The organism is Cyanobacterium sp. HL-69, assembly GCA_002813895.1.
GTDB lineage: Bacteria > Cyanobacteriota > Cyanobacteriia > Cyanobacteriales > Cyanobacteriaceae > Cyanobacterium.
Genome location: CP024913.1, coordinates 1 through 86432, shown reverse-complemented (window position 1 = coordinate 86432; position 86432 = coordinate 1). Strand labels below are relative to the sequence as shown.

Here is an 86432-nt window from a genome sequence, read left to right as displayed (position 1 = left end):
TAGCGTTTGTTTGTTATTAGCTTTTTACTAATTTACCTTGATTGTAACTTAAAAATATAAAAATTTAACAATTTGAAACTTTAAGAATTTGTATTTTCGCATTATTGTATTTTCATCTTTTTGAATTGGCGATAATCTAAATAGCCAATTAGTTGGGAAAAGTTTATCGGGTGTCCTCTTTTGACATCATCAGATAGCTAATCCCCAAATCGAGAATTTAGAAGACGTACAAAGAGTAGGGGAACAACTTTTTCATTCCTTTTACAAAACGCTAATAGTGATAACGACATTGAATAATAATAATTTCATCATCTAATACCTGATAAATTAAACGATGTTCTTGATTAATACGTCGTGACCATAATCCACTTAAATCAAATTTTAATGGTTCAGGTTTACCAATACCATCAAAGGGATTTCTTTGTATATCTTTAATAATTTGATTAATTCTTTTTAGAGTTTTTTTATCCTGAGTCTGCCAATATAAATAATCATGCCAAGCATCTTCTAAAAAGGAAATTTTCACTAAACTTATTCCTCTTCAATTAACTCATGACTTTGATATTTTCCTTGTTTCAATTCTCCTAATGCCTTGTAGAGTCGTTGTGCATTTTTTGGACTGCGTAATAAATATAATGTCTCTTCCATGGCACTATAATCCTCGAGGGAGATCATAACTACAGGTTTTTCTGATTGACGAGTAATAATAATTGGCACATGATCCTCACAAACCTGATTCATCACACGACTAAAGTTTTTTCGAGCTTGAGTATAAGTTATTGCATCCATGACATTTAGGAAGTATTTTTATTCTGATATTACCATTTCTGTACTTATTTGGTTACTGATCTAAAATTAGTCTTTAGTTTTTACCGGGGAATTGACATTCTCCCACCGTCAAGCTGACGCTGTGACGGGGGATTCTAACTTCAACCACCCAACTTATCAGCTAAACTCTCGCTTAACTGACAGAGGTTGATGTGTCCATTAGCGTTTACCAGTTCAAGACTGGAAGTTTGGGATTGCCCACCCCTACTTAATTCTCTTAATGCTTTTGCTAAAATATTGATTGCCCCTGCTTCATCTCTATCCATTACACAACCACATTCACAAATATGGGTTCTTTGAGATAGAGTTTTCTTGACTATTACTTTACAGTTAGGACATTCTTGACTGGTATATTGTGGAGCAACACCATAAACAATTTTGCCCATGACTTTACCGTAGTATTCTAGCCAATCAAAAAAAGTTCTCCAAGAAGCATCATTAATACTCTTAGCTAAACAATGGTTTTTGACCATATTTTTAACAGTTAATTTTTCATAGGCTACCAAATCGTTATTTTGGACTACGCACCGAGCTAATTTGACTAGCCAGTCTTTACGTTGCCTTGAAATTTTTAAATGTTTTCTACCTAACCTCTTAATCGCCTTTTTGCGAGAGTTACTGCCTTTTTTCTTCTTGCTGACTTGTCTTTGGAGTCTTTTTAGTTGTTTTTCTGACCTTCTTAGATGTCTAGGGTTATCTATTTTATTGCCATTTGAATCAGTATAAAAATGAGATAAGCCAACATCTAAACCAATAGCATTTCCTGACGGTTCAATATTTTCTTGTCTTTCTTGGTCGATACAGAATTGAACATAATACCCATCTGCTCTACGAATAACTCTTACTCGTTTAATTTGAGTGAGTTGATAATAGTTCAGATCAAAACCACCACGCATCTTAAACCATCCTGCCTTAAAACCATCCCGAAAATTAATAGATTTTCTATCCTCTGATAATTGCCAGCCAGAAGTCTTGTACTCAACCGACCTTCCTTTTTTAAACTTAGGAAAGCCTTTTTTCTTAATAGATGGATTTTTACAGTTGTCATAGAAACGTTTTATAGAAGCCCAAGCTCTCTCAGCACTAGCCTGACGAGCCATAGAATTAAGTTTCTTCGCCCATTCAAAATCATTAGCTAATTCTTTGCAGAGTCTTGATAAATCATACTGCCCAACCTTTTCGTTATCCATCCAATAACGAAGACAAGAATTACGCACAAAACTAGCTGTGCGAATCATTTCGTCTAATTTTTGGTATTGAGGTTGGTTGCCATATAACTTAGCTTCTATTACTAACATTATTTTATGGTGGTTTAATTGCCATAAGATTTATCTTAACACAAGGATTATATTTTGTGTGGAATCCTGTGGATGTTTTTTTTGCTGGTTAGCATTCATCCCGTCACCAAAACAATTAAGTTTTTGAGTTTATGATGAGGGCTTTCTGCTAACATTTAGGTAATTTCTTGTTAGAATCCCTATCTTCAGCCGATAGGCAAGGCAAGATTCTTCAAGTCGTGATTGTTTTAGTGAGGACGATCTATCGATCTATACTCAGCCTTGAGGTTCTCATACCAGATCCTGTTGAAATGGTATGTCTATTTACTGAGAATCACTGAGATCGATGATAGTTATTAGTTTATTCTCAGTTCAGAATTTGGCATTAATTGTGAGCTTTTACTATTGCTTGAGGGTTACTAAAACTTCCAAGCATAGGGTTGTTTACTTCATCTCCTCAGACCTATAAAGCTGTTATTATGAAAATAATAAGGCACAAAGATAGTATATTCCTATGGCACAAATTAAAACAATCGGTAGTAATGGACAAATTTCCTTGGGAAAAGAGTTTGCAGGTCAAAGCGTCTTAATTGATAACTCTGAATATGGTGTTTGGACTATTAAAATCGGTAAATTTATCCCCCATAATGAACAATGGTTATTAGAAAAAGATAATGCTACCAAACTTGATGAGGCTTTAGATTGGGCTAGTAAGAATAAGCCCTCTCATACTGATTTGACGGAGTTAGAAAACTCTTTATCATCTAAATTTCATGTTAATGATAATCATGACTAATTAAAAATCTTAATATTAATGATGGTAATAATTAAGGGAGTTTTTTAAGATTTATTGAATGGCTAATATATTGCTTGATTTAAACTGTCCTGTTTTTCAAAGAGATTTATTTTATCTGAGTAACTGATGTTACGCAACCTTGAGTAGTTGTAGTTCATTCATGGCTTCTTGAAGAGCTTTAATGTAGATACGACTCCTCAGGGCAAAATGATTCATTTTATGTTTAATTTTTAAGCATTCCAATTGAAATGCTGCATATATTGACATGAAAATATGGTTACACTGAGTGCGAACACATTTTGTCGGTGAATTTGCCAAACCTGTATTAGATTTTAAGGTTTTGTGAAAAACTTCCACTTTCCACCGTTTTTGGTAGATTGTTTCTATTTCAGTTTCATTACAGTCTAAATTACTACAGGCTAGATAAAGAATCCCTGTGCTATCATCCTTGTTTGTAAAGATTTGTCGATGAAGTAGTATGGGAAATTCTACTCCTTTTAACCACACTAACTTGAGATTCTTTTCTGACCATTCCAGTTCATCAATTCTGATAAAATGACCCTGTTTTTTCTTTTGTTCACTGATGGCTACCGTTCGATTACTTTTCAATGCCATGATGAAATGTTTACCCAATGTTATTCGGATAAAATCCATATTTTCTTTTGCCGCAAACCAACTATCTGTCAATACATATTTATACTTCAGCTCATTTTTTTGACAAATTATTAATTGTTTTCTCAATAATTCATTTTTTGTGATCATTCCCCTTCGTTTTTTCTTTTTTGTTTTAATTTCACAAAACTCTATGGGTTTCTTTATCACCTCAAAAGCTACTGGTATGGTGTTCTGGTTTGTCCCATAAACACAATTAAGTATATTTATCCCTTTGACTGACCTATTTTTACTATGGTCATGATGCCAACAAATTAACTCACTTTCCTTTGTATGAGGTTTTTCTTCTATGGTGTCATCGAATATCAGTACCCCGTCTTCTTCCTCTTCTCTCCGTATTACTGGCTTTACTAATTGCCAGAGTTGCTTGGAATCAAAATCCGATTCTGATAGAAACCTTGTTACTTTATCATGACTAATATTTCCTTTCAATGCTGAAGATAAACCCGTGGCTGTCACTTCATTGAAAGAACTGATTAAATAATCGCTATAGAGTTCCATCAGTTGTTTGTTCATTTTCTCATCATATCCCTTCTATCACTCCCGTGCGTAACATCAGTTAATAAAAAGTATCGGGCTACCGCTTTAAGGGATGGGAACTATCTGAGGGTACTCAGTTTACATTTGGAGCACGATTCAACCTATAAATAAGGCTTAAACCTAAGAAAGGTGCTAAATTGGCAAAATAGCTGAAACTAACTAATAGTATAAATTTTAGCTTATTCTATATCGGGAGCGTACGGATGTGTAGTTTTTGCACCACCAGATCAAGGTTAAAGGGTTAGTATCATATAATTCTCGTGTTTCATCACCATGGGTGATGGGCATAAAACAAGCAACGTTCGCTCCACCCCCATGAGAGCGTTATAGGTTACGGAGTATTTTTTGATAATTCGTGCTAAGGATTACTGCTTTTTTATGACAAAACACGCCTTAAATGTATATGGGGTATCGTGTGTGGGAGTTCGATTAATAAGTATAAAAATATATTATTAACTTTTGTAACTATTGATATATATATAGGTTACACCCTCTTTTTAACATAAATTTTAGATAAGGTTTAGCACGTTTTTGAGAAAGGGTGAAAAAAAGGTAACATCTCTCCCACCCTCTCTCGTTTATTGTTTTAAACTCGGAACTTAAGTTATTGAGTTGGTACAAGGTTAAACTTTCCCTAGTTTTACCTCTATTAACCAGAGATTCAGTTACAATATAAAATGGTATTGACATTTTAGAAATAAATAGATATATTAAGAATATGGATTTAAAAAGCCTAGAAAACAGCCATCAAGAATGGCTAATCGATGAATTTGTGGAGGTAGCAAATCAATTATTACCCGACTATTTCCCTGAGATAAAAGGTAATACCAAAGTAAAAGAAGAAATTAACACCCGTCTGGTGCGTAGTTATACCAGTCAAAAATTAATGGATGAACCCATGCGCCAAAGTCGTTATGCTTTTTATAACTATCGTCATCTATTACAGCTACTGTTAATCAAACGTTTATTGAGTGACGGTATCGGCACATCAGCCATTAACGATTTATTAACCTCGAAAACTAATGAGGAGTTAAAAAGTTTATTAGTTGGGGGTGTGCAAATCAATATTACTACAGCTCATCCCACCGTAAGTGATAATGCAAGTTCTCGCAACTCTGCATTGGATTTTCTAGCGGATTTAAAGAAAAACAAACCCTCTACTACCCTCCAATTTAGACCTTCTAATCAGAACGAGCGTACTATGTCTGCATTGGATAATTCTACTTCCCATAACGCTCCTTTGATGGGAGAGGAGTCTGATATATCGGAAGGGGAAAATTGGACTCGTTTAAAGGTTGTGGATGGTTTAGAGTTACATATTCGTGATGATTTTCTTTATCCCAATAGTATCAAGGAAAAGGAATCCTTGATGGAACATTTAAGCAATATTTTAAGTAAATGGTTTAAAAAGAGGTAATTATGAGCAATGTTAAGCCCCAAGTGCAATTCATTTGTTTAAGGGATGCTATTTCTTCTGATAAGGTTACGAATCTTGATGTGGTTGTCAGGATAACAGTGCCTGAAATTAAAACGAATCAACAACGTCCTCCCCTTAATTTAGGATTGGTAATAGATCGCTCTGGGTCGATGCACGGTGATAAAATGGAGTATGCCCGTCAAGCTGCCATTTATGCTGTACAGCAGTTGTCTAAGGGCGATGTTGAAACAGTACAGGGCGATCGCCTCAGCGTTACTATCTATGATGATGAAGTAGAAGTAATTATCCCCTCCCAGATAGTTACGGATAAATCTAATATCATCAAGCGCATCGAAAAAATCCAGCCTGATGGTATGACAGCTTTATATGATGGTTGGTTAGAGGGTGCAACCCAAGTTAGTCAACATCTACAACCTGAGTATTTGAATCGAGTTATCTTGTTATCCGATGGTTTAGCCAATATAGGGGAAACTAATCCTGATGTTATTGGTAATAGCGTTCATGGCTTAAGTCAACGGGGAGTTAGCACCACAACCATGGGTATCGGTGATGATTTTAATGAGGATTTGATGCAGGGAATGGCTCTTTCTGGGGATGGTAACTATTACTATATCCAAAACCCAGACCAGTTACCAAGTATCTTTAGTGCTGAATTACAGGGCATTATGGCAACCATCGGGCAAAAGGTGAGTTTAGGAATTAAAGCCCTTTCTTCTGTGGAATTGGTAGATGTATTTAATGATTTTGAGAAAACAGAATTTGGTCGTTATAAATTACCCAATTTAATAGCAGGAAACCATATTGATGTAGTGTTACGATTAAAAATCCCTGCCATGTCCAAATCAGTGCCTCTGCTTAAATTACGTCTTGCCTATGATGATAATGAAACCCAATCAAGAAAGGTATTTCACCACCAGTTAGAGTTACCTGTGGTTAATTCTACCCAGTTGAATAACTATCCTTTTAACGAAGAAGTAAAGGCAAAAGTTGCTCAGTTAATGGCTAGTCGAGCTAAGGAGGAGGCTATAAAAAGTCTTGATAGCGGTGATATGGAAGGCTCAAGACAACGTTTACAGATGGCAAAGCAAGAGATAATGTACTCTGGTATATCCCTTGAGATGATGGCACCTGAAATGGCTGAAATGGATAATTTATTGCAAGATTTGGAAGAAGGTAATCGTCAATCTATGCGTAAAAATGCCCAATATCAAAATTATCAAAAACGCCGTAATCGTCCATAAAGAAACAGTGCCATGGTAAATGTTTTTTCAAACTATCACGAAGTAAGTTAACCTGATTCATAGGAGGATTTGTTTGATTTTTTGTTAATTTCTATCAAACCTCCTACCTTCTTTTATTGCAACCCCTTTCCTTGTTTTTTTGTCCTGTACTGAGCATTATCAATAAAAAAATAATCAGTGAATAATTCTAATATCTTAATTATTAATACATAAAAATATGACTATCAAAGCAACAGAAGAACAACTCAACAAAATTTTTAATTTAACTAATTATCAGTTTACGATTCCATCTTATCAGCGCCCTTATGCGTGGACAAAAGATCAAGTTTTAGAATTAATTGATGATTTAATTGATGCTTTCCCTTACCCACTAGACCAAGATCATCCTGATTATTTTTTCGGTAGTATTATCTTAATTAAAGAAGATGGTAAACCCAATGCAGAAGTAATTGATGGTCAACAACGTTTAACCACTTTAACTCTTTTATTGTCGGTTTTTCGTCATTTACTGCCTGAAAATCATAAAACTCGCTCTAAAATTAGTCAGTTATTGGAAGGAGAAGATATTACTGGAGCAATAATAGAATATGGTTTACAGTTGAGATCTCAGGATAATGATTTTTTTGCAAAGTATATTCGTGATGATAAAAAGTTAGAAGAATTATTAACAAAAGATGCTGGTTTACAAACGGATAGTGAAAAACTATTGAGAGATAATACTATTATTTTAATTAAAGAATTAAAAGAAAGATGTCCTGATAATTTATCAATAGAACAATGGATATTACACTTATATATAAATCTTTTAAATAAATGTTATTTAGTGGTAGTTTCTACTGATTCTTTTGAAACAGCATATCGTATTTTTTCCACAATTAATAGTCGTGGTTTAGATTTACAGTTAAATGATGTTTTAAAATCAGAGATTATTGGAAATATTGAAGGAAAAAACAACAAAGAAAAATATACTCAAATTTGGGATAAAGAAGAGAGCGATTTAGGCAGAAAAGATTTTGAAGGCTTATTCTCCCATATTCATCGCATTAAATTAAGGGAAAAACAAAAACTCGGTTTATTAACGGAATATCGTAAAAGAATTAAACCCCAAGAAAATCCTACTGAGTTTATTGATAAAGTTTTAAAACCTTGTTCTGATAAATTTGAAGTTATTAGAGATCAAAGGTTTAGTTGTGATAATGAAGAAGAAGAAAAACAAGTTAATCGCCTTTTTGGATGGTTAAATTTGATAGATAATTCTGATTGGTTACCCCCTGCAATTTATTTTTTAGTTAAACATCATAACAACACATTTGAGATCAAAAATTTCTTCGTTAATTTAGAAAGATTAGCGGCAGGTTTAATGATTCTTCGGGCAGACATTAATGAAAGAGGTAGAAGATATGCAAAGGTTTTAGATGCTATTGATGAAGGGGCAGAAAAGGCGATCGCACTTACTAAAGAATTATTGTCTGGGGAAGAACAAAATCAAATTATTCAGATTCTTGATGGTGATTTATATCTACAAACCCGTAGCCGTTTATATGTGTTAAAAAGATTAGATTCTGCTCTTGCCGAAGGCGGTTTAAGCCCTAGTTTTGATGAAAAGGTAGTTACCATTGAACACGTTTTACCGCAAAATCCGAAACCTGATAGTGAATGGTGTCAAATTTGGCAAGATGAAGCAAGGGAAAACTGGGTACATCGTTTGGGTAATTTAGTTTTACTTTCTCGTAAGAAAAATTCCGAAGCTCAAAATTATGATTTTAAAGTGAAAAAAACTAAGTATTTCGGACTCAAAGAAAATGATGATGAGGAAAAAAAAGATTTATATAAAGACAAGAAAAAAAAAGAAAAAGAAGATACGGGGAAAGTTACAATTTTCCCTCTTACAACGCAACTAATTTATCAAAATAAATGGAATGAGCAAATAGTTGAATATAATCAACAAGAATATTTAGAAATGTTGCTCAATCTTTGGAATTTAGAACAATCAATTATTCCTACATCTGAACAAAAAAAAACAAAAACGAAAAAGAAAGACTTAATAGAAAGTCCAGATTTTTATGTTAATTTTAGCGAGGGCGATCGCATTTGGGAAGATTGGCAAGAATACGGTTTTATCTCTGGTGGTGATGGTAAATGGTATAGTCAAACTCTCAAAAATTTATCTGAAGGGGATCGAATCTTTGTTAATTATTGTGGTAGTGGTTATGTAGGTGTGGGAATTGTCGAAAAAACCGTTGTCCCCGTCAAAGATTTTGCCATAGAAATTAATGGGGAAAAAGTACCTATTTGGGAAGCCCCCCTCAAATCAAAAAACATAGATCATGAGTTTGATGATTTGGATTTGTGCGAATATTTTGTCAAAGTAAAATGGCTAAAAACATTACCGAAAAATGAAGCCTATTGGGAAAAAGGAATGTTTGCGATTCAGCATACCTGTTGTCGTTTACGTCATCAGGAAACACGGGAGAAATTATATAAACATTTCGGCATCGATGAAAATGTTTAACTAATTTTTCAACAAATAACTAAATCAATACTGCATAAATATACTAACCAAACTATTGACAAAATATCATGATTACAGCCGAAAAAGCCATTGAACGTTCAAAAGCCTATATACAAGCACAAGAAGACGGAGACGAGGAAAAATGTATTGCCTATTGTCAACAACTTAACGCTCAAAAAAAAGCCAATAACTTAGAATATAATCCAGAAATAGAGGATGAGGTTATTAAATTTCCTGATTATTTGTATCAACTTATTGACTTATTAGATGATCAAGAAGCAATCAAATTTCATGAGCAAATAGCTTATGATTTAGTAGAGGGAGACTATACCAGCCTTTATGACTATGATCTTGATCAAATATCCGCTTGTTCTCCTTCCTACACTCTGAAAGGATTACTAAAACTCTGGAAACGAACTTACAAAGCACCCAAACTTAATGAAAGTTGTAATGAAGCAGAGTATTTGATTGTTGATGTTATTCCCAAGACTTATGTCATCATAGGTGATGCTTTTTATTTTTATGAGGTTTTTGATGGCATAGATGATGATAAAACTATCAATAAGGACTTTGCGACTACAGTTTTATTACAATATACCGATGATGAAGTTGATGAGCGTGTCAATGCCTATCAAGATTTTGAGTATATTTTACGTCAATTAGTTGATACGGAACTATTAGATGCGATGATTTTAGAAGGCTTCAGTGAAGTGACTTACTCTAAGTTTAATCTTGAGAAGGCTTTAGAAAATCTTAATTTAAGCGAGGAATCCTTATCATTTATTCTTGATTTTTGCTGTGGTAATGATTTAAGTAATTATGATTGTTATGAGCGTTATGAAGAAGCCATAGACGAGGAAATGGAATCATTAGAAGAAGGTGATACCATCTCCCTTTTAAAAGGAATTATCAAACATCCTAATGTCACCCAAGAAATTTTAGAGGAATTAACTAATTCTAAATATGAAAAAGTCGCAGAATTTGCTAGGGAGAAATTGTAAGAGTTTGAGTAATGTTAATTTACAGCCTCTGGAGAGAATCCCCTCTGCCTTCCCCTAGCAATAGAGGTTGGTAAGGGAACTCGTGGAAAGAGGAAACTCTCCTAGCGATGGGACAATCCCCCGTTAAAGCGAAGGTTTAGTGGGGGTGAATGTCAAAAAACCTTGATTTTACTGATGTGAGAATTAAGCTAAGATACCCGCCGTTTATCAGTGAAGAAACAAAAAGTTACTCTCAAACCTTATCATCTTTACAGTATATTTAATGTATAAACATTTTGTCTGGAGCAAAAATATGATTACCCAGAAGATAAGTATGTGGGGAAATTCATTGGGTATTAGACTTCCTCAAGCCATCACTCAACAGGTTAAGTTACAAGAAGGAGAATTATTAAATATTTCCATTGAAGACAATAAGATTATTCTTACCCCTGCCAAACCAAAATATACCCTAGAAGAATTATTAAAAAATGTTACTCCTGAAATGCAACATGATGAATTAGATTGGGGTGACACCATAGGAGAAGAAGTTTGGTAAAAATCGATAATCGCATTCCCCAACGTGGTGATATTGTTAAACTCGAATTGAACCCTCGCACTGGTAGCGAACAATCAGGTTATCGTCCTGCTCTTGTTCTATCACCTATTGCTTATAATCAAATTTCCAAAATTATTTTAATTTGCCCTATTACCAGTCGTCAAAAAGGATGGGTTTTTGAAGTGAAATTACCTTCAGAAATGCAAACCCATGGAGTTGTTTTAGTTGATCAAATTAGAGCAGTTGATTGTGTTGCTAGACAAACTACTTTTGTCGAAGAATCCCCGCTCTCACTCATTGATGAAGTTTTGGCAAAATTAGAAACTTTAATAGGTTAGCAACTCACTTTTCACTGCCCCTTATTGCAGGTTGAACGTTAGGAACAAGTGACAGCATATATGCTATCATTTGCTTATGACTGTTAAGATAGTAGTTGATACAAATATTTTTATTAGTGCTGTTATTAGTAAATCTGGGGCATCCAGAGGGGTTATTAGGGGATGTTTAGAGGGTAAATATTTACCTTTAATGGGTAATAGTTTATTTGCTGAATATGAATCTTTAATTAATAGAGATGAGATTATCAAAAAGTTCCCTTTAAATTTAGCTGAAATAGAAATTTTATTAGCTTCCTTTATGAGTGTTTGTCGCTGGACCTCAATTTACTATTTATGGCGACCTAATCTTAAAGATGAAGCTGATAATTACTTAATAGAATTAGCTTTGGCTGGTAATGCTCAGTTTATTATAACTAATAATATTAAAGATTTTCGAGGTGCAGAATTACTGTTTCCTCAGTTACAAATTATTCAACCAGAATATTTTTTAGAGGTATAATATAATGGCAACTTTAACGATTCGACTTCCTGATGATAAACATGAAAGATTGAAACAGTTGGCACAAACTAGGGGGATTAGTGTTAATAAATTAATGGAGGAATTTTCTACTAAAGCTATTGCTGAATTTGATACTTTTAATCGTTTTCAAGTTATGGCAAGTAAAGGTGATATTCAACAAGGGTTGGCTTTATTAGACAAGTTAGACGCTAGTTTTTAAAATAAACAATAATCAATATTACTAACACTTAAATTAAGTTATGCGATTTATTTCTGCCACCGAAGCGAAGCAAACTTTTGGCAATGTCATTAATCAAGCACAGCGTGAACCTATCACCATACAGAAAAAAAATCGTGATGTTGCTGTTATTATGTCCATAGAAAATTATCAAAGAATTACAAGAATTAATCTTCAAGAATTCCAACAATTTAGGGCAAATATTGGAAATAGAGCTTTAGAAAAGGGTCTAACGGAGGATAAACTACAAGAGTTATTAGCAAATGATTAATTCCTCCATTCGCCTATTGATACTCCATTGGTTAAAACCGAATGGATTCTAAGAGGAAGCGCAACCCCCTATTCAAGATATTTCCATCCTTAAACCTCGTGACTTTTGGGATTGGGGTAAAGCCGAGATAAGCGCAGAATTGGACACTGATGTTAAGTTTTGTAAATATTGAGCTATATAGAATAAGCTAAAACCTCTTTTATGAGTTAGCTTCAGCTACTTTGTCAATTTTGCAACTTCCCTAGCTTTACCCCATTGAACGAATAGATATAAAATTAAGAGTATCCTGACGGGGATAAATTCTTAAGAATATTTTTATATTTGAATAAAACAAACCCTTTTATTCACTACTATTATGAGTAAAAATTATGGATCATGAACCCATATCAATCACCAGAGCCAATACGGATAAGGATTTGGTGTTAAGTTGGCTTTATTCTAAGCCTTCTGCTATAACTCGACAGCGTTATTTGAAGAGTTATGAGCAGTGGTTATCTTTTTGTAATTTGACTCTCAAAGAAACTAGGGTGGAGGATATACAGGATTATCGTACGATGTTGGAGATGAAGGGTTATAAACCTGCTACTATCTCTCAAAAACTCAATAGTATTAAGTCTTTATTTACCTATGCTGTAAAGGTGGGATATATTGCCATGAGTCCTTGTGTGGTGGTGAAGCCTCCTGTGGTGCATGAACAAATTAGCACTAAGTTAATAACTGTGGAGGATGTTAAAAAGCTGGTGGAGGGGGCAAGGTGCATTAGGGATGGATTGATAATTAAGTTTTTATTTGCTCTGGGTTTAAGGGTGTCGGAGTTATTAAAGATGCGGTGGGATGATTTTTACTTTCTCCCTGGGGGGGAGGTAAAGATAAAGGTTATTGGTAAGGGTAATAAAAAACGAGAGTTATTAGTTCCTAATTATATGTATGAGGAGTTATTAATGATAAGGGAAGGGGATAATCCTTGGGTGTTTCACGCTCCTTTGCGCCATCATCCTTTGAGGAGTAATACGGTGTTTTATATGATTAAAAAGATAGCCTTAAAGGTAGGAGTCAATGAAGATATATCTGCCCATTGGTTAAGACATTCCCATGCCACGGAGAGTTTAAGAAATGGCTGTGATTTATCTTTGTTGATGCAGTCTTTGGGTCATTCTTCTATTACTACTACGCAGAAATATCTTTGTTTGAGGGAGACTGAAGGGAGTAGTAGTTATATTGATATGGGATAGTTATGGGATAAGGTAACAAAAATATTGGTTAATACTTCCCTCAGCTATGTTAGGAGCTAGTTTTGGTCCTTGAGCGATTACTAGTTACTATTTTATTTTTGAAGAGAATAGTTAAATATGGGGTTCGAGTAGGGGGAAACATAGGGTTGGTGTCATGAGGGGCAGTGAGAAGCTCAAAGCTATACTTAGCAAAAGTTTTAGTCTTTTTTCTTCCTTAAACCTATTTATCGGCGTTTGAGTAGCATTTGTACAAGAAACCCCGATAAGAACTGTACCAATTAAACCCTCTAAAATTTATCACCCTCAAACGCTTGAAATCTCGTAGTAGATTTCTGTACCAAATAGACCTTAGTTTAATTAATACAGTGATCATGTCTAAAAAATAGGTTCTTGAAACTTAGACAGAGAGAGAACTTTAGCCTTAGCGTGGTTTTCTGTACGGTTGCTACTCAAGCCCCGTTACTATTAATACTAAAAAAGCACATACTAATCAACAAATAAACTCAATAATTTTATATGATAATAAATATTTAGAATACCTTTTTTTTAAAATTAAAGGCTTATATGAATATTTACAATTACTAGGAAGTGGAGGAACAACGACATTTAATGTAAACACAAAAACTTTCTCGAATATAGAAATAATAATGCCTGAGTTGAAAATTATTGCTAAGTATCATCAAATAGTAAAACCTATATTTAGAAAAATTGAGTTAAATTATTCGCAAATTCAAACCTTAACAAAAACCCGTGATGCTTTACTACCTAAACTAATGAGCGGACAGATAAGAGTGAAGGAGTGAAAATGAAACTAGCCAACCCAGAGATGAGCTTAATTGATGATAATAAATTAAGAGATTATTCTTTAAATATAAATCATTGAGACGGACAACATAAAGCTAGGGTTTTTCAATCTGCATTAAATCTAACTATTGAGAATTTTCCCGTTTAGTCGCCTTTTATCTACTTTAAGGAGCAAAAAAAACATGAAACTTTTAGATGTCGTAGCATTATTAGAAGACTTGCCAGAAATTAACCTTTATCGTGGGCAAGTAGGCACAATAGTTGAAGAATACGAACCAGGAATATTTGAAGTGGAATTTTCAGATCGCACAGGAAAAGCCTATGCCTTAGAAATGTTAACCGAAAAACAACTAATGGTTTTATCAAAAATTAGTTAGTCAGTAAAGGTATCTCATAGAGAGGAAACTTAGTATCAACGGTGATAATCGTTAAGCCTTCAATCATAGCTTGAGCAATTAACATTCTGTCAAAAGGATCTTTATGATGCAATGGTAAATCTGTTACCTTTAATCCATGCTCTGCTGTAATATCTAAAACAATAAAATTATTATCCTTCAGCTTTTCTAATAAGTTATTAGGCACAGACAACTTCCCCAAAGACTTTTTTATTGACATTTCCCATACCGTTGCCGCACTAACAAAAATTGTATTTTCAGGATTACTCATAACCGCTCTTATTTGGGGTGATAATTTTGGCTCATTTCCTAACCACCATAAAAGAATATGAGTATCTAACAAAAACTTCATTCATCTTCCCCGTAAAACATAGCGTTAATTTCGGGAGACTCATCATCAAAATCATCCGCCATCCAAATTTGTCCTTCCCAACCACCAGCAGTGCGAGGCTTTAATAACTTATTATCCCCAGTCACTTTTTCCTCATTAAATGGAAAAGGTAAAACTTTTGCTAACGGTACACCATCACGAATTAAAGTTACTTCTTCTTGATTTTGAATAGCTGATAATAACTCCGATAAACCATCTTTCAATAAATTGACATCAAAAGTCTTTTTTAACATGGTCAAAAGTAAAGTGTTGGTATAACTTTATTATAGGAAGATACAAGAAACTATGAAATACACCACTGAAGACGAAATCGAACTATTTAACCTAGACATCTTACAAAATCTAGGTTATAGCTATATCTGCGGTTATGATATTCAACCAGAAGGGATTAACCAAGAGCGAGAAAGTTTTAGTGATGTAGTGCTACAAACCCGACTAGAAAACGTTCTGGGCAGAATTAACCCCGATATACCCCCATACTGCCGACAACAAGCCCTCCGAGAATTACTCAATATAACCAGCCCCGACTTAATCAGTAATAACGAAACCTTCCACCAATACTTAAGCGAAGGTATCACCATTGAATATCAAAAAGAAGGGGAAACCAGAGGAGAACAACTATGGTTAATTGATTGGCAAAACCCAGACAATAACGAGTTTTTAGCCATTAACCAATTCACCGTCATAGAAGATAACCATAACCGCCGTCCTGATATTATCCTCTTCATCAACGGCTTACCCTTAGTAGTTATTGAGCTTAAAAACCCCTCCGATGCTAAAGCCGATACCTACAAAGCCTTTAACCAACTGCAAACCTATAAAAGGGAAATACCCTGCCTATTTACCTACAATGCCCTGTTAGTAATATCCGATGGTATCACCGCCAAAGCAGGTTCATTGTCTGCCGATTATAACCGCTTCATGGAATGGAAAACTAAGGATGGTAAAACAAAAGAAGACCACATCAACCAATTGCAAGTCTTAACCGAGGGAATGCTGAACAAAAATACCCTCCTCGATATAATCCGCCACTTTACCGTATTTGAAGCTACCCAAACCCAAGACTCCAAAACCAATATAGTTACCATCAAGAAGACTAAGAAAATCGCCGCCTATCATCAATATTATGCCGTTAACAAAGCCCTAGAAAGTATCATTCGTGCTTCTGGTATGGGTTCATGCACTTCCCAACAAACCCAAGGAGGAATTAAAGGAAAAACCCCAGAAGACACTCAAAGCAACAGCCACGGAGAAAGTCCAACCAACACCCTACAAGAAAGCCAAGGACAAAATAAACCAGAAAATCAGGCTAAAACTCTGGGAGAAAATCTCTCACAAACCCAAAGAATAAGTGAAGGAAACAATCAACCAGAAGCCCAAGGGGAAACTCCCCCACAAACCCAAAAAGAAAGCATCAGCTTAAACAATAGTGGAGATAGAAGGGGGGGTGTCATTTGGCATACCCAAGGGAGCGGTAAATCCCTCTCAATGGTATTTTTAGCAGGTAAATTAGTATTAAGTAAAACCCTTAATAATCCTACCGTACTCGTCCTCACCGACCGTAACGACTTAGACGACCAGTTATTTGATACCTTCGCCAGTTGTCGTCAGCTACTACGCCAAGCACCCCAACAAGCCGAAGATAGAACCAAAGTGCAGGAATTATTACAGGTAGCATCGGGGGGCATTGTCTTTTCTACCATCCAGAAATTTGCCCCCACCGATGGTGAAACCCTCTATCCCCAATTATCAGACCGCTCCAATGTAATTGTCCTTGCCGATGAAGCTCACCGTAGCCAATATGGTTTCAAGGCTAAACAAGTGGATATAAAAGATGAAACAGGTAAGGTGGTAGGCAAACAAACCAAATATGGCTTTGCCCGTTATATTCGGGATGCTTTACCCCATGCCACCTTTGTCGGTTTTACAGGCACACCCATTGAACAAACCGATAAAAACACTAAAGAAGTATTTGGTAACTACATTGATATATATGATATTGCCCAAGCGGTTAGGGATGGGGCAACAGTGCCTATTTATTATGAGAGTCGCTTGGTTAGTTTAGGGTTAAATGATTGGGGAAAACAGCTTCTTGAGGAGTTGGAGGAAGATTTACAGTTTGAGGATTTGAGCAGTACCCAAAAAGCTAAGGCTAAAGGTACTCAGTTAGAAGCCCTAGTGGGAGCTACCACAAGGTTACAGGTTATTGCTGAGGATATTGTTAATCATTTTCAAGAACGGCAGAAGGTTAACCGTGGTAAGGCAATGATAGTTACCATGAGTCGTTCTATTGCGGTTAATCTCTATGGGGAAATTATTAAACTCCTCCCTGATTGGCATAATCAAGAACTTACCAAGGGTAAAATTAAGGTGGTAATGACGGCTAATGCTTCCGATGAGGAAAGGTTAGTTAAACACCATACCAATAAAAAAGACCGTCAAATTCTCGCCCAACGGCTCAAGGATGGGGAGGATGAGTTGGAAATGGTCATTGTCTGTGATATGTGGCTCACGGGGTTTGATGCTCCTTGTCTTCATACTATGTATATTGATAAACCCCTAAAGGCTCATAATCTCATGCAGGCGATCGCCCGTATTAACCGTGTTTATTTTGAGAAGCAGGGGGGCTTAGTGGTAGATTATTTGGGCTTGGCTAGTGAGCTTAAAAAAGCCCTTAGTTTCTATGCTGAAAGTGGCGGAAAAGGACAGCCTACTTTAGATCAGGAGGTGGCTTTAGGGTTACTACTATCAAAGGTAGAAGTGGTAGAACAAATACTCTATGGTTTTGATTATGAGCATTACTTTAAAGCTGAAACGGGGGAGAAGTTAAATATTCTCATCAAAGCCACGGATTACGTTTGTAACCCTGATATTAAGGAAAGGTTTATAAGGGAGGTAATCGCCTTATCTAAAGCCTACTCCCTCGCTGTACCCCACCCAGAGGCGTTAGCTAAGGGGGAGTTAATTTCTTTTTTCCAAGCTATCCAAGCCAGTGTCTATAAGTTAGAACCCCAAGAGGATAGTTTAAGTAACCGTGACATTGAGACTGCTATTCGTCAGGTGGTAGATCAGGCTTTGGTATCTGACACGGTGGTTAATATCTTAGACCAAGCGGGGATTAAAAATCCTGATATTTCTATCATCTCTGATGAGTTTATCGCAGAGGTACGGGGCATGGAACATAAAAACCTAGCGGTAGAATTGTTGGAGAAGTTACTTAAGGATGAGATTCGCACTCGTCGTAAGGTTAATGTGGTGCAGAGTCGCAAATTAACGCAGATGCTGGAGGATTCATTACGCCGTTATCACAGCCATGTAATTACGGTGAAGGATGTTATTGATGAATTACTGAATATTTCCCAAGATGTTACCCAAGCCGATAGGAGGGGGGAGGAATTGGGGTTAGAACCCTATGAGTTAGCTTTTTATGATGCCCTTGCTCAAAATCAGAGTGCTGTGGATGTTATGGGGGTTAATGAACTTAAACTCTTGGCGATCGCACTCACTGAGAAAATCAAGAAAAATGCTTCTATTGATTGGAATTTGAAGGAAAGTGTGAGAGCGAGAATGAAAGTAATGGTCAAAAGATTATTGAGACAATATGGTTATCCCCCTGATATGGCTAAACTCGCCACTGAGTTAGTTTTAGAACAGGCTCAGGTGTTTACAAAGTCACGAGTTTAATTTGAATAACTTATGAATCGAGGCTAAAAACTTATTGTTTGAACGCTGCTCCTCATCACACGAACCCTATGTTTCGGGGTAAAGCTAGGGAAGCTGTAATTTAGTGCCAACTCGCTGAAATACAATCATTGTAAAGGTTTCACCCGTTACTGAAAGTAACTAAATATATTCTCTATAGAACATAAAAAGTTCTGATTTTGGGTAGTGTCGGTACTTTTTTGTCAGTTTGTTAAGAATTTATGGCATTATTTTTAGTTTTTAGGCAAAATTTGATGATAAGTGCCAAATCAATTTTAAATTCAGAACTTCAGTTATTGAGTTGGCACAAGGTTACACGTTCCCTAGCTTTACGCCAATAAAGGTCAAATATTATGTATTTCATTTGTAACTATAAGAAAGTGCTAAAACATAAATTGACCAAAGGCAAATACGAAATAAAGAAGAAGGCGGAAACATAGGGTTCGCGCAACGAAGTGCAACTTACAAAACAACCATTGCTATATGACTCTTTCAAGGTTTTAGTTAAAAAATGATACTACACATGGTATTATCTAAAACCATAAGTTTTACAAATATAGCTTTAATAGTTAATTTGACAAATATCAAATAATATGGAGTCAACTATTGCAAAGTTAAATGATGAGGATGACAGAATCTAAACTTGCCCATAAATGATGTTTAGTAAGGCTATACTTATGAACAGTTAATTAACTCTTTACAATACATACTTTAAATAACTTCTCCATAAATGACTTTTCTTGGACAAGTTTGATTTAAATAACTTATTAATCGAGGCTAAAAAGTGACCAACTTTAACCAAATTCTATCAAGTTGCACTTCGTTGCACCAACCCTATGTTTCCGCCTACCCCCATGCGCCGTAATAGGGGTAAAGCTAGGGAAGCTGCAGAATCGGCAAAGTAGCTGTAGATAAGTCAGAGAGGGAACTTAGACATAACATTGTTATAAGCAGACTGAGCTTCATTTAAACTTAAGCGAGAATAAACTTCTAACGACTGTCGAGAAGAATGACCAGAATAGGGTTGAATTAAAGCATCATCAATTCCTTGTCTTTTCAGCCAAGTCAACAGAAAATGTCGTAATTGATGAGGTGAAATGGAATGATCCAATTCTGCTTTGTCCGCATACTTCGTCAAAATCTTTCTGATTCCACGATCGCTATATTTTTGATGTCGATTAGACTCGAATAAATAATTAGCCCTTTTACCCTTCATCTTATCAACGTGCATAGCCAAAACTTCCTTAAAAGAAATAGGAAACGGAACTATTCTATCCTTTCCCCCTTTCCCTGAATTAATCCGAATCTGACAACGATCAAAATCCACATCTTCCAATCGAATATTAACTAACTCCGAAACTCTGACACCCGTATAGAACCCATTTGGTATCTAGTAGAATATTGAGATGAAAACATAGAGAAATAGAAGGATGGCATATTCTAGCAGTCTAAGTGATGAAGAATGGGAAGTAATCAAACCTCTGTTACCAAAAAAGAAACGAACTTGTCCACCAAAGTGGTCTAAAAGACAAATTTGGGATGGTATTTTTTATCAACTCAAAAATGGCTGTAATTGGTCTGATTTACCCAAGGATTTACCGCCTTATTCTACAGTTTACTGGCATTATAAAAACTGGAAAAAAGAGGGTATCTTTGAAATGGTGATGTGTGAGCTTCATAAGCAACTAAGGGAAAAAGTAAAAAAAAATCCACTTGGACTCGATTAATAATCATTGATTCTCAAGCAGTACAAAATACTTGTAGTGCAGGAGTAGAGAGTAAAGGATTTTGTAGGTATAAACTCACCAATGGTATTAAAAGACATTTAGCAGTGGATAGTCTGGGATTTCCTTTTTTCACTTGTTGCACAAAGGCAAGTGTTTCCGATGATCGAGGATTAATCATGATGTTGAGTGAGAACATAGATTATTTTCGTGCCAAACCCATGAATGTTCATAAAATTACGATCCTCGTGGATTCGGGTTATCATCCTGATTTTATCATGAGGGAATTAGAAAAAGTTTATCCACAAATTGGAAAGAAAATTCGTATGGAAAAATCAGGCAAAATCTCTTCTGAACAAAAAAAATCAGAAGGAAAAAAAGGATTTGTGGTAGTCAAAGCAAGATGGATCATTGAAAGATCTAATGCTTGGATGGAAAGATGTAAAAATTTGGTCAAAAACTTTGAAAGAACCTTATTCAACTCCACCCAAAAAGTTAACTTATGTTTTATTCGATTACTTTTAAAAAGACTCACTGCTTCCTGAGATACCAAATGGGTTCTATAGAGAAAAGTCTTAATAATCACCATATCCTGCACATTACTAGTTTTCCAAACAGCTTGATAATATTTATGCAACTCTTCTTCGGTGGGAACTTTTGGTAATTTCTTTTCAGAATGAGTTACCTCAATATTTAACTCAGTACGCAGATGCCGAAAAACACTTTTAAGATAATTGTAATCAGGATGTTCATCCCTTAATAACTTAGCGATAGCCCTAGCTTTAACTTTAGCACTGGTACGTTTCATGATCATCTCACCTCTTCCTCCATCTTAAGCACAAGTCGCTCATTCATATCCAAATGAAATGTACCGTAAGGATTGATATGACTATAAATCAGAGGCGTTAAAGCACGTTGGTCATTTTTGGTTAATTGATTATTCCAACTCGAACTACTTAAAACTTCCTGTATCATTAAAGTATTGACATAAATCAAGCATACTTGCAATAAATGCAGAGATAAAACGGCCAATAACTGTTCAGTTGGTTGATTAGTAGAGATTTCCCCACTCTTACCATAGAAAATAAAACCATTAGTACTATTCCAGTTTTCCACCACATTTAAACCAGCATTAATCTCCTGACGTAACTCCTCTGACTGTAAATATTGACATAAGAGGGGTTTGAGTAGCAAGTGAGAGAAAAACAACGCTAAGGCTGAAAGTATTGTGTATCAATATTTACAGCCCTTGCAAACCCAGAGAGGAAATAGAATATAGTTACTAATAAAGCTCAGTTTCAAATTCATTTAAATCATTCCAATCACGCAAAGGACGCATCGCACCATTCTTCAAATCTTCAGATAAATTAAAGCTATATCGCCCCAGGATATTTATATGCTCAAACCCCAGAGGAGACAAACGAGCCACATCTTCTGGATAAATGATTTGTTGGCTTTGTAGTTGATTTAAGGCTGCATCCATGTAGGCGGAAACATAGGGTTCATGTCATGAGGGGCAGTGAGAAGCTAAAGACTATATATAGCAATATTTTCACTCTTTTTTATTCTTTGATTGCTAAAGCTTTTTTTTTATCTCAAATGATAAGTTTTACAAATATATTAATGAATAAGTATTTGATAAATATCAAATAGTATGCAGTTAAATATTAATAGAGGGGGTGCTGAGGGTGTCTTAATTTGAACTTGCCCATAAATGATGTTTGGTGAGGCTATGCTTAGGAACAGTAAATTAAGTCTTTGCAATATATATTTAAAATAACTTCCCCATAAATGACTATTCTTGGGGAAGTTACATTTAAATAACTTATCAATAAAGGCTAAAAATTGACTAACTTTAATTAAATTTAATCAAGTTGCACTTGATTGCACGAACCCTATGTTTCCGCCTTATAAATCGTCAAATGCTTTGCGATTCAATCCTGTGGTGCCTCTGAGGAGTCGATCTTGATTAAGTATTTTGTCAATATTGAACATTTTACTTCTCTCCACTTAGTCAGTTTTTTCTATTATCTCCTATCTCGCAACAACTCTATTTTCCTCTAATATTTCTGTTATATATTGCTTTTTAGTTTGTATATCTGCACTTTTCCAATCTCTACTTTCACTTCTCTCTCTGAAAAATCTTTGAAATGTTTTTTGGAAATCTGATGTTTGTATGTTTTCTCCCGCACCACGAAGCTGATTACTCATTATCTCAATAATACTTGCCCCACTTCTTGCAATACCATCAAGATTATCATTGCTTAATGATACAACAATATCACAACTTTTTTCGGTATTTCTTACATTTTTAACTGTACTTCCAATAGCGGCAGTACCGCCTCCTGTCCCAGTACCCCAAGCCAAACCTGCCAATGCTCCTGGAGGTCCAGCTATAGCAAATCCGATCACTATGCCAAGTAAACCTGCAGTAAAAGCCGTAGTTGTGGCATCTGACGCTATTCTAGCAACAATAAATCCAAAATTATTTTGTGTTTTGTCCTGTACATCTGCATTATTAAAATTATTAATACGGTGAGAAGCACTTACTAACTTGAATAATGATTCAATCTTTCTCCGAAAGTAGAAGTCTTCAGTTTGTACTTCTTGTTCTAGCTCGAGTTCGTATCTTGTGATAGTGGAATCTTTATCACGAAATGGGACATTATTTTTTTGTTTTCTAAAGCTCTGACAAGTATGAATGCTAGTCGCCAACATTTCTGTTGCTATATCAATTGCTTTCTGATTGTCGTCCCAAAAATTGGCAATTGCGGTTGCAAAATATTTTTTCTCGTCATCAGGTAAATGTTTCTCAATCGTTTCAAAAAGGTTCAAAATACTTGTCGGATTATCATTTATTCCATCTAATTGGATAACATCACGGCATTTACTGCTTTCACACATATTTTGCCATAATCTTATTCTGTTATCAACTGCCTCTTGATCGTTATCAAATGCTCTTAATGTAGCTTTCTCTTTCGTAAGAATCCCAAGAATGGGAGCGTTTGTATATTGTTTGATTAATGTTATTTCATCTCTGTGATCGTTAGTGGGTGAGACCTCTAGTGATCCTAAATACAAAACTATGGTTGATTTCATCACAGACTTTAGAGCTATAAGATCAAGCGCCCAATCTGGGTCAGGATCATTGAATATATCTAGATCTCCAACATATTTTTTTGCCGTGATAATCGCTTGAGCATTTTCAAAACCAGGTGTGTCTATAATGTTGAACTCAAAATTTGTTGCAGTGGCAGTGGGGTGTTTGTGTATTGAGGATTCTTTGGTAATGCCAGCCTCATCTCTTACTTCTCCTACTTCTTTATTCAATAAAGATCTTGTTAATGTAGTTTTCCCTGAATTGGCTTTGCCAGCGACTGAAAGATTGATCTCGTGCATTTTTTTGCTTTGCTAGTTTATATTGTTAAATAATCTGATTAATTATTGCATACTGTAATGATATGAAAAAAGGCTCAGTACAGGACAAAAAAATAAAGAAAGGGGTTGCAATGTAGGAAGGTAGGAGGTTTGATAGAAGTTAACAAAAAACCACACAAATGCTCCTATGAATCAGGTTAACTTACTTCGGGATACTTTGAAACAACATTTACCATGGCATGGTGCAAGACTCAATTTTCTGGCATTATTCTTGATGGCACTAATTAGAGTGCGCACCGTTGACTTAACGAGCCTTTCCCTAGCTTTTTGCACATCTGCCAAACCAGAATCAAGTTATAAAAGATTACAGAGATTTTTTGCTCAGTTTGACCTAAATTTTACTCAGGTAGCTAAAACTATCGTCAAACTGATGAAAATACCTCAACCATGGGTATTAAGTATCGATAGAACTCAGTGGAATTTTGGTTCAACTTGTTTTAACATTTTTGTTTTGGGGGTTGTGCATAATGGGGGAAACATAGGGTTTGTGTCATGAGGGGCAGTCTTCAAAAACTCAGTACAAATAAATTAGTTTTTAGCGTTAATTGATAAGTTATTTAAATCAAACTTGCCCATTTTGGCGTAAAGCTAGGGAAACTGCAAAATCGGCAAAGTAGCTGAAACCACCTAATAGTAAAGGTTATATAATAGTCTTACAATATTTCTTAAATACTACAGATTAACTGTGACAAAGTTCCGAATTTTATTTAGAAATGACACTTTATGATTTTTGTTGAAATATAAAGGTAAAAAAAAGCCTTTTGGGATATAGTTATAGTAAATAAGTTCCGACTCGTAGTCTGAGTTTATCAAAAGCGGTAGTTAATTGATGAATTCTGGCATTCTTTTTGGATAAAATGCCTTTCAAATAAAGTTCTAAATAATTATGAACTGTATTACCTACCTGTGTTCTTTTATTCCACTCTTGTTTCAGATGAATAACTGCATCTTCTGTAGAGTAATCAGCATACTGTTCTTGGTAACGGTAATTAGTAGTAACTAAATCATAGGCTATCTTATTAGCATTAAAGTCAGAATAAAACTGAGAAATGAACTTGGTTGTGGATAAATATTGTTCTCCAGTAATAGTATTGAAATACTTATGATACTTCTCAACAAATTTAATACACTTCCTAATTTTATTCATCTTGTTAGTAGCATTAATTATTTATTATAACATTATAATAATCACTAAATAACTGTTTTTTTATATTATTTGAACATTAGTTAATTATTTTTAACTTCCATCAAGAATAGCCCTATTTTAATCCTCCTTCTTTTCTTCTGTTGGGGTATCAACCGTTGGGTTTGAGGTATCAGCTGTTGGGTTTAGACTATCAATTGAGTTTGGTGCATTAGGGGTTTGTGTTTGGCTCTCAGTTTTTGGACTTGGTGTATCAGCCGTTTGATGTTGGCTATCAATTGGGTTTAGTATCTCAGCCGTTGAAGCTATTTCTTCTTTTTTTACCTCTTTGAGATCAACAGACTTCGGTAAAATTTGCTCACCCGACTTATCCTTTGATTTAGGTGAAATCTGCTCACTAGATTTATCTTTTGATTGGGGCGGAATCTGTTCACTAGATTTATCATTGGATTTAGATGAAATCTGCTTACCCGACTTATCCTTTAATTTAGGCGGACTTTGCTCACCTGACTTATCCTTATTCAAAGTTTTCTTTTTAGGTTTGGCTACTGGTTTAAAGCGAGGACAAGCATAGGGAATTACCTTTTGTATTTTGAGGGTATCCCCTTCCCTGCGACAAATTAACTTATAAACATAGCCAATCCACAGCTTCTTTTGTTTAACCCAATCCTCGGTATTGCTGAAAGTAAACTTAAATTCTGTAATAAATCCTGTTTTTCTAGCTTCTTTTCTAACCGTTCGGGCTGTAATAGAACGTTGGACAGTTAGGGTTTTCTCTAGTGTCCATAATCCGATAAATTCCCACCTTTCCCATCCTTGCTCATTAGTGGGCATATTGCCGTCCCATCCCACAATCTGAAAGCTGACTAATTTAGTATCCTGCATTTTGGGATAACCCCGAAACCAATGTACCCCTAAAATATTAGGTTGCTTAAGAGCTAATGACTCAAGATAAGGATTGCTAAAAGTGGCTTTAAGGGCTAAACCATCGGGTAATATCAACTGGTAGCTACTCTCATCATCAATGGGGGGTACTAAGATACCTTGCACCTCTGAGATCGCTTGATGACATCCATTACCTGCAAGGATTTTATACCTTTTAGCCGGGGTTTTTTTCTTATTCTTACTCTTCTTCTTAGAAGTTTTAACATCGTTCTGACTAGAGGATTGGGGTTGTTTGGTGACTGGCTGAGTAAATAAATCCTGTTGCGTACTGGTAGTTTTCAGTTTTTCAGTAGTGTTGAAAGAGGTTATAGAACAAGCAATACTGCGCTTATTCTTCTTCCCAGAGGTTTTAACATCTTCCTGACTAGAGGATTGGGAGAAATCGGTAACTGGTTGGGTCAATAAATCTTGTTGTTTATTCGTAGTTTCAATGGGGGAAACAGAGATTTGAGAACAACAAATCTGACAAGGTTTAGCTCCTGTGGAAATCGCCTCTGAGTAAGAACTCATTTTCTGCCACCCCTCAGTATTTGCCTTGAAGTAACGGCATTGGTTAGAGTGAATTTTATTGGTAGGTGAGATGTAATATATAAGCGTTTCTTCTTCTTCTCTCATGAGTTAATGATAAGGGCTGTAGTTAATAAAGTGTATATCTTCTCACGCATTTGAGGTAAGCATAGGTAAGGGCTGTAAGCTATCACCAAATAATCTAAAAGTCTAAATCTAGGGATAACTGACCGATGCTAATATTCCCACGTTTGCCAGTATGGTAACTCAAATGACGAGCTGTACAAAGGCAAACCAAGTTTTCTTCTCTGTTGTCCTCTGGTTGATAATTAGAATGATGAACCACCATAGTTATTTTGGCACGTTCCGATTTACTAAGATGAGCCGTCTTATCCCCTGGTTTAATGCACTGCACACCACATTTTTGACAACGCCATTTAACTTTCTCCTTTTGTTTAAAGGCTATCTCATTCCAGTTATCGGGATAACGACTCTTCATCTTCGGACATAGTTTACTTTGATACTTACTACTATTAAACTATAGCAATAATTAACTTTTATTCTAAAATACTTTATCTCAAAAATAATAAAGTACATTTATTAAATAGTGCCATTGCACTATTGCACCATAGTTGTTATACTCATTGGTAACTTTACACATAACAACCAATGTATAAACAAGACTGTCCCTGTTTTGTACCTCTGGCATTGGCAGGAGGTCAAGGGAAATCTACGGTGGCATTAATGTTGGGCAGAATCTTAGCAAGGAAGGGATTACCCGTATTATTCATTGATGCTGACCCTCAAGCGAGTTTAACTGCTTTTTTAGAGGTTGAACCCCCTGATGACCACCCCACTCTCTTAGAGGTGATTACCAATGGAGAGGATAAAGTTCCCCTCTACAGTGCTATTCATCCTGTACCTAATGAGGATAATCTATTTATTATTCCCGCCACTGACCAGTTAGAAAATGCTAATCATTATTTAGCTGCTTCTGGCATGAGTCTTACTATTCTCAAACAAAGGATTTATCAAGTAGGGGTTAATATTGACCCTGAATATAAGATTGCTCGTAACTTTGCCATGGTCATCATTGACCCACCCCCAGAGCGATCGCACTTAGCCCTAACATCCATGGGGGCAGGTACTTGTTGGGCAATTCCCGCAGAAGCTAATGTGAAGGGGGTACAATCTCTAGTGAGAACTTTAGACTTACTCAAAACTTATCAAGCACTATTGAGCAATAGTACTATGGTGGGAGTGATACCATTTCGCGCTAAATGGGTGGGGTTAAATCCGACTAAAACCACTAAGGAAAGTATTGCGGTGATGGAGGAGTTAGTGGGTAAAGAATTAATGCTTCCTAACCTCCTTGAAAGTGATATTTACAAACGAGCAATCAATGAGCAAGTATTACCAAGGGATATAGGAAAAGAAGACCTAGAATATCCCATCACTAGCTTACTCGACAAAATTCAACCCTATTTATCCGCAGATGTTACTTCAGTAATTAATAATCATGAGCCTACTAGATAAAATCAAACAGGAAAGTAAAAATCCTAAAGTAAAAGTAACTCCTCGTGAAGATCAATTAATAAACGAGGGAAAACCCACTATAAATGAAGAAAAACCAGAAGAAGATATGATTAGTTCCCTAGAAAAAGAATTAGCAAGTTTACCATCTATTGTTAATAAAAAGATGGGGGTAAGGCTAGAAGAGGGAATTTATAATGACATTCGTAAATTCTGCCAAGATAATGATATTACCTTAGAAACTCTCGTAGAGGCGTACTTCAGCATCTGTCAAAATGACCCTGAGTTATTGGAGAAGGTAATTGCGAATGCTCAACATAGGGTTAAACAGAGAACTAAGGCTGGTAATATCAGGTCGTTACTTACTAAAACCCGCAATATCAGAGGAAATTAAAAAATGATCCCAATTGAATTAAAACAAAAAGGCTATCAAGCATTAGTTAAAGAATTAGGGCAAGTAGATACTATCCGTTTTTTACAAGAAATGGGTTGGGGAAATGGTGATTATACAAAAGAGCGTCAAGATACCTTAAAAAATATTACAAAAGCTGAATTTTGGCATGACATTGAACAAATGAGAGAGGAAAAGCAATAAGTCATGTTTTTTTCAAGAGCTTTTCAAAAAGGGGTTTTTAAAAAGACAAATCTTTTATTTTGAATTAAAACTTGATAAAAAAGCCTGAATATCAATGTTATTCCAGTCAAGAGAAACATTACTTTTAATAGTAAACTGACCTTCATTAATATCTGTGTTGAAAACAGATTCATTTTTCACGCCTTTTAACAATGCTTCTAAGGTTTTTAGTTGATTACGAGGAAATGTATAAAATACTTTATCCCCTTCAACTTTAACATTTTCAGGTAAAGCAGATTGAGGAATATAACCACCTAAAAAGACTTTCCAACCAGCGATTAAAGTATTATAAACTTTTGAATCAGTTTTAATATCGGGTTTATTAATTAACTTTATTTGCCCTTGAATACAATCTTCTTTAAGAGTGATACATTCAGGATTGAAGTGGATAGTTATATTAATACTATTATGTTCAATATCAGCAATTAATCCTTTTTTTTCGTCAGGTTTTAAACTTTTTATTTTTTCAACTTTTCCCTGAACTTGTTTACATAAGAATACGGTTGCTTGTGGTTTAATAATTATCTCTTGCTCTTCAGGATTTACGTCTAAATATTGTTTAACTAATGGTAATAATACCTTTCCTGTATTTTGAGCTTTTTGTTTAATATTCTTAAATATGTTCATGTTTAAAATTGTGATAATATTTTTCTAATCTTCATAGTTTGATATAAACCAACAGAATAAATAGTAATGATAAGTCCAATAACTGAATTATTTATTTACAAAAGTTTTTAACCTATTTCATTTTCTGAAAAAACTTAAATAATATTTACAACTACATTAACATTTTCTACCAATAACTTTAGCATTTTAATGGATTAATTAATAACAAATTAAAATCGAAGCAAAGTTAACTTTGTGGGGTTTTCTCCAAGAAGTTGGTAACTAGATAGCCCTTCACCTTAACGACACTTTTCGCAGATTTGTTACTCAAACGTTTTAAATTGCTAGTGGTGTCTAAATATTATGCTATGGCTATTTCATTTACATTGAACTACTATCATCTGGATAGCGACCAATTTGAGGCATATAAGGCTGAGGTTCAACAGATTTTTTTTCTTCATATAATGATGGAAAACCTTCTATTTCTGCCCCTTCTCCATCAGGAATTGATAAACCATAAGCAATAGCAAAACGATGGAAATATTTAGGAGAAATACCACTCATACTAAAATCTTCCGTTTCTGTTAATCCTCCTCCCGGATAAGGTACATATTTAAGTTCATAAGCTGGAATATCTATATTTTTTTGTTTAAAAACTATATGAGTAGATTCAATTGTGTTTCGATAATAATATGAAGGTTGTCCACCACCTCCAATAAAAACTGTTAAATCTTGATGATGTTCAACTTTCGTTTTAAAGTATTCAGGATTTTTTTTCTTACAAGCTACTATAACTTCTGCTACCATTTTACGAATAAAATACATGGTAAGAATACTAGACAACAATAATTTTTCCTTATCATTATCAGTTTCTTTTAGTCTGAATTTTATATTTTCAGCAGTAATAATGATGTTTGATTTATTGTAAACAACTGTCTCACCTGTACATGGCGAACGAGATATTTTTTCTGAATATTTATCAATAGATTGAACAAATAAATCATCTTTTTTTTGTAAATATTTCACAATTTTTGACTCTTCTAAATCAGTATTGTTAACTATCTTTATTTCTTTTGCTAAAGCATTTATTCCAATGGCCTCAACTTCTCCAGAATAAAATTCTATTTTGGGTGTATCATCTTCTCTATAAAAACGAAAGGAAACTCCCTCAGTTGTGCCACTACCAATATCAAAAAAAATATAAATGCCATCTTGAGCTTGACGGGACATAGTATAAGAATAGATTGCGGCTTTTATTTCTGGAACGGCAAATCCAGGAATAGGAATATCATTATCATCTCTATTCATACTCAATTCAGCCAATTTTTGACGAGTTTCTGTCATTCTCTTAGACAGTGATTCAAAATTATGGGGATGATTTTTCGTTAATAATAATGCTAAACGAATCACTTTTTTAAATCTTTCTATGGCTAAAGAATCAAAGTATTTGACGGGTACTCCTACATTGACTGACCAACTAATATCTAAGTTATTAACTAATTCATGATTATTTTTTAATACCCATTGTTTTGCTTTAATAATTACACAACTGAGATAAAAGGTGCAAAGATTTTCTATCTGTTCAGCTGTATTTAAGTCCTTGTTTTGATAATAGGGTAATTTATCAAAAGAATAAACTTTTGCTTCTTTTGATAAATCAATATGAGCTAATCGCATTTTAATAAAATCAATTAATATTCCCTCATTAGCTATAACGGTTTTCCATTCTGATAAAGTTAATCCTGTTAATAATTCGCCATTATTTTTAATTAAAATTTTAGTAGGTAATAAAGTGTCATTAATGAGTTGTTTTTCTGCTGTAAAATTTACAACCCATGAATTACCACGATCTGTATCTCTGACGCAAACTTTGGTGAAACCTGTACCAAAATCAATACCTAAATTAAGAAATAAATCACTCATTGTTTAATCCTCCATAAAAATTAAACCTGTTGCTAAAGTGGGATTTGAAGTTACAACTTGACGTTTTAAGTCAATATTTTTTAAAGTAAAGTCTAGTTCCTGTTCAACTTTTCTGAGTTTTCCTTCTTCCGCAGGAATAATTATGTTTTTACCTTCGCTTAAAAATTGTTCAATTCTATTTTGAAAAAATATTTTTTTTCTTTCTGCGTAAGATCTCGCCGATTTTTCTTGCACATTACAACGATCTTGATTTTCGGCTTGAAACTGTTCTTCAACATTAGCGAAATCAATTTGTAGTTCTTCCTCACATTGTTCATAAATTTCGATAATTTTTTCTAAATTAATTAAGTTAGAAACATTATATTTTTGTACACCATAACTTGCCGTTGTATTGATTAAATATTCAGCATCATCATCAGATAAAAAATTTTGCCTTTCCAATGACATAATCTTATAAGCTAAACGAATTTCTTTTTTTAGTCCTTCTAATTTCCAATTTTGAACCACATAAACATAAATATCGGGCTTAATATTTTTTCTTTTGATTTCTTTCATTGACAACTGAGAAGCCGAAATACTATAGAAATAATTAATAGAGTTATCTTTCGTATATTTATTCCTTATCCATTGAATTAGAGGATGAGTTGCATCAATCAACTCATAATTTTTACCCATTGCTTTTGTATTTTTAGGGTCAAAAAAACATGGCACTGGTTGAGCGAAAAGAACTGTTTTAGTCGAAAAAGGATGTTTCTGAGTAAATAATTTTAAATCTGTTTTTGCCTCAGATGATAAATTAATTTCATAAAGTTCACCAATGTTATTTTTATCATGAGTTATTACTGTTCCAGGATATTCTGACTTAAAAAAATCTGCAACAAATGATATTAATTCCCCTGATTTTAACCATCTTCCTTGTTCTTTACTATTATTAATAGAACCCAAAATAAAATCGGAAAAAGCAACTAAATTCATCGCTTCATTTTCTAATTTTCTTTGTTGTTCCATCTCTGATTTAATAGCTAAGGTAGTTTCTTCCGCTCGCTGTTTTAAGTCTTCTTCTGTTAAAAATGGATCTAATAATTCTAAAATTAGTTCTTCAGTTTTCTCTCCTAATATTTCCTCTATATCTCCAATACTATTTTCAAAAATTTTTATTCTTTGATAAAGCTTTTCTAATATATATTGTTCTATAGTATCTTGGATACTATAATTAACAATACTAATAGTTTCATGTTTTTGATTAAGTCGATCTAGCCTTCCAATTCTCTGTTCTACTTTCATTGGATTCCATGGCAAATCATAATTAATAATGAAACGACAAAATTGTAAATCAATTCCTTCACTACCTACTTCTGAAGACAATAAAATTGATACATTTTGTTTATTTTTAAAATTAGCAAGTATTTCACTTTTTTCTTCTCTTTTCATTCCTCCTTGAATCAAAAAGCTTTTAATTCCATCTTTTTCTAATCTTTCTTTTAAATAAGAAAGAGTATTACGATAGAAAGCAAACAAAACAAATTTTTCTTCAGCATTAATACTTAATTGATTTTTTATAAACTCAACTAATTTTTTATATTTGGTATCAATAGTTTTTAGCTCTTTAATAAATTTTATTGATTGTTCTTTTTGAAGAGGAAATGGATTAATGGGTTTCTTCCAAAAAATATTTTGAGAACTAGCTTTCGTGTAATTATTATGCTTAATATCTGCATCTAATTGAGAACCATAAATTTCAAAAAGTTCTTCATCTTCATAATCAGAAGAAATAGATGTAAGATGGTCAGTATTAAGAATATTTTGTAAGAGGGTTTCTTCAGTATTATCATTAATTTTTTTATTTGACCAAGACTCTAAAGCTGCAGCCATACAACTAGCCATTTCTCTTTGACGAGCCATTAATCTAAAAACATTAAATTTAGATTCTCCTAGTGCTTGAATACGAATCTTATAAGTTATGTATTCATATACTTGTTTTTCTATTTTGGTAAATTTTACGGTCAAAGTTTGAGGTTTTCTTTGCACTCGGTTCGGTAAAACCTCTCGTTTTCTATTTCTTGTCATAAATTGTCCTAATAAAGATAAACTTTCAAGGAGATTACTAAATTTAACTTGTTGATGATGAGTAATGCTGTCTAAGTCTTGTAATTCATCGCACAGTATTCTAAATCTGTTACTTTCTTTAAAATAATATGACTTGGAGGCTTCTTTTACTATATCTCTTATTTCATCTAAGTCAGGAGTAGTTTTCCAGATTAATTTAAGGGCATTAATAATAGGTTTATTTTCTTGCAACATTTCTTCAAACGTTCTTTTATCAAAAAAATCATCGGGACTAATTAATTTTAATAATTGATATAAATTTTCACTTCTAATTTGAATAGGTGTTGCCGTTAATAAAATTAAATTTTTACTGGTTTCTCTCAAAAGTTGTGCAAATTTATTATTAGCTGTTTCCGAATTTCTTAAATAATGAGCTTCATCAATAATTGCAAAATCAAATATGTCTATATTATTAATACTTATTTCTTGTTGAAAATTACGAGAATGTTTTTCTAACAATCTAGCTAAATCGTATCTTGCACCTTTTTTTTCTTGTTTATTTTTATTCTTTTCATTCCAATTTTTAACTCTTAATCCTTCTAAGCTAGCGATATAAATAAAAGAAATTTGGTTTCCTTTTTGGGTAACTAATTTCACTTTCTGTAATAATTCTTTTGCTCCGACTATCTCTGCATCAATGTTAAATAAAGTTTTTAAATCATCTCTCCATTTATCTCTTAACATTGCAGGGCAAACAATTAACAAGCGTTTAGCATCTTCTCTAGCTTGTAGCTCTTTCCAAATGTACATAGATTCGATTGTTTTACCTAAACCCACTTCGTCCGCAATTAATAACCGAGATACGGGAGAATCTAAAAATTTTAATACAGGTTTGAATTGATAAGGATAGAAATCTGTATTACTAGATTCCATACTGTAAAAAATATTAGTTAATTCTCCTTTGACTTTTTCTAGGGTAAGAATCTTTCTCAAATCTTCAGGCTGACCGAATTTGCCCTGTGCGAATAAATCCCGAATACTTATGTCTTCTTGATACAATTCGAGTTGTTCATACTGCTTATAACTTTTTTCATTGGTTCCAAATTTAACTTGTACCAAAGTCCGTCCTGCAGATTTTCTAATCTTTCCTGTCGTCAATCCTTTTTTGCTAGGTGCATTTTTTATTCTTACTTTTTGTCCTTCAATTTCGGGATTCCAATTAGAGTGGGTCATGACAATTTATCTTTAATTAATTCATGTTAAAAACTTCAGGTTTTTTATTTTTTAGTCTAAGTTTACAGATGTTATTCAAAATTCATAAAAAATATCAATATGAAAATTGCTTCTTCTTTATAAGTTAGTTTACTTTCTGGTGGGCTTTACGGAAATCGTCTAAATTCTTTTTAATGGTTTCATCTTCAAACACATCAGGGGAGGAGTTAACCAAATTTGAAACCGCATTCCCTAATTCACTTAAAATTTGTCGAGTATTTTCTAGTTTGCTGTCAATGTTCATAGATTGTATAGATTTTTTAGACCAATTTTATGGAGTCGAACGGTAGTTTTTTACAATGAAATTAGGTATTCTTTTTATTTTGTTTATTAATGGTTGATAAAGTAAAGTAAAACACGTCTTTTTTATCAACTTACGAAAACTTTTATCGTTTTTATTTTCAGCAGTAATAATGTTGTAAACAACTGTACCTAGAGTTTCCATAATTATATAGGTAAACTCGTCAATTATTCTGTATATCTACGGAACAAACTTTTTTTATAAATTATTCGTTACTATTCGGGGGAAACATAGGGTTCATGTCATGAGGGGCAGTGAGAAGTGAAAAGATATATATAGCAATGATCTCAACCTTGCCATTGTTTTTCTCCCCTTGCTTCTCAAACCCTATAAAAACTGTTATATTTAATAATAAGGCACAAATCTTTGATATTCCTATGGCACAAATAAAAACAATCGGTAGTAACGGACAAATTTCTTTAGGAAAAGAGTTTGCAGGTCAAAACGTTTTAATCGATAACTCTGAATATGGTGTTTGGACTATTAAAATCGGTAAATTTATCCCCCATAATGAACAATGGCTATTAGAAAAGGATAACGTTACAAAACTTGATGAGGCTTTGGATTGGGCTAGTAATAATCAACCTACACACACTGATTTAACGGATTTAGAAAACACTTTATCATCTAAGTTTAATCCCAATAATGATAATGCTTAAGGGAAGTTTTTAAGTAAGTTGAATGGCTAATATTTTGCTTGATTTAAATAGTCCTGTTTTGCAAAAAGATTTATTTTCTCTGAGTAAGGAGGATGCTTACAGTGTATTAAATACCTTAAAGAAAATAAGTAAAATGGATTGGGAACTACTTTACCGTTATCAAGGCTTAAAGTGGGAGTTAATCTACTCAAAGAAGGGGAATAACGGAGAAAATATATATAGTTTCCGTATTAATAAAAAGTTTAGAGCTACAGCTTTAAGAGATGGTAATTATTTGAGGGTACTTAGTTTGCATTTAGACCACGACTCAACCTATAAATAAACTAGAAGTCTCAATTACTAAATACTTCCATATTCAATTTGTACTAAGGTTTTTTGATGGTACTAATTCTATATTTTCATCTAAAATACTCGAATAATAAATAATATCCCAGATTGGTAGATTAAAATTTAGGAAATGATTGAAATTCTCAAAGCAGATTTAACTTTACCTGTTCATGCTGATGCCACTATTAAATTAATGGATGCCTATGCTTTAGATTCCATGGGAGGAGGTCAAGGTTTATCAGACTATGTTAAAGCGAATCTATCAGCCGAACTTCTTAAGAGAGAATCAATTCATGTTATTCTCGCTTTTGTAGATGATGAACCAGCAGGGTTAGTAATTGCAATGGAGGGATTTTCCACCTTTGCCTGTAAGCCATTGCTCAATATTCATGATTTGATTGTACTCTCTTCTTATCGCCGTAAAGGTATATCCCAGTTATTATTGCAAAAAGTCGAACAGATTGCTTTCGATTTGGGTTGTTGCAAACTTACTTTAGAAGTATTGGAAGGAAATCAAGTTGCTCAGTCAGCTTATAAAGCTTTTGGCTTTGGAGGTTATGAGTTGAATCCCCAAATGGGTAAAGCATTATTTTGGGAAAAAAAATTAAATGGGATTGGTTAGTTTTTGTTTTCCAAAAGTAATAAAAAACCAGTATCAATGATTATCGCATATTAATGTTTTTAGAATAATATGAACAATATCTACAGTATTGTTCATTAATCATATTAAGAGAGCAAAGAATAATAGAATATTTTTACTCCTCTGACAAAAGTAGTAAGATTAAGTAGTAATAAGTTTATTTACTTTTAAGTAGGCTATGACAGTAAGAAAAATGTCCGTGTCCATTTCTGAGGATTTGGTAGTATTCATCTACAGTTATAAAAACAGCAGGAGGTGTAAGTCTTCTTCACAAGTAGTTGAAGAGGCTTTAAGATTACTGCTTGAAAAAGACTTGGAAAGTGCCTATAGGGAAGCTGACAAGGAAATTGATTCTGATTGGGATATATTAGCAGGAGACGGTTTAGGTGATGAAACGTGGTGATATATTTTATGCTAATCTTAGTCCCACTATGGGTTCAGAAGTGGCTAAAACTCGCCCAGTGTTGATAGTCAGCAATGATATTAATAATCGGGTGGCTTCTACCATAACGGTGTTACCCATAACTTCTAAGGTGAGTAAGGTTTATCCTTTTGAGGTGTTTATTAGTAAGGCGGATTCTGGTTTACCTCAAGACTCAAAGATTCAAGCACAGCAAATCAGGACTATTTCTAAGGAAAGGTTACGGGGTGATGTGGTAGGTAGTCTCTCTGATTCCGTGATGACATTGGTTAATCTGGCTATTAATTTACATCTGGGATTAGCTTGATGGCATTGCCATGATTGAATAACCGTAATTTGCTCAACTGAAATAAGAGATTCTAAGAAGAAATCACTTGCCCAATAAGATTGACAAGTAATGGAAGTACCAAAGGAAGTTGACTTTATCAACTATAATAATCTCAATAATCTAATAATTTTGGGGGCATTATGGTGCGCTCCTCTAAGCTAACCCGTGCGCAGAAGGATTCTGAAATTATCCTCAGTTGGTTGACTAATAAGCAGTCTATTCATACCCAACGCCAATATAGCTATATCATCCAACATTTTCTGGAGTTTACGGATAAGGATTTAGCACAGATTTCGGTGGAGGATATTCAAGATTATCTTAAGTCTCTGAAGTTAAGGGGGCAGAAAATATCAACTATCAAGGCAAAGTTGATGGTTATTAAGAGTCTGTTTTCTTACTGTTTAAAGACGGGTTATCTCCCTCTCAATCCTTCTGTTTTGGTAGATAATCCCAAGGTGAATGATACTATCTCCCAAAAGTTATTGAGTGGTGATGATGTGAAGTTGTTAATGGATAACACTAATAGCATACGAGATAGATTATTAATCAGGGTGATGTTTGGGGTGGGGTTAAGGGTTAGTGAGGCGATTAATTTAACTTGGGCTAATTTTAGTATTGATGATGGTAGGGTAAATTTAACGGTGGTAGGCAAGGGTAATAAGCAAAGGACGGTGTTGGTTCGTTCTAGCATCTGGCAAGAGTTACAGGAGTTGAGGAAGGAGGGCATTGATTATTTATTTACGGTAGGGGAGCGCAATACCCCCATGCGACGTAATACGGCTCATAATATGCTCAAAAGGGTGGGTAAAAAGGCAGGGTTAGGGGATGATTTATCTTGTCATTGGTTACGTCATTCCCATGCCACGGAAGCCATTAAGGGGGGTTGTGATTTATCGTTGTTGCAACAGAGTTTGGGGCATTCTTCCATTACTACTACCCAGAAGTATCTTTGTTTACGGAAGAATGAGGGTAGCGGTAGTTATGTTGATATTTGAGGGAATAACTGTAATCTGTATTTAATTGAGTTTTGCAATTTATTCCTAATTTCTAAGGGTAGTTCTTCGTCAATATCTACTTTTTCTCTTTAATTTAAAATAGCTTTAATTTCTTCATCTTCAAGAGTGCCTAAATCCTTTATTAATTGATTTAGCAGAGTTTTTTGTTGTTGCATTTCCTTTTTCTGATAAAGAATTAACAATATGACTATTATGAATTTAACAGCTTAAAGTTAAACGACTCATAATTTTAAAATTAATTCTAATTTTCAGCTAGTTTAATAATCAATTCTTTTCTTTTATGACTCGGAATACTATTTAATAAAAGAGAATATTCTTCTTTCACTAAATTATGATTTTTATTAACCTCTCCAAAACTACTTATTAATAAAAAAGTGTTATTTAGACATAATGATTCTAGTCTAATACTTTTTAATCTTAGCTTCTTACGGATTAATTTAAGCCAATATGGAATTAATGCTACATAATTAGCTTGTGCTATTTTCTCAATAATTATATTTTCTTCAATATGTAATGTATCCCAAATGCAAAGAATATCTACCGCTAAAGCCAAGTCTTTTTTTTCTATAGCATATTTCCATTTTTCGTTTGTATGATTAGTGAATTTCTCTGCATAGTAATTATACGCTTGTTTAACTTGATCTGGAATAGTAACTTTATAAACTGTTTCACCTCTGGGGAATTTATCACCTCGATAGGATAACCAATTATGAGAGCCACATAAGTGAATTTTTCCATCAACAATTACTTCTTTTGCATGAGAATTACCTAACCAAACTAATTGAATTCCTGGCAACCCTTCTGGTGTTTTAATACTTTGTAATTCGGCTATTAAATTGGGTGATATTTCTCTATTTTCTTGATTTTCATAGCGAGAAATTCCATGTCCAATTAGGATAGAAACATCTTTTTTAACAAGATTTTTTAGAATTTGAATAAACTCATTATCTATAACTTTTTCGCTAATCCATGGCGAATAAATTATGACATAATTTTGAGCTGATTTTAAGGTATCAAGAAAAACTTGACGGATAAATCTATCTCTTAGCAAGACAATATTATAAGGATTTTTTAAAGATACTTTTTCTTTAACACTAGGATTTTCACGACTATTTTTAGCAAATGCAACTACTTGATTTCTAATTTGATTTAACCTTTCTTCAACTTCTTGATTTTTTTGTTCTATGATATTACGTTTTTTACTGTCTAATTCTTTAGATGAAAGTTTAAATAGTTTTTCGATGTCTATTTTATCATCCAAGTATAAACTTGTTAATAAGTTAGAAAAATTAGTTAATAATTTTGTGTTATTTTTGACTATAAAACTATAATTATTCTCAATAATATCATAAATAAACAAAACATAAATAACATCATTTATTATTTCTGAATCTGTGTCAAACGTAAAAGAACTAATAAATTTATCATTTTCAGGAATATGTAATGTTAATCCAGATTCTCTTGTCAAATCTTGAATATCAATTAAAGATAATGCAGATAAATCTATAGTTTTAGGCTCAGCAATAATAAATTCAAATAAGTTGTTTATGTCTTCTGTTTTCTTTTTTTCGTAAGGGGAGATACTAAAAGTAATATTTCCGGTTAAAGGATTAAAAATACTATAAATTTCTTCAGTTTTTGCTTTTTGTGGTATGTAACCTTTTTGATAAAATTGTTTTCCTATCGTTGTTAATTTTATGGTTAGATCTTCTGTATTTTCCAACATCTCTAAATTTTTCAATTTAGCGGTCACGCTGTTAATGAATAGATTATCTAAGCCCAAAACTTTTCCTAATTCGGCTTCTGTTGGTGTTGGATTTAGTTCTAATCCTGCTCGTAATATAATTTCTTCTAGCACAGTTAATCGACGAGATTCACTGATTTTAACTGTAGCTAAAGTTTGAGTAAAGCTATAGCAGCATGGACTTGCGGCAACTACTGACAAACCTGGACTTTTTTCTTCAATTTCATCAATAATTTTTTGTAAGGTTGAATTTGTTGATTTATCTAAGGATGTCAAAAACATTTATTAATCCTCCATGTAAGCGAATAACTTCAGAAATATTGGAATAAATTTGACCAACCTTACCTCTTTGTTGAGTAAATAGAGAATAACAGCCCACAATAATTAATAATTGCTGAGAGCGAGAGAAAGCAACATTAATACGCTCTGGCTTTTTCGCAAAACCAATGTTATTTTTGTTATTATTTCTCACAAGACTAACAATTATAATTTCTTTTTCCATTCCTTGAAAACGGTCAACTGTACCAGTTCTAATTTCTAAAGAAGGATATTGTCGAGGATCTATTTCATTATCTATTAATTTTAATTGTGAACCATAAAAAGTAATTATCCCAACTTCTTTTTTAAGTTTTTTTAAACTGAACATTTCTACCCAACTTGTCTCAAGCATTTCACATATTTTCTGAATAACTTTTACTTCTTTTTTATTAATAAAAGAATTTCCCATTTTTTCTTCAAAAAACTCAGAAAACTGTGGTGTTTGAACCCAAATAATATGATTTTGGTCTTTAATTATATCTCCACTGAGATTATGTGCTTTTTCTAAGTCAGGATTAAAAATTCCACAATCTAGTTTACCATCATAAAATTGATTGATTGCTCCCATAATTTGAGGATGCATTCGGTATTGTGTTTTTAACATATTCTTAATATTAGAAGAAGCTTGTTCAAACTGTAATTTAAACAAAGACTCTTCTAAAAAATTAATCTCCTCTTTTGTACTTCCTAGTTGTTCAGCTATTTCTTCTAAAGTCGCGTTATCTAACATTGGAGGTAACTGGCGATGATCTCCAACTAAAATCAATTTTCTAGCTTTTAATGCGGGTATCAATAATTCAGGAGGGGTACATTTACTGACTTCATCAATGATAACTACGTCAAAATATTGAAATTCTTTAGAAAAACTGCTTTTTGCTGCTTGAACACAAGTAATGCCTACAACATTTGCATTATCTAAATATATTTGTTGTAGCTCACGGCGGTCTTGTTCTGTTGGTTGTCTTAATTTATTAATCCAATCTTGAACCAGATTCTCATAACGATTAAGATAGTCTTGCTCTCTTATCAATTCTTTTCTCCAACTAACAAATTGAATTTGTATTTCTTGTAAAAAAGAAGTACCAAATAATTGGGCTTGTGGAATTTCTGATTTTAAACGCTCTGGAATAGCTTCCCATGTTTGTAACCACCAATTTCTTTCATTAGCCAGAGTTTCTTGTTGTTCCTTTAACTGTATCTCAATATTATTGATATTTGCTTTAATGATAGATTTTTGTTGTAGTATATTATTTTCTTTTATTTGATGCTGATGTAATTCTTGTTTAATTTGTGCATGAGCATTTTCTAAAATATATATAGGGTGAACAAGGGAAATTAATTCTTTTAGCTTAGCAGTGCGATCTCCCCAATACCTAAATTCCTCGAGTACTTTTTGAGCATTATTTATAGTTTTTATAGGATTAATTTGATAGTCCCTTGCTATAGATTTTAATGTTTCAGGTATTTGATAAGATTGGTTCACTTCTTGGAAGAGTAATTGTATGTTTTGAAGAAAATTACTATTATTTTTACTTGAAGATATTGCTAATTTTAAGAGCCAAAAATCAATTTCCTGTGTAAGTCTCTTTAGCCATTTATTCGCTGTGCTAATGGAGGTTTTAGTAGCTTCATTTTTAATCATCTCACCACTTTTTTTAATTTCTTGAGGACGCAATTCTTCGACTAAACTATCTAATTTTTGTTGAATTATCTTAAGTGTCGCTATTGAAATAGAACGTTGACTTGGATTAGATAAGTTAAATTTAACACAAACGGCTTTAACTATTTCTTGGATCTTCTTAAAAAGATTAAGTTTGTCTTTGATGTTTTTATAACTATTTTTACTTAATTGCTCAAAATGTTCCAGCAGAGCCAAAGGATCTAATTTATCTAAGATAATTTGTTGTTCAAGAGAAGGTAAAACTTCTTGATGAATTAAATTAAAAATTTTATTATCAATTGGAGTAATATTTTTTTCTGATAATATTAAGTTTTTTTGTATTTCATTATTCAAAGTCTGTGTTCTGTCCCAATTAATATAATGGGGCAATACTTTCTTAGTTTGTACTTCTGATTCTTTTAAAATATTATGCCATAATATTTTTTCGATCGTCGGAGCAACATTTAATAGTTCTACTGGAGCAATTAAATTGAATTGCTCGACAGCTTGTCTGTTTTCTAGATGTGTTTTTATCAAATTGTATAATTCAAAATAATCTACATTTTTAGCATTTTCTACTTCCACTAAACAGTTATCAATTATTACCTTCATTTTAGTGAAAATATTGACCATATTACTGAAATAATTAGGTAAATTTTGTTTTAAATATCCAGCCGTTATTAATAAAGAATTTACTGGAAAATGAAAAATTTTCATTTCTTCTAGTAAATCAATAGCTCTGGATATATGTACTTGTAGTTGAGCTATTTCTTTTCTATCTAAATATTCTTCTATATCTATCAATAAGTTGATGGTATCTTGCTCTTGCCAATCAATGTTATTTTGTTCAGTTAACAGATTACTTATTTTTTGCTCTAAACTTTGTAAATGATTAATTAATTGTTTTAATTTTTCATGTTCTTGCAACAAATTACTTTGATATTTGTCATATTTTTGTTTATCTGAAAATAATTGTTTCTGCTCAGAACTAAAATTGTTCTCCAATTTTCGGTAATTAGTGAATCGTTCTGAAGAATTCAACAATTCCCTAAAAATACTAATATTAAGCTGTTTTTGTTTAAGATTTTTTTCACAGTCATTAGCAGTATTCTCCAACCATCTATTAATCACTTTATCTTCCAAAAAAGGTTGTCCTTCAACACCTACTGAGTGAGGATTACCTTTTCGTACAGCTCTAATAATTGGATTATGTTTTAAACGACTTAAAGCGTTATCTACGGCTAAATTTGCTTGAGATGAAATTAATGTCTTTCCACCTCGCCGTGCAACCTGATAGCAAATTTCAGCTATAACAGTAGTTTTACCAGTTCCTGGCGGACCCTGAATTAAGGCTAAATCTGGTGTTGCTAAAGCTATTTCTACAGCTTTTTTTTGAGCTGGGTTAGAGTTCTTTAATAATAGTTCTTCTTGAGATAATTCAATAATTGCTTCTGGTTCTCTTGCTTGAGAAGCATCAAAAAGAAAATCACTTAAAAAAGGATTTTGACAATTGCCCCTTTGTAATTGTTCTAAAGCTCTCTGTTTTCGTTGAATTTGAACAATATCACCTACTGCTTCAAAATATAGAAAACCGACTTTTGGTAACTGATAATATCCTTCTGATAGTTTTTCACTAAATTCATTCTCAAGCTTAATTTTAATGTTTTTATCTTTATGATTAAAGTTCTCAAGTACACCAACTTCTATTGTATTGTTATTTTGAGATGATATATCTTCAATAATTGCAATTCTTTGATTTCGTGCATTTTTAATACGTATCCAAAGCTCTTCTTCTTCTAAATAAGTTTTACGAGAACTATCTATAGTTGCATCATTAATATCAACATGAAAGGTAATATTTCTAGTCGCTTGACCATAATTATGATTTATATATCGAATACAAAATTGACCATTTTGAGCAATATTTTCTTCTAATTCAAGATATTTTTTCCAAGTATTGATCTGGGTATCTGTAGGAAGTTTTTCTTCAATAATTGGAATACTTTGTATTTTAGTTACAGCTGATTGAGGAATTCCTATGCGGTGACGATAAGTAGATAAAAATCTTAAACAAAAAGGAGTGGCAAAACCATCCAACTGACCACGATATTTAGGCAATAAAATAAACGATAGTATTTCTAAAAAGTTATTATTATCTTTAAAAACAACAGCCCTAATACCTAAAGTTTGATTGTGCTCTCGAAAAAAAATGGGTAATTCTATATCAGTTCTATCTGTTGCTAATGTTAAGTCCCATATTTCTTCTCCTTGATTTTGTCCAGATTTTAAACGACGAATATAAAATAGGGAATATTGTTGAGCAAATGTTTCAAATAGTATATTTTCTGCTTGATTACGACGTTCTTGAAAATCTAGGTCTAAGCTTAAAGTATCCCTTCCTTCTATTATTGATATTAACTGGTCAATTGCTTTTCCCTTTAGTTTATATCCCCAATCTTGACTTTCAATTCTATTTAAAGGAAGATGAGTTTCAATTCTTTTATCAGTAATAATTAAATTATCTACTGGTGAATGACTTATTTTTACAATTAAAAAAATTTCTCGTTTTTCGTTATCAGATCTTAATTCTATAGGTGTTGAAAGAACTGTGCCTGGTATAGTGTTTTCTGTATTAACTTCAATTTTTATTTCTTGTGGACCAGGTGAGACATGAGAAGGCTTAATCTGAAGCCAACTTACTTTACAAGTTATTTGACAAGGTTCTGCCACCTCTAAAGAAAAAGATTTGGAAATTTGCCAGTTACTTTGCATTTCCCCAAAATCAAATTGAGATGGTATATTCCAACGAGCATTTTCCCACTTGACGTTTTCAGCTTTTCCATTTAGTTTTACGTCTTTAAGAACTGGTTTAATATTTTGTTCTGCTTGAATAGCAACTGCCCCTGTTTCTCCTCCTACTGTTCGATTAATAACCAAATTTTCAAGCCTTACATTTTTGGCCAGTATAGTAAATACTGGTTCATTTTCTGCAAAAAACTCTGTATTTTCTCCTAAACCTCGAATGGTAATTTCTTTATCAATAATATATGGTCCTTTGTATTCACCAGGTGCTAAATAAATTTCGTCTCCATCTCGAAAAACTGTCTCAATTAAGTCTTTTAAAGTATTGGGGTTAACATCATTTTCTGAAAAGATAGCCATTATCGATTTATTTTCGCTTCGTATATATGTTTTATATTAGAGTGAAAGTCCAAATATTATTGAGTTATATTACTTATTTGTTACGAGTAACTAATTAAGAGCCAAACTTCATATTATCAAGGTTCATATTAGAATCGGTCAAAGTAGCTTCTAGGATGCGCATGATACTATTCTCAAAGGCTTTTTGAAAATCAGGATCTTGGGAGTAATTTTTATACAAACTTAACTCTTTCCGTCTTTCTTGGTTTACGGCTTGTTTGATTAGATGAGCGATCGCCAAGCGACTATTTTGAGCATCTGGGTTATTAACCACTTGAGTTTGATAATCGGGATTACGAGCCACATTTTGAGCGATATTAACTAACTTAATCCTTTGCTCTTCGGGAGTAGCTTCCCATTGTCCAAAATAGGCTTGGTTAAAACTACTGATAATCTCATCAAGGGTGTTATACTCCTTTTCCTCCCCGTGGTATCCCCTTGGGTTAGGGTTTTGGGGTTTTAACTCGCTGGTGTCATCTCTAAGAATAATCTGGCTGTTAAGACTAACTCTTTCAATGCCATAGGTACTCAAATCAATACTATTAAGTAACTCATCTTGTAAATCCTGTTGAGGATTTTTAACCACCAACTTAGGAATGAGAAACTTTAAAAACCAATGTAACTTCTCCCAATCCAAATTATTAAAAGGAATTAAACAAGCCAATTGGGCATATACCTTCACAAACTGTTTCGCCTTAATTTTAAAGTCAATTTTATCCTCATCACCTAGCTGTAAATCAATATTAAATCTTTGGGAGGCGGTATCAATAATGGGGCTAAGTTGTTCCGCTTCTACTCCCTTAAAAAATAGCTGATTAAATTCATTTACCTCATACATTTCATATACTCCTAGCCCATCCAAACTTTCCTTTAAATCATGGAGTACATTTATATCAGTAGCTTCGGTTAGGCTAGTGGCAGTATAAAAGGGGTCAAAGGCTTGTTTTATCTCCGTGGTGCTATTGACAAAATCAAGGATAAAAGTATCATTTTTACCCATCTTATTATTACAACGATTTAAACGGGATAGGGCTTGTACTGCCAACACTCCCGTTAATTTTTTATCAATGTACATGGTGTGTAACAAAGGTTCATCAAAGCCCGTTAAAAACTTATTAGCTACCACCAACAAGCGGTAATCATCGGTGCGTAATTTGGCTTCTATATCCTTACTAGGGAAGCCATTTAAGCTCTCCTCCGTGTGTTCAATACCATTTACTTTCTTTTTGCCCGAGAAGGCGATAATAGCTTGAAAATCGGCGTTATTCTCCTTGAGTAGCCTTTGTATTTCTTGGTAATAGGTAATGGCGGTGGTAATATTCTTGGTTACTACCATGCCTCTGGCTTCTCCCTTCATCTTCTTGGGTTTAACTACGTTTTCAAGGTAGTGATTAACCATGATTTCGGCTTTGGTGGCAATGGTTTTGCGATGCCCTTCCACAAAGGCTTTTATCTTTTTCTGGGCTTTACTGGTGTCAAATTCAGGGTTATCACCGATGGATTTTTGAATCTCATAGTAACTTTTATAGGTGGTATAGTTTGCCAACACATCGAGGATAAATCCTTCTTCGATGGCTTGTTTCATAGAATAGAGGTGAAAGGGGAGAAAGCTACCATCATTTTGTTTGATACCAAACTTTTCTAGGGTGCTATTTTTGGGGGTGGCGGTGAAGGCAAAGTAAGAGGCATTTTTACTTAACTTACGGTTTTTCATCACCTCCAAGATTTGATCTTGATTATCGGTGGGGTTATCATCTTCATTATCATCAGTCTTATTGATTGTCATGTTCAGGGTATCCGCAGAAGTACCACTCTGGCTGGAGTGGGCTTCATCAATGATGACGGCGAAGCGTTTATGGTTTAATCCTTCAATGCCTTCTACGATAAATCTAAATTTTTGGATGGTGGTGATGATGATTTTTTTGCCTGTTTCAAGGGCATTTTTAAGATCTTCGGAGCGATTGGCATGGGCGATAATGTTTTTAACTTCGGAAAAGTCTTTGATGTTATCCCGTAGTTGTCTATCTAAATTAGTTCTATCGGTTACTATGATGACTGAGTTAAATAGGGGTTCATCTGATAGAATTTGTTGATGTGGTGAGGTATAGTTTTTATCTGAGTTAGTGGAGTTATTGGCTGTTGATTGGTTATCGTCTTGGTTGTTAAAATTACCAGCTGTTGATGATTGATTATTATCTTGGTTGGTTGTGGAGTCTGGTTGTGATGATTGGTTATTACTTTGGTTAGTTGAAAAGTTATTAACCTGAGAGAAGATTAGGGGATAAAGTTGAATTAGTTGGAAGGCTAACCATGTGATGGAGTTGGATTTTCCTGAACCTGCGGAATGTTGAATTAGATAGGTTTTGCCTGTGCCATTGTTTTGGGCATCAAGAAGGATTTTATTAACTACGTCTCGTTGGTGGTAACGGGGGAAGATAAGGGTTTTATCTTTAAGGGCATCTTTGGATTTACCTTCTAATAAAACAAAATGTTCAAGGATATTGGCTAAACTACTTCGGCTTAAAATATCTTCCCAGAGGTAGCTAGTTTTATGCCCATGGGGGTTGATGGGGTTGCCTTTACCGTTGTTGTTTCCTTTATTGAAGGGTAGAAAATAGGTGCTTTTGCCATTGAGTCGGGTTGTCATCCACGCTTCATCGGTGTCAACGGCAAAGTGTACTAAACAGCGTCCGAAGTTTAATAATGGTTGTTGGTAATCTCTTTGGCAGTATTGTTTTTTAGCATCGTAAACGGTTTGATTTGTCCATGGGTTTTTTAGTTCAATGGTGATAATGGGTAAGCCGTTGATAAATATTACTAAGTCGATGGATAGGGCGGTATCGGTGGTGGAAAAGTGAACTTGACGAGTGACGGAAAAGATATTTTGGTTAAAGTTGGCTTGGATTTGGGGGTTCAGGTTGTTGTAAGGTTGGCTATAAAATAGGGTAAGGTGCGCTGAGTCGATGTCTAAACCTTTCTTAAGTAGAGGTAGAAGGCTATTTTGCTTAATTTTCCGATCTATCCTATCTAATATTAGTTTCTGCCAGTCGGGGTTATATTTGAGCTTGTCTAATTCTTCTGGTTGGGTGGTTTCTAGGAATTGCCATAATTTGGCGGTGTCAATGGCAATTTGGGGGTTAAAGTCTTTATTTTCTCCGAGGTGATAGCTTTGTTTATTGATAAGGCACTCTTGTATTAAGTCTTCGAGGGCTTTTTCATTGGTTTTGCTTACCATGGGCTAACATTATTTTAGGGATGATTTAATCATATCAAGAAAATTGTTTTCAATGGTGAGTAGTTTAAATATCTAATGTTTGATTGTTGATAATTTCTTGGACACATAATTTTAAATCATCTAGTTTTGTATGAATCACATTCCAAACAATGTTGATATTAATGGAAAAATAAGCATGGGCAATAAAATCTCTTAATCCTGCTATTTTTTGCCACTAGATATATGAATATTTTATTCTTATTTCTGGAGGTATTTTCTTTGTTGCTTCTCCTATAATCATTAAATTATATACAACAGATTCAAGGGTTTTTTCGTCTTCTAATAATTCCTCATAAGTTAAATTGAATGTATATTTTTTTATTTTATCAATACTGGTAATAATATCTCTTAAATAAAGGATAAGACTACGAGACATAAACCGCCTCCTTAATTACTTTTTCTCTAATTATGGGTTTTAAATCTTCTTTTATAACTAAGTCCACTGATTTATTAAATAATTCTTCTAAATAAAATTTTAAGTCCATATAATTATCAAATGTAGGGCTTGTATTAAACTCCACTAAAAAATCTAAATCGCTATTTTCTGTTGCTTCATTTCTTGCGGTTGAACCGAATAAAGCTAGGGTTTTTATGTGATATTTATTAAATAGATTTTTTTGTGCTTTAATTATTTCTAATACTTTATTTTTATCTAGTATCTGATTTTCTTCTGTTAAGGTATTTATCATCTTTTGTTAGTTAATATTTAAGGAGGTAATCAAGTTTATTATTATCCTAATTTACGTTTTGTTTCCATGATTTAGATCTACATATTATCAATCTTCAATAATATACATCCTAAGGACTAAAGCTGATATATTTTGAATATTATTTACCCTCTACAAAGTAGTTAAAAATATTTTTTTTAAGGCGATGTTTATTAATGGTATAAAGAGAATATTGTTTTAAGAATTGTGTAACAAAATATAATTAATTTGTGCTTTTAATTCTGGTAAGTCTTTTTCTATGATAATCCAAATTTCTTCTAAATCTACTCTTAGGTAATCATGAATTAAAACGTCTCTTAATCCTGCCATTTGTCGCCATGGTACTTGATTATATTTAATTCTCAAATCAGAAGATAATCTTTTGGTTGCTTCTCCTATTATTTCTAAGTTACGAATAACCGCATCTTGCATCATTTTATTGTCTAAAAATGCTTGTTTATCTTGATTTGTATAGTTTTCAATATTTTCTATACATTCTTTTATATTATTAAGATATAGCAATTATCATGGTTACGGGGTACAAAACGATCCCCCTAAATCCCCCTTAATAAGGGGGACTTGAGAATAATAAATGTATCTCATAATTATAAAAAACGCTATAAAGTAAGTTTTTGTTCATAATGAAATTGCTTCTGCCAAAACTTGATTTTTGATGGTTTCATGGAGGTTATTGGGTTTTGCTATATCTACTTTTATTCCTAAAAGGTCTTCTAATTCTTGTTTTAAGGCAATTCTATTTAAAAGGCTTTTACCTTTTTCAATATCCATTAACAAGTCTAAATCGCTGTTTTCTGTGGCTTCTCCTCTGGCATAAGATCCAAAAATTTTGACGTTAAATGCTCCATATTTAGTACAAATATTAAGTATTTCTTGTTTTATATTAGTATCTAAGATTTTCTCTAGGTTGTTCATGGTCTATTAATGATTATTAGTTAATAGTTAAGGGAGTAATTAAGTTTAATTGTTCTCCTAATTTGCGTTTTGCTTCCATGATTTGATAACTATTTTGTAGCCTTAAAAAGTAGCCTTCGGAAAGTCTAAAAAAACGGCATAGACGCAAATCCGTATCAGCAGTGATGCTTCTTTCTCCTTTTACTATGGCATGAATGCGATTGGGAGGGACATTAATGGCACGGGCGAGGGCGTTTTGACTCATGGCTAATTCTTCTAAAAATTCGTGTTTGAGGATGTCTCCTGCATGGGGATTTTTAATTAATTCTGTGGTCATAATTATTAGTGATAATCGATTATTTCTACATCAAAGGCTGTACCATTTTGCCAGTGAAAACATAATCGCCACTGTTGGTTAATGGGTATGCTATATTGTCCTAGTCTATCTCCTGATAGTTGCTCAAGATGATTACTCGGAGGTATTTTAAGATCATTAACGGTTAAGGAAGCATCTAGCTGGCGCAGTTTTCTTAATACCCTTGCTTGTATTTCTGTGGGTAATTTGCGGGAATGTTTCCCTTGCCAAATTTTCTCGGTTTCTTTACAAGCAAAAGATTCTATCATTAATTAGTGTTACTGGTACATGGTACATACCTAATAATATCATTTTTTTAATTATCGTTCCAAAGTTTTTCTAAGGGGTAGGTTTTGCCTTCTCTAGCATGGAGGAGGCTTTGTTTTAAATCGGCTATCAATTGAGTTTTATGATCATTTTCTTCTTCTATTTCTACGGGAAGGTTTTGTAAAATATTTTCCCATATAGCTAAGGGTATTAAAACATCGGTTTTTTTTCCTTCTTCATTGGTTAAATATCTTATTTTATCTTTAAAAATGTCAATATTCATGGCTTGATTATTTCTGGTTTATTATTATTTATAGTTTTAATTTTATACTTTAATTTTACCTGTCACAGCTTCGGCGATTAAGATTTGTTTGAACTCTTTTAATTTCTCTATCTGTTGTAAAGTTTTCTCTTTTAATTCTTCTATTTCTGCTGTTTTTTGGTCTAAATATTCAACTATTTTTTCTAGTTCTTCAATAGGAGGAATACAAAATTTAATATTTTTAAGTTTAGATGAGTAAATGTGAACAATGATTTGTCCTTTAGCTAATTTTGCTTTTTGCTCTTTAAATAAAAATGAATTAAATATATAAGAAAGATATAAAGAGTTATATCTATTTTGTCTAAAAATAATTACATCTCCTCCAGCATATCCTATATCATTTCCTTTATAAACAATACATTTTCCAATATCTTCAAGGGTTTCTCCAGAACCTGTAAACAGAATATCATCATAATAAATTTGAGCGGAATTACTAGCAATATTGTTTGGGACGGTTGTTATTAAATAATCTGTTTTAATATTATATTTTGTGTATATATCTCCATACAGTAATGCTGGTAAACCTTTTTCAGAAATATCATTTTTACTAATTCCTTTCCCTTTATTGAAACTACCAAAATTAGCCATTCTAGTTACTTCCCAATGTGATGGAATATCGCCAAGCCAATCAATACCACTATCTTTCATGGGTGCGTTAGGGTTTAAGCCTTTGGTAACTGCTTGGTTAATAATGATCGCCCTTTGTTCGTCTAACAGTTCAATTAATCTTTGTTTAAGTGCGATCGCCCTCTCCACCTGCTCACACTTTCTATCTAAAAATTTTACTATCCTTTCTTGTTCTTCTAATGGGGGTAAACAAAATTTAATTGTTTTTAACTTAGAAGAATAAATATGAACAATGATTTGTCCTTTAGCTAATTTTGCTTTTTGCTCATTAAAAAATGAGGAATTAAATAGATAAGAAAGATAAAGAGAATTACACTTATTTTGTCTAAAAATTATTACATCTCCTCCAGCATATCCGACACTATTCCCTTTATAAACAATACATTTTCCTATATCTTCAAGGGTCTCTCCAGAACCTGTAAACAGAATATCATTATAATAAATTTGAGCGGAATTACTAGTAATATTGTTTGGGACAGTTGTTATCAAATAATCTGTTTTAATATTATATTTTGTGTATATATCTCCATAAAGTAATGCTGGTAAACCTTGTTCAGAAATATCATTTTTACTAATACCTTTTCCTTTGGTAAAACTGCCAAAATTAGCCATTCTTGTTATCCCCCAATGTACTGGAATTTCTCCCAACCAATCAACCCCAGAATCTTTATAACAGTCGTATTTAGGTAAACTAAGCATCATAGATTAAGCCACATTATTAAATTGATAGACAGGCACTTGAATAAAATTTAAGGGTTTTTCATCACCTAAAATCATATCTTGTAAACGTTCCACTATGTCAGGCACAAAAAACTGTTCTCCCGTTTCCTTATTCACCTTGGCAGGTACATTTTCCACTAAAATTAACTGCCCATTCAACTCCAAAGAATAAGTAACCAACTTATTTACTAATTGCTTTTCTTCCTGTTCAAAATTCATGGAAATTACCTCCTAATTGTAAAATTATTTTCCGTCTAATTTCCCTAAGCATTTATTAAACATTCCAATACTTTTGCGTCATTGCTGTAATAGCTTCAGTTAAAGGCGGTAAGAAAACCTCAATAACCTCCCAAACAATTTCAATATCAATGCCTAAATATTCATGGGCTAAACGATTTCTAAAACCCGTAATTTCTCCCCAAGATATTTCCTGAAAATCCTGTTTCCATTCATCAGGTAATTTTTTAATAGACTCCGCCATAACTTCCAAATTACGAATAACCGCATCTTGGGTTTTCAAATCCTTAAAAAAAAACTCTTTTCCCTCCTTAGTATAATCTTCAATTCGGGCTAAACAATCCCTAATATGAATTAAATAAACTTGATTGGTTTTCATAATAAAACAGCTTCCTTTAAAATTTTATCGCGCAAAAAATAATGTAAAGATTTTTCTGTTACCACATCTACTTTTTTGCCCAAATAACTCTCTAAATCATTAATTAAACCCACAGGAAACCAAGGAGTAATTCTGTTTAAATCATAATCAATTAAAAAATCAATATCGCTATTTTCTTTTTCTTCACCCCTAGCCACAGAACCAAAAATTCTCACATGATAAGCCCCATGTTTATCAGCAATTTTTATAATTTCTTCCCGACATTCAGATAATAAAATATCTCGTAATTTTTTCATAACAATAAACTGTGTAATATTTCAGGAGTTAAGCCCCGTTTTTCAGCATTATCAGAAATAATCTCCATTACTTCAATAAGGTTTTTTTCTTCCCAAGACGAACCCAAATAAGCACCAATCAGATAACTTAACTCTTGCTTCTGTTGGGGGGAAGCTAATTGAAAAGCCTTTTTTATATTATCGTCAACCTCGATCGTTATTTGTTGCATAACTCATTTACCTCCTAATAAAGATAATAGCTCATCGGTTCATCGAGCATAGTCAAGCTGAATATATTTTCTCTCTTACTTATGTTATAACAAAATATAATAACATTATTTACCATAATCATGAAACAAAAAACATACACCATAAACCCTGCAAAAATAGGCAATCAACAAGGTTTTCGCCTTCCCAGTGCCTTTTATAAAGAAAATCCCCAATTTGCCGAAGCCCCAGGAGAAATAGAAGTATTAAACGACGATACATTATTAGTGCGGATTAACCCCCAAAATAACAACGACGACGAGGAAGAAGAAACATTAATGATGAGTCTTTTTCTTGACTTTTTAAGTAAAGATGCCCTAAAAAATCCAGAACAACTCAAGCCTTATACCCAAGAAATGAGCGATGAAATAGATAATTTATTAACGGGTGTTGATATAGAAGAATAATGAAGCCCATACAAATAAATGGATATTTAATTTACTTTCATCCTATTTTTTATCAACAATGGTTAGAGTTAGTAAATAGAGTTAAATATCTTAAAGAAAAGTTAGAACCAGAAAACTTCATTACCCACCCAGAAGTTAAACTATTAAAAGCCTTAGATCAAGGGATAAAAGATAAAATACCAAACGATCCTTTTGCCTCTTATTTCGCCCTTAAAAAACCCTTACAAAAATATAGTCGTATCAAAAAAATGGGTTTACCATCAAGGTATAGACTATTTTTCCGAGTATTTAAAGAAGCAAATACAATTATTATTTTGTGGCTAGGCTTTCCCCGCAAAGAAGGAGATAAAAAAGATTGCTATAAGGTATTTTCTAAGATGGTTACTAATGGTAATTTTCCTGAAGATATGAGTAGTTTTTTAGACTTGGTTAACAACTCAGAAAATGATAATTAATAGTTTCATTGAATTTAAACAAAGCAATAACTATCATTAAATTTTGGTAATTAACTACAAGTTGGTAATTAATTATAAATTAGTAATTAATTATAAATAATAGTGAATAGTATTTAATTGTATTTAATATTATTTAGTAACTTATTTTCTTTTTTAAAACTATAATATTAGTTATAACAAACATCTAATAAAACAATGTTTAAACTAAAAGTAACTACCATTGATAACTCCACAGGGATTGTATTGCCCCAAGAAGTATTAGCAAAAATGCACATAGAAAAAGGCGACAACCTTTATCTTACCGCTACCCCCAACGGCTTTGAAATTACCCCCTATAATCCCGAATTTGAACAGGAAATGGACACCGCACGGGAGGTAATGAAACAATATCGCAACGCCCTACGAGAGTTAGCACAATAAAGTAAACAATTCAATAATTAAAGCCTAGATAACTCCTGATACCAACTCTTAATAATTTTAGGAGAAATATGTTTGCCCCTTTCATCGATCAACTTTTGAGCATTTATTTTAACTTGCTCAACAATTTTATAATTCGTTTTTACCATTTCTGTTAAAAATCTCAAAGCCCTAATATAAGGAATTTGATATTTTTTGCAGGCTTCCACCACCAACCCATCATCACTAGCACACAATAAAAAACGATGACTTGCAATAGCCAAAGTAGATCGATCTGCCATACTTAATAAAGGAAATTCCCCACCAAAATCTATAAAACTCCTAAACATCTCTTCTGTATCTAACACTATAGGAGTAAGATACTTTTGGGCAACTTCCCTTGTCTCTAATTCTAACTGATCTGAGTCTAAAACCTCTTGAGCAATATATAAGGGGGCGTAATGACTTTGAAGCCATTGCCAATCCCCCAAATAAACAAAATCAATTAGTGCTGTTGCGTCCAATATAATTCCATCATATTGCTCTAAAATGTCAACTTCAGGCGATCTCATATACCTCCTGTTGTATTCTTGCCAGTCTTAAAGCCTCAATGGTAATGTTTAAAAGTTCCGCTGCCTTTGACTCAGAAATTTTCTCCCCTTTTAATGCCTTCCAAATAAGAGTTTGATAACGTTGATTAACGGGAAAATGCTTTTCTGCTAACTTGGGTTCAAGCTCAATATCATTAGTCAAAGATTCTTTATTACGGCGTTTATAATCGGAACGAATTTTGATAATAAATTTGCCGTAATCGATAACTCCTAATTCATCAAATCTCTTCAAAATCATGGTATAGCTTACCCGAAAATGAGCTTTCAGTTCTAGTAAATCAGTCATGTTTTGATGTGCTAAATCAAAAGCTGTTTGGGATACAAGTAGATGACTAGCAAAATAATTAGCTACTTTTTCTTTCGCTTTTTCTTCCTCCCGACTTTCACTTATCATCAGTTGATTTTGATATTCATCTCGATGGAAAATCAAATGTCCAATTTCATGGGCAAGGGTAAATATTTGTCTTTCAATACTAATATTATGGGTATTAATTAGTACAAAAGCACCTTGACTGTTACTACAGGCACTTAACCCGAAAAAGTCTTTTTGCTCAATGGGTAGCCGTAAAACCTTTAAACCTAACTCTTCTACCGCTTCAAACAGATTCGGAATGGGTGCATCACCGATACCTAAACGAAGACGAAAAGACTTAGCTATTTGTTGAATGCGATTTTCATTACCTTCTAGCACATTACAAGGGGTTGTTTCTGGGGCATAAGGAGGCAACCCAACGGCTACTTCAAGAGCCGTATAAATGTTTAATAAATTATTTACATAGCTTGTAAATTGTGGCTTTTGAGTAAATTTACAATGAGTGCGAAAACAAAAATTATTCGTTTTAGGTAGTTGATCAATTGGGCGTAATATATCATCAAGAGTTACCCCCAAACTTCGTGCTAAAAGACTAAGGGTTTTACTATCTGGTAAAGTTTTCCCTTTTTCATAATTATTAATGGTTTGTCGTGTAACCCCTGTTTGTTCAGCCAAAGATTGTTGGGATATATGTAAGCCCTTACGATAACGAATCAAATTAGATGAGATCGTTTCTTTCATAAAGGTATTATTATGTTTATTGCTTTTACATTTAGACTAATAAAGTTAATTAACTTGTAAAATATATTTTACATTATAACTAATTTTCGTGAATTAGCATTTAGCTCTATTTATCCCCAAAACTAAGCAAATTCTTTAATAAACCCTCCGTTTGTGCTTCTAACTCTAACATCTCCTTGCTTACCTCCTCCAAACTCCTTAAGGGTTGATGCTGATAAAAATACTTATTGAAACTAATCTCATAACCAATAACAGTTTTACTCATATCTAACCAAGAATCCTCTACATGGGGGCGCACCTCCTCTAAAAAGTAACCCTCCACTATGGCAACCCTATCAACAAAGGTTGAGGCATTCAAACCCTTATCGGTATTTAAACTCTTATCAGTATTCAAATTCTCATCAGTATTCAAACCCTTATCACCAGAAGCTGAATAACTTACATCTTGATTAATTATGGTGGAAGAAGCCAGACGATAATTAAGAGGTATGTTTTCAGTATCTCGTAAATTAGTATCGCTTTCATATTCGACATAAACATCAGGTTTATCAGTGGGAAAATAACCAAAATTAGCCAAGTTTTCCTTGGTTGTGCCTAGTTGGTTTAATAACTCCTCCAACTTCTCTTTTTTGAGCTTATGCTCTTTCTTAATAACCTTTTCTGCTGATTCATCAACCCAACTAACTGCCCCTAAAAATTGCTTTTTCTGGGATGCTGAGAGCTTAATATTTAATTGCTTAATAGCTTTATCTACCTCTTGACTAAATAAGTTAAAATCAGTCCAAACTTTATCATTATTATTAATACCTATACTTGTATTTAAATGATTAACAATTTGTTGAGCTTTATCCATTAATTCCTTTTGCTCAAGCCATTTTTTCTGAGATAGTAATGATTTTAAATTAGCAGGACTAACGGTAATTTCTTCTTTTTCTAAATGGTCTTTAATCTCCTTTTCATGGGCTTTTAAATCTTGATAAACTTTATCCCCAAAATGATTGTAAACCCACTCCATAGGCTCTGAGATAGTATTGATAAAGCGTAAACTAGCTATCCTTTCAGGGGTACATTGAGCCATTAATCTTAATGGACGTTCTACGGTTACTTTATAAAACCCAAAATCATGATTATTAAATACTTTACTAATACATTGTTTTATTCCCTCTTTATTAAGGGGGGTTACAGAGGATCTAAGTTTTTCATCTTGTTGACTATCATCCCGTAAAGTTAGATAAATATTAGTAATTGTTTCAATATCTTCGGGGGCAAATTCACAGTTTTTTGCTCCTAAATTTTTGCGTAATTTACGATAAAGATTAGAAGCGTCAATTAATTGTACTTTTCCCTTTCTCTCTGGGCTTTTATTGTTAGATAAAATCCAAACATAGGTACTGATGCCCGTATTATAAAATAGGTTTTGGGGTAACTGGGCGATCGCCTCCAGGTAATCATTTTCAATAATATAACGTCTAATATTACTCTCTCCGCTACCTGCATCCCCCGTAAATAAAGCTGAACCATTATGTACCGACGCAATGCGCGTACCCAAAGGACTATCGGATAAGGGTTTCATCTTACTTACCATATCCATTAAAAATAATAACTGTCCATCGGATGACCTTGGCACCGCCTTTTCGGTTTTAACCTCCCCCCAAAAGTCCGTTAACGGTACTTCAAAACGAGGATCTAAAACATTAGTACCATCCATGATATATTTTTGCTCAGTCTTCCACGACTTCCCATAGGGAGGATTTTCCAGCATAAAATCAAATTTAAGCCCGGCAAAGTCATCGATAGCAAGGGTTGAACCAAACTTAATATTTTCAGGGTTATTACCCTTAATCATCATGTCAGATTTACAGATAGCATAGGTTTCCCCATTCACTTCTTTACCATATAGATGGACGGTTGCGGAGGATGCAATGTCACCTTGACTATCTTTAATAAAGTTTTGAGACTCGGTTAACATTCCCCCAGAACCACAAGCCCCATCATAGACTAGCATTACAGGGGGTAAACTATCCTTGACTGGTACAAATAGTAAATTAGTCATTAAACGGATTACTTCACGGGGGGTGAAATGTTCCCCTGCTTCTTCGTTATTTTCTTCATTGAAACGGCGGATTAATTCTTCAAATACATAACCCATACCTAAGTTAGTTAATCCTACCAACTTTCTGCTGTTACTATCGACTACATCATGGGGGCTAAGATTAATTTCAGGGCTAGTAAACTTTTCCAAAACATCTAACAATACATCCGCTTGACTCATCTTGCGGATTTGGTTGCGCAAGTCAAATTTATCAATAATTTCTTTTACATCATCGCTAAATCCATCTAAATAAGCCCTAAAATTAGCTTCGAGTATTTGGGCATTATTAACCGCAGTGCTAACTATTTTTTTGAGAGTCCAATCAGAGATGTTATAAAACACATAACCAGAAGCCTCCCTCAGCCCTTCTGCATCTAACTCTACTAAGCCCACTTCCTCTCGCTGAAAGCTAACTTCTTCCATCACTTTGTCTTTGGTTTCTTCCAAGAGACAATCTAACCTTCTCAAGACAAACATGGGTAGGATTACATCTCTATATTTTCCCCGCACAAATACATCTCGTAAACAGTCATCGGCGATCGACCAAATGAACGAGACTAATTTGTTGTGGGTACTTATATCCATTATTGTTAACTATTTTGATTCTGATTAGTGCTACTGATAATTAACACTATCAGATTTCGTTCTTAGAAAACGTTAGAGTTGTTGTGACGTTTAACTACTTAGTGTAATAAAAAGCAATTTCTTTCTCTTTCAAAGGAGCAAAGTCACTATCAATAAGCATTTGATTTAGTTCTTCTTGGGAAATATGTTTTGCTCCAATGCGCACTATTCTTGAGCGCATGGTATTGCTAACTCCACTACGTTGTCTTTGTCCTTCTAAACCCATGACTTTATTGTATAAATTTAGTTTAGCTTCAGGGATAGGACTACCATCTAAATCTATTCCAAGCTCAATTGCTTTATCTACCGCATCCGCACCAGTTTGCATTTTATTTACGAGAATTTAAACTTTTTAATGAGTTTTATCATAACCTGAGTTTGACATAGGGTAAAGCGAGAGAAGCTGTAAAAAGCGTGGCAACTCGCTTATTCGGGAAGCAGGAGAGATTACCAAGACAGCGGATAATACCCTACTTCCTTAGTTTAAGAATCAAAATAGCGCTGCGCTAATCAATAATGATGCTCTCAAACCTTTAGCCAGAAAGACAGTCAGAGTGGTGCGTTAATTAGGGGTAAACATAAGGTTCCGATGCGCTAATCCAAAAGTATCTTAGGTTTAGCTCTAAGAGTATGGGTGAGCTTACCATTAATACTGATGTGAGTATTGATAATGAGTTGATAACGGTTAAGGTATTCTCAAGCCATATTCCACGATCTAATTAATCAATTGTTACAATAGACTTTTGTTCCTGTTTTAATCAATTGTTACAATAAATTGTATTGGTCAGATAAAGCCTTGAGATCCTTGACCAATTGTGATGCGGAGTTGCTTTTATAGCCTTTTTCCATATCATTAACTTTTGCCATGAGCTTCATCAATTCTTCCTGTAAATCATTTGTAACAATTGAATCAGAGGAAGTAGTAACACCATCATCCAATTGATGGGCATAGTCTAATACTTGTTTCTCTAATGCCACGGGTATTCTAATTAATTTGGTATTGGTATCCTTCCACTTTGGCTTGAACCCAGGCTTAAGGTTTGCTAATGAATTAGGATTACACTTTTTCATACTAATATATAATACTTTTTGATGTTAAGAATATTATATCACTATCTATCTATTGTAACAATAGAGTTGTCATTTGTAACAATAGAGTAAAGAGATTAACCACAAAGTTGTGGTTCAATCTAAGTTAAGGATTAAATACTCTAATTCTTATTAATTTGTAATAAAACAGTTATTTCCAAATTTACCTATTAAATAAACACAATGAGAAAATAGTCAAAACTGTTGTTAAACAACGAATAACAACTTTTTAAGTTGACCTCAAAAGTGATTATTCTGACGAAAAATGGGGTCTTTGGTGTAAACGTTTACACTAAAAAAGAGAGCTTATAGTTCCCTAAAAATAAATATAAAAAAAGGTGATTTTAGAGGGATCACCAACCCTTTTTTATGTATAATATAAATGAGCGATGCAAACGCTCATTCAAACAAATCTTGTTAATAACATTATGACATATGATAACGCCTTTAAAATAGGGGAACATATTGATCTATTCACGCCTACAACCACAAAGGGTAAGTATATTTGCCCTATTTGTGGCGGTGATGATTTTTCAATATCCAAGGACGGACAAAAATACAATTGCTATAACTCAGGGGGTGAATGCAATAAAGAGATTTTCAAATGGGTTGGTGAACGGAAAGGGTTATCTATCCACAAGGCGAAAAAGGATGAGATTAAAACCTACTCACCTCCGAAAGATCCGATTGTTATAGCCACTACCGTTGACTATAAATCCCCTGTGACAGAGATGATAGCCGAGTATGAGAATGAAGCATCACTGAAAAAGTATGCCATGTGGTTAAACTACCCGGGGGGAAACAAGGTAAAAAGAGTATTAACCACTAAAAGAAAGGATGGGAAGGAGAAGCGAGAAAAAAACTTTTACGGTTATGAGAATGGTAGTGACAAGTCAAAGATTACAAAGATTTGGGAGCCGTACCACCTTGAGTTATTTTCCCAAGCTACAGGTAAATGGATATTAAAGACTGAAGGGGAAAAGGCTTGTGATTATGCTTTAGATAAAGGTTTGATTAGCACTTGCATATTGGGGAGTAAAGCCACAGACATAGACCACATAATAAGACTCTGTGAACGGGTTAAGCAATATCAGATAAAGGGCATAATCTACATTACGGATAATGATAAACAAGGATTAGACAAGGCAATCAAGACGAGGGATATAGTAGCATCTCAGGGCATACCCTTCATCATTTTTCCCATTAGCTATCTATTTCCTGAAGTACCAGAACACGGTGACTTTGAAGAATACTCAAAACATACTAAGTTAAGCCCTGAAGCCATTAAAACCAACATTGAATTGACTGTGGGGGCTAACCTAGAAGAGCTATTAAATATAGACAATTCAATTGTAACAACCGATTTACAGGGAAAGCTAAACGCAACCTATAATCGCCATGGGATTGGAGAGAATGACTTTCCCAGTATTATGAGGCAATTCATAGATGAGTTTAGCAAACCTATTTATACTGAAGCTGGTTACAGGGGGAAGATAGCTGAGTTTTGCTCACAGTATCCTATTCAAGCCACAATGCTAGAAAAGGCTATCAAGGCTAGAAAAGAACTAGATAATCAGATTATTGATATTGAGGAATTATCCCCACGGGTTGATGACCTATTAAAAATCCCCCATGAAAGTCTTGATTTAAAAAGGGTATTAGGGGTTTTATACGGCTCAATGCTTGAGCAAGAAGCCCTCAACCTACCCACAAACCCCATGGCATTATTTACCATCCTTTTACCTGTTATTGGTGGGGCGATCGGTACAAGAAGAAGCGTTGTACTACAGGATAATCCTAAATATAGACAGCCCTGTATCCTCCGAACTGCAATCGTTGCTGATAGTGGGAAAAAGAAAACCCCCACCACCATGACTATTATTAAGCCCCTCAAGGATAAGAACCTAGAAGCATATAAGCAATATAAGGATGAACTGAGAGAATATCAGGAAAATGAGTTATTACCAAAGGATGCTAGGGCTAATTTACCAGAACCTAAAATGATTAGATATATGGTGAAAGATAGCACCATTGATGGATTATTATTAGCTCACCAAGAAAACCCCAAAGGCTTCTTATGCTTCTGTGATGAGTTATCAGGTTACTTTGAAAGACAAAACAAGTTTTATAGTGGTGATGACGTAGCCCGTGAACTTGAGCTATATGATGGTGGTCAAGTCATCAAAACCCGTGCTAATAAAGATAGTAATATTTTCATTGAGAAAACAGCTATCTCAGTAACTGGTACGATTCAATGGTCAGCCCTTGAAAAGATATTTAACAATGGTGATGACTCAAGAGGTATCAGTGCAAGATGGTTTTTTTGGGGCGGTGAACTACCCAAAGAGTATTTACCGGATCACTTTGTTGATAGTGGATTATCTGAGTTACTGGGTCACGTCATTGATGAGATTACCAAGTTAGATGAAACAGATCTGATAGTACCTAGTGAGGTTTATCCTATTTTCAAGAACGCCCAAAGAAAGTTGATTGATATTAAAGAGACTTTGCCCACTGAGCAATTAAGGGCTAAGTATAGTAAGGGTGAGGGTGCTATATTACGGGTTGCTGGTATCTTGCACACATGGCACTATATTCTCAATACAGAATTGGCACCGCCTAGCCCTCTAATCATCACTGAGGAAATTATGAAATTAGCCATTGAGGTTGTGTTCTATTATCTCAGACAGTTTGAGTATGTGGCTATCAAGTGCCAAAAAAACTTCATGGATGCAAGACTGGTTAAAATCCTTGAACTTGTAGCCAAGAAAGGTGAGGTTACAGCTTCTAATATCAGAATGTTCATCAGAGATTTTAAAGATACCCCTGCCACAGAAATTGATGAACTCTTATTGCTTTTAATTGAGAATGATAAGTTAGTCAGGATACCCACTAAAAGAGGGGTAAAAGTAAAAATTAAATAGTGTCTAAACTAACGTCTAAACTTAGAATCCTTGCCCCGTGAGGGTTCTATTTTATCTGTCTAAAATCGTCTAAACTTAAAATATAGGCTGTAATGCTTATAAAATAAAAGCTACAGCGTTTTTTTTATAGTTAGTTTAGACAGTTTAGACAAAATTAGGTAGATAGGGGGTATTTTTGACACCTTATTGCTGATATTCTCAATAACTATATATGACCAGTAAAATTTTTTTTCTACTAATAAGAAAATATATCAATAAAAAATTCAAAAATATGTGTAAAGGTACGTCTAAACAAGTAAATGAGTAACGGTATATATAGGGTTATAGGTACTTATAATATATATATAATCTCTATAATCTATATATTATAAGTAGTACAGCTTAGTTTAGACACAATTTAGACAATATTTTTTAATATATTTCTCAAAAGTTGCTAATCCTTATATTTTAAAAGATATATAGAGTTTCATAAAAAATCTTTTAAGTTTAGACATTTCTTTAGACAAATTTAGACAAAGAATCAAACTATAGTAATAATCTCAAAATATAAGATTCAATAATGGTATAAATAACAAACAAAAGTTATACAGTATAAGGCTTTCATGCTATGATAACGATGTAATTCAGGGTGATTAATATGGATATTCAAGAATATAGAGAAGGAATGCACGAGATATTCCTAGATGCTTTTTGTAACCCTAGAATGGATGAGATAGCATTGCTACTAATTGCTGTAAACGGTCTTCGGAATGCAAGAACGGATGAACAACGGCAAGTTATTTTTGAGTTGAGTGAGGAAATGTTTGGTTTCAGTGAGTCTTTATTAACGAATACAGAAACAGGAGATCTCTATGAAATTGCACTGATGATTATTAACATGAAAAATCTATACGATAATATGATTCCCGTGGTGGTAGATGAGAACGGAAAGACCACTAACTTTGAGAACCTTGGTAGAGAATTAAGAGACGGTGAAATGATCAGGATACTCAGAAGGTAACCAATATTGTTGGGGCTTTAAATCTATTGTAACAATTGATTGTTTTTAGTTTTAAGGGGTATCTTACTCAGTGCTTTTTTTTGGGAGCATGAATGCAGTGCAGTTTTTTGTGCCACGGATAAACTTTTACAGGATCGGTATCATTTAATCTACCTCACCACCATTGGTGGTGTACAAGAAAACAAACAAGTGATTGCTCCACCCCACAAGTGCGTTATAGGTTGGGGTTACGGTGCGCTGGTTATTATTAGGAATTTATGCGGTGCGCCGGAGCGTTTATGAAAATATGGGCAAATAAATAAAGACCCTAATCTGTTGCGAAGCGAACCCCGGGTTCTTCAAGATAGTGCTTCCCAATCCTCAATTTGTAGATCTTTGACTCGACTAAATTCCCTTACATTATGGGTAACTAAAACCAGATTATTCGCCATAGCAATAGAAGCAATTAACAAATCATTTGCACCAATAGGCTTACCTTGATTAGCTAAATCCTTTCTAATCCTACCATACACCTCTGCACAACTATCATCAAAAGGCAAAGACACAAACTGACTCAAAAAAGCTCTGTGTAGATTCAGAGCCTTAACAGGATTATTACTACCCATGGCGCCATACAATAATTCCCCCTTCACCACTGCACAAACAGCTATTTGCTCTCTACGGCCTAAATAGAAGGTTCGTGCAACCAGGGGCAATCTATGAATGAAATGCTTGTTAATCATAGATTTCAGAGATTTTTTCTTGACAATACAAAAATTCTATTTTCATGGAGCAAATATAAGTATATCTAATGTATTAAACGAACAATAGTTGACAAAAATGTCTTGATGTACATTTAAAATTAGGTAAAATTATAAGGCTAAATTCGTTTATGCTTTTTTCTGGTCAAGATTAACTTACAAGGAGAAACATATTTTGGTAAAGCTCGATTGGAACACGCAGGAATTAGTCGAAAATTGGACTCTTGTTCCCCAAGAATTAGAACTAGTCAAAAAGAAACTAGGTGCGGGGCAGATAGGCTTTGCAATTCTCCTTAAATATTTTCAATTAATGGCTCGTTTTCCAGATGATAGGGCTGAAATACCGCAAACAATTATTGACTACATTGGGTTACAACTAGAAATAAATTCTTCATTATATTCTCAATATAATTGGCAAGGACGTACCATCAAAAATCATCGTGCTGAAATTCGTGAATTGTTTGGATTTCGGACAGCTACATTATCAGATTCATCTGAAGCATCGGACTGGTTAATGGTTCATATTTTACCGTTTAAGCAAAGATTTGAAGCACTGAAAGAAGAAATATATCAAAGATTTCGCCTATTACAAATTGAACCTCCAACAACAAAACAATTAGAACGTTTAATTCGTCGCACCGTAAATCAATATGAAAGTAACTTTTGTAATCAAATATTTACTAAATTATCAGCTGAAACTATAACTGAAATTGACATCATATTAAACACATCAATTGAAGAAAATAAAACTACCTCATCAGATTCATCTACATTTAAAATATCTGACTTTGCCTTTCTTAAAACAGATCCAGGTCCTGTAGGTTTAGGCACTTTCTTAACAGAAATTGAAAAACTCAAACGAATTATAAGTGTAGGTTTACCTTCTGATTTATTTGAGGGAATTTCACCAAAACTAATAAAAAATTACCGTCATAGAGCAGCAACTGAAACCCCTTATCATTTACGGCAACATCCATCATCTATTCGCTACACTTTAATGAGTGCCTTCCTTGTGGAACGCACTCAAGAAATTACGGACAATCTGATCGAGCTACTAATAAACATTATCAAACGTATAGGTACAAGAGCAGAAAGACGTATTAACAAAGAATTAGTCGCCGATTTTCAACTTGTAACAGGAAAAACCAACATCTTATTCCGTATTGCTGAAGTAGCCGCCGCTGAACCAGAAGGAATAATAGAAAAAGTAATCTATCCAGTCGTTTCTCAAAAAACTCTCAAAGATTTGGTCACTGAGTACAAAGCTACAGGTATAGCCTATCGCCAAAGAGTTCATAAAGTAATGCGTGCATCCTTTGCCAATCACTACCGTCGGATGATTCCCATTTTTCTATCTGTATTAAAATTTCGCTCTAATAATGACATTCATCGCCCTGTGATTAAATCTTTAGAATTACTCAAAAAATACACAGAAAGTAAGTCCAAATATTATGATGTCACAGAAGAAATACCCATTGATGGAGTTGTCAAAAGTGGTTGGAAAGATATTCTTTTGGAAACTGATAAAGACGGAAACGAACGAATTAACCGGATTAACTATGAAATAAGTGTTTTACAAGCCCTTAGAGAAAGACTCAGTTGTAAAGAAATTTGGGTAGTTGGTGCATCACGTTATGGTAATCCAGATCATGATTTACCTACAGATTTTGAACAATACCGTCAAATTTACTACCAAGCTCTAACTCTTCCCGAGGATGTAGAAACTTTTATTTCCAAGTTACAACAAGAAATGGCAGAAGGATTGGATAAGTTGGATCAAGGGATGCCAAAAAATAAAAATGTTGCCATTATCAGTAAAGGAAATGGACTGATTAGACTTAGTCCTTTTGAAGCAGTACCTGAACCAATAAATCTGAATCGACTTAAGGCTGAAATCAATGAAACTTGGGCGAATACCAGTCTTTTAGATATTCTCAAGGAGACAGATTTAAGAGTTGATTTTACTCGTAACTTCAAAACCATGGGTACAAGGGAGATTATTGATAGAGTTTCATTGCAAAAGCGATTGTTACTATGTATTTATGGTATGGGAACTAATACCGGGTTAAAAAGAATTAATACAGGTATAAATGGTGAAAAATATCAAGATTTGCTCTATGTACGTCGTCGCTACATCCATAAAGATCAGCTAAGAAGTGCCATTGGGGATGTCATTAATGCCATTTTTGAGATTCGTAATCCTCATGTCTGGGGAGAGGGAACAACTACTTGTGCTAGTGATAGCAAACATTTTGGAGCTTATGATCAAAACCTGATGACCCAGTATCATTTACGCTATGGTGGTCGAGGAGTCATGATTTATTGGCACGTTGAGAGGAAATCGACTTGTATCTATTCACAACTCAAAACCTGTTCTAGTAGCGAGGTTGCCGCTATGATTGAAGGGGTATTACGCCATTGTACTAATATGGATGTGCAGAAAAACTATGTTGATAGTCATGGTCAAAGTGAAATAGCATTTGCCTTTACTCACTTGTTGGGGTTTCAGTTGATGCCCCGATTAAAACGAATTAAGGTACAGAAGTTATATCGTCCATTCACCAAAGTCAGTAATGCTTATCCTCATTTACAGCCGATTCTAACCCGTCCGATTAATTGGGATTTGATTCGTCAACAGTATGACCAGATGGTGAAGTATGCCACAGCTTTAAGGTTAGGGACAGCAGAAACTGAGGCTATTCTCAGACGTTTTAGTAAAAATTCTTTTAAACATCCTACATATTTGGCTTTACTTGAATTAGGTCGAGCTATTAAAACAATATTCCTATGTCAATATCTTTGTTCAGAGGATGTACGAAGGGAGATTAATGAAGGTTTAAATGTAGTAGAACGCTGGAATGGGGTTAATGATTTTATTTTTTATGGTAAAGGTGGAGAATTTGCCTCAAATCGTTTGGAGAGTCAGGAATTATCCGTTTTATCTTTACATTTGTTGCAGATATGTCTCGTTTATGTCAATACTTTAATGATTCAAAAAATATTAAAACAGGATCAATGGCAACAACAACTCACTGAAATTGATAAAAGAGCGATTACTCCTTTAATTTTCAGTCACGTTAATCCTTATGGTACTTTTAAGCTCGATCTTTCTCAAAGAATTGCTGGTTTAGAGCAATTATTAATTGCTTAGTCTCTCCAGAAGTTCTCAAACCTATGGGGAGACATTTGGGTATAGTGAACTGTATGGTGAATATTTTTATGCCCTAAATAATCTTGAATAGCTCTAGTATCATGGCCCAGTGATGCTAGATAGTAGCCACAGGCATGACGTAGTTGATGGGGGTGTACTCTAAAGGGTATTTTAGCTAGTTCCCCAGCTCTGGCTATAATATGACGAATGGTTCTGGTTGATAAGGGGGCTTTGTATTCCGATACAAAAACATATTGAGTTTCGGGATAATCTCTTTGTATTTGACGTAAAGCCCTCAATTCAGGTGAACGTAGAGGATGAATACTATCATGTCCTTGTTTAACTCTATGTATCTCTATATAACCCTCTGATAAATCAATTTGTGACCATTTGAGAGCTACTAATTCAGCTGTTCTGAGTCCATGACGAAACATTAGTAAAATAATCAAACTATCTCTATGGGGATGACGACCTACTTTTCTGGCAGCCTGAATCAGGGATTGGACTTCTAATGGACGCAGATATTCTCTACCAAGTGATGGTAGTTTTTTTGGAGGAGGATTTGAAATCTTTGCCGAAAATGAAAGTTGAGCCATGATTACTTATGTCCATCAAGTCTCTATGGTTGCATATATTTTTCCATTATACTTTGCCTAAAAGAAGACGAACTAGGCAATGTTTATTATTTAATTTTCTTATCATTCAATACAAAAAAATCCTCTTTTTAGTAGTACTTCTATACTGATTGCCCCTCGTTACACGAACCTTCTATTTAGGCCTATTTGAGATTATTTTATTTTTGTTTCCATACCTTGATTCAGCAACGCCCTTAGTATTAACGAATATAACCTCTGCGACGAAAGCAAGTTAAAGTTGGAAAAAGAAATAAACAATTGGATAAGGGGCTTGAGTAGCAACCGTACAGAAAACCACGCTAAGGCTAAAGTTCTCTCTCTGTCTAAGTTTCAAGAACCTATTTTTTAGACATGATCACTGTATTAATTAAACTAAGGTCTATTTGGTACAGAAATCTACTACGAGATTTCAAGCGTTTGAGGGTGATAAATTTTAGAGGGTTTAATTGGTACAGTTCTTATCGGGGTTTCTTGTACAAATGCTACTCTCAAACGCCGTAACTAAACCTACAGTAGCAATACAGCTAATATTTAAAGAATATGGAGGTAAAAGTTTATTAATTTGACTTTTTGACCCCAGAGCCGATAATTTATCCGTCGTATCCAAAATAAAAATATTACCGTGCATATCAGGAATTTTAATAAACGGAATTTCTCCACAAAAAAAACTATTATTAGATTTAGAAGGTGTTTTGCCACAGATAACTTTGCCAGTATCTTCAATTTTTCCAACAGTCCAATCTTTGGGTATCTCTCCTAGTTCAGAAGCTACCATCTCACCGCCAGAGGATTTATAGGGTTTACCATCATCATTGGGAAACTCAAAGTCAATAAACCAATGCTTAAATAACGTCTGTGCGATCGCCTCTAGGGTTTTATTCTGCTTCCTTAAATTATCTATCTTCTCATCTAAACAAGAAAGAACAGATGCGATCGCCCTTTGTTCTTCCAGTGGTGGAATATCTGGTAACTTTAACCCACGAATATCAGACATATTAAGGTGTTCTACTGTTGAACCAGAAGCCCGTATCATCATCTCATGCTTACTTCACGAGATAGTAAAAGAAATAATAAATAATATGGATATACTTTTTGAGGATTAGGTCTTAATAAAACTGTTCTTTGCCCTAAACAAGCCTTTTGATTTTTCGGAATAATACCAACTTCACCAACTGGTGCTTCTCTTGCAAGAATTAAATCAAACTCTTGAGCTCTAATCTCCGAGTCCATTTTTTATATGTTATTTCTGAAACTTTATTAGCTCCCTCAAAATCAACTACGCCATTTTTTATGTCCAGTAGTTCTTATAGAAGGAATCCCTATGTCTTGTATAGGTGCGGTTTTATGCTCACAATCGACTATATTTAAACAAACATCATCAAGAATACTCATATTTCAAACTCCATGTTTTAATAACTGATCACACATTTGAGTTACTGCCTTCTTTAGATCAGGGAGATAATCCTCAATAATTAACCAAACAGTATCTAAATCAACCCCAAATACTCATGAGCCAAAACATTTCTAAAATTACCAATCTTAACCCATTCAATTGAGGTTGAGTATCTTTCCATTCCTGCGGTAGCTTTTGATTGATTCCCCCATAATTCCAGATTTCTGAGAATTGCATCCTGTACCATGGGGCTTTCCAAAAAATTTTTCTTATTATCAGGTAAATAAGAATTAATTTTCTCCAAACATTCCCGTACATGGATTAAATATAAAGCATTATCCTTCATAACTGGATCGCCTCCTGAAGGACACGACTTTTAATATACCAATGCAAACCTTTCTCCGTCACCACATCCACTTCACAGCCCAATAAATCCTCCAAATCCAGCTTTAACCCTGCTGGAAACCAAGACGAAATACGTTGTAAATCATAATCAATCAAAAATCAATATCACTATCTGGGGTATCCTCTCCCCTCACCACCGAACCAAAAACTCGCACATTAAAAGCCCCATGTTGATCAGCTAAATCCAAAATTTCCTCTCGTTTTTCTTGTAGTAACTCTTGTAAAGACATAAATTTTAGCCCTCAAACCAATTATCAATTTCTAAATCTGCAAAATCTGCAAAATCTTTAACATTATTAGTAACTAAAATCAAATCATTAGAGAAAGCAATACTAGCAATTTGCCCATCAGCAAAAGCAGGAGTTTTGCCAATTTTAGATAACCTTACCCTTTCTTGAGCATGATATTGAGCCGGCCTTAAATCATAGCCAAGAATAGGAATATTAACAAGAATCACATTATATAGATAATCTTCTAAATCTTCACGTTTTTTAGAGATTGACAATCGTAAAATTCCAAACAATAACTCACTAATAACCACCGAAGCTGTGGCTATTTCTTGAGAATATAACTTAATATTTTTAATGACATTTTCATTAGGTAAAAGACGTTTAGCTTCGGAGATAATATTAGTATCCAACAAATATTTTAAACTCATAAAATAACATCCCTACCCGGTGATTTATCCCGTAAATTATCAAAAGTATCATCATCCAGAGATTCTAAATCAACCCGACTGCGAAAATCTTGTAAAGCTGACCAAAAACCTTGTTTTTCCATGTCTGAATCGACTTTTAAATCATCCACTGCTTCCAGTTTAACAGTGCTGGAGGCGATGCTTTCTTTTAATTGACTGTCATTAGCTAAATTTTCCCCCTCTGTTAATTGAGAGCGACGTTGACTTAGAATTTCTAATAAATTATCCTGTTCTTGTGCTGATAATTGGTCAAAAAATTCAATCATTTCTGTTATAGTCATTAGTCCACCTCCAGAAAGAAACTATTTTTTAATCATTAATTTGAAGACATTTGATATAAATTTAACCCTGCAATAAAAGAAAAATCTTTATAATTAAGAGTATATAAATCAATCTCATTAACTATAGCAGTAGAGGCAATTAAAGCATCAGGTATTGTTAACTTATGACTTAAAGAATAGGTTTCCATTAATTTGATAAATTGATTAGAAACATCACTATTCACAGGCAAAATATTAATTGAAGCAAGATGTTTTTTGATTTTCAATAGCTCGGATTTATTAAAAGCACCATAGTATAATTCGGCTTGAGTGATAACACTAATAGCTAAATTATTGATACCAATAGTACGCAATTCTTCTATTACAAGAGCGTTGTTTTTATAAAATTCTATGATTATGTTAGTATCAATTAAAATCATTAAATTTCTTTTTTCCAAGCCTCTTTACGAATAGAATCGATAGTAATATCTCTATTTTCCCATAAACCAGCCATACTAAAAAAAACCTCATCAGATGAAGAAGTATCTAAACTATCGAGAAAATTAACAACGGCGGTTAGTTTTTCCTCCTCCATCTTTTCCAAACGTTGCCAAATACTCTGTTTTAATTCAGTTATACTCATTAATCCACCTCCAAAGCAAAACCTACTTTCTTTAATTGTAATTTAATTTCCTCATCCAAAGCCAAACCCTCTCTCATTTGCATTGCCAACTCCTTAGTTAAAATCTCCATCTTCTCCTCAAAAGCAATACCATCATCTACTTCATCAGGTATGCCCACATAACGCCCTGGAGTCAAAACAAAATTATGCTTTTCAATGTCCGCCAAAGTTGCTGATTTACAAAAACCCTTAATATCCTTATAACTCCCCTCGCTCTGTGGGAGAGGGGTTGGGGGTGAGGGCATTTTCCCCTCGCTCTGTGGGAGAGGGCAGGGGGAGAGGGCATTTCTCCCTGCGGTGAAGTAGAGGGCAACTTCTTCCATAAATGGTAAGTATTAACTATCTTTGCCACATCCTCATCATTAAAAGCCCGATTACGGCGATTTACCATATAGCCCAACTCAGAAGCATCAATAAATAACACCTCCCCCCTACGGCTTCTTACTTCCTCGCCTTTTGGGAGAGCGTTAAGGTGAGGGTTGCTTTTTGCACGACTTAGAAACCATAAACAAGCAGGAATCCCCGTATTATAGAACCCATTTGGTATCTCAGGAAGCAGTGAGTCTTTTTAAAAGTAATCGAATAAAACATAAGTTAACTTTTTGGGTGGAGTTGAATAAGGTTCTTTCAAAGTTTTTGACCAAATTTTTACATCTTTCCATCCAAGCATTAGATCTTTCAATGATCCATCTTGCTTTGACTACCACAAATCCTTTTTTTCCTTCTGATTTTTTTGTTCAGAAGAGATTTTGCCTGATTTTTCCATACGAATTTTCTTTCCAATTTGTGGATAAACTTTTTCTAATTCCCTCATGATAAAATCAGGATGATAACCCGAATCCACGAGGATCGTAATTTTATGAACATTCATGGGTTTGGCACGAAAATAATCTATGTTCTCACTCAACATCATGATTAATCCTCGATCATCGGAAACACTTGCCTTTGTGCAACAAGTGAAAAAAGGAAATCCCAGACTATCCACTGCTAAATGTCTTTTAATACCATTGGTGAGTTTATACCTACAAAATCCTTTACTCTCTACTCCTGCACTACAAGTATTTTGTACTGCTTGAGAATCAATGATTATTAATCGAGTCCAAGTGGATTTTTTTTTACTTTTTCCCTTAGTTGCTTATGAAGCTCACACATCACCATTTCAAAGATACCCTCTTTTTTCCAGTTTTTATAATGCCAGTAAACTGTAGAATAAGGCGGTAAATCCTTGGGTAAATCAGACCAATTACAGCCATTTTTGAGTTGATAAAAAATACCATCCCAAATTTGTCTTTTAGACCACTTTGGTGGACAAGTTCGTTTCTTTTTTGGTAACAGAGGTTTGATTACTTCCCATTCTTCATCACTTAGACTGCTAGAATATGCCATCCTTCTATTTCTCTATGTTTTCATCTCAATATTCTACTAGATACCAAATGGGTTCTATAAGTAGTCTCATTACTCTCCTGCCCATAAATTGAAATATCATCTAAACGTCCTTGGTGGGCTTGAATAAACTTCTCACTCTGAACAAACATTCCCCCCGAACCGCAACAGGGGTCAAACACACGCCCACTATAAGGCTCTAACATCTCGACTAATAATCGTACGATACTTTCTGGGGTGTAAAACTGCCCTCCCTTCTTCCCTTCAGCTAAAGCAAACTGCCCAAGGAAATATTCATATACCCTACCCAAAACATCCTGAGCCTGTGCTTCGGCATCCCCTAAAGTGACAGAACCAATTAAATCAATTAATCCTCCCAGTGATGCTTGGTCTAGTTTTTGTTGACCATATACCTTGGGTAAAATACCTTTTAATCTTTTACTATTCTCCCTCTCAATCAACTCCATGGCATCATCTACAATCTTACCGATGGTAGGTTGTTTAGCTTGTCCTTGGATATATGACCATCTCGCCTGTGGAGGTACGAAAAAGATATTCTCTGCTACATATTCATCTTTATCTTCAGGGTCTGCCCCTTCATAAACTCCTTCCCCTAATAACAGCTTCTGGTGTAGTTCTTCAAAGGCATCTGAGATATATTTTAGGAAGATTAAACCAAGGACAATGTGCTTATATTCCGCTGCGTCAATATTCTTACGGAGTTTATCAGCTGTCTTCCATAACTTCTGTTCAAAGGTATCGCTATTATTGGCTGTCTGTTTCTTTTTGGGCATAAATTTGATTGGTCAAATGATAATCTTATCAGGATTTAAGAGGGTTTACTAGCTATCTGATATGGGCTAATATTTACTATCTTTGTACAATGGACATTTTTCTTGACTGTTTTTCTTGACTGATAGAATAACAGATTCCTCCCATCGTTGTAGCTACACTGCCCCCTCTTTAGATAAAGTTATCCCACTGAACTACGCCACTTTACCTAACGTCAGTTCGGCTTAAAGCAATTTTATCGTTATTTCCATGAAACTATAGGGTTTTTAGGTGACGAAAAAATAGTACTTTCAGCTTATCCCGAACTCAGGTTACCTATTGGTTTTTTGTCTATCCATCATTAGAAATAGGAAATTCTCAACAACATTGGGTTAAATTTTATTTCCTAATCACTACTACTAGAATCACCTCTTGCATTGGATCGACTTTCTAATGCAGCTTTCAAGCATTCGATTACTCTTGATGCACTACCAACCATATCACTTTTTTCGTCAGTATCATTATCAATATTAATCGTTTTTATCATCTTTGCCAATTCTTCTGTAATCTTAATTAGTTCTTCTAGTCCATTAGTTGTTACATCTGATTTAGGACTGTTATCAATATCAACACCACTATCAATTACCCTCGTATAAGTCAATATATCTTCCTCAAGGGCGATCGGTAATCTCATCAACTTAGTTTTCCCTGATTTCCATTTCGGCTTGAACTGGTGGGGCTTGATATTTTCTAATGATTTGGGATTATATTGACGATTCATAGCACCATATAGTTATTTTTTCTTACTAATAAATAATGTAACAATTATATCACCTGTTGCAAACGTTACAGTAGCCTGTTACAAGTGAATTATACATAATTAATTAAAAATGCTCTTTTTGTAAAGAAACTTAAAGGATTAAATTAATATAAAATTAAATAGTTTATTATTTATTAACATGATAGCTTAAGGTATGATATTGTACAAAGTAATCTTTGTTACAAGCGATAGATAAAATGATAGAATATTGCAAGTTATATTATCCTAATAGTCTAATTTTGGAGGCAAGAATATTAATTTGAATAATAAAAAGAGAGGTTTTAACTCTCTAGTATCCAAAAATAGAGAATGGTGATTTCTCTTAAAATCACCAACCCTTTTTTGTGTACAATTATTGAAGAGGTGCGCCAACACCTCATACAGCAAACTTTTATACACTAAGGCTCTTAGAGAGCGGAAATAAAATTAACTTAAATAAATGATAACAAATAATAGTGACGTACGCCCAAACAATGGGGATTTTTTGGCTACTTGTTCAACATCCGTTGACAACATCATTAGCCACTATGAAAAAGAAGCAAAATTAAGAGCCAAGTATTCAGAGCAATATTTAATGGATATGCCCGAAGATGAATTTAAAGCTCTGTTCCATAAATATCCAGAAAAGCCCAAAAATCTCTACTATTTCAAATTATCTTACCCTAACCAATTATCAGTTACCAGATCTATATTCCCCAATGTAAATGCTAATGGGTTGAGAAGCCTTGAAAAAGCCGTTAAGCCAAAATATGGCACTAAAAAAAATCACTGGCTACCGTATCACCTTAAACTATTCCCACAGGCAAACGGTAAATGGATATTAGTCCTTGAGGGTGAAAAACCCTGTGATTACGCCCTAAATGATGGTTATATCAGCACCTCCATCATAGGCGCTCACAGCAATAGTAAATCAGACTTTACCGTATTTAATCGTTTATTTGATGAAGCAGTAGCTAACGGCATCAAAGGATTAGTTTATATTGCCGACCATGACGAGGCAGGTATCAAAAAAGCTATCAAATTTTATAAGGCTTACTCCGAATATCCTAATAAAAATCTCTTTGAAGTGGTTTTATTACCCACCAGTGAATTGATTAAAAAAATAGCTGGTAAAGTAGCCGATAAAGGTGATGATTATGTTGAGTTATCTAAATTAATCCCCGAAGATAAAAAAGAAGATGCGAGGAAACTACTCGAATATATTATCACCCATGAAGGGGATAACTATACCACCGAATTATTATCCTATGACCAGCAATACGATAACCTTTTTACCAAGAAGAAACAACCTAGTAAATCCCCTGTAACATTTGATGATGAAGATATAGAAATTGTCAAACAACCATGGTTACTACAAGCCCAGCATGAATTATTTAGCGGTCATTGGTTACATAACGGGATAATGTTTCATAAATATAATGGGAGTATTTATGAAGCCATAGAAGACGGCATAATTAAAAGAGATATTACCAAGTGGTGTGCCAACTATATAGATGATAAAGGCAAAAAATCCCTCGCCAGTCCTCACAATATTAAAAAAGTTTTTGACTGGTGTAAGAACTACTTTTATGTTTCACCATCAATGCTCAATTGTCAGGGTTTACCATTAAATAATGGGTACTTAGTCTCCGAGGTAAAAGACAATAAACCATACTTCACCCTCAAACCCTATAGCCCTGATGTTTACTTTACCTATCAAGGTAAAATGGACTATGACCCCCACAAAGATTTAACCCCCGCCCTAAAACTCTTAGAATGCTTAGATGAGCCTTATAAATCCCTATTCTTAGAATCAGTATCAACAATCCTTAACCCCGAGCTAATCCGCCAAAAATATGACCGCATCAGAGCCTTAATGTTAGTGGGTGAGGGTAGCAACGGTAAAGATACTCTCAGGGAAATAATTAGTTTGATTCTAGGCAAAAAAGGGATAACCAGCTGTAGCCTTAATGATTTCAAACAAAGTGATAATGGACGGGGCTTCTCCCTTCATAGATTAGCTTCCATGCCCAGAATTAATTGGAGTAGTGAAAATAAACAGATACCCATTGACTCTATCCAATCCCTTAAACAAGCAATCACAGGAGATCCAATTTCCGTGGAGGCAAAGGGTAAAGATAGGGTAGATATTGAGTTGAAAGCCTTATTTCTATTCAATAGTAATCAAGATCCAAAACTTAAGGGCGACCAAAAAGCTATCCAGTCCAGATTGGCTATTATCCCCTTTACTAAGGTTTATTCCATGACTCCCCAAAGAGGTGAGCTAAAAGCAGATCCAAAATTTAAGCATGATAAGGATTTTCTGATTAAGGAAGTAGCCCCCGCTATGCTTAATTTAATGATTATCGCTTTTGGTAATGTTTATCGCAACGGAATAAATTATCAGGCTACCTCAGACTACACCGAAAAGATTCAATTAGAAAGCAATCATTTAAGAAGGTTTGCTAAAGATATTAATTTAGAGTTTACCAACGATGACCGTGATTTGATGAAAATTGGTGAGGTATATAATCTATTAGATGAATGGTATTACGAGGAGGGATATTATGACTGGGATAATAACGGAAAAAAGCCCAAAAAAGTATGGTTAGACGATGGAGAAAAAGATGACCCTATTATTAAGAGTTCTAATAAATTTAAGCCTAGACTTTTAGAATTGTTCCCAAAAGCGACTGAGTATAAAAGAGATAGAGTTACATATATTCGTGGGATAAGAATACAAAAAAATAATGTTGACTCATTGCCTACCCCTGAAAAGCCTTTAAATAATAGCTTAGAGGGCAATTGTACTGACTCATTTTTACCCTCATTAACAGCCTCATCCATACACTCATTCACTGACTCATTCGAGCTAAATAATCATCAAAATGACTCTCTATCTAAAAATTATAATCTTGATCCAATGAGTCAAGAAATGAGTCAAGAAATGAGTCAAGAAATGAGTCAAGAAATGAGTCAAGAAATGAGTCAAGAATCTATATATAGCAATGGTTTTAGTAAAAACAATGAGTCAACACCAATAAAAAGTGGTTTACAAAAAAATCAAAAAATTAGTCAAAAAGACTTAAACATAGAAAATAGCCAAAATCATGGCTCTAACATTTTTACGAATAATCAGTCAATTAAACAGAATAAAAACGAATGGGAGACATTAATTTATACTCTTGGGAAGTTATTCACAGAGTTGAAAATAACTGATAGAGAGTCAAGGTTTAATTACATTGCTAAAGTTGTCAATTTTATTCCAACATCAATTACAGATCTTAATGATGCTCAATTAATCAAGATAGTTAATCAGTTAAGCCAAGATATAGTCATCAATGATGATATTGCCTAAGCTCTACTGGTGGTGGCTGTAGCTACTATTAGGCGGAAACGGCCTGAAACATAGGGTTCGTGTCATGAGGGGCAGTGTTCAAAAGACAAGTACAAATAAACTAATTTTTAGCCTTAATTGATAGGTTATTTAAATCAAAGTTGTCCAAGAACAGGTTATTTTAGGGGGTATTGGGTATGAATGCCAAGCCAAACTGATAATACACTCTATGTTACTTTTGCTTTGAATCTTAGTGTTGATAATCAATAATTTTTGAAGTTTAATACTACCTTTTGACTTTTTATTTACTACTTATATTAGTAATACATAAGTCCATTAAATGTAGTTCAAATAAGTAATATTTTGTAAAAGAAAATAATTGTCAATCTAAGATTATTTAGTTAGAATTAAACCTAAAATGTAAAATTAACCTACATTTGATAAACTGCATATTTGTTGACAATCATTTACTAACATATTGACATTATGGAGATTAAATAATGTTATGAATGAAAAACCATTTATTACCGTCAGTGATTTTCAGGAAAGTGACTTCGGTCTTCTTAGAAGTGTTGTAATGTTATATGACCAAATATCAGCACCTACTATGGCTTGTAAACTTATTTTAACTCAGTGTTGTTTTCCGATTAATAATGCTGAAGAAATATTGTTAATTTTTTTTAAAGACTCTGATAATTATTTAGATTTAGGTGGACATATTGTAAATTTTAAGAATGCTAAAACTTTTTTAACACCTGATATTTTTCCTATTGAAGGTGAATCTGATTTAATTGAGAAAATGTTAATAATTTTTGAACGTCAAATTAGTATTGATTCTGCATATCAAGTGCTTAAATCATTTAAAAATCTGAAAACCTATAAATTTATAGATACGGAGAAATAATTATGGCAAGGCGAAGAACAACTGTGATAGATTGTCCTAAAGATAGTTGGACAAGGGTTGCTCGAGGTTCTTTTTTAACTTTGGGAAGAACCTATGGTTTGATTTCACCGTCCTCTGCTTTTAATTGGCGTTTGCGTAGTAGTAGTCCTCCTTTTCAACAACAAGGTCAAGCAGGTATTGATGTTGAAGAACGAATAACTATCGGAGCTAATGCATTCTGGCGTTTGGATGTTTACCCTTATGAAGATATAACTATTCAGATAAGGGTAATATAGTATTTATTTTGTGTGTGTGTATCAAAAAGGGCTGATTTTCGATGGTGTCGGAACTTTTTACTCTTTATTGTCAAGATTTCATCAGATAAACCCAAAGTTTAGAAGAAAAATAGAAAGAAGTGCCAATACTTTAGTATATTCGGAACTTCTATTAATTTACTTTGCCATTTCTACACTTTCCCTAGCTTTACCCCTTTACCCCAATTTGAGGTAAACTAGGAAAAACAAATATGTACAGAATTACTGGACAGGTTGATTAAATATGTTTTCCATAGAAACCAGTTATACTCAAGCACGGGAAAATTTAGCCAGTTTACTCAATGAAGTAGAAAATGACAACAGTATAGCTGTTATCAAACGTCGTGGGCATAAAGATATTGCTCTTATCAGTGCTGAGGATTTATCAAGTTTATTGGAAACTGTTTATTTATTGAGATCTCCCTCCAACGCTCAAAGACTATTAGAAGCCTTAGAAGATTCTAAACAATGGGATAAACAACAACCTCCTTCTCCTCATACGGTGGATGATTTATGTGGGGAATTAGGGATTGAAAGGTAGAAAGAAAAACAATCGGAAAGAACAACAAAAAGCGACTAAAAGTGAGTCTATAGAAGTAAAGTCACTGTTTCCAGTTTTTCATCCTCGTTTTCGAGAGGATTTAGCATGGTGGTATCGTACGGATAAAACAAAAGCAAATAAAATTCTTGATTTAATTGAAGCTATTATGAAATCACCGTTTGAAGGTATTGGTAAACCAGAGCCACTCAAATTTTTAGACTCCAACACATGGTCACGCAGAATTGATTTAGAGCATAGATTGGTTTATCGTGTCACAGAGGAGCGTATTGACTTTTTACAAGCACGTTATCATTATGAAAAGTATTGATGGTAAAAAATATAAATTAATAATTGATTGGAGTGTTGAAGATAATTGTTTTGTCGTAGAAGTACCAGAGTTACCCGGTTGTTTTGCTGATGGAAAAACTTATGCTGAAGCAATAGCTAATGCTGAAATCATTATCCAAGAATGGATTGAGATAGCCCAAGAATTAGGTCGGAATCCCACCTTTGCGTTATAGGTAGGGATTAAAGTGCGCTGGTTATCTTACTACGGGTTTTGCATTTTCATGTTAAAGTCACTTGCTAGTTCAAAGGTGCGCTCGTTACCTCCTCCTTCTCCTTCTGGTGTTAAGATGCACTGGTTATCTGCCTCGTCTCCTTCTGTTAGTTCCTGAGTTAGTAGTGATAGTTCCCGAAGCTGATTGTGACGAGGGTATCTGCTCCATTAATTTCTTTTGAATCTCCTGCTGTTTTTCAACGGCTTCGAGTTGTTTAATCCTCTCTTTCTCCTGCACCTCAAGGGTGTTTTTTACTCCTATTGTCTTCTCCTCAAAATCATCATAGGTATCCCTTGTAAACCTAAAGTTATTAAGAATCCATGGCTTATTAGGTGCAGGTTTAATCCACTTAATCATCTCATCAGAATTATCAACCTTACTCACCACCAAACTTTTCTTACTCCTTTCAATGGCATAATAATCACCCTTATAACTCTCAGTATCCTGATTTTTGAGTAGTTGTTCCATGGTATTCCTATACTGCTCTAACCTCTTGATAAACTCATCATCAAATTCAAAACTAGGAGTAGTGGTTTGATAGTCCTCTAACCCTTTTATATCCAACACCTTACTCATCCCCTGTAGAGTATATTTCGCTCCTAAAGTATTACCCTTATAGTGACTATTTTTGTAACCATAAACAATACCGCTCTTCTTCTTGTAAACTTTGACTCCCTCTTGGTTTAGGGCTAAATCTAATTCTTGAAAATCCTTACATTGCTCCTTACTCCTATCTAAAATATCTCTCAACTCTTGTAATACTTCCGTGCCTTCAGGGCTTGATAATCCATGGTAGTTTTCCAACATCCTCAATACCCTTTCAGACTTACGGTAATCCCAATAACTAGACACACAGCTTCCGTCATGTCTTACTCTACCTGCCACAATATGGATATGCTGATGTTCCGTATCATCATGTTTCACTACCACATAAGGTACAGCAAGGGATTCCCTACCAAACATTCGCCCTTCACCCTTCCTTTTCTCCTTCTCCAACTTATCTAAATCAGGTTCTTCTTCCCCAAAGCCCATGCCATATAAATAATCATAGGAGATTGCCCTTAACTTTCTATTATCCAACTCACCTTCATTCGGGTTAAATGAGATTGTGGCGTGATATACAGGTTTTCTCATCCTCCCATTTAACTGACAACATAATTCAAATCTTTTACTAAGGGCGATCGCTGTTTTACCTGACAGGTTACTTTCTATGATTTCTTTTTCTTCCCTATCAAGTAAGTACGATATACATCGGTAGAAGTCAGCTCCTTTTATTTGCTTTGCTACGGGCATAGTTCAATTTCTTCCTCTACTTCTTCTAACACTTTACTAAAATCTTTAAACTTCTTTTGTTGCTCCAATGGTATATATTCCATCAATTCTTCAATCTGATTCCTCACCTCTCCTAACTTTAATATTGCTTTCACTTTTACTTGGCTTGGTGTCTTGGGAATCTTTCTATACAATACTGACTTAAATAAATCTGATAGAGTTATTCCTCTTTCTTCACTAAGGGCATTTGCTTTTTCCTTTTCATCTTCATTAAGGTAAACTGAACAAATAATTTTTCTAGGCAAGTTTTTTCCCTCAAAACGTCATTTTTTGGCTAAATCCACAACAAATAACCCTATTTTATTGCCTACCAATGAAAATCGGACTAGAAATTTAACAATTCGCAAAAATGGCTTGTTTAAACGAGTCCTCGTGGTTACAGCCGTTTTGGGGAGAAATGGGAGTTATTTTGTAGAGGAATGGTAAAAATGAATGAAAACCGTGTCTAATTAAGACTCTAATGGTTCAATATGAGACTAAAAAAAGACTTATTATTTTAAAATAACAAGCATTATTTTAGATTTTAGACCTTAAATGGGTGGATTATAGCCTTGTTTTAGTCCCAATAGGGTACAAAAAAATACAGAACGTTTATACTATATGAAAAAGTAACGAAAAGAAACAAAAAACCGTTTTTACTGGCGTTGGACTTTGGAGGGAGTGCGACAAAAATGATCTGGGGAGTATCACCCAAAACAATTTAATAACCCTCAACTAAAATTAAATTACTCTCAGTCCTTGGTGAGATAGTTAACTCTACAAGACTTTACACCTAACTGATTTTAAAAATATCTTCTCAACAACTTTAATCTACCCAATGAATGCCTACGATTTCTTATGGGAGATTTCAAAGAATCAATCTTAATGGCACGATAATTACATAGGCAAGTGTATCTTGAGGAACATGGACTATGGCAAATAAGAATCAGTTAAGGAATATCGGCTATCTTGATTTTGAGTTTACCCGTGAAGGTGGTGGACAACTTAGACCTACTGAATTTGGTTTAGCTTGGTGGGGAGATCAATATCTTTGTTTTAGATCTTTTACTTTTGCTCCTAACATCAAACTCCAAGAAGTACGAGCAAGCATTATAAAGACTATATCACCCTTTAAAAATATGAAAACTCTTGTTTTTTGGGATAAAACACATGATAAACAAATTCTTAAGGACTCTGGTTTAAACCTCTCAAAGTATAGTCTGCTTGATTTACAAGATGAACTTGGTAAAATAACCTTAAAAGATATAGGTGAGGAATTTCATGTTAATTCTGAGACTATACTGCAATATCTTCCTCCCCATGTAAGAAATAAAATAAAGCTATCTCTGCATAGTGCTATTGGTGACGCTTTACATATTGCTGTACTCCATAAACTATTTACTGAAAACCCATCAATTAAAACAACTACGACCTCTACCACCACTACTCAAACTACAACTACTGCTAACACCACAAAACCTGTTAGTTCCAACGCTCAACTATTTCAATATCTTGATACTCTAAACCTAACGTCATTGGTTATTCAACGTCGTGTTTCCCAGAAAACTGCATTAACACTTTGGAAGTCCGCCGTGCTTGATAACCCACATCTCAATATTCCCTACGATTCCTTTGTCCTAATCCTCAAGGCACATCTCCTCTCCTTGATTTAATTCTTAGATAACTCGTCGATCCTTGACCTTTCATTGGGTTTCTCAGGGATTAGCTTTTCTCTCCCAAAATCCGTACTACACCTTATCTCAAATTTATGTTAAAAGTAAATCCTAATCTAGATATAGCAATATATTAGAGCGTTATTGGTTGATTGGATTAGCTAGGGAGCGTGAAGGCGTGAAGTCTTTTAGCCATGCGGTTTAACTTCAAATAGATCGGTGTTATGTTATATTCCTTCACCATCATGGATGGTGTTGAAAGACGAAGCAACGCAACGCTCCACCCCCACGACAATTTATGATTACTTTGGTTTTCGGTTTGATGAGAGCGTTATGGGTTGGGTGCTTTTCTCAAATCTGTACTACACCTTTCAACAAATTTATGTTAGAAGTGACCTACAAGCTAGATATATCAATAGCTTCAGGGTTAGTCATTTATGGGAGAGGAGAGTTAATCAAGCTCCAGACACCTTATCATATATAGTTTTTAACATAAAAAAATCAGAAGGTGTAGTACAAAATTAATCAAGGCGTTTGAGGATAACGGATACGGGAATTTTTCGGGCGTTCAATTAAAATCTTTCATCTGTTCCATTTCTGGCATAGTTTTTGGGATGACATTATGACCTATCATCGCCATAATTGTTTCCTCTAAATCTCTGTCAACTTTTACCATTTCAGCTACTATTTCTGACTGTTCAGAGATGTAAATTTTACCGATGATTAATGCCCTAACTGCGTCTATTATGGGTTCTTCTTTAGTCTGAATGTTGTGCTGTTCCATATAGGCTTCTACTCCCATATCTACAAACTCATTCCATGCTTTATCTTCATTCTTTTTTCTGAATAATCTATCTATTACTCGCTTAACAATCTTTGGTTTATTCATGGTTTTAAGTGCGCTGGAAAACTTTTATTTAAAAGTAGTAATAAATACTAATATTTTAACATAATAAACTTTTTAAAAAATTATAATAAGGACAAGAAAAAGAGGAGATTAATCCTCTAGTTCAAAACAAAAAGTAAAGCCTCTGCTTGAACAGAGGTAGTAATCATGAATTTAACACGCACAGGGGATCAGTTTAACCCTGATTTAAAACTTATCACCTGTGCTGCTCTAATTGATAGTAACAATACTTAAACCCATATATAGTCTAATACTCAGTGTGGTGCGCTAATTCTAAGTTTAATGGTTCTCCGCTCAAACTTGATTCACTCAAGTGCTAATAAGTTGTTATGCAGTCATGCGAGTCAAACTAATACAGTATATGAGTTTGAGCTATGTTGGGAGCGTGTAGGAACGTAGTTTTTGCACCACCATAGGCTTCTTTACGAGGTTGCCATCAAAGGGCGTTCGTGCCTATCACGCTCGGTGATGGGCATAAAACAAGCAACGTAACGCTCCACCCATCTGAGTATTTATGAACGAGTCAACCCTTTATGGGGTGTAGCATTGAGGTACTTTTAGCATGAATTTTAGATAACCCTTAGCACGTTTTTTTAAGGTTAGTTATTAACGTCTAAATCAAGAGATAACTGTCCGATGCTGATATTACCACGCTTTCTGGTATGGTAACTCAAATGACAAGCGGTACAAAGGCAAACCAAGTTTTCTTCTCTATTATCCTCTGGTTGATAATTAGAATGATGAACCACCATAGTTATTTTGGCACGGTTCGATTTACTAAGATGAGCCGTCTTATCCCCCGGCTTAATGCACTGCACACCGCATTTTTGACACCGCCATTTAACTTTCTCCTTTTGTTTGAAGGCAATCTCATTCCAGTTATCGGGATAACGACTCTTGCTCATAGTTATTACATATTTTCACCAATGCGAAATGTCGCCCTTTCACCTTGTTGACTTTTTACCCATTCTTCAAGGAGAAAATTCACCAAGTCAGATTTATCTAAATCAATACCCTCTCGCTTAAGTTTTAGCAGTTGGTCTGCTACATCAAAATCAATTTCTTTCCTTATATAATAAGTACGACCAATCCAATCAGGATTACTACGCTTCCCCGTGGATGGTCTGCCTTTTTTCTTTGGTACTACTGACTGAGATTCTTCCTTGTTAATAGACTCCATTGATAAAGATTCTTCTTGCTCTATATTTTTACTATCTCCCTCTTGAATCTTGGTAAGATTTTCAGATTTAGTTTTATCGGTCTTCGCTTTTAAGTTTTTAGTTAAATTAGCATAGGGATTAGTCTTATTCATGAATAAATCTCCTTACCGATTTTTTGATAGTCTTTCCATGCAATTTTCCCCCGACGATCTCCCGATTCATATACAGGAACACCCATAAGAGACGCTTTTTCATAGGCAATATAACGGCGGATTTCCCCTTCAAATAGTTTCAAATCAGCATCCATTAATGCCTGTTTTGCCATTTGTCCAGTCTTTACTGGGGGTGGGTGAATCATAGTAAGTAAAATTCGATAATCTCCCCCTAAATCGTGAAGTAAATCAACGGTTTGCAAAAGAGCATCTATGGCAAGAGCTTCTGCGGAAGTAGGTAATATTAACAAGTCGCAACCATCCACTAAAGCCTTCATCTCGTCAGCATCGGGGCGCGCAGCGGTATCAATAATAATATGCTCATATTCCTGAGAATACTTAGCCGCCGCCATCAGATTAACTATTTTGAACGGTAACTGTCCTCGTTTTTCCCACGCAGTAGCTGATTGATTGGGATCTCCATCCACCAACAAGGTTTTACCAAATTGGGAAAAGTAACAAGCAAGATGCACCGCTGTAGTCGTTTTCCCTACCCCACCTTTAAATCCCGTTACGGTAATAAACAT

The 86432-nt window shown here is 34.1% G+C and carries 88 protein-coding genes and 10 pseudogenes; 39 read left to right on the top strand and 59 right to left on the bottom strand.

Annotated elements, in window-relative coordinates:
• Positions 1–271 precede the first annotated feature (271 nt).
• From AA637_RS15195 to AA637_RS15185, 3 genes are all read right to left on the bottom strand, one after another.
• Positions 272–526 (bottom strand): Txe/YoeB family addiction module toxin, encoded by a 255-nt coding sequence (locus AA637_RS15195; protein WP_446684654.1) that lies wholly within the window; start codon positions 524–526, stop codon positions 272–274.
• Between the two features lie 5 nt (positions 527–531).
• Positions 532–789, bottom strand: coding sequence for a type II toxin-antitoxin system Phd/YefM family antitoxin (locus AA637_RS15190; protein ID WP_446684653.1), 258 nt, complete (start codon positions 787–789; stop codon positions 532–534).
• Between the two features lie 140 nt (positions 790–929).
• On the bottom strand, positions 930–2126 hold the full coding sequence (locus AA637_RS15185; RefSeq protein WP_446684652.1) for an RNA-guided endonuclease InsQ/TnpB family protein: 1197 nt from the start codon (positions 2124–2126) through the stop codon (positions 930–932).
• 493 nt (positions 2127–2619) lie between these two features.
• Here AA637_RS15185 and AA637_RS15180 point away from each other — a divergent pair, with 493 nt between their 5' ends.
• Positions 2620–2901 carry a hypothetical protein gene (locus AA637_RS15180; RefSeq protein WP_446684651.1) on the top strand — a complete coding sequence of 94 codons (282 nt, stop codon included), beginning with the start codon at positions 2620–2622 and terminating at the stop codon, positions 2899–2901.
• A 129-nt stretch (positions 2902–3030) separates the two neighbouring features.
• On the opposite strand, the gene AA637_RS15175 is transcribed toward AA637_RS15180, so the two are convergent.
• Positions 3031–4089 carry an IS701 family transposase gene (locus AA637_RS15175; protein ID WP_446684650.1) on the bottom strand — a complete coding sequence of 353 codons (1059 nt, stop codon included), beginning with the start codon at positions 4087–4089 and terminating at the stop codon, positions 3031–3033.
• Positions 4090–4831: 742 nt separating this feature from the next.
• Here AA637_RS15175 and AA637_RS15170 point away from each other — a divergent pair.
• The 12 genes from AA637_RS15170 (at position 4832) to AA637_RS15115 (ending at position 14599) form a co-directional block, all read left to right on the top strand.
• On the top strand, positions 4832–5530 hold the full coding sequence (locus AA637_RS15170; protein ID WP_446684649.1) for a MerR family transcriptional regulator: 699 nt from the start codon (positions 4832–4834) through the stop codon (positions 5528–5530).
• Between the two features lie 2 nt (positions 5531–5532).
• Complete coding sequence (locus AA637_RS15165; RefSeq protein ID WP_446684648.1) at positions 5533–6792, top strand: vWA domain-containing protein; 1260 nt, start codon at positions 5533–5535, stop codon at positions 6790–6792.
• A 217-nt stretch (positions 6793–7009) separates the two neighbouring features.
• Complete coding sequence (locus AA637_RS15160; RefSeq protein WP_446684647.1) at positions 7010–9304, top strand: DUF262 domain-containing protein; 2295 nt, start codon at positions 7010–7012, stop codon at positions 9302–9304.
• A gap of 68 nt (positions 9305–9372) precedes the next feature.
• On the top strand, positions 9373–10305 hold the full coding sequence (locus tag AA637_RS15155; RefSeq protein WP_446684646.1) for a hypothetical protein: 933 nt from the start codon (positions 9373–9375) through the stop codon (positions 10303–10305).
• A gap of 292 nt (positions 10306–10597) precedes the next feature.
• Complete coding sequence (locus tag AA637_RS15150; protein WP_069790883.1) at positions 10598–10840, top strand: AbrB/MazE/SpoVT family DNA-binding domain-containing protein; 243 nt, start codon at positions 10598–10600, stop codon at positions 10838–10840.
• Entirely contained in the window at positions 10834–11178 is a 345-nt protein-coding gene (locus AA637_RS15145) for a type II toxin-antitoxin system PemK/MazF family toxin (RefSeq protein WP_446684645.1), read from the top strand. The genes AA637_RS15150 and AA637_RS15145 overlap by 7 nt, the downstream gene beginning before the upstream one ends.
• A gap of 76 nt (positions 11179–11254) precedes the next feature.
• Positions 11255–11677, top strand: a complete 423-nt coding sequence (locus AA637_RS15140; protein WP_446684644.1) for a putative toxin-antitoxin system toxin component, PIN family — start codon at positions 11255–11257, stop codon at positions 11675–11677.
• Between the two features lie 4 nt (positions 11678–11681).
• Positions 11682–11897: a CopG family ribbon-helix-helix protein gene (locus AA637_RS15135; protein ID WP_069790975.1), complete on the top strand. Its 216-nt coding sequence runs from the start codon at positions 11682–11684 to the stop codon at positions 11895–11897.
• A gap of 40 nt (positions 11898–11937) precedes the next feature.
• The gene (locus tag AA637_RS15130) at positions 11938–12186 is read left to right on the top strand and encodes a type II toxin-antitoxin system prevent-host-death family antitoxin (protein WP_446684643.1); all 249 of its coding nucleotides are present in this window, start codon (positions 11938–11940) and stop codon (positions 12184–12186) included.
• 368 nt (positions 12187–12554) lie between these two features.
• Positions 12555–13418 (top strand): tyrosine-type recombinase/integrase, encoded by an 864-nt coding sequence (locus tag AA637_RS15125; protein ID WP_446684642.1) that lies wholly within the window; start codon positions 12555–12557, stop codon positions 13416–13418.
• 434 nt (positions 13419–13852) lie between these two features.
• Positions 13853–14221: a restriction endonuclease subunit S gene (locus AA637_RS15120; RefSeq protein WP_446684699.1), complete on the top strand. Its 369-nt coding sequence runs from the start codon at positions 13853–13855 to the stop codon at positions 14219–14221.
• A gap of 183 nt (positions 14222–14404) precedes the next feature.
• Positions 14405–14599, top strand: a complete 195-nt coding sequence (locus tag AA637_RS15115; protein WP_446684641.1) for a DUF4926 domain-containing protein — start codon at positions 14405–14407, stop codon at positions 14597–14599.
• Here AA637_RS15115 and AA637_RS15110 read toward each other — a convergent pair.
• Both AA637_RS15110 and AA637_RS15105 read right to left on the bottom strand, forming a co-directional pair.
• Complete coding sequence (locus AA637_RS15110; RefSeq protein WP_446684640.1) at positions 14592–14969, bottom strand: type II toxin-antitoxin system VapC family toxin; 378 nt, start codon at positions 14967–14969, stop codon at positions 14592–14594. The genes AA637_RS15115 and AA637_RS15110 overlap by 8 nt on opposite strands.
• Positions 14966–15241 (bottom strand): type II toxin-antitoxin system Phd/YefM family antitoxin, encoded by a 276-nt coding sequence (locus AA637_RS15105; RefSeq protein WP_446684639.1) that lies wholly within the window; start codon positions 15239–15241, stop codon positions 14966–14968. Before AA637_RS15105 ends, AA637_RS15110 begins: the two co-directional genes overlap by 4 nt.
• 52 nt (positions 15242–15293) lie before the next feature.
• On the opposite strand from AA637_RS15105, the gene AA637_RS15100 reads away from it, so the two are divergent.
• Entirely contained in the window at positions 15294–18692 is a 3399-nt protein-coding gene (locus tag AA637_RS15100; RefSeq protein ID WP_446684638.1) for an HsdR family type I site-specific deoxyribonuclease, read from the top strand.
• A gap of 934 nt (positions 18693–19626) precedes the next feature.
• On the opposite strand, the pseudogene AA637_RS15095 reads toward AA637_RS15100, so the two are convergent.
• Positions 19627–20085: pseudogene (locus AA637_RS15095) on the bottom strand (tyrosine-type recombinase/integrase); the annotation flags it as partial.
• A 55-nt stretch (positions 20086–20140) separates the two neighbouring features.
• Between AA637_RS15095 and AA637_RS15090 the strand changes: the two are divergent.
• On the top strand, positions 20141–20437 hold the full coding sequence (locus AA637_RS15090; RefSeq protein WP_446682652.1) for a transposase: 297 nt from the start codon (positions 20141–20143) through the stop codon (positions 20435–20437).
• A gap of 2 nt (positions 20438–20439) precedes the next feature.
• Entirely contained in the window at positions 20440–20979 is a 540-nt protein-coding gene (locus AA637_RS15085; RefSeq protein WP_446684698.1) for a transposase, read from the top strand.
• A gap of 265 nt (positions 20980–21244) precedes the next feature.
• On the opposite strand, the pseudogene AA637_RS15080 reads toward AA637_RS15085, so the two are convergent.
• From AA637_RS15080 to AA637_RS15070, 3 genes and pseudogenes are all read right to left on the bottom strand, one after another.
• A pseudogene (locus AA637_RS15080) lies at positions 21245–21610 on the bottom strand (Tn3 family transposase); the annotation flags it as partial.
• Positions 21611–21716: 106 nt separating this feature from the next.
• Positions 21717–21920, bottom strand: a pseudogene (locus AA637_RS15075) (Tn3 family transposase); the annotation flags it as partial.
• A gap of 548 nt (positions 21921–22468) precedes the next feature.
• Positions 22469–23833, bottom strand: a complete 1365-nt coding sequence (locus AA637_RS15070) for a GTPase domain-containing protein (protein WP_446684637.1) — start codon at positions 23831–23833, stop codon at positions 22469–22471.
• Between the two features lie 166 nt (positions 23834–23999).
• Here AA637_RS15070 and AA637_RS15065 point away from each other — a divergent pair.
• Positions 24000–24344, top strand: a pseudogene (locus AA637_RS15065) (IS4 family transposase); the annotation flags it as partial.
• A 300-nt stretch (positions 24345–24644) separates the two neighbouring features.
• On the opposite strand, the gene AA637_RS15060 reads toward AA637_RS15065, so the two are convergent.
• The 3 genes from AA637_RS15060 to AA637_RS15050 all read right to left on the bottom strand — a co-directional run bounded on the left by AA637_RS15060 (position 24645) and on the right by AA637_RS15050 (position 26967).
• Positions 24645–25019, bottom strand: coding sequence for a hypothetical protein (locus AA637_RS15060; protein ID WP_446684636.1), 375 nt, complete (start codon positions 25017–25019; stop codon positions 24645–24647).
• 117 nt (positions 25020–25136) lie between these two features.
• Positions 25137–26471, bottom strand: coding sequence for a hypothetical protein (locus AA637_RS15055; RefSeq protein ID WP_446684635.1), 1335 nt, complete (start codon positions 26469–26471; stop codon positions 25137–25139).
• Positions 26472–26670: 199 nt separating this feature from the next.
• Positions 26671–26967, bottom strand: a complete 297-nt coding sequence (locus tag AA637_RS15050) for an HNH endonuclease (protein WP_446684634.1) — start codon at positions 26965–26967, stop codon at positions 26671–26673.
• A 170-nt stretch (positions 26968–27137) separates the two neighbouring features.
• Between AA637_RS15050 and AA637_RS15045 the strand changes: the two genes are divergently transcribed.
• From AA637_RS15045 to AA637_RS15035, 3 genes are read left to right on the top strand one after another with little or no spacing between them, the layout of a single operon-like run.
• Entirely contained in the window at positions 27138–28004 is an 867-nt protein-coding gene (locus tag AA637_RS15045) for a ParA family protein (protein WP_446684633.1), read from the top strand.
• Positions 27988–28395: a hypothetical protein gene (locus tag AA637_RS15040; protein WP_446684632.1), complete on the top strand. Its 408-nt coding sequence runs from the start codon at positions 27988–27990 to the stop codon at positions 28393–28395. Before AA637_RS15045 ends, AA637_RS15040 begins: the two co-directional genes overlap by 17 nt.
• Before the next feature lie 3 nt (positions 28396–28398).
• Positions 28399–28596, top strand: coding sequence for a hypothetical protein (locus tag AA637_RS15035; protein ID WP_446684631.1), 198 nt, complete (start codon positions 28399–28401; stop codon positions 28594–28596).
• A gap of 54 nt (positions 28597–28650) precedes the next feature.
• On the opposite strand, the gene AA637_RS15030 is transcribed toward AA637_RS15035, so the two are convergent.
• The 4 genes from AA637_RS15030 to AA637_RS15015 form a co-directional block, all read right to left on the bottom strand.
• Positions 28651–29262 (bottom strand): hypothetical protein, encoded by a 612-nt coding sequence (locus AA637_RS15030; RefSeq protein WP_446684630.1) that lies wholly within the window; start codon positions 29260–29262, stop codon positions 28651–28653.
• 360 nt (positions 29263–29622) lie between these two features.
• A complete protein-coding gene (locus AA637_RS15025) occupies positions 29623–31164 on the bottom strand; it encodes a hypothetical protein (protein WP_446684629.1) in 1542 nt (513 codons plus the stop codon).
• A 3-nt stretch (positions 31165–31167) separates the two neighbouring features.
• Positions 31168–34443: an SNF2-related protein gene (locus AA637_RS15020; protein WP_446684628.1), complete on the bottom strand. Its 3276-nt coding sequence runs from the start codon at positions 34441–34443 to the stop codon at positions 31168–31170.
• Between the two features lie 124 nt (positions 34444–34567).
• Positions 34568–34726 carry a hypothetical protein gene (locus AA637_RS15015; protein ID WP_446684627.1) on the bottom strand — a complete coding sequence of 53 codons (159 nt, stop codon included), beginning with the start codon at positions 34724–34726 and terminating at the stop codon, positions 34568–34570.
• Between the two features lie 311 nt (positions 34727–35037).
• On the opposite strand from AA637_RS15015, the gene AA637_RS15010 reads away from it, so the two are divergent.
• The 6 genes from AA637_RS15010 (at position 35038) to AA637_RS14985 (ending at position 38153) form a co-directional block, all read left to right on the top strand.
• Entirely contained in the window at positions 35038–35442 is a 405-nt protein-coding gene (locus AA637_RS15010) for a hypothetical protein (RefSeq protein WP_446684626.1), read from the top strand.
• A 22-nt stretch (positions 35443–35464) separates the two neighbouring features.
• The gene (locus AA637_RS15005) at positions 35465–35764 is read left to right on the top strand and encodes a hypothetical protein (RefSeq protein ID WP_446684625.1); all 300 of its coding nucleotides are present in this window, start codon (positions 35465–35467) and stop codon (positions 35762–35764) included.
• A 135-nt stretch (positions 35765–35899) separates the two neighbouring features.
• On the top strand, positions 35900–36391 hold the full coding sequence (locus AA637_RS15000) for a GNAT family N-acetyltransferase (RefSeq protein ID WP_446684624.1): 492 nt from the start codon (positions 35900–35902) through the stop codon (positions 36389–36391).
• A 211-nt stretch (positions 36392–36602) separates the two neighbouring features.
• Positions 36603–36812: a ribbon-helix-helix domain-containing protein gene (locus tag AA637_RS14995; protein ID WP_446684623.1), complete on the top strand. Its 210-nt coding sequence runs from the start codon at positions 36603–36605 to the stop codon at positions 36810–36812.
• Positions 36799–37137: a type II toxin-antitoxin system PemK/MazF family toxin gene (locus AA637_RS14990; RefSeq protein ID WP_446684622.1), complete on the top strand. Its 339-nt coding sequence runs from the start codon at positions 36799–36801 to the stop codon at positions 37135–37137. The genes AA637_RS14995 and AA637_RS14990 overlap by 14 nt, the downstream gene beginning before the upstream one ends.
• A 161-nt stretch (positions 37138–37298) precedes the next feature.
• Positions 37299–38153, top strand: coding sequence for a tyrosine-type recombinase/integrase (locus AA637_RS14985; protein WP_446684621.1), 855 nt, complete (start codon positions 37299–37301; stop codon positions 38151–38153).
• A gap of 262 nt (positions 38154–38415) precedes the next feature.
• Here AA637_RS14985 and AA637_RS14980 read toward each other — a convergent pair whose 3' ends face one another.
• The 15 genes and pseudogenes from AA637_RS14980 to AA637_RS14910 form a co-directional block, all read right to left on the bottom strand.
• On the bottom strand, positions 38416–40194 hold the full coding sequence (locus tag AA637_RS14980; RefSeq protein WP_446684620.1) for a hypothetical protein: 1779 nt from the start codon (positions 40192–40194) through the stop codon (positions 38416–38418).
• Positions 40178–45058: an AAA domain-containing protein gene (locus AA637_RS14975; protein WP_446684697.1), complete on the bottom strand. Its 4881-nt coding sequence runs from the start codon at positions 45056–45058 to the stop codon at positions 40178–40180. The genes AA637_RS14980 and AA637_RS14975 overlap by 17 nt, the downstream gene beginning before the upstream one ends.
• A 94-nt stretch (positions 45059–45152) precedes the next feature.
• Entirely contained in the window at positions 45153–48332 is a 3180-nt protein-coding gene (locus AA637_RS14970; protein WP_446684696.1) for a type I restriction endonuclease subunit R, read from the bottom strand.
• A gap of 64 nt (positions 48333–48396) precedes the next feature.
• A pseudogene (locus tag AA637_RS14965) lies at positions 48397–48747 on the bottom strand (HepT-like ribonuclease domain-containing protein).
• Entirely contained in the window at positions 48737–49060 is a 324-nt protein-coding gene (locus AA637_RS14960) for a nucleotidyltransferase family protein (RefSeq protein ID WP_446684695.1), read from the bottom strand. Before AA637_RS14960 ends, AA637_RS14965 begins: the two are co-directional and overlap by 11 nt.
• A gap of 216 nt (positions 49061–49276) precedes the next feature.
• Positions 49277–49600, bottom strand: coding sequence for a HepT-like ribonuclease domain-containing protein (locus AA637_RS14955; protein WP_446684694.1), 324 nt, complete (start codon positions 49598–49600; stop codon positions 49277–49279).
• A 114-nt stretch (positions 49601–49714) separates the two neighbouring features.
• On the bottom strand, positions 49715–50011 hold the full coding sequence (locus AA637_RS14950) for a nucleotidyltransferase family protein (protein WP_446684693.1): 297 nt from the start codon (positions 50009–50011) through the stop codon (positions 49715–49717).
• 16 nt (positions 50012–50027) lie between these two features.
• Positions 50028–50327: a HigA family addiction module antitoxin gene (locus tag AA637_RS14945; protein WP_446684692.1), complete on the bottom strand. Its 300-nt coding sequence runs from the start codon at positions 50325–50327 to the stop codon at positions 50028–50030.
• A gap of 5 nt (positions 50328–50332) precedes the next feature.
• On the bottom strand, positions 50333–50614 hold the full coding sequence (locus AA637_RS14940; RefSeq protein ID WP_446684691.1) for a type II toxin-antitoxin system RelE/ParE family toxin: 282 nt from the start codon (positions 50612–50614) through the stop codon (positions 50333–50335).
• Positions 50615–50661: 47 nt separating this feature from the next.
• Positions 50662–50895 (bottom strand): hypothetical protein, encoded by a 234-nt coding sequence (locus AA637_RS14935; RefSeq protein WP_446684690.1) that lies wholly within the window; start codon positions 50893–50895, stop codon positions 50662–50664.
• A gap of 42 nt (positions 50896–50937) precedes the next feature.
• Positions 50938–52263: a restriction endonuclease subunit S gene (locus AA637_RS14930; protein WP_446684689.1), complete on the bottom strand. Its 1326-nt coding sequence runs from the start codon at positions 52261–52263 to the stop codon at positions 50938–50940.
• Between the two features lie 3 nt (positions 52264–52266).
• Positions 52267–52500, bottom strand: a complete 234-nt coding sequence (locus AA637_RS14925) for a hypothetical protein (protein ID WP_446684688.1) — start codon at positions 52498–52500, stop codon at positions 52267–52269.
• Positions 52501–52555: 55 nt separating this feature from the next.
• A complete protein-coding gene (locus AA637_RS14920) occupies positions 52556–52897 on the bottom strand; it encodes a HepT-like ribonuclease domain-containing protein (RefSeq protein WP_446684687.1) in 342 nt (113 codons plus the stop codon).
• On the bottom strand, positions 52894–53193 hold the full coding sequence (locus tag AA637_RS14915) for a nucleotidyltransferase family protein (protein WP_446684686.1): 300 nt from the start codon (positions 53191–53193) through the stop codon (positions 52894–52896). Before AA637_RS14915 ends, AA637_RS14920 begins: the two co-directional genes overlap by 4 nt.
• Positions 53190–53402 (bottom strand): hypothetical protein, encoded by a 213-nt coding sequence (locus AA637_RS14910; RefSeq protein WP_446684685.1) that lies wholly within the window; start codon positions 53400–53402, stop codon positions 53190–53192. Before AA637_RS14910 ends, AA637_RS14915 begins: the two co-directional genes overlap by 4 nt.
• Positions 53403–53522: 120 nt before the next feature.
• Between AA637_RS14910 and AA637_RS14905 the strand changes: the two genes are divergently transcribed.
• From AA637_RS14905 to AA637_RS14895, 3 genes are all read left to right on the top strand, one after another.
• Positions 53523–53846, top strand: coding sequence for a hypothetical protein (locus AA637_RS14905; protein WP_446684684.1), 324 nt, complete (start codon positions 53523–53525; stop codon positions 53844–53846).
• Positions 53846–54301, top strand: a complete 456-nt coding sequence (locus AA637_RS14900) for a type II toxin-antitoxin system YhaV family toxin (protein WP_446684683.1) — start codon at positions 53846–53848, stop codon at positions 54299–54301. Before AA637_RS14905 ends, AA637_RS14900 begins: the two co-directional genes overlap by 1 nt.
• Before the next feature lie 195 nt (positions 54302–54496).
• Positions 54497–54721: an AbrB/MazE/SpoVT family DNA-binding domain-containing protein gene (locus AA637_RS14895; protein WP_446684682.1), complete on the top strand. Its 225-nt coding sequence runs from the start codon at positions 54497–54499 to the stop codon at positions 54719–54721.
• Between the two features lie 17 nt (positions 54722–54738).
• On the opposite strand, the gene AA637_RS14890 is transcribed toward AA637_RS14895, so the two are convergent.
• The 5 genes from AA637_RS14890 to AA637_RS14870 all read right to left on the bottom strand — a co-directional run bounded on the left by AA637_RS14890 (position 54739) and on the right by AA637_RS14870 (position 60149).
• Positions 54739–55269 carry a hypothetical protein gene (locus tag AA637_RS14890; protein WP_446684681.1) on the bottom strand — a complete coding sequence of 177 codons (531 nt, stop codon included), beginning with the start codon at positions 55267–55269 and terminating at the stop codon, positions 54739–54741.
• On the bottom strand, positions 55256–56362 hold the full coding sequence (locus AA637_RS14885; RefSeq protein WP_446684680.1) for an ImmA/IrrE family metallo-endopeptidase: 1107 nt from the start codon (positions 56360–56362) through the stop codon (positions 55256–55258). The genes AA637_RS14890 and AA637_RS14885 overlap by 14 nt, the downstream gene beginning before the upstream one ends.
• A 106-nt stretch (positions 56363–56468) precedes the next feature.
• Positions 56469–59039, bottom strand: a complete 2571-nt coding sequence (locus AA637_RS14880; protein WP_446684679.1) for a type I restriction-modification system subunit M — start codon at positions 59037–59039, stop codon at positions 56469–56471.
• A 94-nt stretch (positions 59040–59133) separates the two neighbouring features.
• Complete coding sequence (locus AA637_RS14875) at positions 59134–59406, bottom strand: small RNA NsiR4-regulated ssr1528 family protein (RefSeq protein ID WP_446684678.1); 273 nt, start codon at positions 59404–59406, stop codon at positions 59134–59136.
• Between the two features lie 437 nt (positions 59407–59843).
• Positions 59844–60149 carry a hypothetical protein gene (locus AA637_RS14870; protein ID WP_446684677.1) on the bottom strand — a complete coding sequence of 102 codons (306 nt, stop codon included), beginning with the start codon at positions 60147–60149 and terminating at the stop codon, positions 59844–59846.
• Between the two features lie 446 nt (positions 60150–60595).
• Between AA637_RS14870 and AA637_RS14865 the strand changes: the two genes are divergently transcribed.
• Positions 60596–63091 (top strand): DUF3987 domain-containing protein, encoded by a 2496-nt coding sequence (locus tag AA637_RS14865; RefSeq protein WP_446684676.1) that lies wholly within the window; start codon positions 60596–60598, stop codon positions 63089–63091.
• 664 nt (positions 63092–63755) lie between these two features.
• Positions 63756–64091: a hypothetical protein gene (locus AA637_RS14860; protein ID WP_446684675.1), complete on the top strand. Its 336-nt coding sequence runs from the start codon at positions 63756–63758 to the stop codon at positions 64089–64091.
• 338 nt (positions 64092–64429) lie between these two features.
• On the opposite strand, the gene AA637_RS14855 is transcribed toward AA637_RS14860, so the two are convergent.
• On the bottom strand, positions 64430–64786 hold the full coding sequence (locus tag AA637_RS14855; protein WP_446684674.1) for a type II toxin-antitoxin system VapC family toxin: 357 nt from the start codon (positions 64784–64786) through the stop codon (positions 64430–64432).
• Between the two features lie 220 nt (positions 64787–65006).
• On the opposite strand from AA637_RS14855, the gene AA637_RS14850 reads away from it, so the two are divergent.
• Positions 65007–67982 carry a Tn3 family transposase gene (locus AA637_RS14850; RefSeq protein WP_446684673.1) on the top strand — a complete coding sequence of 992 codons (2976 nt, stop codon included), beginning with the start codon at positions 65007–65009 and terminating at the stop codon, positions 67980–67982.
• On the opposite strand, the gene AA637_RS14845 is transcribed toward AA637_RS14850, so the two are convergent.
• From AA637_RS14845 to AA637_RS14775, 15 genes and pseudogenes are all read right to left on the bottom strand, one after another.
• Positions 67979–68578: a tyrosine-type recombinase/integrase gene (locus AA637_RS14845; RefSeq protein ID WP_446684672.1), complete on the bottom strand. Its 600-nt coding sequence runs from the start codon at positions 68576–68578 to the stop codon at positions 67979–67981. The genes AA637_RS14850 and AA637_RS14845 overlap by 4 nt on opposite strands.
• Before the next feature lie 481 nt (positions 68579–69059).
• Positions 69060–69653: a restriction endonuclease subunit S gene (locus tag AA637_RS14840; RefSeq protein WP_446684671.1), complete on the bottom strand. Its 594-nt coding sequence runs from the start codon at positions 69651–69653 to the stop codon at positions 69060–69062.
• Positions 69650–69847, bottom strand: a complete 198-nt coding sequence (locus AA637_RS14835) for a hypothetical protein (protein ID WP_446684670.1) — start codon at positions 69845–69847, stop codon at positions 69650–69652. Before AA637_RS14835 ends, AA637_RS14840 begins: the two co-directional genes overlap by 4 nt.
• Positions 69848–70104: 257 nt before the next feature.
• Complete coding sequence (locus tag AA637_RS14830; RefSeq protein WP_446684669.1) at positions 70105–70356, bottom strand: HepT-like ribonuclease domain-containing protein; 252 nt, start codon at positions 70354–70356, stop codon at positions 70105–70107.
• Positions 70353–70645, bottom strand: a pseudogene (locus tag AA637_RS14825) (nucleotidyltransferase family protein). Before AA637_RS14825 ends, AA637_RS14830 begins: the two are co-directional and overlap by 4 nt.
• 5 nt (positions 70646–70650) lie before the next feature.
• Positions 70651–71073, bottom strand: a complete 423-nt coding sequence (locus tag AA637_RS14820; protein ID WP_446684668.1) for a PIN domain-containing protein — start codon at positions 71071–71073, stop codon at positions 70651–70653.
• A pseudogene (locus AA637_RS14815) lies at positions 71070–71192 on the bottom strand (BrnT family toxin); the annotation flags it as partial. The gene AA637_RS14820 and the pseudogene AA637_RS14815, both read right to left, overlap by 4 nt.
• 236 nt (positions 71193–71428) lie before the next feature.
• A complete protein-coding gene (locus tag AA637_RS14810; protein ID WP_446684667.1) occupies positions 71429–71812 on the bottom strand; it encodes a PIN domain-containing protein in 384 nt (127 codons plus the stop codon).
• Positions 71812–72015 (bottom strand): hypothetical protein, encoded by a 204-nt coding sequence (locus AA637_RS14805; protein ID WP_069789425.1) that lies wholly within the window; start codon positions 72013–72015, stop codon positions 71812–71814. Before AA637_RS14805 ends, AA637_RS14810 begins: the two co-directional genes overlap by 1 nt.
• Positions 72015–72377 carry an N-6 DNA methylase gene (locus tag AA637_RS14800; RefSeq protein WP_446684666.1) on the bottom strand — a complete coding sequence of 121 codons (363 nt, stop codon included), beginning with the start codon at positions 72375–72377 and terminating at the stop codon, positions 72015–72017. The genes AA637_RS14805 and AA637_RS14800 overlap by 1 nt, the downstream gene beginning before the upstream one ends.
• Positions 72378–72418: 41 nt before the next feature.
• Positions 72419–72574 (bottom strand): annotated as a pseudogene (locus AA637_RS14795) (hypothetical protein); the annotation flags it as partial.
• 28 nt (positions 72575–72602) lie between these two features.
• A pseudogene (locus AA637_RS14790) lies at positions 72603–73141 on the bottom strand (transposase).
• A 2-nt stretch (positions 73142–73143) separates the two neighbouring features.
• Complete coding sequence (locus AA637_RS14785; RefSeq protein ID WP_446682652.1) at positions 73144–73440, bottom strand: transposase; 297 nt, start codon at positions 73438–73440, stop codon at positions 73144–73146.
• A gap of 53 nt (positions 73441–73493) precedes the next feature.
• Positions 73494–74231: pseudogene (locus AA637_RS14780) on the bottom strand (type I restriction-modification system subunit M); the annotation flags it as partial.
• Between the two features lie 383 nt (positions 74232–74614).
• Positions 74615–74905 (bottom strand): hypothetical protein, encoded by a 291-nt coding sequence (locus tag AA637_RS14775; RefSeq protein WP_446684665.1) that lies wholly within the window; start codon positions 74903–74905, stop codon positions 74615–74617.
• Positions 74906–75467: 562 nt separating this feature from the next.
• On the opposite strand from AA637_RS14775, the gene AA637_RS14770 reads away from it, so the two are divergent.
• The 6 genes from AA637_RS14770 to AA637_RS14745 all read left to right on the top strand — a co-directional run bounded on the left by AA637_RS14770 (position 75468) and on the right by AA637_RS14745 (position 80603).
• Complete coding sequence (locus tag AA637_RS14770) at positions 75468–78365, top strand: DUF5906 domain-containing protein (RefSeq protein WP_446684664.1); 2898 nt, start codon at positions 75468–75470, stop codon at positions 78363–78365.
• A 484-nt stretch (positions 78366–78849) separates the two neighbouring features.
• Positions 78850–79248 carry a hypothetical protein gene (locus tag AA637_RS14765; protein WP_446684663.1) on the top strand — a complete coding sequence of 133 codons (399 nt, stop codon included), beginning with the start codon at positions 78850–78852 and terminating at the stop codon, positions 79246–79248.
• A 23-nt stretch (positions 79249–79271) separates the two neighbouring features.
• Positions 79272–79523 carry a hypothetical protein gene (locus AA637_RS14760; protein WP_446684662.1) on the top strand — a complete coding sequence of 84 codons (252 nt, stop codon included), beginning with the start codon at positions 79272–79274 and terminating at the stop codon, positions 79521–79523.
• Between the two features lie 262 nt (positions 79524–79785).
• A complete protein-coding gene (locus tag AA637_RS14755; protein ID WP_446684661.1) occupies positions 79786–80082 on the top strand; it encodes a type II toxin-antitoxin system Phd/YefM family antitoxin in 297 nt (98 codons plus the stop codon).
• Positions 80072–80410 (top strand): Txe/YoeB family addiction module toxin, encoded by a 339-nt coding sequence (locus AA637_RS14750; RefSeq protein ID WP_069789430.1) that lies wholly within the window; start codon positions 80072–80074, stop codon positions 80408–80410. The genes AA637_RS14755 and AA637_RS14750 overlap by 11 nt, the downstream gene beginning before the upstream one ends.
• Complete coding sequence (locus AA637_RS14745; RefSeq protein WP_069789431.1) at positions 80397–80603, top strand: type II toxin-antitoxin system HicB family antitoxin; 207 nt, start codon at positions 80397–80399, stop codon at positions 80601–80603. Before AA637_RS14750 ends, AA637_RS14745 begins: the two co-directional genes overlap by 14 nt.
• 123 nt (positions 80604–80726) lie before the next feature.
• On the opposite strand, the gene AA637_RS14740 is transcribed toward AA637_RS14745, so the two are convergent.
• Both AA637_RS14740 and AA637_RS14735 read right to left on the bottom strand, forming a co-directional pair.
• Positions 80727–81935 (bottom strand): relaxase/mobilization nuclease domain-containing protein, encoded by a 1209-nt coding sequence (locus AA637_RS14740; protein ID WP_446684660.1) that lies wholly within the window; start codon positions 81933–81935, stop codon positions 80727–80729.
• Positions 81926–82219: a hypothetical protein gene (locus tag AA637_RS14735; RefSeq protein WP_069789433.1), complete on the bottom strand. Its 294-nt coding sequence runs from the start codon at positions 82217–82219 to the stop codon at positions 81926–81928. The genes AA637_RS14740 and AA637_RS14735 overlap by 10 nt, the downstream gene beginning before the upstream one ends.
• Before the next feature lie 666 nt (positions 82220–82885).
• Between AA637_RS14735 and AA637_RS14730 the strand changes: the two genes are divergently transcribed.
• Entirely contained in the window at positions 82886–83626 is a 741-nt protein-coding gene (locus AA637_RS14730) for a hypothetical protein (RefSeq protein ID WP_446684659.1), read from the top strand.
• A 568-nt stretch (positions 83627–84194) separates the two neighbouring features.
• Here AA637_RS14730 and AA637_RS14725 read toward each other — a convergent pair.
• The 4 genes from AA637_RS14725 to AA637_RS14710 form a co-directional block, all read right to left on the bottom strand.
• Positions 84195–84515 carry a hypothetical protein gene (locus AA637_RS14725; RefSeq protein ID WP_446684658.1) on the bottom strand — a complete coding sequence of 107 codons (321 nt, stop codon included), beginning with the start codon at positions 84513–84515 and terminating at the stop codon, positions 84195–84197.
• A 617-nt stretch (positions 84516–85132) separates the two neighbouring features.
• Positions 85133–85438, bottom strand: a complete 306-nt coding sequence (locus AA637_RS14720; RefSeq protein WP_446684657.1) for an HNH endonuclease — start codon at positions 85436–85438, stop codon at positions 85133–85135.
• 5 nt (positions 85439–85443) lie between these two features.
• Positions 85444–85845 carry a hypothetical protein gene (locus AA637_RS14715; protein ID WP_446684656.1) on the bottom strand — a complete coding sequence of 134 codons (402 nt, stop codon included), beginning with the start codon at positions 85843–85845 and terminating at the stop codon, positions 85444–85446.
• Positions 85842–86432, bottom strand: coding sequence for a ParA family protein (locus tag AA637_RS14710; protein ID WP_446684655.1), 591 nt, complete (start codon positions 86430–86432; stop codon positions 85842–85844). The genes AA637_RS14715 and AA637_RS14710 overlap by 4 nt, the downstream gene beginning before the upstream one ends.

Coding starts and splice junctions, on each gene's coding strand:
- AA637_RS15190 (WP_446684653.1), bottom strand. CDS start 789: ATGGATGCAATAACTTATACTCAAGCTCGAAAAAACTTTAGTCGTGTG.
- AA637_RS15185 (WP_446684652.1), bottom strand. CDS start 2,126: ATGTTAGTAATAGAAGCTAAGTTATATGGCAACCAACCTCAATACCAA.
- AA637_RS15180 (WP_446684651.1), top strand. CDS start 2,620: ATGGCACAAATTAAAACAATCGGTAGTAATGGACAAATTTCCTTGGGA.
- AA637_RS15175 (WP_446684650.1), bottom strand. CDS start 4,089: ATGAACAAACAACTGATGGAACTCTATAGCGATTATTTAATCAGTTCT.
- AA637_RS15170 (WP_446684649.1), top strand. CDS start 4,832: ATGGATTTAAAAAGCCTAGAAAACAGCCATCAAGAATGGCTAATCGAT.
- AA637_RS15165 (WP_446684648.1), top strand. CDS start 5,533: ATGAGCAATGTTAAGCCCCAAGTGCAATTCATTTGTTTAAGGGATGCT.
- AA637_RS15160 (WP_446684647.1), top strand. CDS start 7,010: ATGACTATCAAAGCAACAGAAGAACAACTCAACAAAATTTTTAATTTA.
- AA637_RS15155 (WP_446684646.1), top strand. CDS start 9,373: ATGATTACAGCCGAAAAAGCCATTGAACGTTCAAAAGCCTATATACAA.
- AA637_RS15150 (WP_069790883.1), top strand. CDS start 10,598: ATGATTACCCAGAAGATAAGTATGTGGGGAAATTCATTGGGTATTAGA.
- AA637_RS15140 (WP_446684644.1), top strand. CDS start 11,255: ATGACTGTTAAGATAGTAGTTGATACAAATATTTTTATTAGTGCTGTT.
- AA637_RS15135 (WP_069790975.1), top strand. CDS start 11,682: ATGGCAACTTTAACGATTCGACTTCCTGATGATAAACATGAAAGATTG.
- AA637_RS15130 (WP_446684643.1), top strand. CDS start 11,938: ATGCGATTTATTTCTGCCACCGAAGCGAAGCAAACTTTTGGCAATGTC.
- AA637_RS15125 (WP_446684642.1), top strand. CDS start 12,555: ATGGATCATGAACCCATATCAATCACCAGAGCCAATACGGATAAGGAT.
- AA637_RS15115 (WP_446684641.1), top strand. CDS start 14,405: ATGAAACTTTTAGATGTCGTAGCATTATTAGAAGACTTGCCAGAAATT.
- AA637_RS15110 (WP_446684640.1), bottom strand. CDS start 14,969: ATGAAGTTTTTGTTAGATACTCATATTCTTTTATGGTGGTTAGGAAAT.
- AA637_RS15105 (WP_446684639.1), bottom strand. CDS start 15,241: ATGTTAAAAAAGACTTTTGATGTCAATTTATTGAAAGATGGTTTATCG.
- AA637_RS15100 (WP_446684638.1), top strand. CDS start 15,294: ATGAAATACACCACTGAAGACGAAATCGAACTATTTAACCTAGACATC.
- AA637_RS15090 (WP_446682652.1), top strand. CDS start 20,141: ATGGCATATTCTAGCAGTCTAAGTGATGAAGAATGGGAAGTAATCAAA.
- AA637_RS15070 (WP_446684637.1), bottom strand. CDS start 23,833: ATGCACGAGATCAATCTTTCAGTCGCTGGCAAAGCCAATTCAGGGAAA.
- AA637_RS15060 (WP_446684636.1), bottom strand. CDS start 25,019: ATGAATAAAATTAGGAAGTGTATTAAATTTGTTGAGAAGTATCATAAG.
- AA637_RS15055 (WP_446684635.1), bottom strand. CDS start 26,471: ATGAGTTCTTACTCAGAGGCGATTTCCACAGGAGCTAAACCTTGTCAG.
- AA637_RS15050 (WP_446684634.1), bottom strand. CDS start 26,967: ATGAAGAGTCGTTATCCCGATAACTGGAATGAGATAGCCTTTAAACAA.
- AA637_RS15045 (WP_446684633.1), top strand. CDS start 27,138: ATGTATAAACAAGACTGTCCCTGTTTTGTACCTCTGGCATTGGCAGGA.
- AA637_RS15040 (WP_446684632.1), top strand. CDS start 27,988: ATGAGCCTACTAGATAAAATCAAACAGGAAAGTAAAAATCCTAAAGTA.
- AA637_RS15035 (WP_446684631.1), top strand. CDS start 28,399: ATGATCCCAATTGAATTAAAACAAAAAGGCTATCAAGCATTAGTTAAA.
- AA637_RS15030 (WP_446684630.1), bottom strand. CDS start 29,262: ATGAACATATTTAAGAATATTAAACAAAAAGCTCAAAATACAGGAAAG.
- AA637_RS15025 (WP_446684629.1), bottom strand. CDS start 31,164: ATGAGTGATTTATTTCTTAATTTAGGTATTGATTTTGGTACAGGTTTC.
- AA637_RS15020 (WP_446684628.1), bottom strand. CDS start 34,443: ATGACCCACTCTAATTGGAATCCCGAAATTGAAGGACAAAAAGTAAGA.
- AA637_RS15015 (WP_446684627.1), bottom strand. CDS start 34,726: ATGAACATTGACAGCAAACTAGAAAATACTCGACAAATTTTAAGTGAA.
- AA637_RS15005 (WP_446684625.1), top strand. CDS start 35,465: ATGGCTAATATTTTGCTTGATTTAAATAGTCCTGTTTTGCAAAAAGAT.
- AA637_RS15000 (WP_446684624.1), top strand. CDS start 35,900: ATGATTGAAATTCTCAAAGCAGATTTAACTTTACCTGTTCATGCTGAT.
- AA637_RS14995 (WP_446684623.1), top strand. CDS start 36,603: ATGTCCGTGTCCATTTCTGAGGATTTGGTAGTATTCATCTACAGTTAT.
- AA637_RS14990 (WP_446684622.1), top strand. CDS start 36,799: ATGAAACGTGGTGATATATTTTATGCTAATCTTAGTCCCACTATGGGT.
- AA637_RS14985 (WP_446684621.1), top strand. CDS start 37,299: ATGGTGCGCTCCTCTAAGCTAACCCGTGCGCAGAAGGATTCTGAAATT.
- AA637_RS14975 (WP_446684697.1), bottom strand. CDS start 45,058: ATGGCTATCTTTTCAGAAAATGATGTTAACCCCAATACTTTAAAAGAC.
- AA637_RS14970 (WP_446684696.1), bottom strand. CDS start 48,332: ATGGTAAGCAAAACCAATGAAAAAGCCCTCGAAGACTTAATACAAGAG.
- AA637_RS14960 (WP_446684695.1), bottom strand. CDS start 49,060: ATGATAAATACCTTAACAGAAGAAAATCAGATACTAGATAAAAATAAA.
- AA637_RS14950 (WP_446684693.1), bottom strand. CDS start 50,011: ATGAACAACCTAGAGAAAATCTTAGATACTAATATAAAACAAGAAATA.
- AA637_RS14945 (WP_446684692.1), bottom strand. CDS start 50,327: ATGACCACAGAATTAATTAAAAATCCCCATGCAGGAGACATCCTCAAA.
- AA637_RS14940 (WP_446684691.1), bottom strand. CDS start 50,614: ATGATAGAATCTTTTGCTTGTAAAGAAACCGAGAAAATTTGGCAAGGG.
- AA637_RS14935 (WP_446684690.1), bottom strand. CDS start 50,895: ATGAATATTGACATTTTTAAAGATAAAATAAGATATTTAACCAATGAA.
- AA637_RS14930 (WP_446684689.1), bottom strand. CDS start 52,263: ATGATGCTTAGTTTACCTAAATACGACTGTTATAAAGATTCTGGGGTT.
- AA637_RS14925 (WP_446684688.1), bottom strand. CDS start 52,500: ATGAATTTTGAACAGGAAGAAAAGCAATTAGTAAATAAGTTGGTTACT.
- AA637_RS14920 (WP_446684687.1), bottom strand. CDS start 52,897: ATGAAAACCAATCAAGTTTATTTAATTCATATTAGGGATTGTTTAGCC.
- AA637_RS14915 (WP_446684686.1), bottom strand. CDS start 53,193: ATGAAAAAATTACGAGATATTTTATTATCTGAATGTCGGGAAGAAATT.
- AA637_RS14910 (WP_446684685.1), bottom strand. CDS start 53,402: ATGCAACAAATAACGATCGAGGTTGACGATAATATAAAAAAGGCTTTT.
- AA637_RS14905 (WP_446684684.1), top strand. CDS start 53,523: ATGAAACAAAAAACATACACCATAAACCCTGCAAAAATAGGCAATCAA.
- AA637_RS14900 (WP_446684683.1), top strand. CDS start 53,846: ATGAAGCCCATACAAATAAATGGATATTTAATTTACTTTCATCCTATT.
- AA637_RS14895 (WP_446684682.1), top strand. CDS start 54,497: ATGTTTAAACTAAAAGTAACTACCATTGATAACTCCACAGGGATTGTA.
- AA637_RS14890 (WP_446684681.1), bottom strand. CDS start 55,269: ATGAGATCGCCTGAAGTTGACATTTTAGAGCAATATGATGGAATTATA.
- AA637_RS14885 (WP_446684680.1), bottom strand. CDS start 56,362: ATGAAAGAAACGATCTCATCTAATTTGATTCGTTATCGTAAGGGCTTA.
- AA637_RS14880 (WP_446684679.1), bottom strand. CDS start 59,039: ATGGATATAAGTACCCACAACAAATTAGTCTCGTTCATTTGGTCGATC.
- AA637_RS14875 (WP_446684678.1), bottom strand. CDS start 59,406: ATGCAAACTGGTGCGGATGCGGTAGATAAAGCAATTGAGCTTGGAATA.
- AA637_RS14870 (WP_446684677.1), bottom strand. CDS start 60,149: ATGAAAAAGTGTAATCCTAATTCATTAGCAAACCTTAAGCCTGGGTTC.
- AA637_RS14865 (WP_446684676.1), top strand. CDS start 60,596: ATGACATATGATAACGCCTTTAAAATAGGGGAACATATTGATCTATTC.
- AA637_RS14860 (WP_446684675.1), top strand. CDS start 63,756: ATGCACGAGATATTCCTAGATGCTTTTTGTAACCCTAGAATGGATGAG.
- AA637_RS14845 (WP_446684672.1), bottom strand. CDS start 68,578: ATGGCTCAACTTTCATTTTCGGCAAAGATTTCAAATCCTCCTCCAAAA.
- AA637_RS14840 (WP_446684671.1), bottom strand. CDS start 69,653: ATGATGATACGGGCTTCTGGTTCAACAGTAGAACACCTTAATATGTCT.
- AA637_RS14835 (WP_446684670.1), bottom strand. CDS start 69,847: ATGGACTCGGAGATTAGAGCTCAAGAGTTTGATTTAATTCTTGCAAGA.
- AA637_RS14830 (WP_446684669.1), bottom strand. CDS start 70,356: ATGAAGGATAATGCTTTATATTTAATCCATGTACGGGAATGTTTGGAG.
- AA637_RS14820 (WP_446684668.1), bottom strand. CDS start 71,073: ATGAGTTTAAAATATTTGTTGGATACTAATATTATCTCCGAAGCTAAA.
- AA637_RS14810 (WP_446684667.1), bottom strand. CDS start 71,812: ATGATTTTAATTGATACTAACATAATCATAGAATTTTATAAAAACAAC.
- AA637_RS14805 (WP_069789425.1), bottom strand. CDS start 72,015: ATGAGTATAACTGAATTAAAACAGAGTATTTGGCAACGTTTGGAAAAG.
- AA637_RS14800 (WP_446684666.1), bottom strand. CDS start 72,377: ATGGAAGAAGTTGCCCTCTACTTCACCGCAGGGAGAAATGCCCTCTCC.
- AA637_RS14785 (WP_446682652.1), bottom strand. CDS start 73,440: ATGGCATATTCTAGCAGTCTAAGTGATGAAGAATGGGAAGTAATCAAA.
- AA637_RS14770 (WP_446684664.1), top strand. CDS start 75,468: ATGATAACAAATAATAGTGACGTACGCCCAAACAATGGGGATTTTTTG.
- AA637_RS14765 (WP_446684663.1), top strand. CDS start 78,850: ATGAATGAAAAACCATTTATTACCGTCAGTGATTTTCAGGAAAGTGAC.
- AA637_RS14755 (WP_446684661.1), top strand. CDS start 79,786: ATGTTTTCCATAGAAACCAGTTATACTCAAGCACGGGAAAATTTAGCC.
- AA637_RS14745 (WP_069789431.1), top strand. CDS start 80,397: ATGAAAAGTATTGATGGTAAAAAATATAAATTAATAATTGATTGGAGT.
- AA637_RS14740 (WP_446684660.1), bottom strand. CDS start 81,935: ATGCCCGTAGCAAAGCAAATAAAAGGAGCTGACTTCTACCGATGTATA.
- AA637_RS14730 (WP_446684659.1), top strand. CDS start 82,886: ATGGCAAATAAGAATCAGTTAAGGAATATCGGCTATCTTGATTTTGAG.
- AA637_RS14725 (WP_446684658.1), bottom strand. CDS start 84,515: ATGAATAAACCAAAGATTGTTAAGCGAGTAATAGATAGATTATTCAGA.
- AA637_RS14720 (WP_446684657.1), bottom strand. CDS start 85,438: ATGAGCAAGAGTCGTTATCCCGATAACTGGAATGAGATTGCCTTCAAA.
- AA637_RS14715 (WP_446684656.1), bottom strand. CDS start 85,845: ATGAATAAGACTAATCCCTATGCTAATTTAACTAAAAACTTAAAAGCG.
- AA637_RS14710 (WP_446684655.1), bottom strand. CDS start 86,432: ATGTTTATTACCGTAACGGGATTTAAAGGTGGGGTAGGGAAAACGACT.